The sequence below is a fragment of the Stenotrophomonas sp. 57 genome (genome assembly GCF_030291075.1).
Lineage (GTDB): Bacteria > Pseudomonadota > Gammaproteobacteria > Xanthomonadales > Xanthomonadaceae > Stenotrophomonas.
Genome location: NZ_CP127407.1, coordinates 2,134,168 through 2,248,240, shown reverse-complemented (window position 1 = coordinate 2,248,240; position 114,073 = coordinate 2,134,168). Strand labels below are relative to the sequence as shown.

The 114,073-nt window shown below is 65.5% G+C and carries 109 protein-coding genes and 1 pseudogene (2 of these 110 running past the window's edge); 73 read left to right on the top strand and 37 right to left on the bottom strand.

Annotation, left to right across the window (positions count from 1 at the left end; translation table 11 throughout):
• The 10 genes and pseudogenes from QP512_RS10350 to QP512_RS10305 form a co-directional block, all read left to right on the top strand.
• Positions 1-276 (top strand): annotated as a pseudogene (locus QP512_RS10350) (DNA-formamidopyrimidine glycosylase family protein) (its annotated part extends 236 nt beyond the left edge of the window); the annotation flags it as partial.
• 302 nt (positions 277-578) lie between these two features.
• Positions 579-1,148, top strand: coding sequence for a TetR family transcriptional regulator (locus QP512_RS10345; RefSeq protein WP_286068385.1), 570 nt, complete (start codon positions 579-581; stop codon positions 1,146-1,148).
• 62 nt (positions 1,149-1,210) lie between these two features.
• Positions 1,211-1,687 carry a nuclear transport factor 2 family protein gene (locus QP512_RS10340; RefSeq protein ID WP_286068384.1) on the top strand — a complete coding sequence of 159 codons (477 nt, stop codon included), beginning with the start codon at positions 1,211-1,213 and terminating at the stop codon, positions 1,685-1,687.
• A gap of 81 nt (positions 1,688-1,768) precedes the next feature.
• Positions 1,769-2,251 (top strand): hypothetical protein, encoded by a 483-nt coding sequence (locus QP512_RS10335; protein ID WP_286068383.1) that lies wholly within the window; start codon positions 1,769-1,771, stop codon positions 2,249-2,251.
• An 88-nt stretch (positions 2,252-2,339) separates the two neighbouring features.
• Complete coding sequence (locus QP512_RS10330; protein WP_286068381.1) at positions 2,340-2,858, top strand: hypothetical protein; 519 nt, start codon at positions 2,340-2,342, stop codon at positions 2,856-2,858.
• A 253-nt stretch (positions 2,859-3,111) separates the two neighbouring features.
• Complete coding sequence (gene paoA / locus QP512_RS10325; protein ID WP_286072029.1) at positions 3,112-3,759, top strand: aldehyde dehydrogenase iron-sulfur subunit PaoA; 648 nt, start codon at positions 3,112-3,114, stop codon at positions 3,757-3,759.
• A complete protein-coding gene (locus tag QP512_RS10320) occupies positions 3,756-4,706 on the top strand; it encodes a xanthine dehydrogenase family protein subunit M (protein ID WP_286068380.1) in 951 nt (316 codons plus the stop codon). Before paoA ends, QP512_RS10320 begins: the two co-directional genes overlap by 4 nt.
• Positions 4,706-6,910, top strand: coding sequence for an aldehyde oxidoreductase molybdenum-binding subunit PaoC (gene paoC / locus QP512_RS10315; RefSeq protein WP_286072028.1), 2,205 nt, complete (start codon positions 4,706-4,708; stop codon positions 6,908-6,910). Before QP512_RS10320 ends, paoC begins: the two co-directional genes overlap by 1 nt.
• 9 nt (positions 6,911-6,919) lie before the next feature.
• Positions 6,920-7,981 carry an XdhC/CoxI family protein gene (locus QP512_RS10310; RefSeq protein ID WP_286068379.1) on the top strand — a complete coding sequence of 354 codons (1,062 nt, stop codon included), beginning with the start codon at positions 6,920-6,922 and terminating at the stop codon, positions 7,979-7,981.
• Positions 7,957-8,583 (top strand): nucleotidyltransferase family protein, encoded by a 627-nt coding sequence (locus QP512_RS10305; RefSeq protein ID WP_286068378.1) that lies wholly within the window; start codon positions 7,957-7,959, stop codon positions 8,581-8,583. The genes QP512_RS10310 and QP512_RS10305 overlap by 25 nt, the downstream gene beginning before the upstream one ends.
• 104 nt (positions 8,584-8,687) lie before the next feature.
• Here QP512_RS10305 and QP512_RS10300 read toward each other — a convergent pair whose 3' ends face one another.
• Together QP512_RS10300 and QP512_RS10295 are read right to left on the bottom strand one after the other, a co-directional pair.
• Positions 8,688-9,158, bottom strand: coding sequence for a hypothetical protein (locus tag QP512_RS10300; protein WP_286068377.1), 471 nt, complete (start codon positions 9,156-9,158; stop codon positions 8,688-8,690).
• Entirely contained in the window at positions 9,159-9,515 is a 357-nt protein-coding gene (locus tag QP512_RS10295; protein ID WP_010485758.1) for a hypothetical protein, read from the bottom strand.
• 871 nt (positions 9,516-10,386) lie between these two features.
• On the opposite strand from QP512_RS10295, the gene QP512_RS10290 reads away from it, so the two are divergent.
• The 17 genes from QP512_RS10290 to QP512_RS10210 all read left to right on the top strand — a co-directional run bounded on the left by QP512_RS10290 (position 10,387) and on the right by QP512_RS10210 (position 28,978).
• Positions 10,387-11,547: an AAA family ATPase gene (locus tag QP512_RS10290; protein WP_286068376.1), complete on the top strand. Its 1,161-nt coding sequence runs from the start codon at positions 10,387-10,389 to the stop codon at positions 11,545-11,547.
• On the top strand, positions 11,544-13,766 hold the full coding sequence (locus tag QP512_RS10285) for a S8 family peptidase (protein ID WP_286068375.1): 2,223 nt from the start codon (positions 11,544-11,546) through the stop codon (positions 13,764-13,766). Before QP512_RS10290 ends, QP512_RS10285 begins: the two co-directional genes overlap by 4 nt.
• 148 nt (positions 13,767-13,914) lie before the next feature.
• Entirely contained in the window at positions 13,915-14,295 is a 381-nt protein-coding gene (locus QP512_RS10280) for a hypothetical protein (protein ID WP_286068374.1), read from the top strand.
• A 2-nt stretch (positions 14,296-14,297) separates the two neighbouring features.
• On the top strand, positions 14,298-15,029 hold the full coding sequence (locus QP512_RS10275; protein WP_286068372.1) for a hypothetical protein: 732 nt from the start codon (positions 14,298-14,300) through the stop codon (positions 15,027-15,029).
• A gap of 160 nt (positions 15,030-15,189) precedes the next feature.
• Positions 15,190-15,798 carry a hypothetical protein gene (locus QP512_RS10270; protein WP_286068371.1) on the top strand — a complete coding sequence of 203 codons (609 nt, stop codon included), beginning with the start codon at positions 15,190-15,192 and terminating at the stop codon, positions 15,796-15,798.
• Positions 15,799-16,820: 1,022 nt separating this feature from the next.
• Positions 16,821-17,489, top strand: coding sequence for a hypothetical protein (locus QP512_RS10265; RefSeq protein WP_049455260.1), 669 nt, complete (start codon positions 16,821-16,823; stop codon positions 17,487-17,489).
• Positions 17,490-17,603: 114 nt separating this feature from the next.
• A complete protein-coding gene (locus QP512_RS10260; protein ID WP_286068370.1) occupies positions 17,604-18,263 on the top strand; it encodes a thermostable hemolysin in 660 nt (219 codons plus the stop codon).
• A gap of 71 nt (positions 18,264-18,334) precedes the next feature.
• Complete coding sequence (locus QP512_RS10255; RefSeq protein ID WP_286072027.1) at positions 18,335-19,750, top strand: AMP-binding protein; 1,416 nt, start codon at positions 18,335-18,337, stop codon at positions 19,748-19,750.
• Positions 19,747-20,421: an iron-containing redox enzyme family protein gene (locus QP512_RS10250; protein ID WP_286068369.1), complete on the top strand. Its 675-nt coding sequence runs from the start codon at positions 19,747-19,749 to the stop codon at positions 20,419-20,421. Before QP512_RS10255 ends, QP512_RS10250 begins: the two co-directional genes overlap by 4 nt.
• Positions 20,421-21,281, top strand: a complete 861-nt coding sequence (locus QP512_RS10245) for an SDR family oxidoreductase (RefSeq protein WP_286068367.1) — start codon at positions 20,421-20,423, stop codon at positions 21,279-21,281. Before QP512_RS10250 ends, QP512_RS10245 begins: the two co-directional genes overlap by 1 nt.
• A complete protein-coding gene (locus QP512_RS10240; protein ID WP_309250475.1) occupies positions 21,262-21,924 on the top strand; it encodes a hypothetical protein in 663 nt (220 codons plus the stop codon). Before QP512_RS10245 ends, QP512_RS10240 begins: the two co-directional genes overlap by 20 nt.
• Positions 21,925-21,948: 24 nt before the next feature.
• Entirely contained in the window at positions 21,949-22,623 is a 675-nt protein-coding gene (locus tag QP512_RS10235; RefSeq protein ID WP_286068366.1) for a response regulator transcription factor, read from the top strand.
• A 17-nt stretch (positions 22,624-22,640) separates the two neighbouring features.
• On the top strand, positions 22,641-24,029 hold the full coding sequence (locus QP512_RS10230; protein WP_286072026.1) for an ATP-binding protein: 1,389 nt from the start codon (positions 22,641-22,643) through the stop codon (positions 24,027-24,029).
• 224 nt (positions 24,030-24,253) lie between these two features.
• Positions 24,254-25,696, top strand: coding sequence for an EAL domain-containing protein (locus QP512_RS10225; protein ID WP_286068365.1), 1,443 nt, complete (start codon positions 24,254-24,256; stop codon positions 25,694-25,696).
• 149 nt (positions 25,697-25,845) lie between these two features.
• Positions 25,846-26,835 (top strand): sensor domain-containing diguanylate cyclase, encoded by a 990-nt coding sequence (locus tag QP512_RS10220; protein WP_286068364.1) that lies wholly within the window; start codon positions 25,846-25,848, stop codon positions 26,833-26,835.
• Positions 26,836-27,219: 384 nt separating this feature from the next.
• Positions 27,220-28,146 carry a hypothetical protein gene (locus QP512_RS10215; RefSeq protein ID WP_345783119.1) on the top strand — a complete coding sequence of 309 codons (927 nt, stop codon included), beginning with the start codon at positions 27,220-27,222 and terminating at the stop codon, positions 28,144-28,146.
• Positions 28,147-28,195: 49 nt separating this feature from the next.
• On the top strand, positions 28,196-28,978 hold the full coding sequence (locus QP512_RS10210) for a hypothetical protein (protein ID WP_286071973.1): 783 nt from the start codon (positions 28,196-28,198) through the stop codon (positions 28,976-28,978).
• Positions 28,979-29,012: 34 nt separating this feature from the next.
• On the opposite strand, the gene QP512_RS10205 is transcribed toward QP512_RS10210, so the two are convergent.
• From QP512_RS10205 to QP512_RS10190, 4 genes are all read right to left on the bottom strand, one after another.
• Positions 29,013-29,393, bottom strand: a complete 381-nt coding sequence (locus QP512_RS10205) for a DUF3653 domain-containing protein (RefSeq protein ID WP_286071972.1) — start codon at positions 29,391-29,393, stop codon at positions 29,013-29,015.
• The gene (locus tag QP512_RS10200; protein WP_286071971.1) at positions 29,386-30,024 is read right to left on the bottom strand and encodes a hypothetical protein; all 639 of its coding nucleotides are present in this window, start codon (positions 30,022-30,024) and stop codon (positions 29,386-29,388) included. Before QP512_RS10200 ends, QP512_RS10205 begins: the two co-directional genes overlap by 8 nt.
• Entirely contained in the window at positions 30,021-30,908 is an 888-nt protein-coding gene (locus QP512_RS10195) for a hypothetical protein (protein WP_286071969.1), read from the bottom strand. The genes QP512_RS10200 and QP512_RS10195 overlap by 4 nt, the downstream gene beginning before the upstream one ends.
• A 61-nt stretch (positions 30,909-30,969) precedes the next feature.
• Positions 30,970-31,449 (bottom strand): N-acetyltransferase, encoded by a 480-nt coding sequence (locus tag QP512_RS10190; protein ID WP_286071968.1) that lies wholly within the window; start codon positions 31,447-31,449, stop codon positions 30,970-30,972.
• Between the two features lie 133 nt (positions 31,450-31,582).
• Between QP512_RS10190 and QP512_RS10185 the strand changes: the two genes are divergently transcribed.
• Both QP512_RS10185 and QP512_RS10180 read left to right on the top strand, forming a co-directional pair.
• Positions 31,583-33,766 carry a hypothetical protein gene (locus QP512_RS10185; protein WP_286071967.1) on the top strand — a complete coding sequence of 728 codons (2,184 nt, stop codon included), beginning with the start codon at positions 31,583-31,585 and terminating at the stop codon, positions 33,764-33,766.
• 74 nt (positions 33,767-33,840) lie between these two features.
• Positions 33,841-34,326, top strand: coding sequence for a TspO/MBR family protein (locus QP512_RS10180; RefSeq protein ID WP_286071966.1), 486 nt, complete (start codon positions 33,841-33,843; stop codon positions 34,324-34,326).
• A gap of 16 nt (positions 34,327-34,342) precedes the next feature.
• Here QP512_RS10180 and QP512_RS10175 read toward each other — a convergent pair whose 3' ends face one another.
• On the bottom strand, positions 34,343-34,636 hold the full coding sequence (locus tag QP512_RS10175) for a hypothetical protein (protein ID WP_286071965.1): 294 nt from the start codon (positions 34,634-34,636) through the stop codon (positions 34,343-34,345).
• 266 nt (positions 34,637-34,902) lie between these two features.
• On the opposite strand from QP512_RS10175, the gene QP512_RS10170 reads away from it, so the two are divergent.
• From QP512_RS10170 to QP512_RS10160, 3 genes are read left to right on the top strand one after another with little or no spacing between them, the layout of a single operon-like run.
• Entirely contained in the window at positions 34,903-37,140 is a 2,238-nt protein-coding gene (locus QP512_RS10170) for an ATP-binding protein (RefSeq protein WP_286071964.1), read from the top strand.
• Positions 37,137-37,604 (top strand): response regulator, encoded by a 468-nt coding sequence (locus QP512_RS10165; protein WP_286071963.1) that lies wholly within the window; start codon positions 37,137-37,139, stop codon positions 37,602-37,604. Before QP512_RS10170 ends, QP512_RS10165 begins: the two co-directional genes overlap by 4 nt.
• Positions 37,597-39,996, top strand: a complete 2,400-nt coding sequence (locus QP512_RS10160; protein WP_286071962.1) for a hybrid sensor histidine kinase/response regulator — start codon at positions 37,597-37,599, stop codon at positions 39,994-39,996. Before QP512_RS10165 ends, QP512_RS10160 begins: the two co-directional genes overlap by 8 nt.
• A 2-nt stretch (positions 39,997-39,998) precedes the next feature.
• Here the strand turns inward: QP512_RS10160 and QP512_RS10155 are convergent, their stop codons facing one another.
• The 3 genes from QP512_RS10155 to QP512_RS10145 are packed head-to-tail and all read right to left on the bottom strand — an operon-like array spanning position 39,999 to position 41,999.
• The gene (locus tag QP512_RS10155; protein WP_286071961.1) at positions 39,999-40,691 is read right to left on the bottom strand and encodes an oxidoreductase; all 693 of its coding nucleotides are present in this window, start codon (positions 40,689-40,691) and stop codon (positions 39,999-40,001) included.
• Between the two features lie 16 nt (positions 40,692-40,707).
• Positions 40,708-41,379 (bottom strand): ChrR family anti-sigma-E factor, encoded by a 672-nt coding sequence (locus QP512_RS10150; protein WP_286071960.1) that lies wholly within the window; start codon positions 41,377-41,379, stop codon positions 40,708-40,710.
• The gene (locus QP512_RS10145; protein WP_286071959.1) at positions 41,376-41,999 is read right to left on the bottom strand and encodes a sigma-70 family RNA polymerase sigma factor; all 624 of its coding nucleotides are present in this window, start codon (positions 41,997-41,999) and stop codon (positions 41,376-41,378) included. The genes QP512_RS10150 and QP512_RS10145 overlap by 4 nt, the downstream gene beginning before the upstream one ends.
• Before the next feature lie 132 nt (positions 42,000-42,131).
• Here QP512_RS10145 and QP512_RS10140 point away from each other — a divergent pair, with 132 nt between their 5' ends.
• The 10 genes from QP512_RS10140 (at position 42,132) to QP512_RS10095 (ending at position 50,878) form a co-directional block, all read left to right on the top strand.
• Positions 42,132-42,899 carry a hypothetical protein gene (locus tag QP512_RS10140; RefSeq protein WP_286071958.1) on the top strand — a complete coding sequence of 256 codons (768 nt, stop codon included), beginning with the start codon at positions 42,132-42,134 and terminating at the stop codon, positions 42,897-42,899.
• Positions 42,900-42,980: 81 nt separating this feature from the next.
• On the top strand, positions 42,981-43,931 hold the full coding sequence (locus tag QP512_RS10135) for an acyl-CoA desaturase (protein WP_286071957.1): 951 nt from the start codon (positions 42,981-42,983) through the stop codon (positions 43,929-43,931).
• Position 43,932: 1 nt separating this feature from the next.
• On the top strand, positions 43,933-45,210 hold the full coding sequence (locus tag QP512_RS10130; protein ID WP_286071956.1) for an FAD-dependent oxidoreductase: 1,278 nt from the start codon (positions 43,933-43,935) through the stop codon (positions 45,208-45,210).
• Positions 45,207-45,974, top strand: a complete 768-nt coding sequence (locus QP512_RS10125; RefSeq protein WP_286071955.1) for a DUF1365 domain-containing protein — start codon at positions 45,207-45,209, stop codon at positions 45,972-45,974. The genes QP512_RS10130 and QP512_RS10125 overlap by 4 nt, the downstream gene beginning before the upstream one ends.
• Entirely contained in the window at positions 45,971-47,230 is a 1,260-nt protein-coding gene (locus tag QP512_RS10120; protein WP_286071954.1) for a cyclopropane-fatty-acyl-phospholipid synthase family protein, read from the top strand. Before QP512_RS10125 ends, QP512_RS10120 begins: the two co-directional genes overlap by 4 nt.
• 1 nt (position 47,231) lies before the next feature.
• A complete protein-coding gene (locus QP512_RS10115) occupies positions 47,232-47,780 on the top strand; it encodes a DUF2878 domain-containing protein (protein WP_286071953.1) in 549 nt (182 codons plus the stop codon).
• Entirely contained in the window at positions 47,777-48,562 is a 786-nt protein-coding gene (locus QP512_RS10110; RefSeq protein ID WP_286071952.1) for a DUF1295 domain-containing protein, read from the top strand. Before QP512_RS10115 ends, QP512_RS10110 begins: the two co-directional genes overlap by 4 nt.
• Positions 48,559-49,632, top strand: coding sequence for a cyclopropane-fatty-acyl-phospholipid synthase family protein (locus tag QP512_RS10105; RefSeq protein ID WP_286071951.1), 1,074 nt, complete (start codon positions 48,559-48,561; stop codon positions 49,630-49,632). The genes QP512_RS10110 and QP512_RS10105 overlap by 4 nt, the downstream gene beginning before the upstream one ends.
• 8 nt (positions 49,633-49,640) lie before the next feature.
• Complete coding sequence (locus QP512_RS10100) at positions 49,641-50,183, top strand: lipocalin family protein (RefSeq protein WP_286071950.1); 543 nt, start codon at positions 49,641-49,643, stop codon at positions 50,181-50,183.
• 134 nt (positions 50,184-50,317) lie between these two features.
• Positions 50,318-50,878, top strand: coding sequence for a fasciclin domain-containing protein (locus QP512_RS10095; RefSeq protein ID WP_286071949.1), 561 nt, complete (start codon positions 50,318-50,320; stop codon positions 50,876-50,878).
• A gap of 95 nt (positions 50,879-50,973) precedes the next feature.
• Here the strand turns inward: QP512_RS10095 and QP512_RS10090 are convergent, their stop codons facing one another.
• Positions 50,974-52,188, bottom strand: coding sequence for an FtsX-like permease family protein (locus QP512_RS10090; RefSeq protein WP_286071948.1), 1,215 nt, complete (start codon positions 52,186-52,188; stop codon positions 50,974-50,976).
• Between the two features lie 11 nt (positions 52,189-52,199).
• Positions 52,200-53,519 (bottom strand): ABC transporter permease, encoded by a 1,320-nt coding sequence (locus QP512_RS10085; RefSeq protein WP_286071947.1) that lies wholly within the window; start codon positions 53,517-53,519, stop codon positions 52,200-52,202.
• A 362-nt stretch (positions 53,520-53,881) separates the two neighbouring features.
• On the opposite strand from QP512_RS10085, the gene QP512_RS10080 reads away from it, so the two are divergent.
• On the top strand, positions 53,882-54,508 hold the full coding sequence (locus QP512_RS10080) for a response regulator transcription factor (RefSeq protein WP_286071946.1): 627 nt from the start codon (positions 53,882-53,884) through the stop codon (positions 54,506-54,508).
• Between the two features lie 26 nt (positions 54,509-54,534).
• Positions 54,535-56,829, top strand: coding sequence for an ATP-binding protein (locus tag QP512_RS10075; RefSeq protein ID WP_286071945.1), 2,295 nt, complete (start codon positions 54,535-54,537; stop codon positions 56,827-56,829).
• Here the strand turns inward: QP512_RS10075 and QP512_RS10070 are convergent, their stop codons facing one another.
• The 12 genes from QP512_RS10070 to QP512_RS10015 form a co-directional block, all read right to left on the bottom strand.
• Positions 56,830-57,585, bottom strand: coding sequence for a SapC family protein (locus tag QP512_RS10070; RefSeq protein ID WP_286071944.1), 756 nt, complete (start codon positions 57,583-57,585; stop codon positions 56,830-56,832).
• A gap of 110 nt (positions 57,586-57,695) precedes the next feature.
• Positions 57,696-57,968, bottom strand: coding sequence for a hypothetical protein (locus tag QP512_RS10065; protein WP_065198604.1), 273 nt, complete (start codon positions 57,966-57,968; stop codon positions 57,696-57,698).
• A gap of 299 nt (positions 57,969-58,267) precedes the next feature.
• On the bottom strand, positions 58,268-60,304 hold the full coding sequence (fusA, locus tag QP512_RS10060; RefSeq protein WP_286071943.1) for an elongation factor G: 2,037 nt from the start codon (positions 60,302-60,304) through the stop codon (positions 58,268-58,270).
• A gap of 442 nt (positions 60,305-60,746) precedes the next feature.
• On the bottom strand, positions 60,747-61,505 hold the full coding sequence (locus QP512_RS10055) for a hypothetical protein (protein ID WP_286071942.1): 759 nt from the start codon (positions 61,503-61,505) through the stop codon (positions 60,747-60,749).
• 214 nt (positions 61,506-61,719) lie between these two features.
• Entirely contained in the window at positions 61,720-62,304 is a 585-nt protein-coding gene (locus tag QP512_RS10050; RefSeq protein WP_286071941.1) for a hypothetical protein, read from the bottom strand.
• 29 nt (positions 62,305-62,333) lie between these two features.
• Entirely contained in the window at positions 62,334-62,957 is a 624-nt protein-coding gene (locus QP512_RS10045) for a hypothetical protein (RefSeq protein WP_286071940.1), read from the bottom strand.
• Between the two features lie 149 nt (positions 62,958-63,106).
• Complete coding sequence (locus QP512_RS10040; RefSeq protein WP_286071939.1) at positions 63,107-63,448, bottom strand: hypothetical protein; 342 nt, start codon at positions 63,446-63,448, stop codon at positions 63,107-63,109.
• A gap of 30 nt (positions 63,449-63,478) precedes the next feature.
• The gene (locus QP512_RS10035; RefSeq protein WP_286071938.1) at positions 63,479-64,240 is read right to left on the bottom strand and encodes a heme ABC transporter ATP-binding protein; all 762 of its coding nucleotides are present in this window, start codon (positions 64,238-64,240) and stop codon (positions 63,479-63,481) included.
• Positions 64,237-65,280, bottom strand: a complete 1,044-nt coding sequence (locus tag QP512_RS10030) for an iron ABC transporter permease (RefSeq protein WP_286071937.1) — start codon at positions 65,278-65,280, stop codon at positions 64,237-64,239. Before QP512_RS10030 ends, QP512_RS10035 begins: the two co-directional genes overlap by 4 nt.
• Positions 65,277-66,323, bottom strand: a complete 1,047-nt coding sequence (locus tag QP512_RS10025; protein ID WP_286071936.1) for an ABC transporter substrate-binding protein — start codon at positions 66,321-66,323, stop codon at positions 65,277-65,279. Before QP512_RS10025 ends, QP512_RS10030 begins: the two co-directional genes overlap by 4 nt.
• Before the next feature lie 51 nt (positions 66,324-66,374).
• The gene (locus QP512_RS10020; RefSeq protein ID WP_286071935.1) at positions 66,375-67,751 is read right to left on the bottom strand and encodes a YncE family protein; all 1,377 of its coding nucleotides are present in this window, start codon (positions 67,749-67,751) and stop codon (positions 66,375-66,377) included.
• Positions 67,752-67,873: 122 nt separating this feature from the next.
• Positions 67,874-68,902, bottom strand: coding sequence for an alpha/beta hydrolase-fold protein (locus tag QP512_RS10015; protein ID WP_286071934.1), 1,029 nt, complete (start codon positions 68,900-68,902; stop codon positions 67,874-67,876).
• A 280-nt stretch (positions 68,903-69,182) separates the two neighbouring features.
• Here QP512_RS10015 and QP512_RS10010 point away from each other — a divergent pair, with 280 nt between their 5' ends.
• Positions 69,183-69,557 carry a hypothetical protein gene (locus QP512_RS10010; protein ID WP_286071933.1) on the top strand — a complete coding sequence of 125 codons (375 nt, stop codon included), beginning with the start codon at positions 69,183-69,185 and terminating at the stop codon, positions 69,555-69,557.
• 73 nt (positions 69,558-69,630) lie between these two features.
• Here QP512_RS10010 and QP512_RS10005 read toward each other — a convergent pair whose 3' ends face one another.
• From QP512_RS10005 to QP512_RS09985, 5 genes are all read right to left on the bottom strand, one after another.
• Complete coding sequence (locus tag QP512_RS10005) at positions 69,631-70,020, bottom strand: DUF805 domain-containing protein (RefSeq protein ID WP_286071932.1); 390 nt, start codon at positions 70,018-70,020, stop codon at positions 69,631-69,633.
• 155 nt (positions 70,021-70,175) lie between these two features.
• Entirely contained in the window at positions 70,176-71,453 is a 1,278-nt protein-coding gene (locus tag QP512_RS10000; protein WP_286071931.1) for a replication-associated recombination protein A, read from the bottom strand.
• Between the two features lie 141 nt (positions 71,454-71,594).
• Positions 71,595-72,233 (bottom strand): outer membrane lipoprotein chaperone LolA, encoded by a 639-nt coding sequence (gene lolA, locus QP512_RS09995; protein WP_286071930.1) that lies wholly within the window; start codon positions 72,231-72,233, stop codon positions 71,595-71,597.
• Between the two features lie 111 nt (positions 72,234-72,344).
• Complete coding sequence (locus tag QP512_RS09990) at positions 72,345-74,282, bottom strand: DUF3857 domain-containing protein (protein WP_286071929.1); 1,938 nt, start codon at positions 74,280-74,282, stop codon at positions 72,345-72,347.
• 38 nt (positions 74,283-74,320) lie between these two features.
• The gene (locus tag QP512_RS09985; protein WP_286071928.1) at positions 74,321-76,681 is read right to left on the bottom strand and encodes a DNA translocase FtsK; all 2,361 of its coding nucleotides are present in this window, start codon (positions 76,679-76,681) and stop codon (positions 74,321-74,323) included.
• Positions 76,682-76,914: 233 nt separating this feature from the next.
• Here QP512_RS09985 and trxB point away from each other — a divergent pair, with 233 nt between their 5' ends.
• Positions 76,915-77,886, top strand: a complete 972-nt coding sequence (gene trxB / locus QP512_RS09980; RefSeq protein ID WP_286071927.1) for a thioredoxin-disulfide reductase — start codon at positions 76,915-76,917, stop codon at positions 77,884-77,886.
• A gap of 101 nt (positions 77,887-77,987) precedes the next feature.
• Positions 77,988-79,139 carry a GNAT family N-acetyltransferase gene (locus tag QP512_RS09975; protein ID WP_286071926.1) on the top strand — a complete coding sequence of 384 codons (1,152 nt, stop codon included), beginning with the start codon at positions 77,988-77,990 and terminating at the stop codon, positions 79,137-79,139.
• 44 nt (positions 79,140-79,183) lie between these two features.
• On the opposite strand, the gene QP512_RS09970 is transcribed toward QP512_RS09975, so the two are convergent.
• Positions 79,184-80,452: a hypothetical protein gene (locus tag QP512_RS09970; protein ID WP_286071925.1), complete on the bottom strand. Its 1,269-nt coding sequence runs from the start codon at positions 80,450-80,452 to the stop codon at positions 79,184-79,186.
• Positions 80,453-80,524: 72 nt separating this feature from the next.
• On the opposite strand from QP512_RS09970, the gene aat reads away from it, so the two are divergent.
• From aat to QP512_RS09955, 3 genes are all read left to right on the top strand, one after another.
• Complete coding sequence (gene aat, locus QP512_RS09965) at positions 80,525-81,265, top strand: leucyl/phenylalanyl-tRNA--protein transferase (protein ID WP_286072024.1); 741 nt, start codon at positions 80,525-80,527, stop codon at positions 81,263-81,265.
• An 86-nt stretch (positions 81,266-81,351) separates the two neighbouring features.
• Positions 81,352-81,570, top strand: coding sequence for a translation initiation factor IF-1 (gene infA, locus QP512_RS09960; RefSeq protein WP_005409596.1), 219 nt, complete (start codon positions 81,352-81,354; stop codon positions 81,568-81,570).
• Positions 81,571-81,772: 202 nt separating this feature from the next.
• The gene (locus tag QP512_RS09955) at positions 81,773-82,150 is read left to right on the top strand and encodes a hypothetical protein (RefSeq protein WP_286071924.1); all 378 of its coding nucleotides are present in this window, start codon (positions 81,773-81,775) and stop codon (positions 82,148-82,150) included.
• Positions 82,151-82,222: 72 nt separating this feature from the next.
• Here QP512_RS09955 and clpA read toward each other — a convergent pair whose 3' ends face one another.
• Complete coding sequence (gene clpA, locus QP512_RS09950) at positions 82,223-84,508, bottom strand: ATP-dependent Clp protease ATP-binding subunit ClpA (RefSeq protein ID WP_286071923.1); 2,286 nt, start codon at positions 84,506-84,508, stop codon at positions 82,223-82,225.
• A gap of 138 nt (positions 84,509-84,646) precedes the next feature.
• On the opposite strand from clpA, the gene QP512_RS09945 reads away from it, so the two are divergent.
• A complete protein-coding gene (locus QP512_RS09945; RefSeq protein ID WP_286071922.1) occupies positions 84,647-85,459 on the top strand; it encodes an APH(6) family putative aminoglycoside O-phosphotransferase in 813 nt (270 codons plus the stop codon).
• A 167-nt stretch (positions 85,460-85,626) separates the two neighbouring features.
• Here QP512_RS09945 and clpS read toward each other — a convergent pair whose 3' ends face one another.
• The gene (clpS, locus tag QP512_RS09940) at positions 85,627-85,953 is read right to left on the bottom strand and encodes an ATP-dependent Clp protease adapter ClpS (protein WP_005416477.1); all 327 of its coding nucleotides are present in this window, start codon (positions 85,951-85,953) and stop codon (positions 85,627-85,629) included.
• Between the two features lie 112 nt (positions 85,954-86,065).
• Between clpS and QP512_RS09935 the strand changes: the two genes are divergently transcribed.
• From QP512_RS09935 to QP512_RS09905, 7 genes are all read left to right on the top strand, one after another.
• Positions 86,066-86,536, top strand: a complete 471-nt coding sequence (locus tag QP512_RS09935; RefSeq protein WP_286071921.1) for a hypothetical protein — start codon at positions 86,066-86,068, stop codon at positions 86,534-86,536.
• Between the two features lies 1 nt (position 86,537).
• Entirely contained in the window at positions 86,538-86,999 is a 462-nt protein-coding gene (locus QP512_RS09930; protein ID WP_286071920.1) for an NUDIX hydrolase, read from the top strand.
• On the top strand, positions 86,996-88,138 hold the full coding sequence (mnmA, locus tag QP512_RS09925) for a tRNA 2-thiouridine(34) synthase MnmA (protein WP_286071919.1): 1,143 nt from the start codon (positions 86,996-86,998) through the stop codon (positions 88,136-88,138). Before QP512_RS09930 ends, mnmA begins: the two co-directional genes overlap by 4 nt.
• Complete coding sequence (gene hflD / locus QP512_RS09920) at positions 88,135-88,749, top strand: high frequency lysogenization protein HflD (RefSeq protein ID WP_286071918.1); 615 nt, start codon at positions 88,135-88,137, stop codon at positions 88,747-88,749. Before mnmA ends, hflD begins: the two co-directional genes overlap by 4 nt.
• Before the next feature lie 163 nt (positions 88,750-88,912).
• Entirely contained in the window at positions 88,913-90,103 is a 1,191-nt protein-coding gene (locus QP512_RS09915; RefSeq protein ID WP_286071917.1) for a methyl-accepting chemotaxis protein, read from the top strand.
• A 98-nt stretch (positions 90,104-90,201) separates the two neighbouring features.
• Complete coding sequence (locus QP512_RS09910; protein WP_005409586.1) at positions 90,202-90,417, top strand: hypothetical protein; 216 nt, start codon at positions 90,202-90,204, stop codon at positions 90,415-90,417.
• A gap of 67 nt (positions 90,418-90,484) precedes the next feature.
• Positions 90,485-90,991 (top strand): hypothetical protein, encoded by a 507-nt coding sequence (locus QP512_RS09905; protein ID WP_286071916.1) that lies wholly within the window; start codon positions 90,485-90,487, stop codon positions 90,989-90,991.
• 75 nt (positions 90,992-91,066) lie between these two features.
• On the opposite strand, the gene QP512_RS09900 is transcribed toward QP512_RS09905, so the two are convergent.
• Positions 91,067-93,826 carry a GGDEF domain-containing phosphodiesterase gene (locus QP512_RS09900; RefSeq protein WP_286071915.1) on the bottom strand — a complete coding sequence of 920 codons (2,760 nt, stop codon included), beginning with the start codon at positions 93,824-93,826 and terminating at the stop codon, positions 91,067-91,069.
• A 132-nt stretch (positions 93,827-93,958) separates the two neighbouring features.
• On the opposite strand from QP512_RS09900, the gene QP512_RS09895 reads away from it, so the two are divergent.
• Positions 93,959-96,061, top strand: a complete 2,103-nt coding sequence (locus tag QP512_RS09895) for a PAS domain S-box protein (RefSeq protein ID WP_286071914.1) — start codon at positions 93,959-93,961, stop codon at positions 96,059-96,061.
• Between the two features lie 4 nt (positions 96,062-96,065).
• On the top strand, positions 96,066-97,838 hold the full coding sequence (locus tag QP512_RS09890; protein ID WP_286071913.1) for an EAL domain-containing protein: 1,773 nt from the start codon (positions 96,066-96,068) through the stop codon (positions 97,836-97,838).
• Between the two features lie 93 nt (positions 97,839-97,931).
• Here the strand turns inward: QP512_RS09890 and QP512_RS09885 are convergent, their stop codons facing one another.
• From QP512_RS09885 to flgA, 4 genes are all read right to left on the bottom strand, one after another.
• On the bottom strand, positions 97,932-99,152 hold the full coding sequence (locus QP512_RS09885; protein ID WP_286071912.1) for an ATP-binding protein: 1,221 nt from the start codon (positions 99,150-99,152) through the stop codon (positions 97,932-97,934).
• 91 nt (positions 99,153-99,243) lie between these two features.
• The gene (locus tag QP512_RS09880; protein WP_286071911.1) at positions 99,244-99,582 is read right to left on the bottom strand and encodes a flagellar protein FlgN; all 339 of its coding nucleotides are present in this window, start codon (positions 99,580-99,582) and stop codon (positions 99,244-99,246) included.
• Positions 99,579-99,884: a flagellar biosynthesis anti-sigma factor FlgM gene (gene flgM / locus QP512_RS09875; protein ID WP_049432154.1), complete on the bottom strand. Its 306-nt coding sequence runs from the start codon at positions 99,882-99,884 to the stop codon at positions 99,579-99,581. Before flgM ends, QP512_RS09880 begins: the two co-directional genes overlap by 4 nt.
• A 75-nt stretch (positions 99,885-99,959) precedes the next feature.
• Positions 99,960-100,616 carry a flagellar basal body P-ring formation chaperone FlgA gene (flgA, locus tag QP512_RS09870; protein WP_286071910.1) on the bottom strand — a complete coding sequence of 219 codons (657 nt, stop codon included), beginning with the start codon at positions 100,614-100,616 and terminating at the stop codon, positions 99,960-99,962.
• 294 nt (positions 100,617-100,910) lie between these two features.
• On the opposite strand from flgA, the gene QP512_RS09865 reads away from it, so the two are divergent.
• The 13 genes from QP512_RS09865 to QP512_RS09805 all read left to right on the top strand — a co-directional run.
• Complete coding sequence (locus QP512_RS09865) at positions 100,911-101,855, top strand: chemotaxis protein (protein WP_286071909.1); 945 nt, start codon at positions 100,911-100,913, stop codon at positions 101,853-101,855.
• A gap of 147 nt (positions 101,856-102,002) precedes the next feature.
• The gene (gene flgB / locus QP512_RS09860) at positions 102,003-102,398 is read left to right on the top strand and encodes a flagellar basal body rod protein FlgB (RefSeq protein WP_005409576.1); all 396 of its coding nucleotides are present in this window, start codon (positions 102,003-102,005) and stop codon (positions 102,396-102,398) included.
• Positions 102,399-102,401: 3 nt separating this feature from the next.
• Positions 102,402-102,809, top strand: coding sequence for a flagellar basal body rod protein FlgC (flgC, locus tag QP512_RS09855; protein WP_033835497.1), 408 nt, complete (start codon positions 102,402-102,404; stop codon positions 102,807-102,809).
• Positions 102,810-102,832: 23 nt separating this feature from the next.
• Positions 102,833-103,516: a flagellar hook capping FlgD N-terminal domain-containing protein gene (locus QP512_RS09850; RefSeq protein ID WP_286071908.1), complete on the top strand. Its 684-nt coding sequence runs from the start codon at positions 102,833-102,835 to the stop codon at positions 103,514-103,516.
• A 32-nt stretch (positions 103,517-103,548) separates the two neighbouring features.
• Positions 103,549-104,772, top strand: coding sequence for a flagellar hook protein FlgE (flgE, locus tag QP512_RS09845; RefSeq protein WP_286071907.1), 1,224 nt, complete (start codon positions 103,549-103,551; stop codon positions 104,770-104,772).
• Between the two features lie 32 nt (positions 104,773-104,804).
• Positions 104,805-105,554, top strand: coding sequence for a flagellar basal body rod protein FlgF (locus QP512_RS09840; RefSeq protein ID WP_286071906.1), 750 nt, complete (start codon positions 104,805-104,807; stop codon positions 105,552-105,554).
• A 102-nt stretch (positions 105,555-105,656) separates the two neighbouring features.
• Complete coding sequence (flgG, locus tag QP512_RS09835; RefSeq protein ID WP_005409571.1) at positions 105,657-106,442, top strand: flagellar basal-body rod protein FlgG; 786 nt, start codon at positions 105,657-105,659, stop codon at positions 106,440-106,442.
• 22 nt (positions 106,443-106,464) lie between these two features.
• Entirely contained in the window at positions 106,465-107,157 is a 693-nt protein-coding gene (flgH, locus tag QP512_RS09830; RefSeq protein ID WP_286071905.1) for a flagellar basal body L-ring protein FlgH, read from the top strand.
• 2 nt (positions 107,158-107,159) lie between these two features.
• On the top strand, positions 107,160-108,296 hold the full coding sequence (locus QP512_RS09825; RefSeq protein WP_241877119.1) for a flagellar basal body P-ring protein FlgI: 1,137 nt from the start codon (positions 107,160-107,162) through the stop codon (positions 108,294-108,296).
• A 1-nt stretch (position 108,297) separates the two neighbouring features.
• Complete coding sequence (gene flgJ, locus QP512_RS09820; RefSeq protein WP_286071904.1) at positions 108,298-109,497, top strand: flagellar assembly peptidoglycan hydrolase FlgJ; 1,200 nt, start codon at positions 108,298-108,300, stop codon at positions 109,495-109,497.
• An 8-nt stretch (positions 109,498-109,505) separates the two neighbouring features.
• On the top strand, positions 109,506-111,386 hold the full coding sequence (gene flgK, locus QP512_RS09815; RefSeq protein WP_286071903.1) for a flagellar hook-associated protein FlgK: 1,881 nt from the start codon (positions 109,506-109,508) through the stop codon (positions 111,384-111,386).
• Entirely contained in the window at positions 111,383-112,585 is a 1,203-nt protein-coding gene (flgL, locus tag QP512_RS09810; protein ID WP_286071902.1) for a flagellar hook-associated protein FlgL, read from the top strand. Before flgK ends, flgL begins: the two co-directional genes overlap by 4 nt.
• Before the next feature lie 418 nt (positions 112,586-113,003).
• Positions 113,004-114,073 carry the 5' portion of a flagellin gene (locus QP512_RS09805; RefSeq protein WP_286071901.1) on the top strand. The gene runs 169 nt beyond the window's last position, so only the first 1,070 of its 1,239 coding nucleotides appear in the window; the start codon lies at positions 113,004-113,006; the stop codon falls past the right edge of the window.

Here is a 114,073-nt window from a genome sequence, read left to right as displayed (position 1 = left end):
GCCGCGTGTGTCCCTGCGGTTCGACAGTGGCGAGCTGAACTTCTATGCGTGTTCCGTGCGGCTGATCGACGAGCCGTTGGACGAGACGTCTACGATTGGCGCGCGGACGTGATGAACGATGCGTGGGATCCGACGCTGGCCCGGCGCAAGCTGAAGGCCATGCCGGACGTCATGGTCTGTGATGCGCTTCTGGACCAGACGGTCTTTGCCGGCGTGGGCAACATCATCAAGAACGAGGTGCTGTTCCGTATAGGCGTGCACCCCGCCACGCGGCTGGTGATGTAGCTGGCGGTGCGCGCTATGCGGGAGACTGCAGCCGGCTTGACCGGTTCGGCGGCCTGCGCGGGCAGGCCGGCCTGAACCGAGAGGGCGAGGGCGGCAACGGCCAGGGTCCGGGCGAAGGTGTTCATGCGGGAACTCTCATGGGTGGGTGGTGAGAGGCACTGTGCGCCTACAGTCAGGCGTTCGGGTGATGAAATGTCCTGATTTATTGACAGATCGTCTCGCTCGGACGTCCGCGTAGGGGCTACGCGACATCGCCGGTTGACATGGTAGAACGAACGTTCTACCTTGCGCCCATGAGCAAGGCCACCACCGATACCCAACAGAAGATCCTGGCCACGGCCGAGGCGCTGATCTACCAGAACGGGATCCACGCCACGGGCATGGACCTGCTGGTGAAGACCTCGGGCGTGGCGCGGAAGAGCATCTACCGCCATTTCGAGAACAAGGACGACGTGGCCGCTGCTGCGCTGAGGGCGCGCGACGTGCGTTGGCTGGCCTGGTTCCGGCAGGAGTGCGAGAAGGCGGACACCCCGGAAGCACGCATCCTCGGCATGTTCACCGTGCTCAGGAACTGGTTCCAGTCCGAGGGCTATTGCGGGTGTGCGTTCATCAATACCGCAGGCGAGGTCGGCGACCCGGCCGATCCGATTCGGCAGATCGCGCGTGATCACAAGCAGAAGCTGCTTGATTACACATTGGAACTTACCGGACAACTGGATGTGGAGCAGCCGGCGGACCTGGCCCGTCAGCTGCTGATCCTGATGGAAGGCGCCATCACCCTGTCGCGCGTGATGGCTGATTACGGCGCCGCAGACACCGCGAAGGATGTCGCGAAGCTGTTGTTGGAACAGGCCAAGCGTTAGCGCCTGAGTACGCCAGATCCTTTGAAGCAACCCGTCTGTCCATCTCGATTGGAGGTCTCCCCGTGTCCGCTGAACAGCCCCGTCCGCCGCTTCCTCCGTTCACCCTCGAATCGGCCACGCAGAAGGTGCGCCTTGCCGAGGATGGCTGGAATTCCCGCGACGCCGACAAGGTGTCGCTTGCCTATTCGCTCGACACCCAGTGGCGTAACCGCGCCGAGTTCACCAATGGCCGGGAAGAAGCCCGGCAGTTCCTGGCACGCAAATGGAACAAGGAGCTCGAGTACCGCCTGATCAAGGAGCTCTGGGCCTTTACCGAAAACCGCATTGCTGTCAGGTATGCCTACGAATGGCACGACGACGCCGGCAACTGGTTCCGTTCCTATGGCAACGAGAACTGGGAATTCGGAGAGGACGGCCTGATGCAGCGGCGCTTCTCGTGCATCAACGACATGCCGATCAAGGAAAGCGACCGCAAGTTCCATTGGCCGCTGGGACGTCGCCCGGATGATCATCCGGGGTTGTCGGAGCTGGGTATGTAATTCCCGCTTGGGCGCCATCCCAAGCGCGCTCAGGTACACGACGGGGCGGCCGGCATCTGTACCGGCCGGGGCAGGAGCGCAATGGACATGATTGGAGGGTTCATTGCCGGTGGCGTCCTGGCCGCCGGCAGGGGCATTCGCCAGTTCAGTCAGCCGCGGCTCTCGCACGCCCACGAAATGGATGAGGGCTTGGCTCACTGGCAAGCGGTGGTGGGCGAGCTTCGCGGATTCCCGCGTGTCCAGCGCGAGCGGCGACTTAAGTTCGTCAGCACCTTGCGCACGAACATGATTGAACGCATGGGCATGATGCATGGCGGCGTGCAGCGGCTGGGACCATTCCCGCTGTTGATTGCCCTCTACCTGCAGTTCCGCGGATGGAAATGGGGCGACTGGCCGGGCGCTTTCGATGTTGGATTGCTAGGCGCACTGCTTATCTTCGCCATGGTGCTGCTTTACCTGCTGGGATGGATGCTGATCGGCCTTCGCACCAGGCTCGATACCTACGTTGCCTTGTTGGAGGGCTCCACCCACGAGCCCGAGCCCTCCCAGCCAACGCCTTTGTAGCGTCGGGCCATCGACAGAACATCCGAAAGGAAACGCACTGCAGTCATCCTGAGGAGCGGGTGACCTTCATGAACGAGGGCAGCGTCAAATGACCATATTCAAGAAGGCCGGTCTTCTCCTGTGTCTGGCGGGCGCCGGGTTGGTCAATGCGCAGGTGCCCCCTCAACCGGACACGCCGAAAGTTGAGCTTGACGGCCCGATCGCAACGGACAGTGGCGTGGAGCTTGATAACAAGCAGCTACGCACGCTGGTCGGGCGCGCAGATGCAGGCGATGCTGATGCGGCGTTTCGACTTTCGCGCCACTTTGAGGGTAAAGGCGTGGCCGGCAACTCCCATATGTGGCTTGCCTATGCCGCAGCGCTGGGGCACCCGGTTGCACAGTACAACATGTTCTTCATGTTGAGGCACAAACAGGACTGTGAGTCATCCAGTGAGGCATACGCATGGCTCAAGAGTGCCGCGCTGAAGGGAGTGAAGGCCGCGCATTCCGAACTTGAGCAGGCGGGACGCATGGCGTCTCTGCGATGTGCCAGCAAGCGAGAGGAAGAGAGAAGCCGTCTACCTGCGAGAGAAGCGAGCGTGGCAACTCAGACAAGCCCGCCGTAGTTGGCTTGCAGGCTGGGAATGAGTCCGGGTGTCCTTGAAAGAGCTCGAGGCAGTCGATTTCTTCGGAACTACTACAACACGTTCTTCTAGGTACGCAAGCTGACTGCCTTGGAAGGGTCGTATATTTCGCTGACTTCACAGATCTGTACCCCGCAGATGGGCATAGTGGCCCTTCGGTAGTGTGAGCGCGTCCATCCAGCCACGGGATTTTCCCGAATGCCAGGAGGTCACTGTGCCAAGTTGTGATGAAGGAATGAAGTTGACGCGTCGCCAGGTGATCGCTGGCGGCGTCACGACCGTGGCGATGTCCGCCGCACCGGGGGCATCATCGCTCGCCGCCGAACTGGCGGCGCCCCCGCCGCCCAGGCCGCCGGTCATCAGCACGGTGGCCTTGACCGTCAACGGCGAGCGGCGGGAGCTTGAGCTCGACACCCGGACCACGCTGCTCGATGCCCTGCGCGAACATCTGAAGCTGACTGGAACGAAAAAGGGCTGCGACCACGGTCAATGCGGCGCCTGTACCGTGCTGGTCAACGGTGAGCGCATCAATGCCTGCCTCAGCCTGGCGGTGCAGCACCAGGGCGATGCCATCACCACCATCGAAGGCCTCGGCACCCCCGATGACCTGCATCCGATGCAGGCTGCTTTCATCAAGCATGATGGCTATCAGTGCGGGTATTGCACGCCGGGGCAGATCTGTTCGGCGGTGGCGGTCCTGGACGAGATCAAGCGGGGTGTCCCCAGCCATGTGCAGGCGGATGTCAGCGCACGGCCCCGTGCCACCAACCTGGAAATGCGCGAACGCATGAGCGGCAACCTCTGCCGCTGCGGGGCCTATTCCAACATTGCCGAGGCGATGGCAGAGGTCGCTGGCGCAACCTCTGCAGGGAGGCGCTCATGAGGGCCTTCAGTTACGAACGCGCCAAATCCCCGGCCGAGGCCGCCAGGGCCGTCGCCGGTACCGAGGGCGCGAAGTTCCTGGCCGGAGGGACCAACCTGCTCGACCTGATGAAGCTGGAGGTCGAGACGCCAGCGCACCTGGTCGATGTGCAGGAGATCGGCCTGGACAGGATCGAACCCACCGACGAAGGCGGCCTGCGCATCGGCACGCTGGTCACCAATACCGCGCTGGCCTCGCATGAGCGCGTGCGCCGCGACTACGCGGTGCTGACCCGCGCGATCGTGGCAGGCGCGTCCGGGCAGCTGCGCAACAAAGCCACCACCGGCGGCAACCTGCTGCAGCGCACGCGCTGCCCGTATTTCTACGACCCCAATCTGCCCTGCAACAAGCGCCTCCCCGGTTCCGGCTGCGGCGCACTCGAGGGGTTCTCCCGGCAGATGGGCGTGATCGGCACCTCGGACAGCTGCATCGCGACCTATCCGGGCGACATGGCGGTGGCCCTGCGGGTGCTGGACGCCTCGATCCAGACCGTCAGCGGTGACGGCAGTACGCGTAGCATCCCGATTGCCGATTTCCATCGGTCGCCCGGCGACAGGCCGCAGCAGGACAACGTGCTGCAGCGGGGTGAGCTGATCACCCACGTCACGCTGCCGGAGCCCCTGGGTGGTCGGCACGTGTACCACAAGGTACGTGACCGCGCGTCCTATGCGTTCGCACTGGTGTCGGTCGCCGCGGTCGTGCAGCGAGACGGCTCGGCGCGGTTCGCCTTCGGTGGAGTTGCGCCGAAGCCGTGGCGCGTCGAGGCAGCCGAACCGCTGCTGCGCGACGGCGTAAAGGTCGCGGCCCGGCAGGTGTTCGCCGGTGCCCGTCCCACGCGGGAGAACGCGTTCAAGATCGCGCTCGCCGAGCGCACCCTCGCAGCTGTGCTGGTGGAAGGAGAGCGCTGATGCCCCTTGAATTCAACGCCCCCGCCGGCGACAACCTGTTCGACAAGGCCAAGGTCGTCGGCAAGTCGACGCCGCGCATCGACGGTCCACGCAAGACCACCGGCACCGCCCCGTATGCCTACGAGCGCCATGACGTGGCGCCGAACCAGGCCTACGGCTACATCGTCGGTGCGGGCATCGGCAAGGGGCGCATCATTTCGATGGATGCCTCCCGCGCACGTGCCGCGCCCGGCGTACTGGCGGTCATCACCGCACCGGAAACCAAGCCGGTCGGCAAATCGAACTGGAACAATGCGCCGCTGTTCGGCGGACCCGAAGTCGCCCACTACCACCAGGCCATCGCCTGCGTGGTGGCAGAGACCTTCGAGCAGGCCCGCGCCGCCGCGGCGCTGATCCGCACCCGCTACGAGCTCAGCAAGGGTCGCTTCGATTTCCCGGCTCTGGCACCGTCCGCACCGCTGGCAAAGGGGCGTGACGGCAAGCCCGACCGGCAGGCGTTGGGCGATTTCGACACCGCCTACGCGAGCGCCGCGGTCAAGCTCGACGAGACCTATCACACCTCCGACGAAAGTCATTCGATGATGGAGCCGCACGCCACCATCGCCGCCTGGGAGGGTGACACGCTCACGCTGTGGACGGCGAACCAGATGATCGACTGGGCCAGGCAGGGCATGGCGGCGATCCTCGGCATCGATCCTGCCAAAGTGCGCGTGGACTCGCCCTATATCGGCGGCGGCTTCGGCGGCAAGCTGTTCATCCGTGCCGACGCGGTGCTGGCTGCGTTGGCGGCCAAGCAGGTCGGGCGCCCGGTGAAGATCGCGCTGCAACGTCCGTTGATGCCCAACAACACCACGCACCGGCACGCCACCCTCCAGCGCGTGCGGATCGGCTGCGGAAAGGATGGCCGGATCTCCGCCATCGCCCATGAGAACTGGTCGGGCAACATCAACGGCGAGGATGGCGAAAACGGCACCCTGCAGACGCCTAAGCTCTATGCAGGCGCGAACCGCCTGGTGGCCAACTACATCGCCACGCTCGACATGCCCGAAGGCAACGCGATGCGCGCACCGGGCGAAGCACCCGGCCACATGGCGCTGGAAGTGGCGATGGACGAAATGGCCGAGAAGCTGGGTCTCGACCCGATCACGTTCCGCATCCTTAACGAGCCCGAGGTCGTGCCCGGCGATCCGTCCAAGAGGTTCTCCGACCGCAACCTGGTGCGCTGCCTGCGCGAAGGCGCGGAGCGCTTCAACTGGAACAAGCGCAACGCCAAACCGGCGCAGGTCAGGGAAGGGCACTGGCTGGTCGGCATGGGCGTGTCCGCGGGCTATCGAGGCGCACCGACGATGAAGTCGGCGGCGCGGGTCCGGCTTGACGGCCAGGGTGGGGTGATTGTCGAGACCGACATGACCGACATCGGCACCGGCTCCTACACGATCATCGCGCAGACGGCAGCCGAGACCATGGGCGTGCCGCTGGAGCGGGTCCAGGTGACCCTCGGCGACTCCCGTCATCCCGCCTCCGCCGGTTCCGGCGGCCAGTGGGGCGCGGCAAGCTCCACCGCAGGCGTGTACGCGGCGTGCGTCAGCCTGCGCCGCAAGGTGGGCGAGAAACTCGGCTTCGACGGCGACACCGCAAACTTCGCCAATGGCCGCATCCAGGCAGGTGGGCGGACCATCAAGCTGGCGGAGGCGGGCACACTTTCGGCGGAGGACGGCATTGCCTTCGGCGATTTCAAACAAGGCTACGACGTAGGTACCTATGCAGGGCATTTCTGCGAGGTCGCCGTGCACGCCTACACTGGAGAGACACGCATTCGCCGCATGCTTGCGGTATGCGATGGCGGCCGGATCCTCAATCCGCTGTCTGCACGCAGCCAGGTCATCGGCGGGATGGTGATGGGTGCGGGCGCGACCCTGATGGAGGAGCTGGTGGTCGATAAACGGCTTGGCTTGTTCATCAACCACGACCTGGCCGGCTACGAGGTTCCCGTGCACGCCGACATCCCGTACCAGGAGGTGGTCTTCCTCGACACGCTGGATCCGGTGATCTCGCCGATGAAGGCCAAGGGTGTGGGTGAACTGGGCATCTGCGGGGTTGGCGCCGCGATCGCCAATGCGGTCTACAACGCAACCGGCGTGCGCGTGCGCAACTATCCCATTACCCTGGACAAGCTGCTGCCCGGCTTGCCCGACGTGGGCTGACCCTTGCGCATGGACCGACCCGTAGCCTCACTCGCGCTGGAAGCTTCAGCGGCAGGCGGAGGAGTGCCTGGCGATCTTGCCGAGGACATGTCCGCAGCGCCGGGCTTCCTCACCGAAGGCAACCCGCGCGGCGTACTCGAGACGGCAGTGACGCACGTGCGCGCACGGCAGCACGCCGTGCTCGCGCTGGTGCTGGAAACCGATGGCTCCACCTACGCCGGTGCCGGCGACATGGTGCTGTTCTGCAAGGGCAGCCAGGTCGGCTGGCTGAGCGGCGGATGCCTGGAGCCCGAGCTCGCGCGACGCGCGCAGCAGGTGAGCGCGGCAGGGCGGGTCGACTGGATCGAGATCGACACCCGCAGTGACGACGATCTGTTGAGTGGGTCCTCTCTCGGGTGCCGCGGCCTGCTGCGGATTGCGCTCCTGCCATTGCGCGCCATGGCCGGCATCGACGTCGTCATCGAGGCTTGGTTGCGCGAGGGGGTGTCACTCCAGCGCGACCTTCGTACGTCGGGGCAGGTGATTTTCCGTGCCGGCCATCACGAGCAGGCGTGGAAGCTGCATCCGATGGATGGTACGCAGCCCTTTGGCGAGGGTGCGTGGCGTTTGCCGTTGCCCCGGCTTCCGCAGGCCCTGGTGCTGGGGGGCGGTCCCGAAACGCCCTTCCTGGTTCCGCTGCTGCGCGGCCTGGGGTGGCGGGTCAGCGTGGCCGAACGGCGAGCGCGCTGGGCCTCAGCCGGGCAGTGCGCGGATGCGCATCTTCAGACCAGCCCGGCCGAGGCCCTTCATGGCGACCAGTGCGACGCGGCACTGGTGATGCATCACGATTTCGAACTGGACCGGGAGACGCTGGTGGCCCTGGCTGATACCAACGTCGCGTTCATTGGACTGCTGGGTCCGCGGCGAAGGCGTGAGGACCTGTTCAAGCTGCTGACAACGGATCAGCGCCACCGCCTGTCCCCGAGACTTCGATCGCCAGTCGGCCTGAACATCGGCGGCCGAGGGCCAGAGGCGATTTCGCTCAGCATCGCCGCGCAGCTGGAGCAATGGCGAAGCGCGCACGACAGGTGACTGACGTGCATGCGGTCGTCGTGCTGGCTGCCGGCGGGAGCACCCGACTTGGCCAGCCCAAGCAGCTTCTGACCCGGCAGGGCGAGACCCTGGTACATCGCGTAGTGCGGTTGGCACGCGAGCTCGCGCCAGCGCAGGTGCTGGTCGTGGTGGGCGCAAACGAACAGGCCGTGACATCCAGCATTGCCGGGCTGGATGCCATACCTGTAACCAACCACCACTGGGAACGCGGCTTGGCGAGCAGTCTGCAGGTTGCCGGCGCACACCTGCTGCCCACGGTGAACGCGGTGATGGTCGTGGCATGCGACCAGCCCGCAATCGAGCGCTCCCATCTGCAGGCGCTGCTTTCCGGTGCCCGCGCCGCAGCGTCAACGTGCGCGGGCACCCGCCACGGAAATGTGCTTGGCGTTCCCGCAGTAGTGCCGCGTGCATGGTTCAACTCTGCGGGTGCAACCGGTGACCGCGGCTTCGGAGCGCGCTTGAGGCAACTTCCTGTCGATACGGTGCATGTCCTACAGGCACCGGAACTGGGCCTGGATATCGATACGCCAGAAGATCTTGCGCGTGCGCGCAATGCGGGCTGGATCGATGCCGGGAGGTGACTCGCACGACCACTGGGCCAATGCCTGTCGCACAGGTGAGGAGCGGCAGGGCTGGAGCCCGAACCCTCGCTGCCCCCAGCCCTGTAGAGTCGAGCCACGCTCGACTACGGCACGCCACATCGCGCCCCATCAGGCACATCACTGGCAAGAATCTGCAGCACCCGATCCAACAGAACATTTTCCGGCACGCCAGCCAGTACCTGCTCCAGGTAATCCAACGGCTCCAACTGCCATTGGAGGAGCGCCCGCAACCGCACAACGGCAGGCGCCCGCTGCTTCGCGTCCAGTGAGACCTGCAACAGCAGATGGTGCGAGCGCCTCTCCAGCCACAGCACGGGTATGCCTCGGCAATGAACCTGGAACGCGGCATCTCGATGCCGCTCAACGAACTGGAAGCCCTGTCGTGGCCGAGCCTCCACGAACTGCATGGCTTGGCGGCGCAATTGCAGAAAGCGATCGCCGGGGATGCTGTGGAAACCGATAGGCGAGGGCTTGGGCGGTGCCAGCCACTGCGTCTGTGCCGCAACCACCACCACAAGACAGAGCGCGGTGGCCGCCCAGCGCCACCAGGCCACTCAGCCCTCCGGATGCAGTCGGGTACTGGCGTGTGCGGTAAGGCCGATTCCGGCCATGATCAGCCCCTCCATCACGCGCGGGCCAACGTACTGCTCCAGCTCGCCATTTTCGCGGGCGCGCTGCGCGGCCAGCAGGATCTCCAGCACCACCCGTAGACCCGCCAGCGAGCAGTCGGTATCCGCCAGGGCGATGCGTCGGCCTGGCATCTGATGGCGTTCCGGCCACGGCTGGCCATCGGAGGCGGCGCCGGAGCCGATGCTGTGCAGCAGGGCGATGAGGGTGTTCGGGTCCAGCGCGGGGCCGTTGGCGGGCGCATCGTGGATCGGGTGCGGGGCAGGGGAGTGGGGCTGGGTCATGGCTGGGCTCCTTGCGTGCATGCAGAAGCCGCCACCGATAAAGGTGGCGGACGATGCGTGGTTCGAAACCCGGTGTTCGCTGAACCGGCAGGCACAAGGCCTCCACGCACCGCCCGCCATAGCCGGCCGACGGATTGCCAGCCGGCACCACACAGGGTGATGCCGGCTGGCAAGCGTTTACTTCAGCGAACTACCGGGGTTTCGAATCCCGGCCACCTGTTTTCGGTGGCACGCAAAGGAATACGCCCGGCTGTGCGCGATGCCAATGCAGTAAGGCTGATGCCGTCACCACATTCAACATTTTCAGAATCGTTGTATACGACTCAATGGGGCCGGAGCCTTGCACTGCAAGGCTATCGGCGATGTCGGTGGTGCAAGCCTAGCGAGTGTCGGCATCCGCCCGGCGAGGCCGCGAGCGAGGCGAATGCGACAGGATTGCCAAGGGCCGCCAGGCGTCAGTAACCCTTCAACGCAACCTTGGCCCGCTCCAACCACGCGCGCGCGCCCGTCCCTGCGAGTCCAGGCATTTCAGGGTCGAGAGGTGGGCCGCCAGCAATGCGCTGCCGATTGCACGTGACGCGTCACGTTAATCGGCGGGGTCTGCGAAGCAAAGCGCTGCATGTCACCAAGCGGCGGGGCGGATCATTAGCACAATGCCCCTTGGTACCTCATGGACGCATCAGCAGGGCTATCCACTGCGGCGTAGTTGACGCTCCAATACCCGCGCCCAGCCGCCCCTGCCGACCACCACCTGGGCGCGCAAGGACAGGTCAGTCGCTGCCCGTCACAGGCGAACAAATCTATGCGACAATGCATCTAGTCCGCCTAACGGCGATTTCCTAACGTTATAAATCAATGATTTGGTGTTCTAATGGGCGAATTGAGCGGAATTAAGGCTGATCTAGCCCAGGTGGTGAGGCTCGCCTTGGCCGAGCAAACGGAGGATGTCCGCATGTTTGCCGCGCGGCTCGTGCGCAAGTATCGCGGCAGCGAACCTGATCTGGCAGAGCAGGTGGATCTGTTCCTCCGCACCAAACCCAGGAGCGCGGGCGCACCGCTGCGCAAGGCGGCCGCGCCAGCCCTGCCGCAACAGCCACTACCGGTGGACGATGAGTCACGCCTGTCGCTGCTGAAGGTATTCAAAGACCCCCCCCATCGGGAAGCCCCTCTGCTGTCAGCCGCGCTGGATGAATCGCTGGGACAGCTGATCCAGGAACGCAAGCAGTCTGCCCGCCTGGCTGCCCAGGGGCTGACGCCAACGCGCTCCGCCATTTTTGTTGGCCCACCCGGCGTGGGAAAGACCCTGACTGCGCGATGGCTGGCGTCTCAGCTGGAAGTGCCGCTCTATGTACTCGACTTGACCGCCGTCATGAGCAGCCTGCTGGGAAAGAGCGGCAGCAATCTTCGCGCCGCATTGGACTTTGCCAAGCGAAGCCCCTGTGTGCTGCTGCTCGATGAAATTGATGCGATTGCCAAGCGACGCAGCGACGACGCCGATGTGGGCGAACTCAAGCGCCTGGTGACCGTGATCTTGCAGGAAGTCGACGAATGGCCTGCCACCGGCGTACTGGTGGCCGCCACCAATCATCCCGAGCTGATTGATCCGGCTCTGTGGAGACGCTTTGACCTGGTGGTTGAGTTCAAGATGCCCGATATCTCTGCCGTCAAGGACGCGACCTCGCGATTTCTTGGCCCGGACTACGCGCTGTTTGGCCGCTGGATCGATGTCCTGTCCTTCCTATTCCACGGCCAGTCGTTCAGCGATATCGAGCGCGAGATCCATCGACTCAGAAGGGCCGTGGCCTTGGGAACCGCATCCGATGCCGATCTCATCGAAGACTTCATCCGGACACGCATTCTGTCACTGGATCGCCAAGGACGGATTGACGTGGCCGTGTTGTTGGCCCAACAGACCCGCCTGTCCCAGCACAGCATTTCCGATATCACCGGCGTGAGCCGGGACACCATCCGCAAGTACACCGCAGACAACCGGATCGTCACTCCAAGAATCAAGAGGAAGCGTGAGGCATGAGCCAGACCAATTTCCTGATAGGGCGTGGTGAGTTGCTGACCCACGAGATCAAGGGCCCCAAGCGCGGCATGGATAAGGCCGAGGTGTACACCTTGCAGCAGGCCCGGCAGAGGCTGCTGCCGCAGATGTCATCGGTGGCACGCGCCCTGGATGATCTGCCCAGCGCGGCGTGCCCAGGCGATCTGGGCGTGGCCCGTTTGGCCCTCAATCCCAGTTACATTGCCCGCTCTTTCTATCCTGCAGCGCTGTTGCGCGCGGCAGGCCTTGAGTCGGTGGGTAGCCGAGCGGTGAAGCTCACGCCACAAGCCTGGTCGAAAAAGGGCCAGCCGCGAGAATCGACCACGACCGAATTGTTTGTTGTCGGTCGACGCCAGGCATTTCGTCAGTTCAACGAACTGGCTATGCACGTGGAGGAGGGGTCCGGTGAAGCGAAGGACCTCTCGCACATAGAGCAGATCGCCTCATTTGATGCCCGCGATCGCATTGTCGCTATCGGGACCGGTACGCAGCGCGTCTTTGAGGTCGGTGTCCATCTGCTCCCCGACGACAATGACCACTTCGTACAACGGGCTTTTGCCGCGTACGCGGCCGAGATCGACGTCAAGGCATATACCGAGCTCGCCTTTCGAGCCGGAAACCTGTGGTTCCTCCCGGTGGAGGGCGCGCCTGATAGCATCCAGCGACTGGCCGAGTTTGTCTTTGTTCGCATCGTGCGCCCCATGCCAAAGCTACGGGGTGTACGCCCGATGCAGCGCTCGGCCGGAGTGACCATTCCATGCAGCTTGCCGACCGAGCCCCCGCTGTCAGCGGAGCCCAAAGTCGCCATTCTCGATGGCGGCTTGCCTGACCCGCACTGCATCGCGCCCTGGCTGGGGAGCTATCGCGTCCTGGATGAACACGCCGAGGACGACGCGGAAGGGGTGGAGCACGGCCTTGGCGTCACCTCTGCCTTTCTGTTCGGCCCGATCGCGCCCAATGAAGCGGCAGCTCGCCCGTACTCATACGTCGACCACCTGCGCGTCCTCGACCGTGAGACGGAGCGGGAAGATCCTCTCGAGCTCTATCGCACCTTGGGATTTGTCGAAGAAGTACTTCTGTCACGGCAGTATCAATTCATCAATCTGAGCCTCGGCCCGGACCTCCCGATCGACGACACGGACGTGCACGCCTGGACTTCGGTGATCGATGACCTGCTCAGTGATGGCGACACCCTGATGACGGTCGCCGCGGGGAACAACGGCGAGATGGATCGTGCGGTGGGAAATGCGCGCGTCCAGGTGCCCGCCGACGCGGTCAATGCGCTGGCGGTGGGAGCCGCCAACAACACAGACGATACGTGGGGGAGGGCGGCCTACAGTGCCATCGGACCTGGCCGTAGCCCGGGCGTCGTCAAGCCAGATCTGCTGGCGTTCGGCGGCGATGCCGGCAACTCGAAGTACTTCCACGTGCTGGCACAGGGGGCAAAACCGACGCTTGCTCCGCAGCTGGGCACCAGCTTTGCGTCGCCATTTCTGTTGCGCAATGCCGTGGGGGTGCGATCCATTCTCGGCGCGGAACTCTCACCTTTGGCGATCAAGGCGCTGCTTGTGCACGCCGCACGTGAGTCCACGCACGACAAGGCGGAAGTAGGTTGGGGTAAAATGCCTGAAGACCTGATGGAGGTCATTACCTGTCCCTCCGGCGTTGCACGCGTGGTATATCAAGGGGAGCTGAAACCCGGCAAGTACCTGCGTGCATCGCTGCCTCTTCCCGCTGGCGGAATTACCGGGAACATTCGCCTGAAGGCGACATTCTGCTACGCCTCACCCACCGATCCGCAGGACGCCGTCGCCTACACGCGCGCAGGCCTGGAAGTGGTGTTCCGCCCCAGCGACAAGAAGATCAAGGACGGAAAAGCCAACGCGGACACCAAGGGCTTCTTCGACATGAAGAAGTACGCCACGGAAGAAGAGCGCCGCTCAGATCAAGGAAAATGGGAGACCGTACTGCACGGCACCAAGAAAATGCGTGGCAGCAGCCTTGAAAACCCGGTCTTCGACATTCACTACAACGCGCGGGAAGCCGGCGCGCCGACTACGAGCGCCAAGAAGATTCGTTACGCCCTGATCATTACCGTCGAAGCCCCTAAGCACGCCGATCTGTACAACGATGTTCTTCGTGCGTACGCAAAAATGCTGGTCCCACTGCAGCCAAAGGTAACGCTGCCAGTCCGTGTCTGAACTGCGCAAAAGGCATGCCGACCCTGGGGCCGGGCGATCAAGTTTCCCGGTGCAACCACATCGCCACGGCGTGCCCCACCGACATCGCGAACATGGAGGACTGAAAAATATGAAGCCTGCCCATCCCAGCGCAGGACGCGCTGGGGACATGATCATGCTGATCATGTTCACCATGCTATTTCCACTGACGGCTAACCTGCACGCGCACCCGCCCAGCACGAACCATCAATTGCTGGCTGGTGTGCTGCTTGGCGGCCTTGCTGCCCTCAGCAAGGCCTTGCTCTACGACGGGTACCGACGCTGGCGCACGCATGGGTTCGCTCAGCTCGAACGGACCAGGTCCCTGCGGGTACTAGTGACGACCTTGGTCTATCCGGCCCTGGGCGGGCTGACCATCGTGATCTGGCTCGTCGGCAACACCGAACCCAACTTTGGCGCGGCCTACGGCCTCGGCGCATTGATCGGCAGCAGCGTGATGGGCTGGCGCGCGATGGCAATACTCACCCGAAAGCGTCAACTGGATCATTGATGATGCCTGCCACTATCATCGAATGGATAGTAAGCGTGGCGGCTGCAGGCGGCGGCGCTGGCTTCATAGCTTTTCAGCTGTTCAAAAAGTTGGGCGAGAGTTGGCTGGATGACAGGTTCAAGAGCCGACTTCAGGATCTGGCCCACATACAGAACAAAGAAATAGAACGCTTGCGCAACGAGTTGACCAAGTCGTTTGATCGTGCCAGCAAGTTGCACCAACGTGAGTTCGAAGTCCTCCCGATGGTCTGGGATGAGGTTCATGAGGCGTTCTGGACGACCGCCTCGCTCGTCTCGCCGCTACAGCTCCATCCCGATTTGAACCGAATGGAGGAATCGCAACTACACGCGTTTCTGGACAAGTGTGATCTAGACGAGTGGCAGAAGAACAACATTCGCAAAACGACTGACAAAACCACGCAGTTCCGAAACTACGCGTTCTGGAGCCAGTTGAGTCATGCTCAGCGCGCCCGCCAATCAGCATTGAACAAGATCAGCCGACACGCCATTTTCCTTGATGAGGCTATGAGGGACGATCTCTTTAACATACTCGCTCGACTGAACGGCGCGCTGATAGAGCACGAGGCCAATCAGGAAGCCCCGATGCTTCGCCGCTCTGAGCGACTGGATAAAGACATATCGTGGGTGCGCGGGGAAGGGCGGGCTGACATGGACAGCGTTGAGGCAAGAATTCGAGGTCGACTCTGGAGTACTGGCATCGAGGCGATTGATTAATCACACTTATTGTAACGGACCCTTCAAGATTCCTCGCGTGCTCATTTGGTGGTTACCTTGGAGAGGCGGGGCAGCAGCATAGCAGTTGGACTGAGTACTGCGGCGATATTGACGATTTTTGAATTTTAGTATCTTCGAACGCCACATCAAGGAGCAACCAATGATTCGATTCATATCATTTGAATTTGTTCTGAAATGGATGCCCAATGGCGGGACGGCAGTCCTAATTCGCAGCTGGCTCATCACCTTGTGGCTCTACGTTCTGGCGATATCATTGAAATCGAGAGTTGAACCGGGTGCGACTTGGCAATTTGATCTCAACACACTTCGCGCACTTGTCTCAGACACCATCCCGTGGATCGGCGCGATCTTCGCTGGTGTATACGTTGCGCTCTATTCACGATTTGCCTCGCAATGGAGCTATTTGGCGAACCTCTACAATCAGATTCTGCAAGCTGCAGTGCAGAGCCCGCCCCAAGGTATTTCGAGCGAACAGGTCTATCGGCTGTGGCAGGCCGGATTTATCGAAGACGCAGAAGAGCTGCACCTGGCACGTAAACCGATGTTTGCGTCAGTAATTGCTAGCATGCTTGTGAAACATGAGACACGTAAGAAATTCGTGGAGCACGCACCTGGGGGCGAGGCGCGACTGACCAAGCTTGAGGGCCAAATCCGCGGAGCACTAGAGTCCTCAATCAAGAAAAGGGGCTTCAAGGTGTCCGATCTGACCATGCCCACTGCGACAACGTCCGCCGCTAGTTCCAAATGACCAATCTCCATGGGCGAGTTTCCGCGACAGAAGAGGCGGGTTTTCTTAAACACGGCCAATTTGTCCGCGGCAATCACGGGACCAACAAAGGTCCAGATTCGATGGATACATCATTTCGCAATCTTGGTACTTGTTTGTACTGTTGCGCCCCGGAAATGGCTGTTTCAGCGAGCAAAATGCAAGAATCCAGAGCATTCAAGTGTTTCGCAGACGTCGAGGGCCAAGTGTTGCGGCTGATGCTTGAGCAAGGCGCAACGGAACTTCATGATCGCGCAACGGGCAGGCACCTGCCGTTGCGCGACCCTGGGGCACGTGATGGCCCTCCAGGCTGTGGCGCAGTCAGGAGTATGCGCCTTCTTCAGCTGGCGAGATTCAAGCGGCTGTGCTCGAGAAGCACGCAGGACGTACGGTTGCCGGCGTCCGACTTCCGGCGGCTCTTCGGCGCGGGTACCAAGAGGTGAACCCGGACCTAAATCAGATCCAGATCGTCTGGCGTCAGCCCTGCCAGCGCCAGCACCCTGTCTTGCCTCATCTGTTCCCCCCAGAGACTCCATGTCCGGTCAGTGGACAAGAACCCTGTCACCCTGCAGGCTGGGCAAGTCAGTTCGACGCCACCATCTACATCGACAAGTCCGCATCCCCGGAACATGCGTGACTCGTCCCCACATGCGCCGCACTTGGCCTGAAGCGTCTCGACGCGCTCGATCATTCCGTTGAGGCGCAGCAAAGGACGGATCCTCAGGATCCGAAAAGCAGCTGGATAGGTCATGTGTCGTGCCGGTCAGGGGCTAGACACGGAGGCGAAGGATTCGCGCCCAAGAGGAGCCAAGTGCGGCCAGCGTACAGCATAAATTGTTAAGAATCCTCAAATTGACTTCACCCGTTGGTGCCGGTGCGAATGTCCTGGCGGGGACTCGACTCAGCAAGGCTTAACGCAATGGTTTGGCCGACAGCTGAACTCCATTCGTCCCCGGGCGGCAGGGAGAGTAAGCTCACCTTCAACCATTTGACCCGGGGCTCTTATGGATCTCATCAGACTGCTGCGATCGCTTGAAGAGTTCCTCTATGAACTCGTAGGGTGGCTGGTGTTCTACCCGCGGACCCTGTGGAGGGTGCTGGTGCAGCCGGGCGAGGTAGCGCACTACACGCGCCGAGAGTTCTCCAAAGATCCGGAACAACGATTCGCCGATGCCATCAGCCCTGTGCTGATGTTGATTCTGTCAGTGGTGCTGGCGCACGCATTGGAAATGTCTACGCGCACCGCCCCCCTCGCGGTATCAGGACCCGTAGGCAAGCTGCTGTTTGGGAGTGAGCAGGGGCTGCTGCTCACCCGTTCGGCTGCCTTCTGCATCTTCGCCCTGGGGGCGGCGCTAAGCACGCTGTGGCGACAGCGCCTGCCCATCAACCGCGACACGCTGCGGGAGCCTTTTTCGATACAGGCGTTCATTGCGTGCCCATTTGTGATTCTGCTTGCAGTTTCGCAGGCAGCTGGCTCTGCAGGTGGAGAGATTGCGCATCGCTGGGGTGTGGGGATCGGAGCACTGGCAGTTGCATGGTATTTGTGGGCGCGCACGCGCACCTTCGTAGCATTGAACGGCACCGGGCCACTCCAAGCATTTGGCTTCGTACTTGGCTCGTTTCTGCTGACGCTGGCACTGGTCGTCGCACTGACGCTCGCCTTGGTTCTCTAGTCCAAGAGACCTGTATTGAAACCGAGCTTGGGAACGAAATCCGATCAAATGCCTAACGATCGGCTAACAATGGCCTAATTTCGCCTTAATCGGCGCGCTTCAGGATCGTGCCCCATGGACATGATCCCTCAGCCGATTCCAATGGCCCCGCATCCGGGCAGATTCGCGGAAGCCAACCTCGTGGGGCCTGATCATCCGCTACGTGGACAGGTGCAGTCCTTCATCGCCGACACCTATCGTCAGCGCTTCGATGCCGAAGTCCGTGACTTCATGCCACAGTTACTGGCCTACCGCGATACGCAGGGGGCACTAGTGGCGGCAGTCGGGCTTCGACACGCAGACAGTGGCCCGCTGTTTGTGGAGCACTATCTGGATGCGCCCGTCGAGGCCGTGCTGGCGCAGCACCTTTCCAGTGCACCTCGGCGAGCGCAGATTGCCGAAGTGGGCCACTTTGCCGCGTCGACGGCGGGCATCGCACGCGAGCTGATCGTGCAGCTGGCCTGGATCCTGCGCGCCGCCGATGTAGATTGGGTGATGTTTGTGGCGACGCAACAGCTGCGCAACGCGTTCGTCCGTCTGCATCTGGCACCGCTCGAACTGGTGCCCGCGCGTGCCGAGCGCATGGGCGACAGCGCGGGCGACTGGGGCCGCTACTATGAATCGCAACCGCGTGTGATGTGCGGCGATATCCGCGAAGGCATCGCCTTTCTTGGCGGAAAGGCCTGCTCGATAGACCCAATGGATGCGGCCAGTTCCGTGGGGGTGGCCGGATGAGTGCTGATGGACAGCACGTCCTGCGCCTGCTGCAGCAGCATAGCCAGCCAGTACTGACCGCTCAGGAGACGCTGAGTGCGTCCGAGCTGCGGTCTCGCGTACTGGAACTGACACAGTGGCTGCAGCGGACAGGTATCACCTGCGTTGCCAGTCGCCTGGACAACGGCCCCGACTGGGTGGTGCTCGACCTGGCCCTTCGCATTGCCGAAGTGGTGCACGTACCGTTGCCCACCTTCTTCTCGGATGAACAAGTGCAGCACGCACTGCAGACCAGCGGTGCCCAGCTGCTGGTGCTGGCGGAGGGCGCGCCGCCGCCGTGCGGGATCACGGCCGCACCAATGGCGTTGCCGACACTGAGTGCGCACGGCTTAGGCCTGTACGCTCCTGCTGGCAGTACCCTGCCGCTTGGCACGGCCTGCGTGACCTACACCTCGGGCAGCACAGGGCGCCCGCGCGGCGTATGCCTCTCTGCCGGAACGTTGATGGCCACCGCCGCGTCATTGGCAGATGCCGCAGGTGACATCGCGCCACGCCGACATCTGTGCCTGATGCCGCTGTCGACGCTCTTGGAGAACGTCGCGGGATTGTACGCGGCGTTGTTGTCGGGCGCCGAGATCGCGCTGCCGTCCCTGCAGGAGATCGGTTACACCGGCGCAGCAGGGTTGGATGTCCGCACGCTGCTGAGCTGCCTCAATCGTTACCGCCCCGAGAGCATCATCCTGGTGCCGCAGCTACTCCTGGCCCTGGTCATGGCGGGGGAGCAGGGGGCTGAACTGCCAGCATCGCTGCGATACCTGGCCGTTGGGGGAGGCCGGGTTTCTCCCGGTCTTCTGTCGCGGGCACGGCGCCTGGGGCTGCCGGTGTTCGAAGGCTACGGCCTGACCGAGTGCGGGTCGGTGGTGTGCCTGAATCGTCCTGGTGCCCAGCGCGATGGCACGGTGGGGCAACCCCTGCCGCACGTGCGGGTGCAGATCATGGACGGAGAAATCGTGGTGTCCGGTGCGCGTGCACTGGGGTATCTGGGCGGTGAGTCGCTGCCGGAGGGGCCCATCCGCACCGGTGATCTGGGACACATCGATGCCGACGGCTTCGTGCATGTGACTGGGCGGCGCAAGAACGTCTTCATCACTGCATTTGGCCGCAACGTGTCGCCCGAATGGGTGGAGAGCGAACTGCTTTCGCACCCGGCCATCGCGCAGGCCCTGGTCTGGGGGGAAGGGCAGGCCGACAACCTGGCATTGCTGGTTCCGCGCATCGCGCAGCAGAGCTCCGGCGCGCTCGACGCGGCGCTGTCCACCATCAACGCCGGCCTGCCCGACTACGCGCGCATCGCGCGCTACGTCACCGTCGCGCCATTCAGTGCGAACGCCGGCCTGTTGACCGCCAATGGTCGCATTCGTCGCGAGGCCATCCTCGCCCACTACCAGGCAGAGATCGACGCCGCCTACCGGCGCCCTGCGTTCAGCACCCTCGGAGACCCTGCATGAGCTTCCACGATCACCTTCTTGCCCAGACCGCCAGCGAGCGCCAGTCGCTGCTGGAGATTCCCATCATCGGCGACGCACTGACGGGCCGCATCGACCGCGGCGACTATTTGGCGTTCCTGCAGCAGGCGTACCACCACGTGCGCCACACGGTACCGCTGCTGATGGCCTGTGGCTCGCGCCTGCCTGCGCGCCTGGAATGGCTGCGGACCGCGATCGGTGAGTACATCGAAGAAGAGATGGGCCACCAGGAATGGGTACTGGACGATATTGCAGGCGCCGGTGGTGATCGGTCCGCTGCTGCAACATCCGAACCCGCACTGGCCACCGAACTCATGGTCAGCTACGCCTACGACACCATCCAGCGCGGGAACCCTGTGGGCTTCTTTGGCATGGTACTGGTGCTGGAGGGCACCAGTGTGGCGCTGGCAACGCAGGCTGCAAACACCCTGCAGACGTCGTTGGATCTTCCGCGCAACGCCTTCAGCTATCTGCTCTCGCATGGCGATCTGGACATCGAGCATGTCGGCTTCTTCAAATCGCTGATGGACAGGCTGGATGATCCCGGCGACCAGCAGGCCGTTATCCACGCGGCACGCCGCTTCTACGTGCTGTACGGCGATATCTTCCGCACCCTGCGCAGTGGCGGCGCGCGTATGGCGGAGGCGGCCTGATGGACCTGCGTGGACGTACGGTCGTTCTGACCGGAGCCAGCGGCGGCATCGGAAGGTTGGTCTGCAGCGGCCTGGTGGGCGAGGGCGCGCAGGTCGTGGCGGTGGGGCGGGGCCACGATCGGCTGCAGGCGCTCACCGACACGTTGCCGGAAGGGGCTGTCATACCGGTCGTTGCCGATATCGGCACGGCGGCGGGCCGCGGCACGTTGCTGGCGAAAATCGATGCGCTATCCAGGCCGCCTTCGGTGCTGGTCGTAGGCCATGCCAGCGCCGCCTTCGGACTGTTCGGCGCGCAGACCGAACAGGCGTTGGAGCAGCTGATGCAGACCAACCTGGTTGGCTCCATGCTGCTGATCCGCGCCTTGTTACCCTTGTTGGAGCGGCAGTCGCACGCCAGCGTGGCCGTTCTCGGCTCGACGTTCGGCAGCCTGGCCTTCCCGGGTTTTGCCGCTTACAGCGCCAGCAAGTTCGGATTGCGCGGCCTGGTCGAAGGACTGGGCCGCGAGTATGCCGGCAGCACAGTCAAGTTCCAGTACCTCTCACCACGCGCCACCCGCACCGATTTCAATAGCGGCGCCGTGGATGCCATGAACGCTGAACTGGGCGTTTCCCACGACTCGGCCGAGAAGGTCGCGACGGCCTTGTTGCAGGCACTGCGCTCTGGCAATCCGCGCTTGCAGATTGGCTGGCCAGAGCGGCTGTTCGCGCGGTTGAACGGCCTGCTGCCCGAGCTGGTGGACCGTAGCCTCCGCAAACAGTTACCCATCGTCAGGCGCCACGCCAGCAGTGGCACCACCGCAGCGAGTTCTTCCGCATCCCCTCCCAGCAAGGACACCTCCCATGAAGCGCACGCAGGGTAAGACCATGTTCTATCTCATTCTTATTGCCGCCGCCGTATTGGTCGGGGTCGCTGTGGCTGCCGAACCATCAGTGCCGGTGGCGCAGATCCGTGACCGCTGGGCCCAGATCAACTACCAGACGCCCAAGCCGCAGCGCGAGGCGGCGTTCATGGCCCTGTCCAAGCAGGCCGCGCAAGCCCGGCAAGCGGCCCCCAGGGATGCCGGTGCGCTGATCTGGGAGGGCATCGTGCTGTCCAGCCTTGCGGGCGAAAAAGGTGGCATGGGCGCACTCAGCCTGGTCAAGCAGGCCCGCGCCGATTTCGAGGCCGCGCTGAAACTGGATCCCCGGGCCTTGGATGGTGCGGCGTATACCAGTCTGGGCGCGCTCTACTACCAGGTTCCGGGGTGGCCGCTGGGCTTCGGGGATGACGATCAGGCGCGGCAGATGCTGAAGAAGGGTCTGGATATCGACCCCAATGGTATCGATGCCAACTATTTCTACGGCGATTTCCTGCGCGATCAGAAGGAGTGGGGCCCGGCGCAGGCGGCGCTGCAGAAGGCACTGGCAGCACCAGCCCGGCCAGGAAGGGATGTGGCCGATGCCGGCCGCCGGCATGAGATCGAGGCCAAGCTGCACGATGTGATGGGCCATCTTGCAAAGTGAAGTCCGCGACTGGACACTGCCCTCATGCGCATCCTCCTCGCCGAAGACGACCGCTCCCTGGGTGAAGGCATCCGGACCGCACTTCGACGAGGCGCCTTCGCCGTGGACTGGGTGGAAGACGGCACGGCCGCGCTCCTGGCTGCGCAGGATGGGGATTTTGATCTGGTGGTGCTCGATCTGGGTCTGCCACGGGTAGACGGCATCGAAGTGATCCGCCGACTTCGGGCGGCGGCAAACCCGGTGCCGATTCTGGTCCTCAGTGCCCGTGAACGCCCGGCCGACCGCACGCTCGGGCTGGACGTTGGAGCAGATGACTACCTCGGGAAGCCCTTCGATACCGCCGAGCTGCTGGCGCGCGTCCGCGCGCTCGTCAGGCGCAGCAGCGGACGTTCGCATCCTACGCTTGACGCCGGTGACCTCCATCTTGATCCGGCGACGCTGGAGGCGCGATGGAAAGGACGGACGCTGGATCTGACCCGCCGCGAGTTCTCGCTGCTGAGATTGTTGATGGAGCAGAACGGTCGGCCAATGGCGCGAGAAACGATCCAGAAGCACCTCTACGGCTGGGATGAGGACGTCGCCAGCAACGCAGTGGATGTTCATGTGCATCAGCTGCGGCGCAAGGTCGACCCTGCGATCGTGCGTACCGTGCGGGGTATCGGGTATGCGCTGGGGCAGTCGCCGGAGCCGGATGCATGAGGTCGATGCGACGCACCCTGCTGCTGACCCTGCTGAGCACCTTGGCGGTTCTGATGGCCGTGGCCGGATTCTTCAGCTATCGCGCCGGTCTACAGGAAGCGGGGGAAATGTTCGATGCCCGGCTGGTGCAGTCCACGCGGGTACTGATGGGCCTGGTAGATGAGCCGCTAGGTGATCTGACTGCGTTTCCAGGCGATCCCATTGTGCTGCGCGGTTGGCACGGGCACGCTGAAGGCGTGGGCGACGCGCTGGCGTTCAGCGATGGACATGCCTATGAGAGCAAGCTTGCCTTCCAGGTATGGGACGCGAAGCAGCGCCTGTTGCTCCGCTCGGACAGTGCTCCCACCCGGCCACTGGCTGCATTGGTGGCTGGCTACGCCAGTCCCGTAATCGACGGCGAACAATGGCGCACCTTTACGCTGCAGACCCGGGGGGGCCGATGGTTCCAGTCTGGCGAGCGGTCGGACATCCGCGAAGAGCTGGCCGAAGATATTGCAGAAGGCACCCTGCTGCCGTTGCTGCTGGCGCTGCCACTGATGGCGCTGGTGATCTGGTGGAGCGTCAATTACGTGACCCGCTCGCTGCAGAGCGTCTCGGACCAGATCGGCAGGCGTGATCCCGGGCGCATGTCGCCACTGGACGCGGCTGACGTGCCGCGCGAGGCGCGAGGACTGGTGCAGGCAGTGAACGGTCTGCTTGGGCGACTGAACGAGGCACTGGCGCGCGAGCGGCGGTTTGTAGCCGATGCCGCACACGAGTTGCGCACACCAATCAGTGCGCTGAAAGTGCATGCAGACAACGCACGCATGGCGCCGGATGATGCAGGAAGGGTACGCGCACAGGAGATGGTCAGCGACTCAGTGGCGCGGCTGGAGCGCCTTGCTTCGCAGCTGCTCACACTCAACCGCGCAGAAGCCGTATCCCGATTCACTTCGGTGCGCCTGAGCCTGGATGGCCTGGTCGGCATGGAGGTGGATGCGCTGCGTCCCATCCTTTCCGTAAATCGACAGTACATCGAACTGAAGCTGGACAGCGCGGAGATCAGGGGTGACGAGGCCGCGCTGAGCGCGCTGGTTCGCAACCTGCTGGAGAACGCCGTGCGCTACACCCCCGTCGGCGGTCGCCTGAATGTCTGCGTGATGCAGGAGGAGGGCAGGGTGTTTCTCATCGTCGCCGACAGCGGTCCGGGCATCGCCGAGGAAGAGCGCGATCGCGTCTTTGACCGCTTCTACCGAACGCTGGGGAGCCGGGTGCAGGGCAGCGGGTTGGGGCTGTCCATTGTCAGGGAGGTGGCCGATTCCCACGGCGCGGGCGTGACGCTGGGCACCTCTCAGAAGCTGGGCGGGCTTGAGGTGAAGGTGAGCTGGCCAGCAGGCTCGGCGTATCAAGGCGCCACTGACAGCTGATTGCCAGGTGACCGCGCCTGGCAGGGCCGTCAGGTGTACTGCACTGCTGCCCTACATGCTGCGGCATGCGCCAAAAAACCGACATTTGGATGTCCTGCGTTGCTTTGATATTCTCAGGCGTGCCAGCTCGCTCCAGCGCGTGATGCTTTCCAACGGCTTAACTGCCATTGCCGGGCATGGGCGGATTCAGCGCAGTGGAAGGGTCGTCGGAGGAGGCACTGGTGATGACGGATCGCGCGGTAGACGCTGGGCGTGGCGCTCTGAAATTCAGAGGCGCTGCTCGCCGCGAGAAGGTGTCCGCCATACTGTCACTCGCGGGCATCTCCTGCATCTGCCTGGGCCTGGCCTGGACATCCTGTTACCTGTATTTCGGACGGGCCGAGCTATCCATTGTATTTGTCGGCTTGATCGCCGTAGGTATCCTCGCGCTCCTTCGAAGCAAGCGCAGTGACGGTGCGTCCATTCTGATCGTCGCCCACGGAGTGCTGGCAGCTGTCTGTGCGATTGCGGCCATTGATGCGCCCATTGCAGGCGTGCCACGTTCGGTTCACCTGTTCCTTCTGCCCTTGGCCGCAGGTGCTGCTTTCACATTCGAAGCGCGCGAACGCTATGGCTCCCTGGTGTTTCCGTTGCTTTGCCTGGCAATGTTTGCAGCGTTTGCGCTCGGGGCACTCGATCGAATTGCGCCAGGCATCTCACCGCCAGTAGAGGTTCGCCACTGGGGCGCGCGCTTCAACACGGCGATCTCCATGGTGCTTCTGGCGGCGATCTTCGGCATCTACCGACTGGATATCGGCAAGCGCCTGCGCCTGGAGCGTGAGCTCGGACGCGCAGTGCGCAACGGTGAGATAGAGGTTCACTACCAGCCACAGGTGCATGTCGACGCCGACGTGATCGGCGTTGAGGCACTGGTTCGCTGGCGGCATCCGTCGGCGGGCCTGTTATCGCCAGACTCGTTCATACCGCTGGCCGAAGAAAGTGCATTGATCAACGAGATAGGGCTGGAAGTACTTCGACAGGCCTGCGAACTGCTCGCTGGATGGTCCGGTCATGTCCATACGCGTGGCATGCGAGTGGCCGTGAACATCAGTCCGGTTCAACTCTTGGATGAGGCGTTCGTCCCCTCGGTAGCCAAGCTGGTCAATCAAAGCGGAATCAACCCCGCCTTGCTGGAACTGGAACTCACGGAATCCGCACTATCCACCGATACGGCAGAGATGATCGACCGAATGCTTGATCTTGAGGCACTGGGCGTGACGTGGGCACTGGATGATTTCGGCACGGGCTATTCGTCCCTGTCCACACTGCGGACCTTACCCATTCGCAAGCTGAAGATCGACAGGCAGTTCGCGCAGGAGGTCACCACCCAGGAGAGTGCTCAACGCCTGCTGGGCAAGATTGTTGAGATCTCCCAGGTGATGGACATGAGTGCGCTGGCGGAAGGGGTCGAGACGGCGGAGCAACGCGACCTGTTGATCTCGCTGGGCTGCGAGTATTTTCAGGGCTATTTCTTCGCGCAACCGATGCCGCCGCCCATGCTTCACGCCTGGCTGGAGGAGCGTCGCAGCATGGCCCTATCGCGTCGCATCGGCGAGCGGGATCGGTCACTGACGACTGCCACCGCCATCTCAGGCGGGAGCGATACTAGCCGCCGCAACGTGCGTTGACCTGCCGTTGACAGCAAAGCGACAGACTGCGCAGGAGCAGAAGGCGCCTGGGGACATCATGGATACGGGTGGGGGACGCGATGCCATTCTTCACTGATTCGGACGAGGTTGCGGTTGAGGGCTTGGGGGCTGCCCGCCGGATTGGGTGGATGCGCTTCGTGGGCGCCTTGCTGGCTGCACTCCCCATTGCATCGGTGGGCCTGGAGCGCGGCATGGGCAGGCTGGCATTCGTGTTTCTACTGGTCAACGCGCTGGTCTGGCCGGTCATTGCACAGCTGCTGACAAGGCGCGCCGCCCGGCCAGCTGTCGTGCAATTCCGTTGCATGGTTGTCGACTCGCTGCTGGGCGGGGCATGGATCGCCTTCATGGCTGTCAGCGCTGTGCCCAGCGCGCTCTTCGCTGCCCTGCTGGTGGCAGACAAGATCGCGGCCGGCGGTACACGGCTGGCGCTGAAGGCCACGGCTGCGCTTCTGCTCGGTTTCCTTGCTGCATGGCTTGCCATGGGCACGCCATGGCAGCCGGCCACTTCTTCCCGAACATTCCTGCTCAGCCTTCCGTTCCTGTTTGTCTACGGGATCGGATTGAGTGCACTGAGTTGGCGTCTTGCGCGCCGGGTCAGGTCACAGAATCGGCAGTTGCAGCGACTCAGCCGAATGGATCCACTGGTGGAACTGGCCAATCGCGGCTACCTCATGCACCGCGCCCAGCAGATGATCGAAGCGGGGCGCGCCCTGGGCCGGACGGATTGCCTGCTGATGCTGGACGTGGACGATTTCAAGCGCATCAACGATACCTTGGGCCATCGCACCGGCGATGAAGCACTGCGTCGTATCGCTGCGGTCCTGCGCAGCGTGTCACGCCCCGGCGACACACCGGGGCGCCTGGGCGGAGATGAGTTCGCGCTGCTGCTCGCCGGGCAGACGCCGGCTGAGGCCATGCTGCTGGCAGAGAAGATCAGGAGCCTGCTCCACGTTGATACGGGCAGTGATGCCGCAATGCTGGACCTGAGCGTGAGCATCGGCATTGCCGCAGCGCCCACGACGACCAGTGCCGAAGAGTGGCTCGCTAGAGCGGACCAGGCCCTGTATGACGCCAAGCGACACGGCAAAAACACGGCGAGCTGCGGCACCGATTGCTGAGCCAACCTAACGCGTCGTGGTCCACGTCAATCGCTGACGTCATGATCGTTGCCGACATCTGACGGAAAGATCGCCTCGTTCGCTGGGAACACTTTCCACCCCTGATGACACGGGACTGCACTGCGTCGGCCGTCGGCCGACGCGTTCTTCACAACATGCAACGTTACACTGGCGCGCTTTCGCATGTGGAACTCGGAGGCAGATAGCCCGATCGTGAGAGTAATTTCCTCTATTGCCATTGCCTTGCTCGCCAGCGTTTCCTTACCCACAGAGGCATCCGAACCTGATCGGAACGGCGATTCCTACTTCAAGCTTGGTGGTGCGGTAAGGTTCAATTACGGCTGGCTCGACTACGGGCCGACCAGCCGCCTTCAGCTTGAACTGATGCGTGCAGACCTTGACGCTGGAACCGGACCGTTTTCCTTCTCTGCCCAATACCGCTGGTACGATGGCTTCGACGCCGTGCATCACGCCTACGCGGGCTGGCAGTTCTCCGATGCTACCCAGCTCAAGGCAGGTATCCAGCAAGTCCCGTTCGGGCTGCTCCCCACCGTTTCGCAGAGTTTCTGGTTCGGCTCCGGCTACTACCTGGGCATCGAGGATGATTACGATCCGGGCCTTGTGGTGATTCACCGCAGCGGCAGCACAACCTGGCATCTTGGCTGGTTCTCTGGAGACGAATACGGGTCCGGGGCTCGCTACGATCGCTACTCCTTTGATGTCGCGCAGACCGAGGCGTTGCCGTATCGCGAGCGGCAACGACTGCATGCACGCGTGGAGAGCGCGCGCGACTGGGGTGGCGGCCAACTGTTGCTAGGCGCATCAGCGTTTGCTGGCAAGGTGCAGAACACTCAGACACGGCGTCACTACGGTCATCAGGGCGCGGCACTCCACGCACAGTGGCAGCGCGATGGTTGGACCGCTCAGTTGCAGTGGGCGCGGTACCGGTATGACGTGCCCGGAGATCGCATCGCAATGTCGGCGTTCCAATCCCCCTTCCAGGTTGCAGCGCAGGCGGATGTGCCAAGCGCCAACATCGCCTATTCGTTCGGCCAGAAGGGCTGGCTGGATGACATCACCTGCTATAACAACCTCAGCATGACCCGCCCGGTCGGGCACCGCGCTGGCCTTCGTGATTCGTGGCAGAACGTGACCGGTTGCAGCCTGCAGAAAGGCATCATGCTCACCTATGTCGACTGGATCGCTGGCCGCAACATGTGGTTTGCCGGTGGTGATGGTATCGGCATCGACGAAGGAGGCCTTTCCAGCTGGCATTCGCGGCTGAACCTCAATATCGGCTTCTACTTCTGATCGGCCTCGCGCAAGCCGGAGGCAGTCTCCCAAAGAATGGAGCAATGAAATGGAGAACGTGTACGATCTTCTACGCCAGACACAGGAGGCCGCTGGTCATGTGATTTCAAGCATTTTGGAGAAGGATTACCTTTCGGCGATAGCCACGATCGCGGCCTCCTTCTTTGGCGCCATGTTTGCATTCCGGCTGCAGCAAAAGGAGAAGGATAGGGAGAGGCGGCAGCAGGAAATTGCGCAAGCAGGCGCCGCCCTTCAGTGCCTATTCCGAATGGCGAATACGGTTGGGGGCTACAAGGCGAATTACGTGAATCCGATTCGCGGAATGGGGCGGGCCGCCGGAGTAATGCTGGCGCCCAGCCTTCCCGAGGATGTGGATCGGGAGCGCTTCAACTTCGACGGCCTCAGCTTTCTTTCTGACAAAGAGGGCCAGCAGGCAGTCGCTGACCTGTGGTTAGAGGAGCGACGCTTCCATAACCTTATGAAGGCGATCGACCGCCGGTCCAAGGTTCATCTGGACCAGTACCAACCGGTAGCTGAAGCTAAAGGTCTTCATCAGCGGGGAGGAATTACTCTGCAGGAATTGCGTACTGAAGTCGGACCGCGTGTGGTTGATGAGCTTGTAAGAACTACAGAGTTCATCATCAAAGATGTGGACGACACGCTTGCTTCACTGCAAAAGGCTAAGGCTCAGTTTCATGTGGTGCTGCGCAAGCGATTCCCTAAGCAGAAATTTCTTGACTTTGAGCTAATTGGCATTCCGGAAGGACAAGATTCAAGCGCCGCCCCTCAAGCGCCTGGCGTCGAAACTGATAGCAGGGGGAGTGGTAAGTGACGGGGTGTAGGGGCAGCGCCCCTACGGAAGCGCCTCACACGCGCTGGCGGCGTTTCGGCCCCGGCACCGGCAGGACGGCTGCGGGCGGCTCGGCGTCGGGTCCAGCCATCGCTATCGCCGAACGCTCTTTGCGTCGGCTGACAACATCCCGCAGATTGACGACAGTGGCAGGATGATGGCGAATGCCGGCGTCTCGATTGTGCACATTTCTGGGACTGTTGATCGACGGCGCCGAACGGGCAGCTTCCATCATCCGGCGCCATTCCTGCGCTTGGCACGCGGTGAGCGACAGCCAGGCCAGATCTTCCGGGAGCAGTTCGCGGCCTTCGGGGGTGATCAGCCGATCACCGAGGAAAGAAAAACCGGCCCAAGGGCCGGTCAACTCGATACGGTGGTGCGGGTCGAACTCAATCATGCCGCGATCTCATCCTTGGCCGGGGTCTGAGGGCGCAGGCAGGAGCCAAGCCAGAGGCCCAGCCAGTGCCATGCGGAGCCGACAAGGGCTGCGCCAGCCCGATACAGCATTGCGCATAATGTATATTATGTTCACGCCGCCCATCGAGCGCAGACCGACAACCTCCCCACAGACCCATAACCCCCCCTGTACCTGAAACCCCTGCCTGTGGCGGCAACTCTCCAACTGTCAGACTCTGCCCGATCAACACCGCCAGCAACGGAATGGCAATCCCGTACACGTACTGCGTCAGCGTGACCCCGATGCCAAACGGGAACCAGATCGTCGGAACACCCAGCGCGCCGAGTTCGCTCGTGTACTGCGATATGGCGATCACCAGCATCACGATAAGCGCAAAGCCACGCATAGGCCCTTGACGGAAGATTCGCACGGCGATGGCCAGCAGCAACCCGAGCGTACCCAGTCGGAAGACCTGCGTGAGTGAGGCGGCCCCTATGGCACCTACCACAATCCCCAGCGCTGCAAGTGTCAGCGCGCTGGCATCGATCGTCCGCGAGGGAGGAAGTACCCAGCGATTCCACGCCAGTGCCCAGGCAACAAGGCTGAGCGGCATCCAAAGCGCGTTGTTCAACCATGTATACGTCGGAAGACTGAGCAGATCCGTCCAGGAGACGATCGCGTTGTCGAGCCGCTTGACGGCGGAAAGCAGGAGCGCAATGCACAGACGACGGCAATGAACGATTGATGGCTGCTGCGCTGGCGAAGCGCCGATGCCAGCACGATTACCATGATCATGGCCAATGGCTCGACCACCTCCACGATATAGCCTGCAACGGTACGCCACCATTGAATGTGGAACAGCGCCTGGCTCTCCGGTCGTGGGGCGAGTGTCGGCGCCATATGGATACCGCCGCTTGCAGGGCCAACAGCGCTGCCGGGCTGCATGAACACTCTTACGGCGATAACTTCCTGCGTTCCTGCTGCATCTGCTGGAAGCGGAAAGATCATCGGCCGCGTGCCCACCACGCGAGGCGCGTCCCCTAGCCTGCCCGATCCTCCCAGGCGATCACCGTTCCAGAAGAGTTCGTAGCCATCTTCCACGGCGGTAGGCCCCAGGATGTCCCATGCGCGGTCTCCCTCTGGAATCGAAAGTGTGCGTCGATACCAGGCATATCCCTGGTAACCATAGTGGTCATGCGCCATCCACCCGCTTACATAGTTGGGCAGCCCCACGTCTCCGTCGATGCTGCTGGCCGGCGCACTGAGGTCGAGTGTTTCCCAGGACGCGTCATCGACCGGGATGCCCGCCCAGCGCGAATCGTCACCAACGTGGAATTTCCACGGACCGTCGATCAGGGGCGCAACAGCGCGGAGCCTGGCTGGAACAGGCCGACCGCCAATGGCAAGGACGACGGCAGTAAACACCCAGGCCAGCAAGGTAAGGAGGACGATCCATCGAAAGAGCGTGCGTTGCCGGAAGGGTGCAGCGGAGGGAGATCCGGTGGACGTGGTCATTACTGGTCCTCCGAAATCAATCGGACAGGCAACCCGCACGAAACCGGGTGCCCGCGCCAGCCTACAGAAACCTGTGCATCACAAAGACATCCACCAGACCCAACTTCCCATGCTGGAACGCCTTCGGCAGCGTGCCCACCACCTCGAACCCCAACTTCCGGTACAGCGCTACGGCTGGAGCATTGGTGCTGACCACGTAATTGAACTGCATGGCCAGGAACCCTTGCGCCCTCGCCTGCTCCAGGCTGTGTTCAACCAGCGCACGGCCTACCCCACGCCCTTGTAACGACGCATCCACCAGATAGGTCGCGCTGGCCACATGAGAGCCCAGGTCGGGAAAATTCGCGCCCATCTTGTACATCCCGACAACCTGGCCCTCCAGTACGGCCACATGCGGCATCTGGGCCTGGAACCAGTGACTCCGGAACGTACCTGCCTCGTACGAGCCGGCAAACGGCAGTGCGTCCTGCGGCGCAATGGCGGCCTTGAACAGGCCCCACATGACGTCGAAATCGCCGGCGTTGGCAGGTCGAATCTCCACGCGGCTCCTGCAGATCTCAGCGAATGACCTGGCCGGACACTACCAGAATCCAGCCTGGGCCACATGGATGCTTCACGCGGCGCCGCAGCGCGCTCAGCAATAGTTGAGTTCATCCCAGTCCCTAGAGCAATACATGTCCCCTACGCCCGCGCGCATTCGACACCGGTTCCACCGATGGCGCGTGGCTGGCTACATTGCACTGGGCCTGTACGCGCTGTACCTCCTGGCCGGCAACATCTTCCTCAACACACCACTGTTCGACCAGGTCACCAACCGCAAGCCGCACAAGTTCGTGATGACCACGGGCCCGGCCATCACGCTACTCCCCGGCCACGTGATCGCCTGGAACGTGCACATGCGCGGCCACGTCAACCACACCGTCTACGTGCTGCACGCCGATCGGGCAAGCGCCAGGCTGGCAGTCCTGCCGCTGTTCCGGCGCGAAGTACGGGTTCCGCGCCTGCAGGCCACGGGCGTATCGGCCGAGATCAGCCGTGTTGAAGAGGCCATTCCGCCACCCCCGCGCAGCGACCAAGGGTGGACGCTGCGTTTCGATGCCATCCACAGCGACAGCATCCGCAGCGCCCGTTTCGGCAAGCTGCTGATCATCGGCAAGGGCCAGGGCACGGTCGGCTTCGTCAAGCAGCTGCGCGGCGGTCCCTCGGAACTGCTGGATTCAACAGTCACATTCAAGGGTGCAGACACCAGTTTCGACGGGGTGCAGCTGCTGGGCGGCATGAACCTGGCTGCGCGCTTCAGCTTCCCACGCCACTATCGTGACCAGGCGCCTGGGCTGGCCAAACTGAAGATTCTGCATGCCCAGCTGGACGTTGATGCACGCAGCCAGGGCCTGCGCATGGATACGGATGCCACCACCCCGAAGATCTCCAGCGCCCCGGTCCCGGGCCGCCTGCAGCTCTCGGCACACCTGATCGATGGTCAGCTGCAACCCGGCGACCGCGCTCTCTGGCAGGTGCCGCTCTATCTTGGCGACGGGGCTCCAGACCGCGGCATGCTGGCCCTTCAGCTCAACGTGGCCAACGACCTGCGCCTGCAGGCACGCCTGCCACCACGGCCCGGCTCAGGCAGCGAAGTGGACGCGGACCTGCACATCACCGGCCGTGAAATCCCCTTTCAGGATCCGGGCCAGTTGCTGGAGCGCAGTTCAGGTACGGTACGCGGCGAATGGACATTCACCTCGCTCAACTGGATCCCTGCCCTGTTCGTCCGCAAGCCGTGGCTGCAACTCGACGGCGGCGGCACGCTGAAGGCCGACCTGCGCCTGCACAATGGCGAGCTGAGCGAAGGCAGCACGGTGGACATTCCCTCTGCCGAGGCGGTTGCCGAGGTGGCGGGCGTCCGGCTTGCCGGTACCGCCAGCGCGCATGGGGAGCTGAAGTCAGGTACTCCGAATCAGGCGCTGCTTGCGGTCCGCCTGCCCCGCTTCACCGCCCGCCCCACCGACGCCAAGGATGTTCGGCTGTTCGACGGCCGCGATCTGGCCTTGGACCTGACCGGCGACGGCCGCCTGCAGGAACTGCGCAAGGGGGTGCGCGCGCATCTGAGCTTCAGCAAGGCCACGATTCCGGATCTGTCCGCCTACAACCGTTATCTCGGTTCAAAACAGGTGCGCCTGCTGCGCGGCACCGGCTCGCTCAGCGGTGATGCCGTCCTCGATACCGACGGCCGCGTTGGCCATGGCACGGCCCACCTGCAGGGGCGCAACACCAGCGCCAAGGTTGCCGGCTTGGACATGGGCGGCGATGTGGACGTGAACGCAACACTGCGCCGGGGCGACTTCAACCAACGTCATTTCGACCTGTCCGGCACCACCGTCGAGCTACGCAACGTGCAGATTGCCGGCACTGAACGCTCGACCCGGTGGAAGGGGCGTGCGGCCTTCAGGCGCGGCCGCATCGATGCGCAATCGCCCTTCCAGGTGGACGCCACCACCGACCTGACACTCAGCGATGCACGGCCCTTGCTGGCTCTGTTTGCCGAGCGCACGGACTACCCGCGCTGGACCTTGTCGCTGCTGGATTCCGGCCAGGTGGATGCACAGGCCAGGCTGCGCTGGCGCCCCGGCCATCTGGTGATCGATGGCCTGCACGCCGAGAATGATCGGCTGTCGGTGCGCGCGCGACTGGATCTGCTGGAACAGCGCAAGCGCGGTGACCTTTATCTGCGCTGGGGGCTGCTGGGAGCGGGCATCGAGCTGGATGGCGACCAGCGCCAGTGGCACCTGACCAAGGCGCGCGAGTGGTTTGACCAGCGCCCTTCCCTGCTGCCTGCAAGCACTGGCGGGTCGTCAGACTGAAAGCTGCGGCGCCTGCATCCAAATGCCGCTTTCATGCGTATGCAACGGCATACGGAGCATGGAGCGGTATCGAAATGAAGCGAGGCACACAGATTTCCGGGTTTCTGGGCTGGTTGGCGATCACCTTCGCTGCGGCCGCATTGGGCGCGTGGGCGTCTTCATCGGCGGCCACCTTCTATGCCTCGCTTGCCTTGCCGGCGTGGGCGCCGCCGGCTGGCGTGTTTGGCCCTGTTTGGACGCTGCTCTATGCGCTGATGGCGGTTGCGGCTTGGCGGGTCTGGCGGGAGCGCGGCTGGCGCGGCGCGCAACCGGCACTGCGGCTCTATCTGTTGCAGTTGGCCGTCAACGCACTGTGGAGCTGGCTGTTCTTCGGCTGGAAACTTGGCGCCCTTGCGTTCGCGGACATTGTTTTGCTGATTGCGCTGGTGTGCGCCACGATCGTCAGGTTTGCGCGCATCAGTCGCACTGCCGCAGCAATGCTGCTGCCCTACCTGGCCTGGATCGTGTTTGCCTGCGCGCTGAACTACGCGGTCTGGCGCGCCAATCCCGCACTGCTGTGAGCGCAACAGATCTGAGTCACGCTTGGGCGATGGCCTGCGGGCGCCACGCCCGCAGCAGCGAGGACTTGAAGGCCTGCTGGCCACAGCCGGTGGGGCAGCGCACCACTCTGGCTGCGGAATGGCTCACCAACCCTCGGCCTTCCTCTGCCTTGAACACCGTTTCGCAGGAAAGGCAGCGGGCCACCAGTGAGTACAGGTGAAGAAGACGGCCGCTGGCAGGATCCTGCAGGGCATCCACATCCAACAGTTCAAACTGGCAGCTGTCAGGCAGCATGCGGTACGGAAGAGATGGCAGCGTCTGCAGGTTCACGGGCGTGGCAACGGTTGAAGGTGGATCCACGGTAGGGCAATCGCTGTCGAGCTGGCGTGCAGCCGATATGCAGTGGATGCAAAACATTTGCACGGACGCCTTACACATCGTCCGCCGTTGCGTAGATGAAGAATTCAGGTTTGAATGAAACGGCCTTCACATGCATCAGGTGGTAGGCGAATGCGTGATTTTGCTTCACCATCCCTGCTAGCCGGATGTATCGCTGGGCTTTTCCAGCAATCCATGAAACATGAGTCCCTCCGTTGATGCCTTCTGCCCAGTCCACGCCCGACCTTGCGCTGTCCCGTTGTGCGCGCGAACCCATCCACACACCCGGCGCGATCCAGCCCTATGGAGTGCTGCTGGTGCTGGAGCCGCAGTCGTTGCGGGTGCGCGAGCGTGCCATCAGTCAGCCGAGTGTGCTGCAGCAGTTCGGTGAGCCGCTGCTGCAGCACGTCAGCGAGGTGCTCGGCGGTGTGCTGGCACCGTTCCAGGCGTTGCTCCAGAAGGCCACCATCGGCACCAGTGCGCACGTGGGCGCCGTTCACCTGGATGGCCACGGCCGCCATCAGCTGCTGGTGCATCGCTCCGCCACCGACCTCCTTGTCGAGCTTGAAGCGCCGATTGCGGGCCAGTCCGGTTCGCTTGAAGAGCTGTATCCGGCCATCCGCGAGCTCATGACCGACATCGAATCGGCCACAACAGTGGAAGACCTGTGCCAGCTGGCCGCCGCGCACATGCGCCGGCTCACCGGCTTCGACCGCACCCTGGTCTATCAGTTCGACGCCGGCTGGAACGGCATCGTGGTGGCGGAAGAAGGCAATGGCCTGTTGCCTTCCTATCTGGACCTGCGTTTTCCTGAATCCGACATTCCCGCCCAGGCCCGCGAACTCTACCGCCGCAACCGGGTGCGCCTGATCGCGGACAACAACTACACCCCGGCCCCGTTGATGCGGGCCGAAGAGCATCGCGACGCACCGCCGACCGACCTGAGCCTGGCCGTGCTGCGCAGCGTCTCGCCGGTGCACCTGCAGTACATGCGCAACATGGGTACCGGGGCATCAATGTCGGTCTCACTGGTCCATGAGGGCCAGTTGTGGGGACTGGTGTCGTGCCATACGGTGCAGCCGCGCCGGCTGCCCTATCACGTGCGCACGGCCTGCGAGCTCATGGGCCAGATCCTGTCGCTGCAGATTGCCCTGAAGGAGCGCGCACGCGCGATCGAAGAACGCGTGGCTCGCCGTTCCGTGTTGGTCAAGCTGCTCGCACGCATGGCCGGCGACGAGGACTTCATTGCCGCGCTGCGCCTGGATGAGGCAAGCCTGCTGTCCCTGACCGGTGCCGCTGGCGCGGCCATCGTGCACAAGGGCGAATGCATGCGTCTTGGTCAGTGCCCTTCTGCGAGCGACGTCCTGGCACTGGCAGACTGGTTGTCCACGCAGCATGCCGGCCAGGAAATCTACTGCACCGATCATCTCACCGCCGACTGGGCGCTGGGCGCGCGCCTGGCGGGGGTGGCCAGTGGCCTGCTGGCCGTCTCCATCTCGCAGCTGCATGACAGCTACCTGATGTGGTTCCGCCCAGAGGTGGTGCGCACTGTCAGCTGGGGTGGCGACCCACGAAAGACCGCAGCGCCGGATGTCGTGCTGTCTCCACGCCACTCCTTCGAGGCATGGAAGGAGACCGTGCAGCAGCGCAGCCTGCCATGGGGCGACGCCGATCGCGATGCCGCGCACGAGATGCGCACAGCGATCGTCGACATCGTGCTGCGCAAGGCCGAGGAGATGGCCGAGCTGAACGAGCAGCTCCTGCGCAGCAACAAGGAACTGGAGGCATTCTCCTACTCGGTCAGCCACGACCTGCGCGCCCCCTTCCGCCACATCGTCGGTTATTCGGAGTTGCTGGGCAGCTCGGCCGGTGAGCGCCTCAACGAGACCGAACGGCGCTTCCTGGACACGATCGTGGAATCGGCCAAGTCCGCCGGCACGCTGGTGGACGACCTGCTCAGCTTTTCGCAGATGGGACGCTCCACGCTGGGACGGGTACGGCTGGACATGGCCATGCTGGCCGAGGATGTCCGCAAGAGTCTGGCGCTGGACTACGCCGGCCGCGAGGTGCAGTGGACGATGGCGCCACTGCCGGAGGTGGAAGCAGACCCGACGATGCTGCGCCTGGTCTGGCAGAACCTGCTGTCCAATGCGGTCAAGTTCACCCGCGAGCGCGACGAGGCAGTGATCGAGGTCGGCCACGAACGCAGCGACGATGAAGACCACTTCTTCGTGCGCGACAACGGCTGCGGCTTCGACATGCGCTATGTGGACAAGCTGTTCGGCGTGTTCCAGCGCCTGCATCACGTCGAGGAATTCGAGGGCACCGGCATCGGCCTGGCCAACGTGCGTCGCATCATTGGCCGCCATGGCGGCCGCACCTGGGCCGAAGGCGAACCCGGCAAGGGCGCCACGATCCACTTCACCCTACCCCGTTCCACAGGAGACCACCCATGAGGGACCTGCGGCCGATCCTCCTGGTCGAGGACAGCCCGAAGGATGCCGAACTGACACTGGCCGCGCTGTCGCGCTGCCAGCTGCTGAATGACGTCATCCATGTACGAGACGGCGCCGAAGCGCTGGACTACCTGCGCTGCGAGGGAAAGTTCGCCGGGGCCAACCATGGTGGCCCCGTGGTGGTGCTTCTGGACCTCAAGTTGCCAAAGGTCAACGGGCTGGAAGTGCTGGAACAGGTTCGCGGGGATCCGCAGCTGAGCAGCACCCCGATCGTCATGCTGACCTCTTCCCGCGAAGAGCAGGATCTCGTGCGCAGTTACGAACTGGGTGTGAATGCCTTCGTGGTGAAGCCGGTCGACTTCAAGGAATTCTTCGACGCGATCCAGGGATTGGGCATGTTCTGGGGCATCACCAACCAGCCACCGCCACATCGTCCCACCGGTACGGGGCAGCCCAATGCATGATGGATCGCGCCGCAGCGAGCGGCTGCGCATCCTCATGCTGGAGGACAGTGCGCTCGATGCGGAGCTGATCACCGCACAGCTGCAGCGCGCCGGCCTGGACTTCGAGGCCGAGCGGCTGTGGACCCGGAACGCCTTCATCGAGGCAATCGACAGCCGGCCGTTCGACGTGATCCTCGCCGATCATGTCCTGCCGGGCTTCGATGGCGACGCCGCACTTGCGCTGGCGCGCGAGCGTGTGCCGCAGACACCCTTCATTTTTGTCTCCGGCACGCTGACCGAGGAGCTGGCGGTACAGGCACTTACGCGCGGTGCCCGCGACTATGTGGTGAAGCAACGCCTGCAACGCTTGCCCGATGCGATCCGCCGCGCTCAGCAGGAGGCGCACGAGCGCACCCAGCTGGCCAATGCGCAGGCCGCGCTGAACGACAGCCAGGCCCAGTTGCAGCAGGTGACCGACGCCGTTCCTGCACTGATCGCCCAGCTGGACAAGGACCATCGCTACCGGTTTGCCAACAAGGCGTTCCTGGACTGGCATGGCTTCAGCCTTGCCGAATTGCTGGGCCGCACGGCACGGGAAGTCAGTGGCATTTCTGCGTTCGAACACGCGTTGCCCAGCCTGGAGCGCGTGCTTCAGGGCGAGCGCACCAGCCTCCAGGTGGAACTGATCCATCGCAGTGGGCAGTCACGATTCGTGCAGATGGATTGCGTGCCGGAACACGCGGCCGACGGCAGCGTGGTTGGCTACATCTGCATGGGCAGCGACGTTTCCCTGCTGAAGCAGGCCGAGCTGGCGCTGCGCGAAGACAACCAGGAACTGGAGCGACAGGTGCAGGCACGCACGGCCGAGTTGAGGGCCAGCAAGCGTCGCCTGCAGGCCATTTTTGAATCCAGCTTCCAGCACCAGGTACTGCTCGATCTTTCCGGCGGCGTGGTTGATGCCAACGTCGCCTCGCTGGCCGCCGTGCTGGCCGACAAGAAGGATGTGGTGGGCCAGCCTTATGTGCAGTCGCCGTGGTTTGCCACGACCGACGAGGTTGCAACGACCGTTGGTCAGGCCGTCACCGATGCCGTGAATGGCCACAGCTCGCTGCATGCGCTGGATATCGAGTTGCCGACCGGACGGCGCAGCTTCGACTTTTCGTTCCGTCCCCTGCTGGACGCAGACGGTGCGGTTACGGCCGTGGTCTCCGAGGCGGTGGAAACCACTGCCCGGCTTCAGGCCGAGCACGCGCTGCGCCAGTCTCAGAAGATCGAGGCCGTGGGACAGCTGACCGGTGGCATCGCTCACGATTTCAACAACATCCTGACGGTCATCTCCGGCAACGTCGAACACGCCATGCTGCTCAGCGAGCGCGCTGGTGAATCGGCCGCGTTGGTCGGCCGCGCCCTGGACAATGCGCTGAAGGGCGTGGGTCGTGCTGCCAGCCTCACCCAACGGTTGCTGGCATTTGCCCGCCGCCAACCGTTGCATAGCCAGGCGGCCAACCTCAATGACCGCCTGCTGGACATGCAAGACATGCTGCAGCGTGCGTTGGGCGAGCTGGTACAACTGGAGATCCGCAGCGCCCAGGACATCTGGTGCGTGGAGATCGACGTCAGCCAGCTGGAGGCCTCGGTGCTCAACCTGGCGGTCAACGCGCGTGATGCAATGCCCCACGGTGGCCGGCTGGTGATCGAGATCGACAACAGTCATCTGGACCACGATTACGCCGCGCTGTTCCCCGATGCCGAACCCGGCGAGTACGTGATGCTTCGCGTGCGCGACAGTGGGCACGGCATGGATGCAGCCACGCTGGCGCGCGTATTCGAGCCGTTCTTCACCACCAAGCAGGTCGGCCGCGGCACCGGGCTGGGCTTGTCGATGGTGCACGGCTTCGTCAAGCAATCCGGTGGCCATGTCCTGATCGATTCGATGGAAGGCGCCGGCACCAGCATCACCATGATGTTCCCGCGCTCGCCGCTGGCGCTGCCCAGCGAAGCGGGTGCGCCGCAGTCTGGCCTGGCCGGGTACGCGCCGCGTGAGGAAACCGTCCTGGTGGCCGAGGACAACGACGATGTGCGTGCGCACACAGTTGAGTCACTGCGCCTGCTGGGCTACCGCGTACTGGAGGCGCATGACGGACCGTCGGCGCTGCGATTGCTGGAGCGCCCGGACACGAAGGTCGACCTGCTGTTCTCCGACGTGGTGATGCCCGGGATGTCGGGCTGGGAGCTGGTCCGCGAGGTCCGCGAGCGCTGGCCTGAAGTTGCTGTGCTGTTCACTTCGGGCTATCCACGCGACCACGAGGCGGTAGGTAGTCAGGGGCGGTTTGCTGCGCTGCTGCCGAAGCCGTTTACCCGCAGTGACCTTGCACAGGCGGTACGCACCGCGCTGGACACTGCCGCGCATTGAACTCACGCCACCGGATCACGCGTGCCTGCCGCGATCCGGTTGATGTCCGCGCACTCCACCGTGGCAGGCGGATGCTCTCTTCCGGCCAGTGCGATCATCGCCTGGCCCACCGCCAGATTGCTGGTGACCAGTGAAGGGACGAGTGCGCCTGCCAGTTTCATCAGCGGCGCGCCCCCCCAGTACAAGGGCTTGAGCGCCGCGTGGCGCGTGCCGGTTCCCGATACCGGCCGCACGCCGCCCGGGCGCAGCATCACGGTACGCACCGGCATCGCGCGCAGCGCCAGTTCGATTTCGCCCTTGATCCGCAGCGGCATCACCCGGCTCTGCGGGTCCGCGCCGGCGCCGGATACATACAGGAAACATCCGTCGGGATTCACTGCCGCCCACGCGCGGGCCACGGCCAGCGTGGTGTCCAGCGTCACCCGCCGGTACTCGGCTTCGGCGGTGCCCACCGGAGGCGCGCCCGCGCAATAGAAGCACGCATTGAAGTCGGCCAGATCGTCACGCTGCTCATCAATGCGCAGGAAGTCCGGCACGACCCGCTCGCTGCCCACGCCCTTGAGGCTGCCCGGACGCCGTACCAGCGCGGTCAAGTGGGCGACCTGCGGCGAGCGCTGGCAGGCCAACGCCACGCCCTGCCCCACAAGCCCGGCTGCGCCGGTCAACAGAACACGCAATCCGTCTGCCTTGGCCATAACCGTCCCCGTCCCGCTAGAGCTTCACGAAGCGCTGGATCTTCCGCGCCAACCAGCCACTGAACACCAGCGGCGCATCCAGCGCCGACACGCAGATGCACGGCACCCCTGGCGCAGTCACCGGCTGGTGCTCCACGTCCTCATCCAGGTCGGCCACGTCGCCGGGCGCGAACAAACCCAGGGCATCGTTGTATGCGCCCCGCAGGATCTGGGTCAGCTCGCTGCGGCCGTGGCTGTGCATCGGCAGGCACTTGCCCGGCGCGATCTTCAGCATGATCAGCGAAGGCATCTGCTCTGCACGGATGCAGTGGACGCCCGGCGCCATCCAGCGCCAGCGCAGGCCACTGAGTGACGCACCGAAATACGGGTGAAGCGAAGCAGGAAGGTGGTCCGGATCGGCTTCGGGCCGCTCTCTTGCAGAGGGGCGCGACGCCACGGCCGTGGCAGGCGCGTCCGTCGCCAGCTGCATCAACATCGCATCGCGCAACCGCTCGCGGCGCAGGTCGCCCGTAGATGGCTGGGTCTGTTCCAGCAAGACCGATCCGATCGCTTCGGCCTCGCGCAGGCGCTGGCGACAGTGCGGGCACTGCTCCAGATGGGCGCCCGCCACGACGCTCAACGACGCCGGAAGTGCGCCTGCGGCGTAGCTCATCAAGGTGGATTCGTGCAGATGGTGGTGCGGATTCACGGCGCACCTCCCACTTTCGACTGCAGTTGCAGGAACGCCCGCCGCAGGTGTGATTTGACCGTGCCAAGCGGCATGCCCAGCGCCTCGGCAATCTCGCTGTGGCTCTTTGCCTCGAAGTAGGACATGCGCACCAGTCGTGCCTGCACCGCGGGCAACTCGTTGATGCGCTGGCGCAACCTGGCCTGGTCGGCAAACTGTTCGGCGCTGCTGCGTTCGACCACGTCCATCATGGCGGCGTCCTCCACCGCCACCTGAACCTGCATCCAGCTGCGCTCGCGACGCACGCGGTCTATATGCAGGTTACGGGCGATGCGGTACAGCCACGTGCTCAGCGCACCCTGCGCGGCATCATAGTCGGCGGCTCGAAGCCACAGGCGCAGCAGGCACTCCTGCGCCAGTTCCTCGGCTACCGCCTCGGGCGCGCCCAGCCCGCGCAGATAGACGCACAGGCGCGCCATGAAGTGGTCGTAGATCCGCATGAAACAGTCGCGGTCGCGCAGCCGCGCGACACCGTCCATGTCACCGGCCCAGTCTTTCGGCTCGCTGCTGGGCTGTTGGGAGCTGGACACGATGCGTGCGCTGTCGAAGTTGGCGAGGGTGCTGCTGGCGTCAGGGTACATCTGCGTGTGCGGCGGGCGGGTGAAGGTCTGTCCCCTGTACGCGCGGGAAGGGCAACTGGATGCAGCCCGGATTGCGCATCCAACCCGCCCCGCTTGCCGTATGCCCTGGACCCGCCCTTACGGATGAATGCCATGCGCATCGCCTGGCTGTTGTTGTGCCTGCCCCACGCCGCGCTGGCGGCCCCTTGGCTCCGCAGCGAGGGCGTGGCCACATCCTCGCAGGGCCGGATCCTCTACCGCGAGGTTCACTGGCGCCGCGACGCGAGCGAGGGTGCCGAGCGCTGGGTGCTGTACCAGTGCCCCGGTGGCCAGCCGTTCGCCCGCAAGCACCTGCCGGCCAGCCCCCTGGCGCAGGCTCGTGGCTATACGTTGCTCGACCGGCGCAGTGGCCAGACGGCCGAGATCGAGGCCGCCAGCGGCGCCGTGTCCGTCGTCTGGAAGGAGGATGCCGCCAGCCCGCCCCGGCAGCGCAGGCTCGACCTGCCGCCGGATGCGGTGATCGATGCGGGATTCGACGCGGCGGTGCGCCTGCACTGGACAGCGCTGATGCAGGGCGAGCGCGTGTCGATGCCGTTCCTGGTACCCGGGCGGCAGCGCTACTTCCCGGTGCAGGTGCGGCATACCGGCGCCCTGCGCTGGCAAGGCATCGACGCCCAGTCGATCGAGGTCAGCCTGGACACGTGGTATGGGGGCATCGCACCCCGCCTGTCCCTGGTCTATGCCAGCGCCGATCGGCGCCTTCTGGAATTCAATGGCACCAGCAACCTGCGTGATGCACGCGGCACCTATCCGCAGGTGACGGTGCGCTTCAGCTCTCCTGCCGCGCAACGCCCCGCGTCGGAGTGGCAACAGGCATGGGCGCGCCCACTGGTCGACCGCTGCCCTGTTACGAACACGTGAAGCCAACATTCACCGCAACACGTTGCATCCATTGCGCATTCTGGTGCGTACAGGAAGACACGACACCCGCCGAGATCCGCCATGGCCACTGTATCGCCCCTCCCCCGTCAACGCTGGCGCTTGCTGCGCACCCTGCAGCGTTGGGTTGATACCGGCGACGCCGCGGACGTTGGCACGGAACAGTCGGGCCGCATCGACTGGCTGCGTGCGGTGCCGTTCGCACTGATGCATGTGGCGTGCATCGCGGTGATCTGGGTAGGTGTCTCATGGACGGCTGTCATCGTGGCCGCGGCGCTCTACGCGGTGCGCATGTTCGCCATCACCGCGTTCTATCACCGCTATTTCTCGCACCGTACCTTCCAGGCACCGCGCGCGGTGCAGTTCGTGTTTGCGGTGATCGGCGCCTCCAGCGTACAGCGCGGCCCGCTGTGGTGGGCCGCCCATCATCGCCACCACCACCGCCACGCCGACCAGCCACTGGACCCGCATTCGCCCCGCGAAGGCGGCTTCTGGCGCAGCCACATGGGGTGGTTCCTGACCCGCGAAGCCTTCGCCACCGATCTGTCGCGGGTACCAGACCTGGCGCGCTTCCCGGAGCTACGCTGGCTGGACCGTTTCGATACCGCCATTCCCGTGCTGCTGGCCGCCGGCCTGTATGCGTTGGGTGCAGCACTGGAGCACTGGGCACCGGGCCTGCACACGTCCGGCCCGCAGTTGCTGGTGTGGGGATTCTTCATTTCCACCATCGTGCTGTTCCATGCCACGGTCACCATCAACTCGCTGGCCCACCGCTTCGGCCGTCGCCGCTTCGAGACCCGGGACGACAGCCGCAACAATCTGTGGCTGGCCCTGCTGACGTTCGGCGAAGGCTGGCACAACAATCACCACTTCTTCCCCGGCACCGTGCGCCAGGGCTTCCGCTGGTGGGAGATTGACCTGACCTGGTACGGGCTGCGCGTGATGGCGGCGTTCGGCCTGGTCAAGGGACTCAAGCCCATCCCCGAATGGGTGCTGGCAAAGGCGAGGTACTGACATGCGCATCGCCATCATCGGTTCAGGGATCTCAGGGCTGGCCAGCGCCTGGTGGCTGCAGGAACGGCACGAGGTGACGCTGTTCGAGGCCAACGATTACCTGGGCGGCCATACCCATACCCACGACGTGCAGATAGACGGCACGCGCATGGCCGTGGACACCGGCTTCATTGTCTTCAATCCGCAGCATTACCCGTTGTTGACGGCGCTGTTTGATGAGCTGGGCGTGGCGTCGCAGCCGACCACAATGAGCTTCTCGATGCACAGCGAGCGCAGCGGCGTGGAGTACAACGCCACCTCGCTGGATGGCCTGTTCTGCCAGCGCCGCAACCTGGCATCGCCGCGCTTCTGGGGCATGCTGGCCGATCTGCGCCGCTTCTACCGGGATGCCCCGTTGTTGCTGGCAGAGGAGGAAGGCCCGACGCTGGGCGAGTATCTGCGCACCCAGCGCTATGGCGAGGCCTTCATTGAAGAGCACCTTCTGCCGATGGCGTCGGCGCTGTGGTCGTCGCCCACCGCCACGGTGCAGGACTTCCCCGCGCGCTATATGGCCCAGTTCATGGCCAACCACCAGATGCTGCAGATGACCGGGCGGTCGTCCTGGCGTGTCGTTACCGGCGGCTCGGCCCGCTACGTGGATGCACTGCGCCGTCGTTGGCGGGTGCGTGAGCGCCTGCAGTGCCCGGTGCAGCGGGTGGAACGCATCCCCGGGGGGGCTCGCGTGCACAGCGCCGCAGGCGTCGAGGCGTTCGACGAAGTCATCCTGGCCTGCCACAGCGACCAGGCGCTGGCCCTGCTGGGTGATGCCGCGCCCGTCGAGCGCGAAGTGCTGGGTGCCATCCGCTACCAATCCAACGAAGCGGTACTGCATACCGACGCGTCGCTGCTGCCGCGCAACCGCAAGGCCTGGGCAGCCTGGAACGCGCATGTCCCGCGCGATCCGGCCGCGCCCTGCACGGTCAGCTACTGCATGAACCTGCTGCAGGCCCTGCCCAGTAGCACGCCTCTGGTCGTCACCCTCAACCGCAGCGAGGCCATCGACCCTGCCAAGGTGCTGCGCACGCTGCACTATGCACACCCGGTGCACGATCATGCTGCGGTTCGCGCGCAGCAGCGATGGGCAGACGTGCAGGGCCATCGCCACACCTGGTTCGCAGGGGCCTACTGGGGCTGGGGCTTCCATGAAGATGGCATCCGCAGCGCCCGCCGCGTAGTAGATGCGCTGGAGTCCTGCGCACCGCATCGCTGGGTGTCCGCACCGGGCGAGGTGGCGGCATGAGCGCCAGCGCACTCTATTTCGGGCAGGTCATGCACCGCCGGCATCATCCGCACCCGCATGCGTTCCGTTACCCCGTTGCGCAGCTTCTGCTCGACCTGGATGAGCTGGACACCGTGTTTGCGGGACGCTGGCTGTGGTCGGTCAATCGGCGCAACCTTGCCGAGTTCCGGCGCAGCGACTATTTCGGCGATCCGGCCCAGCCTCTGGCCGATGCCGTGCGCGACCACGCCGCGCAGACGCTCGGTCATCGGCCTTCGGGGCCGGTGCGCCTGCTGACCCACCTTCGCTTTGCCGGGCATGTATTCAACCCGGTCAGCTTCTACTACTGCTATCACGCCGACGGCAGCACGCTGGACTGCATCGTGGCCGAGATCACCAACACGCCCTGGAAGGAACGCCATGCCTACGTGCTGCCGGTCGCTACGGCCGTCCACGAAGGCACGTCACTGCGCTGGCAGTTCGACAAGCGCTTCCACGTTTCGCCATTCATGCCGATGGACTGCCGTTACGACTGGCGCTTCAACAGCCCCGACAAGGACCTGCGCGTGCACATGCAGGTCTGGCGCGACGGCATCCGGCAGTTCGATGCCACCCAGACGCTGGAGCGCCGCCCGCTGGACGGTGGCGGCCTGGCGCGGGTCCTGGCCTGCTATCCACTGATGACCACCCAGGTGGTGGCCGCCATCCACTGGCACGCACTGCGGCTGTGGCTGAAGCGCAACCCCGTACACGACCACCCCACCCTTGCCGGGAAACCGCGATGAACTCGATGACACCTTCGGTGACCCTGCCGCGCCCAGGTGCGCTGGACGCCTTCCTGCGCCGCCGCCTGCTGGCACAGCTTGCTCCCCTGCGTGATGGCCACCTCTGCGTGCGCGATGCGCTTGGCGAGGTCAGGCTGGGCAACGCCCACGCCGGGCTGCAGGTGACGGTGACCATCGAAGACCCGGCGTTCTACCGGAAGGTCGCTGCGCAGGGCAGCGTTGGTGCCGGCGAGAGCTACATCCAGGGCGAATGGCACTGCGATGATCTGGTCGCACTGATACAGCTACTGGTCCGCAACCGCGACCTGCTGGACGGCATGGAGCGTGGCCCGGCCCGTGTGGCTGGCTGGCTGCTGCGCGGCTGGAACCGGCTGCACCGCAACAGCCGAGAGGGCAGCCGGCGCAACATCGCCGCCCACTACGACCTGGGCAACGATTTCTTCGCCCTGTTCCTGTCGCCGGACCTGATGTACTCATCGGCGCTGTTCACCAGCGAATCCGAATCGCTGGAGTCCGCTTCACGGCGCAAGCTGGACCGCATCTGCCAGCAGCTGCAACTCAAGCCGGGCGACCGCGTGGTGGAAATCGGTACCGGTTGGGGTGGATTCGCGGTGCACGCGGCGCAGCACTATGGCTGCCACGTCACCACCACCACCATCTCCGCCGAACAGCATGCGCTGGCCGCCGAGCGCGTGCGGGCAGCCGGCCTGCAGGACCGGGTCACGTTGTTGATGCAGGACTACCGTGACCTGCAGGGCCAGTTCGACAAGCTGGTGTCGATCGAGATGATCGAAGCGATCGGCGCCGAGTACCTGGACACCTACATGGCCACGCTGCAGCGGCTGCTGAAGCCCGATGGCGTTGCCCTGCTGCAGGCCATCACCATCGAGGACCATCGCTACGAACAGGCCCGGCGCAGCGTCGACTACATCAAGCGCTATGTGTTCCCGGGCAGCTTCATCCCATCGATCAACGCGATCCTGGCTGCCAAGACGCGGTCCAGCGACCTGCAGCTGATCGCCCAGCAGGACTTCGGCCATTCCTACGCACTGACCCTGCGCGCCTGGCGCCAGCGCTTCCTCGCACAGCTGCCGGCCGTCGAGGCACAGGGGTTCGATGCGCGCTTCTGCCGCCTGTGGGACTTCTACCTGGCCTACTGCGAAGGCGGCTTCCTGGAGCGCTCGATCGGTGTCTCGCATCTGCTGCTGGCACGCCCGGGCCATCGACCCCCAGTCCCGGCTGGCGAAGGCAACTGACATGCGCCGGTTCTGGGCCAACCTGCTTGGCAACCAGCTGGTCTGGCTGTGCGCGGTGGCCGGTGCCGGGCGCGGCTGGCAGTGGCCCGCGTTGCTGGCTGCGTCGCTGTACATCGGCAGCCAGCTGCTGACGTCGGCGCAACCACGGCTGGACCTGCGGCTGCTGCTGCTTGCGTTGGCCTGCGCCTGGCTGGTCGACGCCAGTGCGGCCGCCAGCGGCACCGTGCGCTACGCCGCGTCTCCGCTGGGATGGGCGCCGCCGCCCTGGATCATGGCCTTGTGGGCGGCATTCGCCATGACCCTGACCACCTCGATGCGCTTCCTGCAGCGCCACCCTGCCCTGCCGCCCCTGTTCGGCCTGTTGCTTGCGCCGCTGGCCTACCTGTCGGCCGCGCGCGGATTCGGGGCGGTGCAGTTTGACAGCCCGGTGTGGCATGGCGTCCTGGTGCTGGGCACGGGCTGGGCGATCGCACTTTCCCTCTTGTGCCGGGCCGCGCGTGGCGGCTCGCGTACTACGCCACAACCACCTTTCGTCGGAGCGTCATCATGATCAACCTGCTCTGGGTGCTGCTGTATGCGGTACTGGTGATGAGCTGGGGCTGGGTCTGGCAGCGCCGCCACCACAACATCGGCGTTGTGGATGTGCTCTGGGCCAAGGGCGTGGCTGCCGCCGCGCTGTTGCTGGCGTTGCTGGGCGAGGGTGCGGTGGCACCACGCGGGGCGCTGGCGGTGCTCGGTGGCCTGTGGGGCGGTCGGCTGGCCCTTCATCTCTGGCATCGTGTCCGCCACGAAGAAGAGGACGGGCGTTATCGCTACCTGCGTGAGCACTGGCGGGGGCACCAGGGAAAGATCTTCGGGTTCTTCATGGCCCAGGCGCTGCTGGTGGTTCTGTTTGCCTTGCCCTTCGTCGCGGTCGCCGCCAATCAGACGGCTGGCACGACGCCTTGGGTGCTGGCGGCCGCGCTCGTCTGGCTGCTGAGCGTGGGCGGAGAAGCGCTGGCCGACCGGCAGCTGGCGCGGTTCCGCGCCAACCCGGCGAACAAGGGCCGTACCTGCCGTGCTGGATTCTGGCGGTATTCCCGCCACCCCAACTACTTCTTCGAGTGGCTGCACTGGTTCACCTACGTGCTGCTGGCCGTCGGCTCCCCACTGTGGTGGCTGGCCTGGCTTGGCCCCGTGCTGATGTATGTGTTCCTGCGCTACCTGAGCGGCATCCCTTTCACCGAAAAGCAGGCCCTGCGCAGCCGCGGCGACGACTACCGCGCCTACCAGCGCAGCACACCGATGTTCTTCCCCTGGTTCCCCCGCCCTTCCAAGGAGCATTCCGCATGAGCGCGATACCGTCACTGAATCCGGCCGAGGAAGCAGAAACCGGGCTGACTGCCTGGGCCGAACGCGGCCTGCTGCCGGACGCAGCGCTGCGTGCCGGCATCCGACGGCTGTGCGCGCAGCGCCTGCAGGAGGAATCGGCAGGCGGAATCGAAGCGCAGTCCGCGCGTTTCAGCCGCCGCATCGCCGAACTCGCCGACAGTCCGCTGGCCCTGCATACCGATGCAGCCAATCGCCAGCATTACGAAGTGCCTGCGGCGTTCTTCCAGGCCTGCCTGGGCAAGCGATTGAAGTACAGCAGCTGCTACTACCCCAGCGGCCACGAAACCCTGGACCAGGCCGAAGAAGCAATGCTGGAGCTGTACGGCCAGCGCGCTGACCTGGCCGACGGACAGCACATTCTCGAACTGGGCTGTGGCTGGGGCTCGCTGACGCTGTGGATGGCCGAGCGCTACCCGCGCGCAACGATCACAGCCGTGTCCAACTCACACAGCCAGCGTGAGCACATCATGGCCCAGTGCCAGGCGCGCGGACTGCCCAACGTGGAAGTGCTCACCCGTGACGTGAACCAGCTGGAACTGCCCGCCGCGCAGTTTGATCGCTGCGTCTCGGTCGAGATGTTCGAGCACGTGCGCAACTACGAGCGCCTGCTGGCGCGCATCGGGCAGTGGCTGAAGCCGGACGGTGCATTGTTCGTGCACATCTTCGCCCATCGAACGCTGATGTACCCGTTCGAAACCGAGGGCGGCGACAACTGGATGGGCCGCCACTTCTTCACCGGCGGCCTGATGCCCGCCGCCGACACCCTGCTGCATTTCCAGCGCGACCTGCGGCTGGATCAGCGCTGGTTGCTGGACGGCACCCACTACCAGCGCACCGCCGAGCACTGGCTGGCCAATCAGGACGCGGCACGCGACCGGGTGATGCCGGTACTGGCGGCGACCTATGGGCCTGCGGCTGCTCGCATCTGGTGGCAACGCTGGCGGATGTTCTGGATGGCGTGTGCCGAGCTGTTCGGCTACGACGACGGCCAGCAATGGCTGGTGGCCCATTACCTGTTCCGTCCCCGCTGAGGTGTGACATGCGCATGTTCTCGCTGCTTCCGTTGATCGCGGTCGGCCTGTTCGGCTCGGGCTGCTCGTCCAGCGACACCCGGCCCCTTCCGCGTGCGCCCTCGGTGGATGTGCCGCGCTTCATGGGCGACTGGTATGTGATCGCCCATATCCCGTCCTGGCCCGAACGCGATGCTTACGATGCGGTGGAAAGCTATGCCCTGAAGCCGGACGGGCGCATCCAGACCACTTTTACCTATCGCAAGGGCAGCTTCGATGCCCCGCAGAAGTCGATGCACCCCATCGGCCGTGTCGAAGAGGAAGGTCATGGCGCGGTGTGGGGCATGCAGTTCGTCTGGCCGATCCAGGCCGAGTACATCATTGCTTGGCTGGATGACGACTACCGGCAGACCATCGTGGCGCGCAGCAAACGCGATTATGTGTGGTACATGGCACGCACGCCGCAGGTATCCGACAGCGACTACCAGAAGGCGGTGCAGCGCATCACCGACATGGGCTACGACATCCGGAAGCTTCGCCGCGTACCGCAGTCGGTCCGAAGCACGCCTTGAGCGGGCGATGCCGTGCGACCCTGCATTCCTGCTGTGCCACGCACATTCAATGCTCCGGGAACTGCATCCACCTGCCCCCTAGGAACGTACATAAGATGCCTGCACCGAGCAGGCGTCACGTGGAGGAAGGCACCATGAACACGCTTCAGCGCATGGCCACCGCAGTGGGCTTCGCCGCACTGGTTTCAATGAGCCCGGCGAGCTTTGCCGACAATACCGTGATGGTCGGCGGGGCGGCGATGTACCCGACCCGGACCATTGTGGAGAACGCGGTCAATTCGAAGGATCACACCACGCTGGTGGCCGCGGTCAAGGCCGCCGGCCTGGTTGACACCCTGAACGGCGCCGGCCCGTTCACGGTCTTTGCCCCCACCAACGCGGCCTTCAACAAGCTGCCTGCGGGTACCGTTGATACGCTGGTCAAGCCGGAAAACAAGGCGCAGCTGACAAAGATCCTGACGTATCACGTTGTCCCCGGCAGTTACAGCTCGGCCTGGCTGATGTCCGATGCCAGGAAGCATGGTGGCAAGGCCACGCTCAAGACCGTCCAGGGCGAGCCGCTGACTGTCGTGCTTCGCGACGGCAAGCTGTGGGTGGTCGATGCAAAGGGTGGCAAGGCCTCCATCAGCATCGCTGACGTGGGCCAGTCCAACGGCGTGATCCACGTCATCGACACGGTGCTCATGCCGAAATGACGGATCGGCGCGCGGCGGGCATTCGATGGAATGCCCGTTGCCGCTTCTGCTGATCGGCAGACATCCATTCGAACTGGCGCGCGCGGACCATCGATCTAGATGGACCTGATTGCCTGCATGGGAGGAATTGCGGATGCCTTCAGCGCCGGCGCCAGTACTGCGCCCTGCCCCAGCAGCCACAGCAACGCCGCACTGACCGGCAGATAGATCAACGGCAGCCGCGGCAGCTCGTAGAAGCGCATCAGCCCGAGGTTGAGCCCATAGGCCAGCAGCAGGCCAGTTCCGATGCCGAGACTCACGATCAGGAAGTTCTCCAGCTGGAAGTAGCGCAGGATGTCGGTACGGGTCGCGCCGAGCGCGCGACGGATGCCGATCTGCTTGCGCCGTTGCTCCACCCAATAGCTGGCCAAGCCAACGATGCCGAGCGCGGTTGCACCCAGCAGCGCGAAGATGACACCGGTCAGCAACGCCATCATCAATCTGGCACTCTGGAAATAGTCGGCGCGCAGCTCGGGCAATGTCCGGCTGGCCATCTGGTCGAATACCACATCCGGCGCCACGGCGGCGATGGCCTGCTGCAGGGTGCCAAACACGCGCGGCAGGTCCTGCGGCGATGCCCGTACCAGATAGCGACCCGCCAGCTGAGGACCGGGCCTGGCCGGCATCAGCACCGACCAGTCATTGCCCAGCGCCTCTCCCCCACCCGGCTGCGACACCACCAGGTGCTCGACTACGCCGATGACGGTGAAGCGGCTGCCCATCGACCAGAGGTTTTTTCCCACAGCCGTTTCACCCGGCCAGTAGCGCTCTGCCAGCTGCCGCGTCACCAGGATCGGGGCATTGGCAGGCACGTATTGATCCACCGGCGCGTACTCGTTGGCGTCCGGCAGTCGTCCGGCCAGCACCGTGGGTTCCAGCGCCTTGATGGCTGCAGCATCGGCCAGGTAGAAGTCCAGGACGCCGCCGAACTCTCTGTTGGCTTCGTCTGTATTGACACCTGCCCTCACCCCGGGCTCGCCGAACGGAACGGCGCTGATGATGCCCACGGAGGTGACGCCGGGAATCGCACGCAACGCATCGGTCACCCGCGCATTGAGGTCACTGGCCCGTTCGGCATCGAACCCGGAGAGCTGCACCACGCCCAAAGAGGATTCGGCAACGCCGCTGTTCATTTTCAGGGCCTGGCCCTTCTCCACAAGCATGAAGAAGGCATTGCAGAGCACGGCACAGGCCAGTGCAATCTCCATCGTTATCAGCAGCGTGGCCAATCGGTGCCTGCGCAGCGCGGCGATGATCAGTCCTGTTTGCATCGTGCTCTCCGTTACAGCAACTTGAGTTGTGCCACAGGCTGGATCGAGCTGGCGCGATAGGCAGGAATCGCGCCAGCCAGCAGGCTCGCCAGCAGGGAAAGGCCGAAGGTGGCCATGAACATGGTGACGTCCAGATGGATCAGATCGGCATAGGGCACCGGCTGGGAGCGGATTACCCACAGGCCCAGAACGGTGAGCAGCAATCCGCCGATGCCGCCGGCCACACCGATCACGCCGGCCTCCACCAAGCATTGCGTGAACACCGAACGTCGACTGGCACCGAGCGCACGCCGCAGACCGATTTCCCCGCCATGCCGCATGAACCGGGCCAGCAGCAGCCCGACGACGTTGGCCAGGCACACCAGCAGGAACGCGAACGACAGCACCGCCTGAACCTTCACATCGCTGGGCACCACTTGATTGAAGTCCAGCCACTCCATGAGCGAGCGCAGTCGCGTGTTGTCCGCATGCCGGATCCGACCCAGGCGCTGCTGTTCGGCCGCATAGTTGGACAGATAGCGACCGTACGACGCCACCTTTTCCGGGGTTCCCAGTTCCACCCATACGCCGACTGCCACGCAGGGCGCGTTCTGCAGCACGCCGGGGTTGTCTGGCACCGCCCAGCAGGTGAAAGGCTGGAAGTCGCCTTCATTGATGTCCAGGTTGGTGGACATCGGCAGGAAGATGTCATCGGCAACGGCGTAGAAACTCGACGTTTCTCCGCCGGAGAAGCGCCCTCCCCGGATCTTGTAGAACAGCGGCGAGGGGCGCCAAGGGTCCAGTACGCCGATGATCCGTACAGGGGTATCCTTGATCCGCAGGGTCTGCCCGACGCTGTCGCGGCCGTCGAACAGGCGCTCGTTCAAACGTGCGGAAATGACCGCAACACGCCCCCGGCGCTGGTCATCGTCGGCCGTCCATGCTCGACCGAACCGGAACGGCACGTCGAACATCGCGAAGAAATCCGCCGTGGTCGAGATCGAGGACCCCATCAGGGGCACCGACCCCGCGTGATCCGCGCGCAGCTTCACCGGATTGACCACGACCAGGGTCTGCCGGTCGGCCTGCCCGGCTGACCAGAGGTCATGGGCCGTCCGGTAGTCCAGGACGTCGTGCGGCTCGCGCCCCTTGGAGCCCGGGTCGACATCGACCTGCGGGTAGAAGATCCGGCCGCTCTTCCCGGGCAGCGGGTCGCCGGAAAGCAGATGCGTGACGGTCAGCGTGGTCATGCTGGCACCGATCCCCACGGCCACCGCCAGAACCATAAGCGCGGTAATGAGCTTGTTGCGGCCGGCGTTGTGCAGGGCCAGCTTGAAGTAGTAGCCGATCATGGAAGTTGCTCCCCCCTTTCGTCCGTGGTGCTCCCTGCAGATCCGATGCCGGGATTGCCGCAAAGGTTTAAATGGGTAGGATCAGAAAGATGAGCCACGACCTGGAGCACGCGCTCGTGAAGGCGGCCTTCGCCGAACGTGGTGCCACCCATGCAGTCCTGCACGCCACTGCGCAGGGGAAGCCGCTGTACGCCGATCCTGGCCCGGTACCAGCGAGATGGCGCGCTTCCTGTGCGATACGCCGTCGTGTTCCGTGATTGATTCTAGGAATAATCGTAAAAATCAGACAAATTCGCTGCTCCACCCAAGAGCAGCGCCAGAATGGTCACCACGCCCCATGGGCGCCGATCACCTCCCCGCGCATGAATGGACTCCCTGCACCGCGCCGGCTGCGGCTGGCGCTCCTGGACGACCATGAAGTCGTTCGCCGCGGCACCGCCCTGCACCTGTCCCGCGATCCCCGCTTCAGCATCGTCGCCAGCCATGCCGGCAGCGACGAATTCATCTGCAACCTGCAGAGGACGCCAGTGGATGTCGCGATCATCGATCTCAGCCTGGCCCGCGGTGACCGGAGCGCCGCCGAGCTGGTACAGCTGCTGCGCGACCGCTTTGCCTGTATTCCGCTGCTGGCGTTCGCCACGCTCTCACCCACCACGCACATCAGCCAGCTGATTGAAAGCGGCATCAGCGGCATCGTCAGCAAGGCCGAGCCCCTGGCCATGCTGTCGGACGCCATCGTCCGCATATCCCGGGGCCTGACGCGCCTGCCACCGGACTTCACCCTGCCGGACGGCTGCCAGCAACTCAGTCGCAACGAACGGGAGGTACTGGACCTGGTGCTGGCGGGCCTGACCGTTTCGGAGATCGCGCAGCGGCGCCATCGCAGCATCAAGACGGTCAGCACCCAGAAGACCGCCGCACTGCGCAAGCTCGGGCTGCGCACCGACGTCGAAATCTACGCCATGCGACGACAGCTGGGGGCGATGTGAGAACGGCCAGTCGACTGCGATTGCACATGCCGGCCCTGTTGCTGGCGCTTCTTCTGTTGCCAGTGGCGTCGGCGGAGGACGCATCAACCCAGCACTGGGAACCGGGACGCGAGGTCCGGGTGGCCACCGCCCCTGCCCTGCGCCAGATGCCCGCCACCCTCGCCGATTCGGCACCCATGCCAAGCCTTGCCCACGGCTATGCCAGCCTTGTGGAACGACACGCGCGGCTGCGTTTCCTGGAACAGGCCTATCCCAGCGGCAGCGCCTCGGTGACCGCAGTGTGCCAGCACAAGGCCGACTTGGTACTGGTGATGGGCGGTTCCCGCCAGCAACCACGTCCTTGCCCAGGGCTGTTGGAATCGGCCGCGTTCCCCGGAGGAAGAACCATGCTGGCCGGGCGCGCCGGACAGCCCCTGCCACGCGACGTCCGGGAACTGGGAGCGCGGGTGCTGGCCGTCGTCGAAGGTGGCCCTTACGCCGACTGGCTTGCCCTGCACCATCCCCACATCCAACTGCTGCGCCTGGACGACCGGCATGCGACGCTGGCGGCCGTCGAAAACGGCATCGCGGATGTCGCAATCGGCCTGGAAACGACGTTGCGACCCCTGATCCGGTATCACTTCCGCGGGCAACTGCAGCTTCAGCGGTTTGACAGCGAATTCTCCACCGACCTGCACCTGCTCACGCGCAGCGAAGACCGGCAACTGCTGCTGCGGATCGAAAAGGCCATGCGCGACATCACACTGGAAGAACACGCCAGTCTGCTTCAGGTGTGGGCCCAGCAGGCGGTGCCCGCGACCATCGAGCGTGCGTTGGACTGGATGCGCGCGCCCTCTTCGCCCTGGCTGCTGACCCTGCTTGCCGCGCTCGCCGGCATCCCCCTGCTGTGGCACGCGGTGCGCGGCCACCGGGACCGCAAGGGTCGAAACCAGGCGCGCGCGGTCGGCATGATCAGCCACGAGATGCGCAATGCCGCGCAGACGATGCTGGCCTCGATCGACCTGCTCGGCCAGTCTCCGTCGCCCAAGGGACAGCGTGAACTGCTCGCGGCCGCACGTGCGGCCGGGCAGGCGCTGCGCAGCCTGCTCAATCGGTCGCTGGAATTTTCACGGCTGGCCAGCGGAACCTACAGGCCCCATGCGCAACCGTGCGACGTTGCCCTGCTCTGCCGCCGATCCCTGGATGCCCTGCGGCCGCAGGCCCAACAGAAAGGGCTGGCTCTTCGCTTCGCGTTCGAGCCCGTCCCTGTCCCCGCCGTTGCGCTTGACCGGGAGGGAGTGCGGCAGATCGTCGACAACCTGCTCGGCAACGCGCTGAAGTTCACTGATATCGGATGCATCGAGCTGCGCCTGAAACTGACACCGGCCAACGATCCGCAGGAACTGCTGCTGGATGTGATCGACAGTGGCATCGGAATTCCAGCCAGGCAACTGGCCCTTCTGTTCCGGCCATTCGAACAGGGTGAAGGTGGGCAGGCGCGAGGCGGCAGCGGACTGGGTCTGATGATCGCGCATGACCTCAGCCGGGCGATGGGCGGCAACCTGTCCGTGCACAGCGTGCAAGGGCGTGGCAGCCGCTTCACGCTGCGCCTGCCGGTGCAGGCTGTCAGCAGGAACGAAGCTCCAACCCACACGCTCGATAACGACACGCCACTGGCCGGACTCGACCTGCTGCTGGTCGAGGACCACGCACTCAACCGCCACATCATCAGCGAGCAGCTGCGCCGGCTGGGCGCCGAGGTGCACGCGCTTGCCGACGCCGCCAGCGCTCTCGCCGAACAGGCCAAACGGCCGCGCAGCGTGGTGCTGCTGGACATCGGACTGCAGGATATGGATGGCTACGCGCTGGCTGCGCAACTGCGCCGCCAGGCACAACAGCCATTGCGACTGATTGCGTTGTCAGCCAGGAAGGGGCGCCGACACACGATGCGCTCCCGAAAGGCCGGCTTCGATGCCAGCCTGGCCAAGCCGTTGAAGGTTGCCGATCTGCTGCTGGCACTGGACCTGCCGAAGGACGGTATTGCCGTCCAGCCCGCCGCCCCTGCCGGCTGGGATCCGGCCTACCGGGAAGACATCGGCCACGAACTGATGCGGATTGAACAGGCCCTGGAAGACACTGATGCCACCGCGCTCTGCCACCACACGCATCGCCTGCAGGGCGCGCTGCAGATGTGCGGAGCGGTCGCGCAGGCCGACACCGCGGCCGACCTGTGGGAGCTCGGCCAGGAGGCCGCGCCTGACTGGGCCGATGCGCGGCGATTGCTGCAGGTACTGCAGCAGTGGCACAGCTCCCGCACTGCGGAAGCCATGCCACTGGCCTGATCAGGCCGCCAGGCGCTCGACCTGGCGACGGGTCAGGTCGTTGAAGCGACCCAGCGACATCAGGTGCTGGTGGATCAGGGCCAGCCAGCCGCTGCGGTGCCACTCGACCACGGTCGCTTCCGGCAGCGCGACGAACTTCTCGACGTCGACGACCTGGAAGCCATTGAGGTTGAACTCGCGGCCATCCGGAGTACGCACGGTGGCATTGCGCTCGACCAGCAGGCCGTTGTCGATCAGGGCCTTGGAGAAGGCCTGGGTCTGTTCATGCTCGCGGGTGTACTGGCCGCAGAACTCCAGCGCCTGCTGCACCATGTCGGTGGCCTTGCCGTCTACGAACAGCGGCTGGCCTTCGTCACCGCCCTTGACCACGCGCGAACTCTCTTCGTCGATGCCCAGCAGGAAGTCGTTGTCCGCACCGGTGTCGATGAAGATGAAGGGGTGGCGACGCAGATAGGCCGGAATATAGGCCTCGTCTTCCCACAGGCCGTCCTTGATGAACAGGTTCTGGTCGGAAACACCAACGGCGGCCATCGGCACTGCGGTCGGGCCAGCGAACAGGATCGGGAAGTGGTGCAGCGCCAGCGAGAACTCGCCGAGCACCAGCGGAATGGCGTTGTTGCCCGCGGCAAACTCGAGCCTGCCCGGCAGGATGCGCAGGTCGGCGTGCACATCGGCCTGCAGCGGCACCGGACGGGTGTAGAACAGGGGGGCGTTGCTCGGCGCCGCTTCGGTGGTGGTGTCGCTGGTGGTGGTCATCTTGGGAACCGTTCGATCATGCGCGCCTGCCATCCCGGGCGCGCCAGCGGGAACAACCTGAATCCCGCATTATCAACAAGCTCGATGACAACGGCCACCCCATCGATGTCCTATTTGAGCTGCAGGGGGTACCGCTGCCAGAGCACGTGGACCAGGAACCCGGCCAGTTCAGTGTCGCGGGCACTGATCGCCGCGCGGATCTTGTCCAGCAGCACCATGTCCGAACAGGAGCGCACATCGGCGTGGTTGGCCTGCCCCGCCCGGCGCGCGCGGTAGCGTGCGGCCCGCTGCGCATCACTCATGGCGTACCCGAACTTGGGCGGACGACCGCGCTTTCGCGGCAGGGTCAGCTCCAGGGTTCCGGGGTCTTTGTCATCACGCATGAGAGGGGTGCGGGCGGCGGCAAGCAACGGGGGGTGCGCAATTTATCGTGAGGCATCACTTTAATCCAGCTTTTTCTGCAGTTTTGTTGCGGTGCAGTGCAACTACATCCACGCATGGCGTGGATCGACTGAAGCGCCGGCAACCCGAGCGACCCATGGATGCTGCATCACGCGGATGTACACGCCTCGTTCCACGCCACGCGCAACGAGGCCCGCTGGATCTGCGGCATGCGTGGATACGGAACGCCCTCAACGCTCACAGAAAAGGGGAGCCCGCGAACGAGCTCCCCCTGCCTTCCTCATGCAACCCGCACCGGCTCGTACCCATGCAGGTGCGCTTCGCTGCTGGCCCGTCCCTGGCTGAGCGAACGCAGCGAGGTCGTGTAACCCACCAGCTGCGCCAGCGGTGCGAAGCCACTGACCTCGGCGCGACCTTCCTGGTCGTCGATGCGGGTGATGCGGCCGTGGCGGCGGTTGAGGTCGCCAACGACGTCCCCCACCGATGCCGACGGCGAATGCACCGTCACCGCCATCACCGGCTCCAGCAGCTGCGTGCCACCTTCGGCCAGCGCCGCCTTGATCGCCTCGGCGCCTGCTCGATGGAACGCCATCTCCGAAGAGTCCTTGGCATGGGTCTGGCCATCGACCAGGCTGACCTCGATACCGACGACCGGATGACCCTGCGGCCCTTCCGACAGCGCAGCACGTACGCCCTTCTCCACCGCGGTGATGAAGCTGCGCGGCACCACGCCACCAACGATGCGGTCGTTGAACACCACCTGGTCGTCCTCGCGGGGCGATACATCCAGCACCACGTGCGCGAACTGGCCCTGGCCGCCGGTCTGCTTGACCAGCCGCCCGACCACACCGGTCATCGCACGCATCGGCGTCTCCTGGTAGGCGACGCGCGGCGCACCCACGCCCACGTCGACCTTCCACTCGCTGCGCAGGCGCTCGACCATCACCTCCAGGTGCAGCTCGCCCATGCCCCAGACCAGGGTCTCCGCTGTGTCGCGGTCGGTTTCCACGCGGAACGAGGGATCCTCCTGGGCCAGGCTGGCCAGCCCCTGCGCCATCCGGATCAGGTCAACCGCACGCGCCGGCTCCAGCCGCCAGGCCAGTACCGGCGCCTGTGCCTGGATGTTCTCCAGGCGCAGCGGCTGCACACGGCCGCTCAGCGTTTCACCGCTGACCGCATCCTTCCAGCCCAGCACCGCCACGATGTCGCCGGCCACGGCCTGCTCGATGTCGTGGGTCTGGTCGGCCTGCACCCGCACCAGCCGGCTGACACGCCGGCCCTGCGGATGCTGCGAGCTGGCCACCGCATCGCCCACCGTCAAGGTGCCCGAGTACAGCCGCACGAAGCTGAGAGCGCCGTGCTGCTGATGAGTGATCTTGAACAGCAGGCCGGCCAGCGGACCGTCCGGATCCGGCGGCAGCACAACCTCGCCGCGCTCGCTTTCAGCGGTCACGGCAGGCCGGTCCAACGGCGACGGCAGGTAATCGACCACGGCATCCAGCAGCGTCTCGATGCCCTTGTCCTTGAACGCGGCACCAGCCAGCACGGGCACGCCCGCACCCGCCAGCGTCGCCCGGCGGATCGCCGCACGCAGCTGCTCGGCATCGATCACGCGCCCCTCCAGCCAGGCATCGGCCAGCAGATCATCGTGGTCGGCCACGGCTTCGACCAACGCATCGCGTCGCGACTGCCACGCCGCGCGCAGCGTGTCGTCCCAGGGCGTGATTGCGGTCGCAGCACCGTCCTGCCAGTGCAGCACCCGCTCATCGACCAGATCGACCCAGCCGTTGAACGTGCTTTCGCTGCCCAGCGGTACGCCCAGCGCCCACGACCGCGCCTGCAGTTTGTCCTGCAACTGCTCCAGCACGCGCTCGAACGACGCGCCGACGCGGTCCATCTTGTTGACGAAGGCGATCAACGGCACGCGATGGCGGCGCGCCTGGCGCCACACGGTCTCCGACTGGGGCTGCACACCGTCCACCGCTGAGAACACGGCCACGGCGCCGTCGAGCACGCGCAGCGAACGCTCGACTTCAATGGCGAAGTCGATGTGGCCGGGCGTATCGATCAGGGTCAGCCGATGCGGCGGCAGGTCGCGCGGCGCCCACTGCGCCTGCACGGCGGCCGCGCCGATGGTGATGCCACGTTCGCGCTCGATCGCCGAGAAGTCGGTGGTTGCGTTTCCGTCGTGTACTTCGCCGACACGATGGATCTCGCCGCTTTTCCACAGCAAGCGTTCGGTCAGCGTGGTCTTGCCGGCGTCGATGTGGGCGATGATGCCAAGGTTGCGACGGAGGGAAAGGACTTGAGTGTTCATGAAAGGGTTCCTGCAAAGCCAACTTCGGGGGCCGCGCACCCCGGTTGGCGACAGGGTGCGCGGCTAGCGTTCGGTCTCGGCGATCTGGTGCATGGCACGTTCTCCTTTGCAGTGCTGGGTAGAGTCGACTGGGTAGAGTCGACTGTTAGTCGACTTCCGGGAAAGCAGAAACGAAAAGAGCGCCCCCGGGGGCGCTCTGTCGAAGGTCCAGCGATGGCCGTTTCAACGGCCTCGTGGGGCTCCAGGCAGACACGCCCGTTCCGCGCTTGCGCGGGTCAGGGTGAAAAACTTCAGGAGCGGCATCCGGTTCATGCGGCGCATTCTAGACCTGCCAATCTGGCGCGCAAGTAAATATTGCACACATAAATAGAACGATGAGACCAGCAAAGATCGGGGTCAGATCCCTTTGCCTCTGGCAAACGGATCTGGCCCCTCTCAGCCCTTACTTGCAGCCGTGCAGCTTGCGCGCCTCGGCCACCGTCGCAGCCTGGTCATCGCCCTTCGAGATCCAGCCCTTCAGCGACATGGCCGGATCCACATGCGGCTGCCGCGCGCCACCGTGGACCACCACTTCGGTCCAGCTGCCCACCGGCGCCAGTTCGGACAAGCGTGCCGCCTGGTCGTCCTCGGTGCTGAACATGTCGTCAGGGCCTGCCGGCGGCGTGGTATTCACGGTTTCCGTCTTGCGGGTCCGGACCCGAAGCGCACCGTCCGGCAGCCGCTGGGTGATCACCTCGTATCGCTCAACACCATACGCCCAGCTGTTCTCGCCAACGCTGCGGGTCTCGCTACCATCATCAGCTACGGTCACCCTCTCCCCAGCCGGTCCTACAACGCCCGCGACAGCCCCCAAGCCGGATATCAGCGCCTGATAGACGATCATCTGCCGCTGCTCGGTGGTCAACGCTCCGGCCTTGAGCTTGGCGGCGGGAATCTGCAGGTACGCCGCTTCACTGCACAGCACCAGCACCTGCTGGTCGTCCCAACGCACCGACATTTCCTCGTTGGCGAAGTACTGCGTCTTCATCGACGTCACAGCCGCACCGTCGCCATTGGAATGCCGGGTCTCGATCAGCGAGGCGTTCTCGGCCGCGTCGGTCAGCGAAACCTGAGAAGTCGACGCTGCATTGGCGGCAAATGCGGAAAAAACGGCCGATGCGAACAGCAACGTCCGTGAAAGACCTAAAGCGGAGGGCAACATTGAATCAGTCCATTGAATGTAATTGGCGCCGAATGATACAGCGACCGGATGGCGCGACCTATCAGTCAACAAGTGCCCGGATGATCCACAGCTCCGAGACCCAACCAAAGACCGGCAAGCTTGAACGTTGAGATCACGAGTACTTCTCTGGATGTTGCATGTAGTCCAGTTCCCCGGCAGCTGATCTCTGATGGAAGGGGGGCGCGCAACAGCCTCATGGCGTTGGCTGGGCTTCCTGCGGCAATGCTATCCCGTTACCCGTCTCAACTTTCTTGTTTGCCGCAACTGCAAGCGCGCGCACGAACGGGAACTTCTCCAACAGCCACGGGTATTCCGCCGCCACCATTGCGTGGGCCTCGGCCTCCCTGTCCGTGACCTGGATCATGTCGGCCGGTGTGCCGCTGCGCGGATGCCGTTCCAGTTCCAGTTCGGGGTGCATGCCCACCCGGATCTGGCCGATGTAGTTCAACTTGCCGGGCTCGATGGTGAAGCTGTAGGCCTCGGCTTCGGGCACAGCCAGCCCCGTCTGGCCCACGGCAATCCAGCCGATGTAGTAGCGACCGGCCTTGACCCGCCGTGTCTTGATGCCCGGCTCGCAGGTGGTCACGCTGCTGAAGCGGTACAGGCCCAGTGCGCCCGTGGAGGGCGTGCCCGGCCGGTACAGCTGTACGAACCGGGTCCATCCCGCACACGCGGTGGTGGCGACCAGGATGCCCTCGTCGGCACCCAGCTTGGCGGTCGGCTTGATGTTCTCGATGCCGGCACTCACCGATGCCGGGAGCGCAAGTAGAGCGAGCATGCAGATCCACTTCATTGGAAACCTCCGGGTCAGCGGATGAACAGCGGTAGGGCCAGGATGCTGTCGCACGCCGGCGTGCAGCTGCGGAACTGCTCCGCGAGCATTTCGGCGCTCGGCGCGCCCGGCGCTGGTGTCGCCAGCCGGGCATGGAACGGATGGCGTTCCAGCAGCCAGGGCTGCGTCTGCTGCAACAGCCGTAACGACTCCGCCTCGCGATCGCGTACCGAGATCCAGGTCGGCCTTGAGTGCAGGCGGTCGAACAGTCCAGAGACCACAACCTCACCGATGTAGGTCGTCTCGCCTGCGTGCACGTCGAACGTCAGCGCTTCGTCTTCGGGCACCGCCCCGACGTATCCATAACCGTGTTCGGTCAGGTAGCCGACATAGTGGCGCCCGGCCTTGGCGCGGATGGCGGCCAGACCGGCCCTGCAGTCGAACTCGAATTCGCCGCGCAGGTCAGCCAACGGCGACGTCGACCGCGTGCCGCTGGCAAGAATCGTGATCAGCCGGATATTGCTGGTGGCGCAGTTCACCGACATCACCACGTAGCCCTCGTCCGCGGCCAGTGGAACATCCGGTCGTGCCTTCAGCGTCGCGCACCCACCCAGCACCGTCGCGAGCGCTGCCGCGACCACCCACGAAATCCCTTTCATTGTGCTTGCCCCCTGGTCCCGGCGGAGCATACGGGATCCGCTGCCGCTGCGCCATTGAGGGGCCTGATGCCGCGGCCAGCAGCGCCTTGTCCGGAGTTCCGCATGGAAACGCCGCTGACAACCCGCACCGAACTGCGGCCAGTCACATTTCAGCGCGCGGTCCGACAGGACGGCAGTGAGGTGGGCGAAGCGGAGAACATCGAGCGGGCGGCCACGCGTAGACGCTCCGCGCATAAACGGGTCTGCTTCGTGGATGCAATCAAGCGCACCCGCGTGGACAAGATCAGAATGCCCAGGGCGGATGCTTCCGAGCCGATGGCACAGCTGTCCGGCGCCCAGCCCGCCCCAGGGGCAGTCTGCATCGCCACCGCACTGGGGAGCGTGGTGCGGAAGGTGCACGGACGGGTGAACGCGATCCTGCGCTTGACCCCGCCGCGCCGGGCTTCGCGGTCTTCCAGGCTCACCTGCAGAGTCACGTACATCGCGCTCATGGCCTGATTCAGCGCGACGCCCTCACACGGTCACGTGACCACCACCAGCGGCACGCCACGGCGCGGATGCTCCAGCACCACTACATCCTGCTGGTAGACCCGCTGCAGGTTCTCTTCGGTCAGCACCTGCAACGGCGTGCCATCGGCCGCCACCCTGCCCTGTTCCAGCAGCACGATGCGGTCGGCATGGCCTGCGGCCAGATTCAGGTCGTGCAGCACCACGATCACGCAGGCACCGGCTTCGGCACAGGCACGCACACTGCGCAGCGTGCGCTCCTGGTGGCGAAGATCCAGCGCGGCCGTCGGCTCGTCGAGCAGCAGCAGCGGCGTGTCCTGTGCCAGTACGCGCGCGAACGTGGTTCGGGCCGATTCGCCACCGGAGAGCTGCTGCACCTCGCGCAGGCGCAGCGCCTGCAGCTCGGCGGCATCGATTGCCGCTTCCACCTGGGTGTCATCCACCACCGGATCCGGCGGATGCGGCAACCGTCCCATCGCCACCACCTCTTCCACGCTGAAGGCAAAGCGTACGCCGTGCTCCTGTGGCATCACCGCGCGCTCGCGTGCCAGCGGTCCCGCCTTGTAGCTGGCGAGCGGCTTGCCCAGCAGGCTTACCTGCCCCGCATCAGCGCGCAGGTCTCCGGCCGCAACCGCCAGCAAAGTGGATTTGCCTGCACCATTCGGGCCAACCAGCGCGGTCACCGTACCCGGCTCGAACGCCAGCGAGATCCCACGCAGGATCTCGCGCTGCTGGCGGCGAACCACTACCTCGTGCAACGTCAACAGCACGCTCATGGCGCCGCCTTGCGGCGCTGCTGCAGCACCAGCCAGAGGAAGAACGGTGCGCCGAGTGCAGCCGAGAACAGGCCCAGCGGGATCTCCGCCGGCGGATCCAGCGTGCGGGCAGCAGTATCTGCCACCACGATCAACAACGCGCCGAGCAGGCCGGACAACGGCAGCAGCCAGCGATGGCCAGGGCCGACCAGCAGGCGCGCCACGTGCGGCACCACCAGGCCCACGAAACTGATCGACCCAGCGAATGCCACCGCCGCACCCACCAGCAGCGCGCTGAACGCCACCAGGCGACGGCGCGTGCGGGTGACATCCAGCCCGAGGTGCTGCGCCTGGCGTTCGCCCAGCGCCAGCATGTCCAGCGGCGTGGCCAGCCGCTGCAGCGCGACCACGCCAATCGCAAACAACGGCACCACCGCCGCCACGTCGGCCCAGTTGGCGCGTGCCAGCGAGCCCATCTGCCAGAACACCAGCGATTGCAGTTCGCTTTCGCTGGCGATGTAGGTCAGGAACCCGATCAGCGCCGAGCAGAACGCCGCCATCGCAATGCCGACCAGCAGCAGCGTGGCGTTACCCGCGCCCTTGCCGGGCCGGGCCAACGCATACGTCAGCCCGATCGCCAGCGCACCGCCGGCGAACGCCGCGACAGGCACCAGCCAGCCCGCCGCACCCGCAGCGCCAAGCACGATGGCGGCCACCGCCCCGAGCGCAGCGCCCTGGCTGACACCCACGATGCCCGGATCCGCCAGCGGGTTGCCGAACAAGCCCTGCAGGCTGGCGCCGGCCATCGCCAACGAAGCGCCCACCATCGCGCCCAGCAGGGCGCGCGGAATACGCAACTGCCAGACCACGGCCAGGTCGCGGCTGCTGACTGCCTGCGGATCCAGCAGACCCAGCTTCACCGCCAGCGCCTGCACCACCTCCAGCGGCGGCAGCCGCAGCGGGCCCACGGCGAACGAGGCCAGCACCGCACCCAGCAGTGCCAGCAACGCCACCAGCAACATCGCCCGACCGCGACGGCGGCGCCGATCCGCCGGACTCATGCCTTCGGCAACGCCGCCAGGGCCTTGGCCAGCGCAAGCGCCCCAGCACCGGAACCGACACTGGTGTACTTCAGCTGCACATCCGGCATCACCCAGACCCGGTCGGCCTGCCCGGCCGGGGTCTGCTTCAGCGTCGGGTACGCCTTCCACAGGCCCTCGGCACCGCCGAACAGCTGCAGGTCATGCTCGGTCACCAGGATGACCTCCGGTGCGGCCGCAACCACGCCCTCATTGCTCAGCTGCGAGTAGTTCTTCACCCCGGCCTCGGTGCCGATGTTGACGCCGCCGGCCAGTGCGATCAGCTGCGCCGACGCGCTGTCGGCACCGGCAACGGTCGGCGAGCCACCGGCACCCGTTGCCGAAACGTGGATCACGCGTGGCGCATGGCCCAGGCTCTTGCCAATCGCTGCAGCCTCGTCCAGCTGACGCTGCACCTGGGTGGCCAGCGCCTGCCCTGCCTCGGCCAGCCCAAGTGCGGCGGCCACCTTGCGCACCTTCTCCGGTGCCGGCTGCAGGTCATCGATGACCACGGCCGGCTCGCCCACTTCGCGCAGCTTCTTTGCCAGTTCGGTATGCCGACGCAGGCTGTTGCCGAGGAACAGCGAGCCCTTCAGGCTCAGCACGCCTTCCACACCCGTGGTGCGGTTGAACAGGAACTGGTGCGGCGCGGCGAGGCCGGCCTGGGTGGTGGTGTTGGTCGGCGCAGCGAACACCTGCTTGCCCAGGCCCAGCGCCTCGATCACCGCGATGACATCGTCGCCACCGGCAATGATCCGGCGGGTGTCGGCCACTTCGACGTCGGCGCCATCATCGGAATGCACCTTGGCTGGCAGCACGACCTTCTGGTCGTACACCGCCGGCAGGCTGGCACCGGCCACGCGCTGCCAGCCTGCCGGCAACACGGTTTCCGCAGCCGACGCTGCGGCCGAGGGCCCGGCAAGCTTCGCAGCATCCGAAGGCACCGAGGGTCCGCCACAGGCAGCCAGCGCCAGCGAAACAGCCAGCGGAAGCGCACACAGGCGCAGACGGGACGCGATGTTCATGGAGGTTCTCCTTGCTGGCAGGGCGACGTGCACGCCGCCCCGCCGGGTGACTTACTGCTTCGGGGTGATGCGGGTGATGCGGTCACCCTTGGGGTCTTCGGCACCGCGCGACTTGTTCACCGCGAACACGTTGCCCTTGCCATCGGCGCGGACATGGTTCGGCAGCGTGCCGCCATCGAGGTTGGCAACCACCTTGCCGTCGCCATTCACGACGGTGACGGTGCCTGCGCCGCGGTTGCTGACATAGGCCAGGCCGGAGGCATCATCGAAAGCGACGTTCAGCGCACCGGCGCCCACCGGCACGTCGTGCAGCACCTTGCCGGCGGCCACGTCGACGATCAGCAGATTGTCGGTGCCCTGCGAGGCCACGTACAGGCGGTTGCGCGCCGCATCGAAGGCCACGCCGGAGGCGCTGATCGAATTACCCAGGTCGATGACCTTCTCGACCTTGCCGCTGGCCACATCGATCACCGCCGCTTCCGGGCTGCCGATACTGACGGTGAACAGCTTGCCGCCCTTCTCATCCAGCACCAGGCTCATCGGGGTGAACTTGCCGTCATCCACGCCGGATTCCAGCGTCACCTGCGGCAGTTGCTTGAAGGTCTTCGCGTCGAACACCGACAGGTGATCCTCACCCGTGGCGGAGGCGAACACCTTGCCGTGGGTGCCGTCCACCACCACGTCGCGCGCATGCGGCACGGCATCGACCGGGAACTGGTGGACCAGCGACAGGTCCTTCTGGCGATAGACCGCAATCGAATTCTGGCGGGTATTGGTCACCCACACATTGCCATTGGTGTCATCCACGCCCACACCGTAGACCGCGTACACCGCACCGTTGGTGCTGCCCGGCACCTGCGCCGGGGTGATCGCCTTGGTTACCTTCAGGGTCTTCGGGTCCAGCTTCAGCAGCTGCGACTGGGTCACCGGCGGGCGGCCAACGGCCGAGGTGACAAACACGGCATTGCTGGCCGCGCTGTAGGCGGACTGGTACAGGCCCGGCACCAGCTTGTTGGACTGGGTGGTGAACTGCGCCTGGCCGGACAGCGGCAGCTGCGGCGATACACGCAGCTTCAGCACCGTGGCCGCGGCCGGCTGGCTCGCGCGCACCACAACCGGGTGGGTGCCCGGCACCGCGTCGGTCGGAATGCTCAGCTGGGTCTTGAAGTTGCCATCGGCGTCGACCACCACCGGCTGCGCGTTGAGCACGCTGTCGCCACGCAGCAGGCTGACCTTCTGGCCTGGCACGAAGCCACGGCCGACCACGTCGGCGGTGCTGCCCGGAACCACGTTCTCACCGCGTGAGACGACTTCGCCCTTGAAGGTGGCGTTGGCCGGTTGGTCGAACACCGGTTGTGCGGTGGCGGTCACCGCCAGCAACAGGCCGGCGGCGAGAGAGGTGAGACGGAAAGACGGACGGAACGACATGGAAGGCTCCTTGCACACGTAGGCCGCGCCACGTGGCGCGGGATTCATCGGTTGCCTGGGCCGCTGCACGTCGGCAGCCTCGCCTGGGTAGTGGGGTCGCACGGCATTGCGTGCGAGGCGATTCATTCGGCGGTGCTGTCACCGCCATTGGCGGCGCCGTCGGCGGCACTGCGATCGGTCACGCCGTACAGTTCGTGCAGCGCCGCGTGGAACGAGGCCGGCAGCATCGGGCCGTGGCCCAGCCCCTCGAACTCGCGGTACTGCACGCTCAGTCCCGGCACCCTGGCCAGCCGCTCGGACAACTGCATGGCTGCATCCGGCGTGGCACCGCCAATGCGGCGCAGGTGCGCGACCACGCGCGGATTGTTCATGTCGCGCTTGCCGCGATCACCAACGCGCTCGGCACCGCCGAGCATCAGCCACAGCTTCGCCGGCTGGCCATGCACGTTCTGCACGAACTGCTGCTCCGGGTCGCCCAGCGCAGCGCCCTGGCTCCACCACAGCGACGGGCTGGCGGCCAGATAGCACTGGAACGCGGCAGCACGGGTGTACAGCGCATTGAGCACGAACAGGCCGCCCAGCGAGTGGCCCCACAGCGCTTGCTGCTGCGCATCGATGCGTGCGCGGCGCTCAACTTCCGGCTTGATGCGGCGCTCGATCACATCGAGGAAGGCCGCTGCACCGCCGCCGACTGCCTGCGTGCTGCCGCTCTCATCGTCGGCGCGGTCGATCCACGCGGTGTAGTCACGGGTGCGCGCCTTCGAATCGATGCGCAGATCGTTGTCGTAGCCGATCAGCACCAGCACCGGCGGCGCCTTGCGCGCGGCCAGCTCGGCCAGGATCGGCTGGTCCAGCACCATCGCCACGGCATTGCCATCCAGCGCGTACAGCACCGGCAGCGGCGTCTTGCCGGCCTTGGCCGGGATCGCCACATTCACCCGCCAGCGGCGTTGCTGGTCGGGGCTGTCCACCAAGAACTGCTCGAAGCGATAGCTGGCCGCAGGCTCGTCGAGCACGGTGTGGCCGATCTTCTGCAGCGGATTGCGCTGCTGCGCATGGGCGTACGGGGTGGCCAGGAGCAGACCCATCATCAAGGCGGCCAGGCCGCGGGCCAGCGGACCACGGCACGAAAGCGGGACGAAATGCTTCATCAGCGGCGGCAGGAGCGGCCCACGGCCGCCGGTTCACAAGGGACCGCAGTCTACCTTAAACGCGAATGATTATCACATCGAACAAACGTCACACTATGTATCACGCGCGCGCACGGCCAGTTGCACCAGAGGCGGCAATTCCCCTATTTTGCCGGCCACCGGGGCATTGGATCGCCCCACTTCCAGCGCAGCCATGGACGGCGGAGACGTTGCCGCCGGCCGGGCGCGTTCATCGCGCCACGACCGCCATGGGATCGGATCCCATGATTGTGAGACCCCCTTGAAGCACACCGCACTGATCGCCCTTACCCTCAGCCTGCTTGCACCGCTGGCCGCGCACGCCGCGCAGGATCTGCCCTCGCTCTACCAGGCCTTTGAAGAGGCCGGCAATTCGACCCTGAGCATGGAAGAACTCAACCAGACGGTGACCTTCACCGCGGTGGCGCTGGGCGTTTCCAGCAACCTGGCGGGCGAACCGCTCATTGAGGCCGGCGATGACCAGGGCAATGTCCTGGCCCGGCTGACCACCTCCGATGAGCAGCAGGCCGCCAAGCTGGGCGCCCTGGAAGAAGGTGCCATCTTCACCGCCAGTTGCACGCTGCAGTTCAGCTCGGGCACCGATTACCTGTCCTTCGGTGATTGCACCATCAAGTAAAGATGAAGCCGGCAAAATGCCTGCTTCATTTCTTTGCCGCTATAGCGTCGAGCCATGCTCGACTCATGCATCATCACGGCCCCGTAGGCACCGGACCGTAAGCGTTCTCCTGCGGCGTGCCCGGCAGCAGCGCGAAGATCAGGATCACGATGCCACCGCCTGGCACCAATGCCAGCAGGTACAGCCAGCCCGACTGGTTGCAGTCGTGCAGGCGGCGCACGGTCACCGCGATCAGCGGCACGATCGTGGCCAGCCACATCACGCCGAGCAGCACCATCATGCCGATCAGGATGCCCGCCAGTGCATCAGCGTTGTTGCGCAGCAAGATGGCCAGCACACCCGCGAGCAGCATCACCGCGGTTGCGACCAGGAACAGGAACAGCTGGTACATCCAGTACTCGCGGCGGTTGGCGCGGCCTTCGAACTGGGCATAGCGCTTCAACGGCAGAATCATTTCCTGCACGGCATCGATCCTTGAAAAGAGAAGCCGCGCAGTGTGCCAAAGACCGGCGCCGGGGACAATGTGGAACCGAGCCATGCTCGGCTGCTGCTCAAAGAGGTACCTGCACGCCCATGCAGGAGCGGAGTCGAGCACAGCTCGACCCTACAGAAGCCTGGTCAGCGCCCCTTCGCGGCCCGCGCAGCCTCGCGCTCGGCGCGCAACCGATCCAGCTTTTCCTTCAGCTTGATTTCCAGACCGCGCGGCACCGGGTTGTAGTACACCCGCTCGCCCATCGCATCCGGGAAGCCGGTCTGATCCAGCGCGATGCCACCCTCTGCATCGTGGTCGTACTGGTACTCGGCACCGTAGCCAAGCTCCTTCATCAGCTTGGTCGGCGCATTGCGCAGGTGCAGCGGCACTTCTTCGGTGCCACTTTCGCGTACATCGGCCTTGGCTTGGTTGAACGCCGCATAGCCTGCGTTCGACTTCGCGGTGCTGGCCAGGTACAGCACAAGCTGGGCGAAGGCGAGTTCGCCTTCCGGGCTGCCCAACCTTTCGTAGATGTCCCAGGCTTCCAGCGCCATGCTCTGCGCGCGCGGATCGGCCAGGCCGATATCCTCGATCGCCATGCGGGTCAACCGGCGCGCCAGATAGGACGGATCGCAACCGCCATCGAGCATGCGGGTCAGCCAGTACAGCGCGGCATCAGGATTGGAGCTGCGTACCGACTTGTGCAGCGCCGAGATCTGGTCATAGAACTGCTCGCCGCCCTTATCGAAACGGCGGGTGCGGTCGGCCAGCACCTGGGTCAGGGTCTCCGGCGTGATGCGCCCGCCCTCCCCGCCTGCCAGCTCGGCGGCGATTTCCAGCAGGGTCAGCGCACGCCGCACGTCACCATCGGCGGCGGTAGCGATTTCCAGCAACAGCTCTGGCGCGACCTCGATGTCCTCGTCGCCCAGGCCCCGCTCGCGGTCACCCAGTGCACGCTGCAACGCCTCGACGATATCGGTCGGCGAGACCGCTTCCAGCACATGCACGCGACAACGCGACAGCAGCGCCGAGTTCAGTTCGAACGATGGATTTTCAGTAGTGGCGCCAACGAACAGGATGGTGCCGCGTTCAATGTGCGGCAGGAACGCATCCTGCTGCGCCTTGTTGAAACGATGCACCTCGTCCACGAACAGCACGGTGCGACGGCCTTCGGCGAAGCGCTGCGCCGCCTCGGCCAGCACTTGGCGCACTTCCGGCAACCCGGACAGCACCGCGGAGATGGCGCGGAATTCAGCGTCGGAGTACTCGGCCAGCAGCAGCGCCAGCGTGGTCTTGCCGCAGCCGGGCGGCCCCCACAGGATCATCGAATGCACGCGACCGGATTCGACCGCGCGACGCAGCGCGCTATCCGGCGCCAGCAGGCGCTTCTGCCCGACCATTTCGTCGAGGGTGCGCGGACGCATGCGCTCGGCCAGCGGACGCAGGTGGTCCCGATCGACGCTCAGCAGATCGGGGCCAGGGAGGGAAGTTGAACGATGTCTTGCCACCTGCTCATTGTACCGCGCCGCCCAACGGTAGCGCCGGGCCAAGCCCGGCGTCCCCCATCAGTTGCCGATGACGTCGGTGCCCTTCGGTGGAGTGAAGCTGAAGGTGCCGGCCGCGAAGCCCGGGTTGCGCTTCCAGCCGCTGAAGCGGATCACGGTGCGCTGGCCCACGGCGTCGGTGATCTCCATCTTGGCCAGGCCCTGGGCGTTGAAGCCCAGCGCGGCGTACTGGAAGCTGGCTTCGGTCTCGCGCTTCGGCGACAGCGACAGCCACTGCAGGCCATCGCGCTGTGCGGCCTCTTCGCTCACGTCGTACTGCTGCTCCAGCAACGCCGGGTTGATCAGTGCAGTCAGCGGGCTGTTCTGCTCTTCCTTGCCCTGCTCGCGCACGGTCGCCTGCTCCAGGTCTGGCTCGTACATCCAGACCTTCTTGCCATCGGCCACGATCAGCTGTTCGTGCGGGCGCACGTACTCCCAGCGGAACAGACGCGGCGCCGACAGCGCCACGCGGCCACTGGTCGATTCCTTCACCTTGCCGCGGCTGTCGAACACCTGCTGGCTGAACTGGCCATCCAGGCCCTTCAGGCCACTGGTGAAGGTCTTGAGGTCGTCGCGGGCGCCTGCCCAGGCGCTACCGGCGGCGGCGCAGGCCACGGCCAGGGTGGTGGTGGCAAGGAAACGGCGGAAGCGGACGTTCATGCGTAAATCCTGTGGGCGCGTGCGCCAGGAAAGGTGGTTGCCAGTGTGCCCGGGGAAAGATGAATGGGCGATCAGGGCGACATTATGCCGCCCTGATCGTCCATCGGCGATTCAGCCGCCCGATCCGGGCAGCTTGCCGTACAGCACCTGGCCGCGGAAGCCACGCCGCACTTCGCGATACAGCGCGCGGAACGCCGGATAGTCCTGCGGCTGGCACAGCGCCTCCGTTCCCCGCACCGCGTTCTGCAGCAGGCGGTGATGCGCGGTGACTTCCTGGCCCTCGCGGCTCCAGTCCACCCGGTACTCGCCGGCGGCATTGCTGAACCGCTGGCTCGCCGGGATGGCAATGATCGGTGCATTGGCCGGGAACTGCAGGCGATAGGTTTCCTCGCGAAGGCTGGCGTTGCAGTAGAACGGCGTTTCGTTGGCCGGCGCCGAGGCAGTGGCGTACAGGCCGCGCACCGACTCGCCGCCCGGCGGGTCCGGCACGGCCATGCCGCCGGCCACGCTGAAATCGGCGTAGTCCTCGGCCTGGAACGCCATGCGATAGCCGAAGGGCCGGGTCAGGTCGCCTGGCACGCCCTGGATCTGCAGCTGCCCTCGCCCATCGAAACCGGACGCGGCCATGATCTGCTCTTCAGCACGCGCACGGTTCTGCGCGTTGAGCTGCGAGAACTGCGCGCGCATGCCGATCTCCGCGTTCTCGCCCAGTTTCGGGGTGGTCTCGCCGCGCAGGTTGCCGTTGGCGTCGAAGGTGAAACGCACCTCCATCGAGGTGGCGTTGCGTTCGGGCGTGTTGGCCGGGGTGCGTGCCAGCGTGGCGTCGCGGGTGCGCATCACCGGCGCACCCAGGTCACCTTCCGGCAGCTGGCCGAAGCGCGCCCACGCGGTGGTCGAATCCAGGTACAGGTCGAATTCGGGAATGTAGGTGATGGCGTGGTTGAAGCGGCCCAGCACCGGGATCTTCGGCAGCGTCGGCCCGCCACCGGCACCGATCAGCACCGGCGAACTGGCGATGCCCTTGGCTGCCAGCAGCGCCTCCAGGATCGTCACATGGTCCTTGCAGTCGCCGTAGTGGTTGTCGAGGATGCTCTGCGCGCTGTTCGGTTCCAAACCGCCATTGCCCAGGTACACCGCCACATAGCGGATGTTCTGCGCCACCCAGCGGTAGAGCGCATCGGCCTGCTCGCGCCGGTCGCTGATCCCAGTGGTGATCTGGTCGGCCAGCACCTGCAGTTCCGGCGTGACCTGTGCCGCCGGGCCGGCCTTGCGCTGGTAGGCACGCCCCATCTGCGCCCAGTCACGATACGTGCTGGCCATGATGTTCGGGCCGAACTCCCAACCGGCGGCCGACCAGTTCTGGGCCGGCATCGCCTCACGCCGCTGGTAGCGCCAGCGCCACTGCGCCTGGCCGTTCTTCACTGTCGGGCGATCACTGCCCTGCACGCCGCGGCTGTCGACGAACATCGGCAGGTTGGCCGGCGCACTCAGGGTGACCTCGGCGTCCTCGTATTCGGTGAAGACATTGAACGTCTCCCACAGTCCGAAATAGCCCGGGAAGTACGGCGTCAGCTGGGTCCGGCGCACCTGGTAGTACAGCCGCGTGCCCGGCGCCAGGTTCGGGAACACGATCACCCGCACCTTGCGGTCGGCGTACATCGCCGCCGAGGCGCTGGAGTAGCTTTCCTGGGTGTAGATGCGATCGGCCGGCACGTCGCGGCGCTGGCCGTCGGCGGTGATGGTGTAGGCGCCAAGCACCTCCAGGGTTTCCATCTTCTCGCTGTAGCTCAGCCGCACCTGGCTGAACTGCTCGACCGAGGCCTTGGTCTTGAGCAGCACTTCGTAGGTTTCAGTCTGCACATTGCCGGCATCCGGCCGCACCTGGTAGTCGGCGCGGTAACGGACAATGCTGAAATTGTTGCTGGCTTCGGTATCGCCGCTGGTGGAAGGCGGCGCCGTGGCGGGCGCGGAGGTGGCGGTATCTGCCAGTGCCGGGCTGGCAGCCACGAAGGCTGCCAGCGCCAGCGCGCTTGGGACGGGATGAAGCATGCGTCGGTTCCTTGGACGTCGTGGGGATACGTCGGGTCTTACTTCGGCGGCGGCGGTGCCAGCACCGTGCGGTCGCCGTTGTGCTCGGGCGGGCTGACCACGCCGGCCGCTTCCATGGCCTCGATCAGTCGCGCTGCACGGTTGTAGCCGATCTTCAGCCGGCGCTGCACGCCGGAAATCGAGGCACGGCGCGTCTCGGTGACCACCCGCAGTGCTTCGTCATACAACGGGTCGGACTCGTCGCCGGACGAAGTGTTCTCCGGCAGGCCGGTGGCGCCCACGACCACGCCGTCGCCCATCGTCTGCACTTCGTCCAGCACGCCGTCGACATAATCGGCCGGGCCCATCGCCTTGAGGTGCTCGACCACGCGATGCACTTCATCATCGGACACGAACGCGCCATGCACGCGTTCGGGCAGCGCGGTGCCCGGCGGCAGGTACAGCATGTCGCCGTGGCCGAGCAGGGTTTCCGCGCCGGACTGGTCGAGGATGGTGCGCGAGTCGATCTTGGAGCTGACCTGGAAGGCGATGCGGGTCGGGATGTTGGCCTTGATCAGGCCGGTGATCACGTCCACCGATGGGCGCTGCGTAGCCAGGATCAGGTGGATGCCGGCCGCACGCGCCTTCTGTGCCAGGCGCGCGATCAGCTCTTCCACCTTCTTGCCGACGATCATCATCATGTCGGCGAATTCGTCGATGAAGATGACGATGAACGGCAGCGTCTCCAGCGGGCGCGGCGCCTCGCCCAATTCGGGGTTCGGCTTGAACAGCGGGTCCATCAGCGGCTGGCCGGCGTCCTGGGCTTCCTTCACCTTCTTGTTGAAGCCGGCCAGGTTGCGCACGCCCACCGCGCTCATCAGCTTGTAGCGGCGCTCCATCTCGGCCACGCACCAGCGCAGGCCGTTGGCGGCCTCCTTCATGTCGGTGACCACCGGCGCCAGCAGGTGCGGGATACCCTGGTAGACGCTCAGTTCGAGCATCTTCGGGTCGATCATGAGCATCCGCAGGTCTTTCGGCGAGGCCTTGAACAACAGGCTCAGGACCATCGCATTGACCGCCACCGACTTGCCCGAGCCGGTGGTGCCGGCCACCAGCAGATGCGGCATGCGCGCCAGGTCGGCCACCGTCGGGCGACCCGCGATGTCCTTGCCCAGCGCCAGGGTCAACACGCTGGCCGACTTGTCATATTCCTTCGAGCGCAGCAGCTCGGACAGGAAGATCATCTCGCGGGTGACGTTGGGAATTTCCAGGCCGATCACTGACTTGCCCGGAATGACATCGACCACGCGCACCGACTTCACCGACAAGCCGCGCGCGATGTCCTTGTCCAGCGAACTGATCTGGCTGACCTTGATGCCCGGTGCCGGCTCGATCTCGAAGCGGGTGATGACCGGGCCGGGATTGGCGCCGACCACCTGCGCATCGATGCGGAAGTCCTTCAGCTTGAACTCGATCTGCCGCGACAGGGTCTCCAGCGTCTCTTCGTCGTAGCCCTTGGGCTGCGGCTTGGGATCATCCAGCAGCGCCAGCGGCGGCAGGTCCGAGCCATCGCCGTTGACGCCGCGGAACATCGGAATCTGGGTGTCGCGCTTGGCCCGATCGCTCTTCTCGATCACCGGTTCCGGGCGCGGCTCGATCTTCACCGGCTCGCGCTTGGCGCGCACCTCGGCGTCGGCCTTGCGCACTTCCTGGCGCTCCTCGCGCATCACCCGGGTCTGCTTCCACTCGGTGACTTCTTCCTTCTTGCGCTCCAGCAACGGCGCCAGCGACATCACGCCACGGCCGATCTTCTCCATCACCGTAAACCAGGACAGCCCGGTGGCCAGGGTGATCGAGGCCAGCAGCAGCACCAGCACGAACAGGTTCGCGCCCAGCGCGCCGAAGCCCACCGTCAGCGAGTTGCCCACCAGCTTGCCGAGGATGCCGCCGGCACTGGAAACATCGCCACTGAACAGGCGCACGTGCAGGAAGCCGGTACCGGCGATCAGGAAGCCGACCAGGCCGACCAGGCGCAGCGCCGGGTCCAGGTCGTTCTCGCCCTTGCTCTCACGCTTGAGGCCGAACATGGCGATCCAGGCCAGCGCGCCCAGCACGACGGGCAGCAGGAAGGCGATGTAACCGAACAACTGCAGCAGCACGTCGGCGATCCAGGCGCCGGCGCGGCCTCCCAGGTTATGCACCGGCGCGACGACGCTGCCGGTGTGCGACCAGCCCGGGTCGGTTGCTGAATAGGTGAAAAGACTGGCCGCCAGGTAGAGCAGCGCCGGCGCGATGGCGATCAGGCCCAGGTCGCGCCAGAGGCGCTGGCGGCGTGGATTATCGGTCGCCGCCGCTGCGGCCGTGCGACGTGACGCCTTGCTGTCGTCGGACTTGGAGCGTTCGGGGACCTGCTTCGCCACCTTAGACCATACCTTTGGAATGCACTGTTAGTGATTGATAATAAATGAGACGGCGTCAGTTTTCAGTTATGCGACATCTGACAGAGTCTGCGGAGGGCCGGAATCACCACTGGATGACGGCGTTCCGTTCATCGGCTTGAATCGCCCTGCCCCAGCCGCCACTCTATGACCAGCCACGGATGCTGCGCAAACATCGCCAGCGCCTTGTCCCATCTACCTTTTCGCGAGTCTACATGAGCACCAGCCTGCCCTCCCGCCACCAGCGTCTCGTCATCCTCGGTTCCGGCCCGGCCGGCTGGACCGCCGCCGTCTACGCTGCCCGCGCCAACCTGAAGCCGGTCGTCATCACCGGCCTGCAGCAGGGTGGCCAGCTGATGACCACCACCGAGGTGGACAACTGGCCCGGTGACGCCCACGGCCTGATGGGCCCGGACCTGATGGCACGCATGCAGGCCCACGCCGAGCGTTTCGAGACCGAGGTCATCTTCGACCACATCCACACCGCTGATGTGTCCCAGCGCCCGTTCAAGCTGATCGGCGACAGCCACGAGTACACCTGTGACGCGCTGATCATCGCCACCGGCGCCACCGCCAAGTATCTGGGCATCCCGACCGAAGAAGCCTTCAAGGGCCGCGGCGTCTCCGCCTGCGCCACCTGTGACGGCTTCTTCTACCGTGACCAGGACGTGGTCGTGGTGGGTGGCGGCAACACCGCCGTGGAAGAGGCCCTGTACCTGTCCAACATCGCCCGCAAGGTCTACCTGGTCCACCGCCGCGACACCTTGAAGGCGGAGAAGATCATGCAGGACAAGCTGTTCAAGAAGGTGGCCGAAGGCAAGATCGAGACCGTCTGGCATCACCAGGTGGAGGAAGTGCTGGGCAACGACGCCGGCGTGACCGGGGTGCGCTTGAAGTCCACCCTGAATGGCAGCACCCGCGACATCGACGCCCACGGCTTCTTCGTGGCCATTGGCCACCACCCGAACACCACCCTGTTCGACGGCCAGCTGGCGATGAACAACGGCTACCTGGAGATCCGCTCAGGCCTGGGCGGCAACGCCACCCAGACCTCGGTGGAAGGCGTGTTCGCCGCCGGCGACGTGGCCGACCAGCATTACCGCCAGGCGATCACCTCGGCCGGCTTCGGCTGCATGGCCGCGCTGGACGCCGAGCGCTTCCTGGATGCCGAAGGCAAGGCAAGCTGAAGCGCTGATCCTGCTCAGTAGCGTCGAGCCATGCTCGACTCGAACAAAAGGCCGACGCCAATGCGTCGGCCTTTTCGTTTCATCTGCCCTATCCTTCCCCCATGCCCTCCACCCGCTTCCTCGACTCCCTGCAGTCCATTGCCGCCACCGACTGGGACGCCCTGCACGACGGCCGCAACCCCTTCGTCAGCCACGCCTTCCTCTCTGGCCTGGAACGACATGGCTGCCTGCGCGAGGATTGGGGCTGGCAGCCTCAGCACTTCACCCAATGGGACGGCGACACCCTGGTCGGCGCCATTCCCGGCTACCTGAAGACCAATTCGCACGGCGAGTTCGTGTTCGACCATGCCTGGGCCAACGCCTATGCGCGCCACGGCCGCGACTACTACCCGAAGTGGCTGGGCGCGGTGCCGTACTCACCGGTCACCGGACCGCGCCTGCTGGCCCGTCACGATTCAGGGCGCGTCGCGCTGCTGTCGGCATTGCGCGAGGCACTGCCCGCGCTGCACGTATCCTCGGCCCATATCAACTTCCACACCGCCAGCGATGAGGCCCTGTTCGGTGACGACTGGCTGCTGCGCGAGGACGTGCAGTTCCAATGGCAGAACGCGGGTGACTGGGCCACGTTCGAGCAGTTCCTCGGCGCGATGGACCACAAGCACCGCAAGAACATCCGCCAGGAACGGGCCAAGGTCACCCGCCAGGGCATCACCTTCCGCGTGGTGCACGGCGACGAGGCCAGTCGCGCCGATCTGCAGGCGATGTACCGCTTCTACCTGCAGACCTTCCTCGAATACGGCAACGCCCCGGCGCTGACCGAGGTCTTCCTGCGCCATCTGGCCATTTCATTGGGTCGCGGGCTGGTGCTGTTCCTCGCCGAGCAGGAAGGCCAGCCAATCGCCGGAGCGCTCTGCCTGCGTGGCGGCGACACGCTCTACGGCCGCTACTGGGGTGGCGCCACCCTGCCCGGGCTGCACTTCGAAGCCTGCTACTACCAAGGCATCGAGTACTGCCTGCGCGAAGGCCTCAGCCGTTTCGAGCCGGGCGCGCAGGGGGAGCACAAGCTGGCGCGGGGCTTTCTGCCGACGCTGGTGCGCAGCCGGCACTGGGTGGCTGATGCGGACTTTGCAGAAGCGCTGCAGGACTGGTGCCGGCAGGAGCGGCGGGATGTGCGCCGCTATCAGCAGGAACTGCAGGGGCATGGGCCGTTCCGCGAGCGTGCCGACCAGGGCGGGCACCTACCAGAGCAATAGGCCCAAGGTTGGCACCTGCCAGAGCGATGCCGGGTACGCTGCGCTCAGGTGCATTGCCAGAAGTGCCCGCTCACCCGGCACTTCGCACACCAGAACGTGTAGAGCATGCCGCCACTGCCCCATAGCAGCGCGCCTCCACCGGTGGTCGGCAGCGTCGAATCCAGCTGCATCACGAAGGGCATCTCCTCACCGCAATCGATGCACGCCGGATACCAGGCACTCTGCACCCAGCTCGGTGCGCCGCCCACGCGCGACAGGTTCTGCCGATGGTTGGACTGGCCCCAGTCCTGTTGCTGCCAGCGCGCGCTGTCCAGGGCGACCAGGCCCACTTCGGCACGCATCAGGTCACCGCTGTCAGTGGGCGTGGCCGGCACCTCCAGGCGCTGGCTGGGGTGGCAGCTGGGCAGGCCGCTGACATCGTGGCGATAGAAACGCACGGGCGGATCTTCCCAACCGCAGCAGTCCAGGCACAGGCCCAGCGTGATCTCGCCGGCCGCGCCCGGTTGAAGCGCGGCAGCATCGGTTCGCAGCAGGCGCTGCAGCGGCGCATGGCAGCTGCCACAGAGCGCTTCCAGCCGCCCACCCATCTGACCGGCATGGCGCACCTGCCCGCTGCTCCAGGTCGGGTGCAGACGCCAGATGCGCCTGCGCCAGCTCGGCTCGTCGGCCTGCTGCGCACGATGCTGCTCACGACCGAAGCGGATGTGCAGCGGCCGCTCCCCATGCAGGCGCCGCGGCTGCCGTCCGTCGGCGACGCCTGCCCAGTGCGCCCAGACCTCGGCATCAAGCCGTCCCCAGTCGACCATGTAGCCGCGGGCAACGCCGTACGTCTCTGGCAGGGTCGCAAGCAGCAACGCTCTGGCTCGCGCCATTTCGCGATCGTCATCGGCTTCGGACAGGATGCGCGCCCACTGCGCGGCAATGGCGGAGGGCAGGTCCCGCCATACCTGCGAAGCCAGCTGCAGCTCATCCTCACGGGTGACCGCCAGCAGTGCCTCCCAGTCGTCCTGCAGCAGCTGCGGCGCCTGATAGCTGGCGAATTCCATCACGCTGGCCACCAGCTCGCCGCGCTCGCCATCACGGTAGCGACGCCAGGCCTCGGCACAGACCGGCGCTACCGCTTCGTCGGGCAGCAGATCCAGCGCCATGTCGAGAAACGCCGAGCCGGGTGAACGCCGGGCAAGCGCCAGCAGCATCAGCGCACCGAGCTGGAACGGCTGCTCAGTGGCCAGCGCCAGCAGCATGTTCTGGCTGTCGTTACGCGTGCACGGGGTGTCGTGCACATCGAGGATGGCGGTAATCGCGTCACTCATGCGTGGGCTCCTTGCCGTTGGACGCCGATGGTGCCAGACATCAACGATCACCACGACGAATACAATGGTGACATGACCCGCCAGCTGCCCTGGCGCCTGGCCGATGCGCCGGACGCGCCCTTCCCTCCGGCTGAGACCGCACTGCGCCAGCCCGATGGCCTGCTTGCAGTAGGCGGCGACCTGCATCCGGTGCGCCTGCTCAACGCGTATGCCGGAGGCATCTTCCCCTGGTTCAGCGAAGGCGAGCCGATCCTGTGGTGGTCGCCGGACCCCCGCATGGTGTTCCGCACCGAGGGCGTGCACCTGTCCAGTCGTTTCCGCCGCCAGCTACGTGGCTGCGACTGGGAGGTCACCGCCGACACCGCCTTCAGCCGCGTGATGCGTGCCTGCGCGGCGGCACCACGCCCCGGCCAGGACGGCACCTGGATCAGTCCGGCGATGGTCGAGGCCTACAGCCAGCTGCACGACCTCGGCTTTGCCCACTCCTTCGAGGTCTGGGAGCGGCAGACGCTGGTCGGCGGCATCTACGGGGTGGCGATCGGATCGATGTTCTTCGGCGAAAGCATGTTCAGTGGCGCCAGCGGCGGCTCCAAGGTCGCCTTGGCCGCACTGGCTTCCACCCTGCGGGGCTGGGACTGGGAACTGATCGACGCCCAGGTGCAGAACCCACACCTGCTGCGGATGGGAGCCGAGCACCTGCCCCGTGCGCAATTCCTGGACCATGTGCGCCATGCCGTGCGCCGCGGGGGGCGTGAAGGCGCGTGGACCCAGGCCGTCGGACGCTTGCCAGCACGGCGTTTGGCCGAGGGTTAACGCAAACTTTGCAAGCTGGGCCGGTCACGCGTAAAATACTGCGCCTTAGGCCCAGCGTGGCCGTTTTCTGAACCGCACAGGACTACATGTCGAAAGACGATTCCATCGAGTTCGAGGGCACCGTCAGCGAGACGCTGCCGAACACCACTTTCCGCGTTCGTCTGGAAAATGGGCACGAAATCATCGCCCACATCTCCGGCCGCATGCGCAAGAACTACATCCGCATCCTTACCGGTGACCGGGTCAAGGTTGAAATGACCCCGTATGACCTGACCAAGGGTCGTATCACCTACCGCATGAAGTAAGCGGTTGGCGCCTGGCGCCACTTCGACAAGGCCAGCCCTGGTTGCTGGCCTTTTGTCATGCCCGCAATCCGGCCCTGCCGGAGGTCATCGTGACCGAACTCACCGTGGCATCGGTCAGCCCTGCTTGCGGCAGATTCGCATTCGCGGAAGCGGCGGCACCCTGGGATCCGGTCCAGTCCGGATCGTCGCCCCCTGCCCCGCCATGAACCTGCCCTCCCTGCTCATCCCCTTGGCCTTGTCTGCCACCACCCTGCTGGCGTCGCCTGCCCATGCCGCCGACACCACACCGGCGCAGTGCGTGCCACTGTCGGGCGAACAGCAGATCGTTCGCGCCGGTGCCGACAGGAACATCCTGCTTCGCTCCGGTGTAGACCACTATGTCGTGCATTTCCGCAGCAGCTGCCCGTCTGCCGTGCTGGCCACCCGCCTCGACTTCAAGACCGACGGGAAGGACGCGGGGGAACTGTGCGGCGAAGGCCGAAGCAAGCTGGAAACCGGTCGCCGCAGCTGCGAGGTCGCGCGCATCGAGCCGATCGATGCCGAGCAGTTCACACGGGAAGCACGCCGCCGCGGCCGCTGACGGCAGACAAGGCAAGGGCGGCCGAAGCCGCCCTTGTTCTCCCACCACGTCCGGAGCCGGTCCGGCGCGGGATTACTCCACCGTCACCGGCAGCAGACGCTCCGGCTCGGCCTGGGTCTCGACCACCAGTTCGTCGTTGCGGACGTCGATGTTGACCTTGCCACCGTTGACCAGCTTGCCGAACAGCAGTTCGTCGGCCAGCGGACGCTTGATCTTGTCCTGGATCACGCGGGCCATCGGACGGGCACCCATCAGCGGATCGAAACCATGGTGGGCCAGCCAATCACGGGCGGTCGGGGTGGCCGACAGGCTGACGTGCTTGTCCTGCAGCAGCATCTCCAGCTCGATCAGGAACTTGTCGACCACGCGCAGGATGTGCTCGAAGCCCAGCGCCTGGAACTGCACCACTGCGTCAAGGCGGTTGCGGAATTCCGGGGTGAAGCTGCGGCGGATGGTCTCCATCGCGTCGGTGGCATGGTCCTGCTTGGTGAAGCCGATCGAACGCCGCGAGGCCTGCGCCGCGCCGGCATTGGTGGTCATCACCAGCACCACGTTCTTGAAGTTCGCCTCGCGACCGTTGGTATCGGTCAGCACGCCGCGGTCCATCACCTGCAACAGGATGTTGAAGATGTCCGGGTGTGCCTTCTCGATCTCGTCCAGCAGCAGCACGCAGTGCGGCGTCTTGACGATCTTTTCCGTCAGCAGGCCGCCCTGGTCGAAGCCGACGTAACCCGGAGGGGCGCCAATCAGGCGGCTGATCGAATGCGGCTCCATGTATTCGGACATGTCGAAGCGGACCAGTTCGATGCCCAGCTGCAGCGCCAGCTGCTTGGTCACCTCGGTCTTGCCCACACCGGTCGGGCCGGCGAACAGGAAGTTGCCGATCGGCTTTTCCGGGTTGCCCAGGCCCGAACGGGCCAGCTTGATCGCCGAGGACAGCGTCTCGATGGCCGGGTCCTGGCCGAAGATCACCATCTTCAGGTTGCGCTCCAGGTGCTGCAGCACATCCTTGTCGGTGGCGCTGACCTGCTTGGTCGGGATACGCGCCATCTTGGCCACGATCGCCTCCACTTCCTCGACGTCGATCAGCTCCTTGCGCTGCCCTTCCGGCAGCAGGCGCTGCCGGGCGCCGGCCTCATCGATCACGTCGATGGCCTTGTCCGGCAGCAGGCGGTCGCCGATGTGCTTCACCGACAGGTCCACTGCGGCCTGCAGCGCCTCGTCGGAATAGGTCACGCCATGGTGCAGCTCGTACTTGGACTTCAGGCCCTGCAGGATCTCGTAGGTCTCGCCCACGGTCGGCTCGACGATGTCGATCTTCTGGAAGCGACGGGCCAGCGCCCTGTCCTTCTCGAAGATGCCACGGTATTCCTGGAAGGTGGTCGAGCCGATGCAGCGCAGCTCGCCGGAGGCCAGCGCCGGCTTGATCAGGTTGGACGCGTCCATGGTGCCGCCCGACGCCGAACCGGCACCGATGATGGTGTGGATCTCGTCGATGAACAGCACCGCGTTGGGCACCTTCTTCAGCGCGGTCAGCACGCTCTTCAGGCGCTTCTCGAAGTCGCCCCGGTACTTGGTGCCGGCCACCAGCGCGCCCAGGTCGAGCGAGTAGATCACCGCGTCGGCCAGCACGTCCGGCACCGAGCCTTCGACGATGCGGCGGGCCAGGCCCTCGGCGATGGCCGTCTTGCCCACGCCGGCCTCACCCACGTACAGCGGGTTGTTCTTGCGGCGGCGGCACAGGACCTGGATGGTGCGCTCGATCTCGTCGGCGCGACCGACCAGCGGGTCGATGCGGCCAGCCCGGGCCTGCTCGTTGAGGTTGCTGGCGAACTCGGTCAGGGCATCGCCCTTCGGCTCGCCATCGCCGCCCTCCATGCGGCCCTCGCCCTCGGAGGAAGAAGATGGCTGCTCGCCTTCCTCGCCCAGCTTGGCGATGCCGTGGGACAGGTAATTGACCACATCCAGGCGAGTGACGTCCTGCTGGTTGAGGTAGTAGACGGCGTGGGAGTCCTTTTCGCCGAAGATGGCGACCAGCACGTTGGCGCCGGTGACCTCTTTCTTGCCCGAGGACTGCACGTGGTAAACGGCCCGCTGCAGCACGCGCTGGAAGCCCAGGGTCGGCTGTGTGTCGCGGCCGTCATCTTCGGCCAGGCGGGACACGGAGGCCTCGATGGCCTGCTCCAGCTCCTGGCGCAGGCGTTCGGCGTCGGCACCACAGGCCTTCAGTACGGCCTGGGCGGACGGGTTGTCGAGCAGTGCCAACAGCAGGTGTTCGACCGTCATGAACTCATGCCGGGCCTCACGGGCGCGCTTGTAGCACTGGCCGATGGTGTGTTCGAGGTCTTTGCTGAACATGGATTACTCCGGCGGCAGATGGGGACAATATGCGGCCTGACTACGCGATTTCCATCACCCTAGCGGATTGCTGCGTTCAGATGGCGTTAGCAGTACACATCGCTTGATCTTCATTCACTCCAGGACAGCCCGCCCAGCATGAGCGAACCCTACCTGAGCCGCTGGCGATTGCGGCGTGATGGCCGCGCCATCGAAACGCCCCGCGCCCGGCTCTGGCCGGTGCTGACCGACGCCGGCGAACCGGCGATGCTGAAGGTCAGCGACGAACCCGAGGAGCAGAACGCCCATCGCCTGCTGCGCTGGTGGAACGGTGACGGTGCTGCCCGCCTGCTGGCCCACGAGGGACCGGCGATCCTGGTCGAACGCGCCAGCGGCGATTCGCTGCGGCAACGCTCGATCAAGGGCGACGATGACACCTGCACCACGATCCTGTGCCAGGTCCTGCAGCGGCTGCACCGGCCACGGAGCGCACCGCCAGCGGAGCTGGTCTGCCTGCGTACATGGTTCGCCGACCTGCTGCAGCCAAGGGCTGCGCTGCCGCCACTGCTGGAACAGTGCAGATCACTGGCGGAAGGGCTGCTGCAGGAAGAGCAGGAGATCCGGCCGCTGCACGGCGACCTGCACCACGACAACGTGCTCGATTTCGGCGCACGTGGCTGGCTGGCGATCGACCCGAAGCGGCTGCTGGGCGACCGCGCCTTCGACTACACCACGCTGTTCAGCAACCCGGATCTCTGCGGCCCGCGCATCCATGTCGCGACGCGGCCGGAACGGTTTGTGGCTCGCCTTGAACGGGTCACGGCGCTGGCGGAGCTGGAACGCACGCGCCTGCTGCGCTGGATCGCGGCCAGCACGGGATTGTCGGCGGTGTGGTTCCGGGATGACGGCGACACGGCTGACATCGATGAGACGGTGGCGCGGATGGCACTGGAGGCACTCGCGGAAGCGTGACCCAGCGGTAGAGCCGAGCCTGCGCTCGGCTGCTTCTGGCTGAAATCTGCATGCCTGGGCGAACAGCAGCCGAGCGCGTGCTCGGCCCCACAGGCCTCCGCCCTGGTAGGTGCCCGCCTCGGCGGGCGCACCGCGCCAGGCGCAGATAGGCCCGCACCAAAAGCCGGTCAGGCCTTTTCCATCGTGCACAGCAACGGATGCTGGTTCATCCGCGAATACTCGTTGACCTGGGCAACCTTGGTCTCGGCCACTTCACGGGTGAACACCCCGCACACACCGCGGCCGCGGGTGTGGACGTGCAGCATCACCTGCGTGGCCTTGTCCAGGTCCATGCTGAAGAACTGCTGCAGGACGTCCACCACGAAATCCATCGGGGTGTAGTCGTCGTTGAGCAGCATCACTTGGTAGAACGGCGGCGGCGCCACTTCCGGGCGCGCGGGCTCTACGGCAACGCCGTGCTCGTGCTGGGAATCAGGGGAAGACTCATGAGGCATCTGCCCATTATAGAGGCTCGGGCGAGCCTGCGTCGGCCTGCCGCACATTGGACGGCACGCGCGGCCGCCGTCACAATTGCACTTTCCCTCAGTATTGCTTCACAGGATCTTCATGAAAAGGACCCTTCTCTCCACCCTGCTGATCGCCCTGGCTGCCACCGGCTCCGCTGCCGCAGCGGAGGCCGACAAGGCCGTGGCCCGCCACCTGGACAAGCTGGGCTACGCCTACGAAGTCGACGAGGACGGCGATTACCGCATGGTCTTCGACGTCGAGGGTGACCGCACCCAGATGGTCTACGTGCGTTCGTCGGTGGAGGATTTCGGCAGCCACAACATCCGCGAGATCTGGTCGCCCGCGTACAGCGCCAAGACCAAGCAGTTCCCGGTGGCCGTGGCCAACCGCCTGCTGGAAGACTCGCAGGATGCCAAGATGGGGGGCTGGGTGAAGCAGGACACCACCGCCATGTTCGTGGTGAAGATCGACGCCGATGCCACGGCCGACCAGCTCAGCGACGCCATTGATGCGGCCATCCGCTCCGCCGACGCGATGGAGCTGGAACTGACCAAGAAGGACGAGTTCTGAGTTGAACGCCACGCCGGACCTGCGCTGGGCACCGCATGCCACCGTCGCCACGGTCGTGGTAGACGGCGGGCGCGTGCTGCTGGTTGAAGAGACCATCGACGGCCGCCAGGTGCTGAACCAGCCGGCCGGCCACCTCGAGCCGGGCGAAAGCCTGGCCGAGGCAGCCCTGCGCGAGACCCGCGAGGAAACCGGCTGGACGGTGCAGCTGACCCACTTCATTGGCTGCTACCAGTGGACCGCCGGTGACGGTACTGCCTTCCTGCGCTTCTGCTATGCGGCCCGCCCGGTCTCGCACGACCCGGCGCAGCCGCTGGACACCGGCATCGACCGCGCCCTGTGGTTGACGCCGGCCGAGCTGCGGGCCGCCGGTGAACGCCTGCGCAGCCCGCTGGTGTGGCAGGTAGTGGCCGATTACCTGGGTGGCCAGCGCCACCCGCTTTCCCTGGTCCGGGAGGTCGCATGAGCACTCCGCGCGTGATGGTGGGCGTCTCTGGTGGCGTCGACTCTTCGGTCGCCGCCTGGCGCCTGGTACAGCAGGGTCAGGCCGTGGCCGGCCTGTTCATGCAGAACTGGGCCGACGATGGCAGCGGCGACTGCCGCGCCGAGGACGACCGCCGCGATGCGGTGGCGGTGTGCGGCCTGCTCGGCATCCCCTTCCACTTCCGCGATTTCTCCAGCGAGTACTGGCAGGGCGTGTTCGAACACTTCCTGGCCGAGTACGCCGCCGGCCGCACGCCCAATCCGGACGTGCTGTGCAACCGGGAAGTGAAGTTCAAGCATTTCCTGGATGCCGCCCGCGAGCTCGGCGCCGAGCGCATCGCCACCGGCCACTACGCACGCGTCGCCCAGCGCGGCCACCAGTGGCTGCTGCTGCGCGGTGCCGACCGCTCCAAGGACCAGAGCTACTTCCTGCACCAGCTGGGCCAGGAACAGCTGTCGGCCACCCTGTTCCCGATCGGCGACCTGGAAAAGACCGACCTGCGACGGATCGCGCGCGACGTCAGCCTGCCGACCCACGCCAAGAAGGACTCCACCGGCATCTGCTTCATCGGCGAGCGCGACTTCCGCGAGTTCCTCGGCCGCTACCTGCCGGCCAAGCCCGGCCAGATCCTCGACCCGGCCGACGGCAGCGTGATCGCCGAACACCCGGGCGTGTTCTATTTCACCCTGGGCCAGCGCGAGGGCCTGAACATCGGCGGCGTGCGCGGCCGTCCCGCGGCGCCGTGGTATGTGGTCGGCAAGGACGTGGCCAGCAACGTGCTGTACGTGGACCAGGACCGCGACAGCAAGTGGATGCTGTCCGACCGGCTGCGCTCGGAAACCGCGCACTGGATTGCCGGCGCGCCCCCCGCCCGCCGGTTTGAGTGCACGGCACAGACCCGCTACCGCCAACCCGATGAGCGGTGTACGGTCGAGGTGCTGGACGACGGCAGCGTGCTGGTCACCTTCGCGCGCCCGCAGCGCGCCGTTACCCCCGGTCAATCACTGGTGCTGTATGACGGTGAGGTGTGCCTGGGTGGCGCGGTGATCGCCGCCACCGATGCGCCGCTGGAACAGCGCCTGCGCACCACCCCTTCCCCTTTTGAGGTAATCGCTGCATGAGTTTCACTGTCGACGACCGCGTCCTGGCCCTGGCCGGCATTGCCCAGGCCCTGCAGCAGGTACGCCGTATCGCCGATACCGGCCATTCCGACGCCGCCGCCGTGCGCACCGCCGTGGACAGCGTGTTCCGCGTTGATGCGTCCTCGCCGCAGGAGGTGTTCGGTGACCGCCATGCACTGAAGGCCGGACTGCGCCTGCTGCACAACTACTTCCGCAACCAGGGCCAGGACCCGATCCTGCCCAAGCTGGCCCTGTCGGTGCTTCAACTGGAGCGCCGTTTCGTACAGGACGGCGCGACCGTCAACAAGGTCGCCTCGGGCATCGAGCGCGCCCAGCGCCAGGCCACCGAGCTGGGCGACAGCGGTCACCCGGACGTGCTGTCCAACCTCGGCGGCCTGTACGCGGACACCATCAGCCACCTCAAGCCGCGGGTGATGGTGCAGGGCAACCCCCATTACCTGGGCCAGGCCGGCGTGGTGGCCGAGATCCGCGCGCTGCTGCTGGCCGCGGTACGCTCGGCGGTGCTGTGGCGCCAGCTGGGCGGTAGCTACTGGGACTTCCTGTTCAGCCGCAAGGCGATGATCGAGGCCGTGGATCGCCAACTGGCGTGAGCCCGAGGGGTCGGATCCCTTCCCGGCACGGAAAGGGCTCCGACCCCGAAGCCGCCAGGGCGCCGGAAAACCGGCGCATTCAGAATGCACTTCGAGGCACATCGACGTTAAAGAGAAAGGGGGTACGGCCGATACATCCTCCGTGCACCTCCCGAGAACGTCCATGTACTCACGCATTTTCATCCGTCTGGCCGCCCCCCTGGCTCTGACCCTGCTGCTCCCCATCGCCATCGGTTTCGAATGGCCGGCCGCCCTGCGCTGGGCGATCCTGACCACGATGACGCTGAGCTGGCTCGGCTTTGCGTGGTGGACCACCCGCGCCCAGGCACATCGTTCCCCCGAACACGCCCGTGTCCTGCGCGAACAGGACCAGCTGCTGACCGAACTGCGCAACTTCGTCGGCAACGAGATTGACGGTTCGCGCGGCGAAGTGGAACGCGCCCGTGACCTGATCCGCCAGGCAGTGTCCAGCCTGGGCGGCAGCTTCGATGCGATGAACCGCAAGTCGCGCCAGCAGAGCCAAGCCCTGTCGCGCATCGTCGACCGCGCTGGTGATGAAGGCAATGCCGGCCTCGACGTTGCCCGTTTCGCCCAGCACGCCAGCCACCGCATGGAACAGCTGGTGGAAGCGCTGGAACAGGTCAGCGGCCAGAGCAGCACCACCGTGCAGCACATCGACCAGATGGCGCAGCACCTGGATGGCATCTTCGCGCTGCTGGAAGACGTCAAGTCGATCGCCGACCAGACCAACCTGCTGGCGCTGAACGCGGCCATCGAAGCGGCGCGTGCCGGTGAAGCCGGTCGTGGCTTCGCCGTGGTCGCTGACGAAGTGCGCAACCTGTCCGAGCGCTCGACCACCTTCAACGAGCAGATCCGCAAGCTGGCGCACAGCTCCAAGGACGCCATCGCCAAGGTGCGCGAGACGGTCTCGCACATGGCCTCGCGTGACATGGACCGCTCCCGCGAAGCCCGCCAGGAAGCGGCGGCGATGCTCGACAACGTTGCGCAGATCAACGCTTCGCTGGGCGACGGCATGCGCGAAGTGTCCGAGTGCGCCCGTTCGATCGATGGCAGCGTGGCCGAGGCCGTGCGCGCCCTGCAGTTCGAAGACATCGCCACCCAGGCACTGGGCGGCGTGCACACCCACCTGGACCGCCTGACGGCGATCAACCGCGAAGCAGTCGCCCTGCAGGAACTGCTGCACCGCAATGGCGGCGTGTTCGACGAAGAGATCGCCACTGCCCTGCAGCGCACCGGCAGCCGCCTGCGCGAACTGCGCAGCGAGTGGGAACGCCCGCCGCACAAGCCGGTTGCCCAGCAGAGCATGGGCGCCGGCACCGTCGAGCTGTTCTGACCCTGATGTCCGCTGCCGTCGCCGGCAGCCCGCAAGGCCCCGGTTCGTCCGGGGCCTTTGCCTGTGACCCGCCGTTGGATGCATCCTGTACACGCACCATGACCCTGATCCGCGCCCTGCCCTCCCTCACCGACACCGAACGCCCGCGCAACGCGAGCGTGCGTGAGCAGCTGCAACAGCTGGAAGAGGTCGCCCGCGAAGAGATCCGCGAGCTGCAGCAATTGGCAGATGCTCGCCCTGCCCCGTCGCGGGCGGACGAGGCGCTGCTGGGGCTGGCGTGGGACCTGGGGCTCGATGGGGAAGCGCTGAAGTAGATCCACGCCTTGCGTGGATGGGCCGCCCCGCATGGCATGATGCCCCGGTCCCGTTCATGGAAGACCGATGGCCATCGCCCTGATCGCAGTGCTGCTTATCGAGACCGTCCTTCTGATGGCCTGGGTGGCCGGCTATTTCAGCTGGGGCATCACCCTGTTCAACGAACGCATTGCGGCGTCACCGGCCATGCAGGCCCGCCTCTCGCTGGGCAGCCTGGAGCGTGACCTGCCTTGGGACAAGTGGCTGCGACTGACCTTCCATGCGCTGCCCGATGGCAGCATGGCGTTCCGCGAGAGCTTCGCGCCGAGCTTTGGCCTGCGCTACTTCCCGGTGATGCGCGGTCGCATCGTACTCAACGCGCGACGGCACGAGGTGCGGGTGATCGGCCTCTGCAGCTGGTTCGTGGCGATTCTCTCGCTGCTGCTGTTGCCGCTGGTGGCGATGCGCCCGATGGTGGCGCCGCTGCTGCTGGTGCTGCCGCTGTTCGTGGGCAGCTATCTGGTCCAGAAGCGGCGCTATGCGGCCATCGTCGAGACGCTGCGCATGCAGTTGAAGGCGGAATTCCCGAGGTAGATCCACGCCATGCGTGGATGGTCGCGCGCCCAGGCATTCGTGCCGACCCAGGTCGGCACCTGCCAAAGCGGATCCTCAGCGCACCAGCACGGCTTCCCCGCTGGCATCGGTGCGCAGCGAAACCGGCTGTGGCTGGCGCAGCCACTGCGCGAGGTCACGCGGGCTGAGCGGGCGCGAGTACAGGTAGCCCTGGATCTCGTCGCAGCCCTGGCGGCGCAGCATGTCTTCTTCCTGGTGCGTTTCCACGCCCTCGGCCACCACCTTCATGCCCAGCGCGTGGCCCAGGTGCACGATCGCCTGGGTCACCTCGGCCGTGCCCGAATCATGCAGCATGCCCTGCACGAAACTGCGGTCGATCTTCAGGCGGCCCACCGGGAAGCGGTTCAGATAGTTGAGGTTGGAAAATCCGGTCCCGAAGTCGTCCACTGCCAGCGGCACGCCATGGCGCTCCAGTACATCGAAGCAGTGGCGCAGGATGTCGGTGTCACGGATCAGCGCCGACTCGGTCAGCTCCAGTTCCAGCCGTTGCGGCGGCCAGCCATGGGCATGGCAGATCTCGATCACGCGTTCGGCGAAGCCGCGATCCCGCAACTGCACCGCCGACACATTGACCGCGATGCGATCAAAGTGCAGGCCGGCGCGGTCCCAGGCGGTGGCCTGGCGGCAGGCTTCATTGAGCACCCAGTCGCCGATCCGTACGATCTCGCCGCACTTCTCTGCGATGGGGATGAACTCGGCCGGGCTGCAGTAGCCGATCCCGGGCCGGTGCCAGCGCAGCAGCGCTTCGATGGCCGGTGGCTCGCCATGATGGGCATGCAGCAGCGGCTGGTAGGCCAGGCTGAACTCTTCGCGCTCGATGGCGCCGTGGAGTGCATGCTCGAGCTCCAGCTTGCGCTGGATGCGGGCCAGCGCGTCCTGGCTGTAGTACTGGTAGGTATTGCGGCCGGCCTCCTTGGCCGCGTACATCGCCGCATCGGCGGCACGCAGCAGGGAATCGAAGTCGGTCTGCGCGTCGCCCAGCATCGCGATGCCGACACTGGCGCCGACCTTCAACGTGGTGTCGCCACGGCGCAGCGGCTCGGCCAGCGAAGCGATCAACTTGCGCGCCACGTGGCCGGCGTCTTCCGGCTCGGCCAGATCGCGCAGCACCACGATGAACTCGTCGCCACTGAAGCGGCCAAACAGGTCGTTGTTGCGCAGGTTCTGGTGCAGGCGCGTCGCAGCGGCCTTCAGCAGCGCATCACCGGTGGCATGACCGAAGCTGTCGTTGATGGTTTTGAAGCCGTCCAGATCGATGAACAGCATCGCCAGCGAGGTGCCACGGTCGCGCGCTTCCTCGATGGCTTCTGCTGTCTGCTCGCCGAGCAGCACGCGGTTGGGCAGACCGGTGAGCAGATCGTAATGGGCCAGCAGCTCGATGCGCTCGTTGGCCTCGCGTTCCCGGGTGATGTCGCGGAACAGCACCACGAAGCGCGGCGGCAGCCCATCACGGCGGTCCAGTTCGATCAGCACCTGCACCCAGACGCGCAGGCCGGACTGGCGGTAGAAGCACAGGTCCAGCTGCTCGGGCAGGCCGCCGTTGGCGATACGGGCGAGCGCCGCCTCGAACGCGTTGCGCGAGTCCTCGGTGTACAGCGCCAGCGCTTGGTCGAGGGTGATCGGTTCCTTGCGCAGGCCATGGATGCGGTAGCACTCCTCGGTCCATTGCATGCTGCGGGTCTGCACTTCGATCTCGCAGCCGCCGATACGGCCCAGCGCGGAGACCCGGTTCAGCAGTTCGGTGCGCCAGCGGATCAACGCATCGGTCTGGTGCTGTTCGGTGATGTTCTGCACCTGGCCGAGCAGGCGCTTGGGTTGCCCGTCCATGTCCAGCAGCGGCTGCATCCACAGCCGCAGGTGCTGCGAAGGCTCATGGCCGCGGGTCAGTTCCAGCTCCAGGTTGGCGGCGCGGCCGTCCCGCCACAATCGCCTCCACGCCGCCCGCAGCGCACCGCGGGAGCGCGGATGCAGCTGCTTCAACCACCGTCGCTGGCCGGGCACGGCGCCCTGCTCCAGCGCCAGCAGCGAGCGCAGTTCCGGCGACCACCAGAAGTGGCCGGTGTTGGGATCGAACGACCAGCTGCCCATGCTTGCGATGCGCTGCGCCTCGCTCAAGTGCAGCTGCTGTTCCTGCAGCAGCGATTCGAGCTGCTTCTGCTGCTCGATGTCGGTATGCGTGCCGACCATGCGCAAGGGTTGCCCGTCGGCGGTACGCGCCACCACGCGACCGCGGTCGAGCACCCAGCGCCACTGGCCGTCCGCCTGACGGAAGCGGAACTGCGCGCTGTACTGCTCGCTCTGCCCGCGCAGGTGCTGGTCCAGTGCAGCACGCACCTGGCCGATGTCTTCGCTGTGGACGCGCGCCAGCATTTCGGTGGCGGTCTCGTCGCCCAGCGCCGGGGTGCGCACCACGCGGTCGCTGGGAATGTCCCAGTCCCACAGGCTGTGGCCGGCGCTGTCCAGCGCAAGCTCCCAGCGCCCGCCCCCATCCACCGGTACCGGCTCGGGAATGCTCAGCGTGAAGGCCAGCAGATTGCCAGCGCCATCGTGCACGGCACGCAGGTGCCCGTCGTAGTGGCCTCGCGGGCCACCCGGCAACGTACAGGCCACGATGCCGCCATCGGCGGCCATCAGGCGCAGATCTTCCAGCATCGGCGCATAGGAGGCCACGGTGGCCGGCAGGCCATGCTCGCGCGCAGCCGGATTGGCCGCCAGCGGGCGCCCCGTACGGTCGACGATGACCAGTGCCGACGCAAGCGGGTGCTGCAGCAGGCTGGCGATGATCCCTTGGTCCACGCGATCTTGCTCCGGATGACACGCCCGTCAGCGGGGCACGCAGTGGTTAACGGCCCCTGCAGCGGATAATTGAGTGGTCAGGGCACAGCTGCGCGGTAAGATGGCCGGCGCCCCTTTTCATCCAGCCCGTCCATGCCCGCAGAACCGACCGGCACCGCCCCAGTTCCCGACCCGCGGATGGCGCAGGCGCTGAGCCGCGACCGCCGGCGGGTGGTACTGAGCTATCTGGTGATGGCGTTGGCCTGGATGATCGCCTCCGACAGTGCGGTACAGGCGCTGGTGTCCGACCCGCAGCAGGCCACGATGTGGCAGAGCGTGAAGGGCTCGTTCTTTGCACTGGCCAGTGCCGGGCTGCTGTATCTGCTGCTGCGCCCGCTGGCCGAGCATGTGCTGCACACCCATGCCCGCCAGCAGGCCTCCGAGCTGCGCCTGCGGCAGATGTTCGAAGGCAATCCGGGCCCGATCCTGGTCTACGATCTGGACACGTTGGCCATCCTCGATGCCAACCCTGCTGCATGCAGTGCTTTCGGCTGGGAACGCGACGAGCTGCTGGAGCAGACCATCGACGCGCTGTGGCCACCGGGCCAGGACCAGGCGCTGCAGACCAAACTGGAGGCGATCCGGGAGGCGCCGGAGGAGCTGTGCATCCTGCGCACGCAGCTGCAGCTGCGCGACGGCAGCCTGCGCCAGATGGAGCTGCGTTCAAACGCGATCAGCTACGACGGCCACAACGCGCGCCTGCTGATCGCCATCGACCGCACGGCCGAGGATCTGGCGCAGCTGCGCCGCGACCAGGCGCTGGCGCGGGTCGAAGAAGCGCACGAGCTGGCCCGCATCGGCGCGTGGGAGCTGGATCCGTCCACAGGCCTGGGCCGCTATTCCAACCAGGTCTATCGCCTGCTGGGCCGGCGCCCGCCCGAAGCCCGCCGCTGGCATCGCTTCGACGAGCTGCTGGTACCCGCCGACCCGGCTACCGCCAGCCAGACCGAACAGCTGCTGGCCGACCTCTGCTCCGGTGAGCCGGTACAGGTGGATGTGCTGCTGCCGCTGCTGTCGATGGACGGCCGCGCGTTGATGGTTCACCTGCGTGCGGCCAGTGGCACCGACGAGTCCGGCCGCAGCCGGGTACTGGGAACGCTGCAGGACGTGACCGAAAAGGAACAGTCGCGGCGCCTGCTGCGCGAGCGCGAGGAGCAGTTCCGCGAGCTGGTGCGGGTGCTGCCCGATGGCGTGGTGATCCTTTCCGACGAGCATGTGCTGTACACCAACGCCTGGGCCGCCAGCCTGTTCGGTTACGGCACCCATACCCTGCTCGGCGAGCCCCTGTCGGCCCTGGTGGCTGCCGGTGACCTGGCCCGCGTGCGTGGCCAGCTGCGCGCCGGGCAGCCACACCTGGGCCCTGGCCACAGCAGCGTGGTGGCAATGCAGCGCGCAGACGGCCGCAGCTTCCACGCCGGCCTTGCGGTGGGCGAAGTGCGCTATGGCGGCCGCGACTGCAAGCTGCTGATCGTGCGCGACCTGAGCGATTCCGAACGCACCCGCAGTGCGCTGGAAACCAGCAACCGCGAACTGCAGGCCATGGCTGGGCGCCTGTTCTCGCTGCAGGAAGATGAACGCCGCGCGATCTCACGCGACCTGCACGATGACATCGGCCAGGCGATCACTGCGATCAAGCTGTCGGCCTACGCAGCACAGGACGAGGATGATCCGCAGCGCCGCGCCGAGGATCTGGCGCAGATCGTTGGCCTGGCCGACACGACCGTGGCCAAGCTGCGTGACATCTCCACCCTGCTGCGTCCGCCGCAGCTGGATGCCCTGGGCCTGGAAGCGGCCCTCAGCTGGCAGGCACGCGTGCTGTTCCGCTCCTCGCCGGTGGAACTGCTGGCCGAGATCGAACCGCTTCCGAATCGCCCCGACAACAGCATCGAGCAGGCCTGCTTCCGCATCGCGCAGGAGAGCCTGACCAACGTGCTGCGGCACGCGCGTGCCAGCCAGGTGCAGCTGCAGCTGCGCGACGTCGGCCAGCGCGGGCTGCACCTGCAGATCCGGGATGACGGCGAAGGTTTCGACCCTGACGGCCCGCGCGGCCTTGGCCTGATCGTGATGCGCGAGCGCGCGCAGAGTGTCGGCGGCCATGTGCGGATCGAGTCCGCACACGGCGAGGGCACCCTGATCGACGTCCACCTCCCCTACCAGGCGGCCAGCATGGCTGCCGTCGATTCACCGGAATACTGAGCCTATGTGGAACCCCAACCAGCCCCCGGTCAGCATCGACGATGCCCCCGACCGCCTCGGCGCCGGCAACCCCGAGCTGCAGGCGATGGTCGCCGAGGCGGCCTCCGGCGGCACCGCGCTGATGCTGATGCACGCGGACATCGACCACTTCGCTTCGGTGAACGAGAACATGAGCGCCGAGGTGGGCGACCAGGCGCTGGTGCTGGTGGCGCAGCGGCTGCAGTCCTACCTGCGCGGACGCGGCAAGCTGTGGCGCCACGGCAGTGACGAATTCCTGATCGCGGTGCCGCGCGCCGCCGACGTGCCGCTGCCGGAGGACTTCGCCGAGGAAATCCGCCAGCAGATGGAGCTGCCGCTGTCGGTGCTGCCCTACACGCTGTTCATGACCGGCAAGCTGGGCGTGAGCCTGTGCCCGGAGCATGCCAGCAGCACGTCGCGCCTGCTCGATCACGCCGAAGATGCGCTGTACCAAGCGGCCCGCGAGGGAGGCAACGCCGTGCGCATCCATGCAGTGGACACCCCGCCCAGTGCGCACAGCGAGAGCATCATCGCGCGCCAGATCGTGGATGCCATTCCCAATGGCGAGCTGAAGCTGCGCTACCAGCCGCTGGTCAGTGCCCGCGATGGCCACGTGGTGGGCATGGAAGCGCTGCTGCGATGGCAGTCGCCTACCCTGGGCATGCTGGTGCCGGAGCGCTTCATGCGCACTGCCGAGCGCCTGGGCATCATCGTGCAGATCGGCACCTGGGTGCTGGAAGGCGCACTGAAGCAGGCCCGCCTGTGGCGCGACCAGGGCTTCGATGACTTCACCATCGCCGTGAACGTGTCGACCCTGCAGCTGCTGCGGCCCAATTTCTTCGCCGAAGTGATGGGCCTGATCCAGGCCGCAGGCGTGCCGGCGCAGATGCTAACGCTGGAGATCAATGAGAGCGCACTGACCAACAACGTCAACTTCGTGCACGAGACGCTGGCCAACCTGCGCAACGAAGGCATCAGCCTCAGCCTGGACAACTTCGGCACCGGCGATTCCAGCCTGAGCGCGCTGGTGCGCTATCCAGTGGACAAGCTGAAGATCGACCGCAGCTTCATCAAGAGCGCGCCCGCCGGCAACCGCGAGGCGGCCATCGCCCGCGCGATCATTGCCATGGGCCACCAGCTGGGCATGACCGTGATTGCCAACGGCGTGGAATCGCAGGCGCAGCTGGGCTTCCTGCGCCGCAACGACTGCGACGTGTTCCAGGGTTACCTGTTCGGCGAGCCGATGTCGGCCGATGCCGCCGGCATGACCCTGCGCCGCCGCTACCTGCGTCCGGAGGCGTTCGCCGAAACCCGCCCGGACCGTACTTTGCTGCTGCTGGACGACGAGGAGAACGTGCTGCGCTCGCTGGTGCGCCTGTTCCGCCGTGATGGCTACCGCATCCTGGCGGCCGGCAACGTGCGCGATGCGTTCGACCTGCTGGCGATCAACGATGTGCAGGTGATCCTGTCCGACCAGCGCATGAGTGACATGAGCGGCACCGAGTTCCTGGGCCGGGTGAAGATGCTGTACCCCGATACGATCCGCCTGGTGCTGTCCGGCTACACCGATCTGAACACGGTGACCGACGCGATCAACCGTGGTGCGATCTACCGCTTCCTGACCAAACCCTGGAACGACGATGAGCTGCGCAAGCACATCCACCAGGCGTTCCGCACCTACGAGGAACAGCGCCGCAGCAATGCCGGTCCGGCGCCGGTGGAAAGCGGAGACGGCGGTGAGGATCGACCATTGCGGTGACCGCCCCCTCTGGTGGAGCCGGCCGCGGGCCGGCTGCTCTGGATGTCAGGTTCAATGAGGTTGCCGGCCAGCGGCCGGCACTACCACAAGCGGTCAGCGCGGCTGCTTCACCGGCAACACCACACGGAAGCGCGAACCCACGCCTGGCGTGCTGTCCAGATCGATGCGGCCATGGTGCTTGTTGATGATGCTGTAGGAGATCGACAGCCCCAGGCCGGTGCCGCTGCCGACCGGCTTGGTGGTGAAGAACGGATCGAAGATGCGCTGGCGCAGTTCGGGCGAGATGCCGCCGCCGGTGTCTTCGAACTCGACCCACACATGATCACCATCGACACCGGTGCGCACCGTGATCGTGCCGCGCTCGGCGATGGCGTGGCCGGCATTGAGCAGCAGGTTCATGTAGACCTGGTTCAACTCCGACGGCAGGCACTCCACCAGCGGCAGCTGGCCGAACTCGCGCTGCAGGGTGACCTTGTACTTCAGCTCGTTCCAGATGATGTTGATGGTCGATTCCAGGCCTGCATGCAGGTCGACCAGCTTCCACGACTCGTCGCGGCCGGAATACGAGAAGTCCTTCAGGTCGCGCACGATGCGGGTCACGCGCTCGATGCCCTCGCGCGACTCGGCCATCAGCTGCGGCAGGTCGCGGCTGATGAAATCGATGTCCAGGCGGTCACGGATATCGTCGATTTCCGGAATCAACGCCTTCGGGTCCGGCGCGCGCAGAGCGCGCTCGTACGCTTCAATCACGGTGAACAGGCTGCGCAGGTATTCCTGCAGGCTGCCCAGGTTGGAGTGGACGTAACCGATCGGGTTGTTGATCTCGTGCGCGACACCTGCCGCGAGCTGGCCGATGGAGGCCATCTTTTCCGACTGCAGCAGCTTCTCCTGGGTGCCGTTGAGGCGCAGGTAGGCCTGGCGCAGTTCGGCGTGGCGCTGCTGGAGTTCGCGCTCGTAGTCTTCCTGCCCCTCGATGTGGCGGAACAAGGCGAGGAAGTGGCCCTCACCCACCGTACCGTGGTGGTACAGGTGGGCAATGACCACGCCCTCACCCAGCGGCAGGCTGCCGTTCCAGTGGCCATGCTGGCGGGCCTGTTCCAGCGCATCGGGGGGCAGCAGTTCGCGCAGACGCTGCGGTGGCGGCAATGCGCCATCTGCGCCTTTGGCCAGCAGGTTCTGCGCGGCTGGATTGGCCAGCGCCACCTGCCCGTCTTCAGTGAACAGCAGCAGTCCTTCGCGCAGGCGCTCAAGCAGGGCCTGCAGCACCGGCTGCGGCGGAAGGGGGGCGGTAACCAGGGCGTTGGCAGCGGACACGGCGACTCGGGGCATTCGAACAGGCGCCCAATATACGCGGTCACGCAGCGGGCTTCAGCCCGCGGGGGTGGGTTGTGCGGCCGCCGCCGCGTCAGGCAACGGCGAGTGGGCGGCGGGCAGTGACGTTGTGTGACTGGCCCTTGGCGTCGTAGGCCGAGGCGTCTTCGGTACGGCCAAGCTGGCGCAGTGCCCAGTTGACCTCGCGACGCCGCCGCGACAGCAGCACGCCGTTGGCGCGATTGCGTTCGGCCAGTTCCTGCAGCTGTTCGCCCTGCCCGACCGGCGGCGCGCCTTCCAGCGCACGCAGCGCTTCCAGCTTGGCCCCGGTAGCCCGGATCAGGGCGTGCACGTCGTGCTCGACCAGGGCCTGGCGTTCAACGTCCAGGGCCTGGGCGAGACGCTGCAGCGGCTCGCTCATCGCTGCGGTCATCCCTGCAGCTGCTGGTCCAGATCGAGCATGCGCGATGCGATCGCGTCCGGATTGATCTTGTAGGTGCCGTTCTGCAGCGACTCGCGCACGGCGGCCACGCGCTGGGCGTCAATCGCCGGGGCGGTGGTCAGCTCACGCTCGATGGCCTGCAGATTGGTGGCCTCGCCGGTCAGGCGCAGGCTGTCGGCAGCCTCGACCGGGCGCGCCGGCGCATCGCTGCTGACGCCGGGCTTGCTGGCCGGGGTCGTCACGCTGCGCAGTGCCTGGGGGACCTGCAGGTTGCCGTCGATTTTCTGGCTCATGGGGTGTCCTGGAGTTGCCGTTCACAAGGGATAACGGCCTCAGGGCCGCGATCTTTAGGGATATTTTGCGGTAAATCAACGCGCCACGATTACGTCACCTGCGGCATCGACCGTGCCCTGCACGATCCGCCGCGAGGACAGGTTTTCCACCGAGACCCGTTCATTCTCACCGGCATCGCCCATCGCACGACCGGCAATGCGGACCTCGACCGAGCCGCGACGCGATACCAGGGCCACATTGTCTCCTCGCTTGATGAGACGCTGCACCACCAGATCGTTGTTCGACAGCAGGGCCCCGGCCTGCAAGGGACGGCGGGCGATGCGACCGATCGCTGCGTTGGGATCGGCCAACACCGCACCGGCAATCCGGGCAGCGTCACGCTGGGCAGTGGTGATATCGGCGGCAGTGAGGGTTTCTCCAGTGCCGATTCCACGATTGAGCACCAGCACGGTCTGGTTGCGCCGCACCTTCACCGGTACGAACAGGCGCCAGCCGCCCGCATCGGGGCAACTGACCTCCACGGTGGTGTTGGCGGTGGGCTGCACCTGCAGCGCGCCGCCACACTTCGGCAGGCGCAGCGCATCGGCCACCTGGGCCTCGCCCTCGCTGCCCGCCGGCAAGGTCGTCAGTGCTGCGGCGCGGATGCTGGCCACGGGCTGCCAGTCCACAGCGGCCACCCACGGCGACGCCAGAGCCAGCCCGATGGCGATTAGGGATGTGATCCGGCGCATGGCGCCTCCTGTCGATGGGATCTGGCCCTGGTGCGTGCAAGGGGTGTGCCAGAGCGACCGGGTCTCTTGGCCGGGATGGGATCGGGGGGACCGAGGATGGGAATAGGAATGTGTAGCGTCGACTGTCAGTCGACGTACGCGCAAAGTGCGGGATCTCCCGAGATCGGACAAGCGCCGTCGACCGCGAAGAGCAGTCGACTGACAGTCGACTCTACAGAGGGGCAGAAGCGGTACAGAGCACGCACGTGGCAGACCACCCTCAAGTTCCGCCGCTGTGGCGCCGATACAGCAGCCATGTCCCATGACCTGCTCAACCGGATCGACCAGCGGACCCGTCTGGCCGGCCACAACCGCCTGGCGCTGCTGCTGTTCCGTCTCGGCGGACGTCAGCTTTTTGGCGTCAATGTCTTCAAGGTGCAGGAAGTCCTGCGGCGCCCGGAGCTGTTCCAGGTGCCTGGGCTGCCCAGCCAGTTCGCCGGCGTGGCCGACGTCCGTGGCCGCTCGGTGCCGGTGCTGGACCTGGGCCTGGCCATCGGCCACCCCGAACGTGAGCCCGATGCGGATACCGCCCCCGGCTACCTGGTCGTCACCGAATTCAACCGCTCGATCCAGGGCTTCCTGGTCAGCGGCGTGGAGCGCATCGTCAACATCGCGGTGGAGGACATCCATCCGCCGCCGGAGCTGGGCGCCGAATCGAGCTACCTGACCGCGGTGACCCGCTTCCAGGGCGAGCTGATCCAGGTGATCGACGTGGAAAGCGTGCTGGCCGACATCGCCCAGGTACGCGGTGAAGCGGTACTGGACCCGGCGATGGCAATGCCGGCCGACGGCCCGCAGTTGCAGGTGCTGGTGGTGGACGACTCCCGCGTGGCCCGCCAGCAGATCCGCAGCGTGCTGGACCAGCTGGGCGTGGGTGCCACCCTGCTTTCCGACGGCAAGCAGGCGCTGGACCACCTGCTGCAGATCCATGCCTCGGGCGAGAACCCGGCCGAACGTTATGCCATGGTCATCTCGGACATCGAGATGCCGGCCATGGACGGCTATACGCTGACGACGGAAATCCGGCGCCATCCGGGCCTGGCGGGCCTGTATGTGCTGCTGCACACCTCGCTGTCGGGCGTATTCAACAATGCGATGGTCGAGCGCGTGGGCGCCAACGCGTTCGTCGCCAAGTACTCGCCGCACGAGCTGGCTGATTTCGTGCTGGACCGCCTGCGCAAGGTGGCGATGGCGGCGTAAGGCCCTGTCCTGTAGAGCCGAGCCCATGCTCGGCTTGTGCGGCGCCTGAACGAAATGCAGCCGAGCATGGCTCGGCTCTACCAGGACGCACCGTGCTTTGGCACACCCCTTGCAGCTTCCGGGGCAACGTTCCCGTGGGAGTGCACCGTGCGCAACCTGATTACCGACTATCTGGGCGTCCACGCCCAGGCCATGCCGTTGCGCGAACAGCGGATGAAGCTGATCGCCAGCAACCTCGGCAATGCCGACACGCCCGGCTACAAGGCCCAGGACCTGGACTTCGATGCCGCCCTGCGCCACGCCCAGGGACAGGATGCCAATGGCCTGATGGCCACCACCCACGAGCAGCACTACGAGATCAGTAGTGGCCTGAATCCGTTCCAGATCGCGCGCGAAGGCGTGCAGCCCAGCCTGGACGGCAACACCGTCGATCCCGATGCCGAGCGTGCCGCCTATGGCCGCGCCGCGCTCGAATATCGCGCCTCGCTCAGCTTCGTTGAGAGCAAGGTGCGTTCCATGCTGACCGCGATCACGGGGCAATAAGCCATGAGCAACCTGCCGATCTTCGATATCGCCGGCTCCGCGCTGCAGGCGCAGTCGGTGCGCATGAGCACCATCGCCTCCAACCTCTCCAACGCCGATACCGTCGCCGGCTCCGCCGACGCCGTGTACAAGCCGCTGGAACCGATCTTCCAGGCCGTCACCAGCAAGAACGATCCGAACATCACCTCGGTCAAGGTGAAGGAGATCACCCAGAGCGATGCAGCGCCGATCAAGCGCTACGAGCCGGGCCATCCGCTGGCCGATGCCGATGGCTACATCTACCAGCCCGACGTCGATCCGGTGGCGCAGATGGTCAACCTGATCTCGACCTCGCGCAATTACCAGGCCGGCGTGGAGATGTTGACCACCGCCAAGGAACTGGCCCTGGCCACCCTGACCATGGGCCGCTGAGGCCCGCAGTACCGGATACCGCCATGACCACTGCCGTCAACAACCAGACCAACCAGGACGTCTATACCGCACTCGGTCTGAACGCCCCGAACAGCAACGCCACCAAGAAGAAGAACACGCTGGACCAGGCCGATTTCCTGCGCCTGATGACCGAGCAGCTGCAGCACCAGGATCCGCTGAAGCCGATGGACAACACGCAGATGGTCGCGCAGATGGCGCAGATGTCCACCGTGCAGGGCATCACCGATCTGAACAAGACGGTGAAGGGCTTCCAGGAATCGATGGCCAGCGACCAGGTGCTGCGTGGTGCGGCGCTGGTCGGCCACCAGGTGCTGGTCCCTTCGGAAAAGCTGGTGCTTGAGAAGGAAGGCAGCGTCGAAGGCACGGTGGCTGCGCCGTCGGCCGGCATCATCACCGTGGACATCACTGACGCCAACGGTGCCAAAGTCACGTCGCTGAGCGTGGAAGCCAAGGCCGCCGGCGAAACCGCCTTCCAGTGGGACGGCAAGGATGCCAACGGCAAGCGCATGGAGCCGGGCAAGTACTCCATCGTCGCCAACCACGTCGACACCGCGGGCAAGAGCACCAAGCTGTCCACCTACGTACAGGCGCCGGTGGAAAGCGTGACCGTCGGTTCCGACGGCCTGTACCTGAACCTCAAGGGCCTGGGCACGGCCCCGATCGACTACGTGCTCCGCGTCAGCTGAGCCGCACATTCCGCATCAACCAGGAGCATCCCATGGGCTTCAACGTCTCGCTGTCCGGCATCAATGCCGCCAACACCGACCTGAGCGTCACCGCCAACAACGTCGCCAACGTCAACACCACCGGCTTCAAGCAGTCGCGCGCCGAGTTCGCCGACCTGTTTGCTTCGACCAGCTACGGCCTGTCGAAGAACCAGACCGGCTCGGGCGTGCGCGTCTCCAACGTCGCCCAGCAGTTCATCCAGGGCCACAACGAACAGACCGGGCGCAGCCTGGACATGGCCATTTCCGGTGAGGGCTTCTTCACCATGAACATGAACGGCTCGCGCGTGTACTCGCGCGCCGGCAACTTCCAGACCGATTCGTCCGGCTACGTGGTCAATCCGCAGGGTGCACGCCTGCAGGTGTTCGCACCGAATGCCGACGGCACCAACTTCGATGCCGGCCGCCTGGTGGACCTGCAGCTGCTGACCACTGACAGCCCGCCGAAGCAGACCAGCGAAGTGAAGGTCGGGTTCACCCTGCCGGCCAACGCCAAGCAGCCCACCGTGGCCACGTTCGACCCGGCTGACTCCAACAGCTACAACCACTCCAGCGGCGGCATCACCGTGTACGACTCGCTGGGCGTGAGCCACATCCAGGTCTCGTACTTCGTGAAGGGCGCCAACCCGAACGAGTGGACCGTGCGCAACTACGTGGATGGCCAGCCGGCCGGCAACCCGACCCCGGTCACCTTCGACAACAGCGGCAAGCTGGTCAGTCCGGCCAACGGCAAGGTCAGCCTCGGCACCTTCACCCCGACCACGGGCGCCGGCCAGCTGAACATGACGCTGGATGTGAGCGGTTCGACCCAGTATGGCGAGAAGTTCGCCCTTCGCAATACACAGCAGGACGGCTACGCGGCGGGCAAGCTCAACGAGATCACCGTGTCCGAGTCGGGCGTGGTCTATGCGCGCTACTCCAACGGCGACGACAAGCCGCTGGGCCAGGTCGCGCTGACCACCTTCAACAACACCCAGGGCCTGGAACCGAAGGGCAACAACCTGTGGGTGGAGACCTTCGAGTCGGGCACGCCGCGCACCGGCATGCCGGACACCTCCAATCTCGGCAAGATCCAGGCCGGCTCGCTGGAAGCGTCCACCGTGGACCTCACCGAGCAGCTGGTCAACATGATCACCGCGCAGCGCAACTTCCAGGCCAACGCGCAGATGATCACCACCCAGGACCAGATCACCCAGACGGTCATCAACATCCGTTGATGACCCGCTGACCCTGTCACGGAACTCCCCGCATGGATAAAGCCCTTTACGTGGCGATGACCGGTGCCCGCGCCTCCCTGCAGGCGCAGGGTACGCTCAGCCACAACCTCGCCAACTCGGACACACCTGGCTTCAAGGAAGCGCTGGCCAACACCGAAGCCTTTCCGATCAAGGGCCCGGGCTTTGCCTCGCGGGTGGATGCACTGCACGTCGACGCCGGGTTCAACCGCACGCCCGGTTCGCAGCACATCACCGGCAAACCGCTGGATCTGTCGCTGCAGACCGGCACCTGGCTGGCGGTGCAGTCCAGCGACGGCAGCGAGGCATATACCCGTGGCGCCGCACTGTCGGTGACGCCGAACGGCCAGCTGGTGACCTCCAGCGGCCGCACGGTACTGGATGACAACAACAACCCGATCGCCATTCCGCCTTACCAGGCGATGGAGATCGGTGCCGACGGCACGATCTCGATCATCCCGCAGGGTGAAGGCCCGCAGACCATGGCACAGATCGGCCGGATCAAGGTCGTGCAGGCACCGGACGAGCGCCTTGAGCGCGGCCTGGATGGCCTGTTCCGCAACACCGACCCGCGCCAGCCGTTCGCACCGGCACAGGGCACGGCCGTGCACAGCGGCCAGCTGGAAGGCAGCAACGTGGACGCCGCCGGTGCGCTGGTGCAGATGATCCAGCTGCAGCGCCAATACGAAATGCAGGTGCAGGTCATCAAGCACGGCGACGACAACGCGCGCAGCGCCAACAGCCTGCTGCGCCTGGGCAGCTGACGGAATTCCGGCGCCGCCTGACCGCGGCGCTGGCACACCGCTTGCACACCCGCAGACAAGGGCCGCACTGCGCGGCCGGTTCCACCAGACAGGACACCGAAGATGAACCAGGCATTGTGGATCGCGAAAACCGGACTGGATGCGCAGCAGATGCGCATGTCGGTGGTTTCCAACAACCTCGCCAACACCAACACCACCGGCTTCAAGCAGGACCGTGCCAGTTTCGAGGACCTGCTGTACCAGCAGGTGCGCCAGCCGGGCGGTTCCTCGTCGGCACAGACGCAGCTGCCGACTGGCCTGCAGCTGGGTACGGGCGTGCGCGTGGTCGCCACCGCCAAGAACTTCGAACAGGGGGGCCAGCAGCAGACCGGCCGCGCGCTGGACGTGATGGTCAACGGCCGTGGCTTCTTTGAAGTGCAGATGCCCGACGGCAGCTCGGCCTATACCCGTGATGGCTCGTTCAAGATCAACCAGGACAGCGAGCTGGTCACCAACAGCGGCTATCCGGTGCAGCCCGGCATCCAGATTCCCGAAGGCGCGCAGTCGGTGACCATCGGGACCGACGGCACCATCAGCGTGAAGATGGCCGATGGCGCCGCCTCGGTGGAAGTGGGCGCACTCACCCTGACCGACTTCGTCAATCCGGCCGGCCTGCAGGCGCGCGGCGAGAACCTGTTCCTGGAGACCACCGCGTCCGGCCCGGCACAGAACGGCAACCCCGGCCTCAACGGCCTGGGCACCGTGGTGCAGGGCGCGCTGGAAGGCAGCAACGTCAACGTGGTGGAAGAGCTGGTGTCGATGATCGAAACCCAGCGCGCCTACGAAATGAATGCCAAGGCGATCTCCACCACCGATTCGATGCTCGGCTACCTCAACAACAAGCTCTGACCGGCCCAACCGGGAAACCGCCATGTCGCCCATTTCCAACTTCGCCCGCACTGCCCTCGCCTGCGCCGTGGTCGCCCTGCTCGGTGGCTGTGTGATCGCGGGCGACGTGCGCCCCTATCCGGCAATGGCCCCGATCCAGCCAATCATGCCGCCGCAGGCCGAGCCGACCGCGGGTGCGATCTACGCGGCCGGCCCGACCCTGCAGCTGTACTCGGACCGTCGCGCGCGCGATGTCGGCGACCTGCTGACCATCACCCTGCTGGAAAACACCACCGCGCAGACCAGTGCCAACACCGCCACCAACAAGGAATCGAACCTGAGCCTGGGCACGCCGTCCATTCTCGGGGCGCCGGTCACGTTGGGTGGCAAGGACATCCTCAGTGCCACCGCGGCCGGCAAGCGTGACTTCACCGGCAAGGGCAACAGCGCACAGAGCAATCGTCTTCAGGGCAGCGTGACGGTCACCGTGGTGCAGCGCCTGCCCAACGGCAACCTGGTGGTCCAGGGGCAGAAGAACCTGCGCCTGAACCAGGGCGACGAGCTGGTGCAGGTGCAGGGCATCGTTCGCCCGGGCGACATCAGCCAGGACAACACCATTCCGTCCAGCCGCGTGGCTGAAGCCCGCATCGTCTACGGCGGCCGCGGCCCGGTTGCGCAGTCCAATGCGATGGGCTGGCTGAGCCGCTTCTTCAACTCCGGCCTGACGCCGTTCTGAGTATGGCCATGAAATCTCTCTTCGCTTCTTCCTGGCAGCGGCGCGCGACCTCTTTGATCGCATTGATGCTGCTGATCGTGGCAGCCCCGGCCAGCGCCGAACGCATCAAGGACCTGGCCCAGGTCGGCGGTGTGCGCGGCAACGCACTGGTGGGTTACGGCCTGGTGGTGGGCCTGGATGGCAGCGGCGACCGCACCAGCCAGGCGCCCTTCACCGTGCAGAGCCTGAAGAACCTGCTAGGCGAGCTGGGCGTCAACGTGCCGCCGAACGTCAACCCGCAGTTGAAGAACGTGGCCGCCGTGGCGATCCACGCCGAGCTGCCGCCGTTCGCCAAGCCGGGCCAGCCGATCGACATCACGGTGTCGTCGATCGGCAATGCGGTGTCGCTGCGCGGCGGTTCGCTGCTGATGGCACCACTGCGCGGTGCTGACGGCCAGATCTACGCGATCGCGCAGGGCAACCTGATCGTGGGTGGCTTCGGCGCACAGGGCAAGGATGGTTCGCGCGTTTCGGTAAACGTGCCCAGTGTGGGCCGCATTCCCAACGGCGCCACGGTTGAACGTGCCCTGCCCGATCCGCTGGCCAATGGCGGTGACATCACCCTGAACCTGCACAACAACGACTTCACTACGGTGTCGCGCATGGTCGCCGCGCTCAACAATGCGTTCGGCGAAGGCGCTGCGCGCGCCGTCGATGGCGTGACCGTGGCCGTGACCGCACCGACCGACCCGGGCGCACGCATCGGCCTGCTGGCACGCATCGAGAACCTGGAACTGACCCCGGGCAGCGCCCCGGCCAAGGTGGTGGTCAATTCGCGTACCGGCACCGTGGTCATCGGCCAGCAGGTGCGAGTCGGTCCGGCCGCGATCTCGCACGGCTCGCTGACGGTGACGATCCAGGAAAACACCAACGTCAGCCAGCCCAACGCGCTGTCCGGCGGCCGCACCGTGGCCAGTCCGCAGTCGACCATCACCGCCACCAACGACGGCAGCCGCATGTTCAAGTTCAGCGGCGGCACCACCCTGGACGAGATCGTGCACGCGGTGAATGCGGTAGGCGCGGCACCGGGCGATCTCATCGCGATCCTGGAAGCCCTGAAGCAGGCCGGCGCCCTGAGTGCCGAGCTCGAGGTGATCTGACATGCGCATCAATCCCGCATTCGATCTGCACCCGGCGCAACAGAACGATCCGGCCAAGATCGACAAGGTCGCGCGGCAGCTGGAAGGCCAGTTCGCGCAGATGCTGGTCAAGAGCATGCGTGACGCCAGCTTCGGCGACTCGCTGTTCCCCGGCGAGAACAAGATGTTCCGCGACATGTACGACCAGAAGATTGCCGAGGCGATGACCCGCGGCAAGGGCCTGGGCCTGTCCGGCATGATCAGCCGCCAGCTGTCCGGCCAGGCCGCCGATGGCCCGGCGCTGGATACCCGCGTGGATCCGGCCAAGGCCAGCCGCGCCTATCAGCTCAATGCACCGGCCAGGCCTGCGCCGTCGCTGCCACTGGAAGACGGCAGCCAGGCCGTGCGCCTGCTGCAACAGATGGCCGCGGGCGCCCCGTCGGGCGCACAGGCCGCTGTCGCTCCGATGGAGCAGGCACTGGACCTGATCGCCGGCCGCGAAAGCAGCAGCATGCACCGCTCGCTGGGCACCGAGGATCCGTACATCGGCAGCCTGCAGGGCGAGGACTGGGCCGCCAACAGCGATCAGTGGTCGGCCACCGCCAGCAACCGCGGTACCGCGATCAGCCCGGCCGACGCCATGGCCACCCGTACCGCCGTGGCCCAGCTGGGCGAGCACACGCCCGAAGGTTTCGTGGCCAGCATCTGGCAGCACGCACAGAGTGCAGCCAAGGAGCTGGGCGTGGACGCCCGCGCCCTGGTCGCCCAGGCGGCGCTGGAGACGGGTTGGGGCAAGCGCCACATCAAGCATGCCGATGGCAGCACCTCGCACAACCTGTTCGGCATCAAGGCCAATGGCTGGAATGGCCAGCGTGCCACGGCCGGCACCCATGAATATGTCGATGGCGTGCGCCGCAACGAGACCGCCAGCTTCCGGGCCTACAGTTCGCCGGCCGAAAGCTTCGCCGACTACGTGCGCCTGCTGAAGACCAGCCCGCGCTACCAGCAGGCCCTGCAGGCCGGTACCGACGTGCAGGGCTTCGCCCGAGGGCTGCAGCGCGCCGGCTATGCCACCGACCCGCGCTATGCGGCCAAGATCGCCGCGATCGCCGGCGGCCCGACCATCGAGCGCGCCGTCAGCGCCGTGGCCGACGCCGGCACGCGCCTTGGCCAGACCTTCGCCAGCACCGCAACCGCGGCGCTGGGTATCACTCGTCGTTGAGGAACCCCATGTCCAGCGTACTTTCCACCGGTACCGGTGCCCTGCTCGCCTTCCAGCGTGCGTTGGCGACCACCAGCCACAACGTGGCCAACCTCAATACCCCGGGCTACAGCCGGCAGAAGGTCAACTTCGCCACCGCTGATCCCCAGAACTATGGCTACGGCACGGTCGGCAACGGTACGCGCATCACCGACATCCGCCGCACTGCTGATCAGCTGGCGATCTCGCGCCTGCTCGACAGCAGCGGCGAGCTTGCGCGCCTGAAGCAGCTCTCGGGCATGGCCGACCGGGTCAACGCGCTGTTCTCCGATGCCGCCACCAATGTCTCTGGCGTGTGGTCGAACTTCTTCGACTCGGTCAGCGGCCTGTCCTCCAATGCCTCCGGCACCGCCGACCGCCAGAACATGCTGGACGGCGGCAAGGCGCTGGCCAACCGCTTCGTGCAGCTCAACACGCACCTGAACAACCTCAACAGCGAGGTCAACAATGGCCTGCTGGCCGGCGCCACCGAGGTCAACCGCCTGGCGCAGGAGATCGCGCAGATCAACGGCGCGATCGGCACCAACATCGCCACCGCCGCGCCCGACCTGCTCGATCGGCGCGACCAGCTGATCACCCAGCTGATCGGCTACACCGGCGGCACCGCGGTGATCCAGGACGGCGGCATCATGAACGTCTACACCGCCGGCGGCAACGCGCTGGTGGTGGGCACCACGGCCACCAAGGTCACCACCGTGGCCGACCCGTACCAGCCCGAGCGCCTGCAGCTGGCGCTGGAAACCCAGGGCAACACGATCCGGCTCGATCCGAAGGCGGTGGGTGGGCAGATCGGCGGCCTGCTGGAGTTCCGCGACACCGTACTCACCCCGGCCCAGGCCGAACTGGGCAAGCTGGCCGTCGGCTTGGCCGAGACGTTCAACCAGGCCCACCACCAGGGCGTGGACATGTATGGCCAGCTGGGGGGCGACTTCTTCAATATCGGCAACCCGCGCGTCACCGCCAACAACGCCAACACCGGCACCGCCAGCCTCAGCGCCACCTATGGCGACCTGGGCAAGCTGGATGCACAGAACGTGGTGCTGCAGTTCGATGGCACCAACTGGAAGGCCAGCCGCGCCGACACCGGCGCCAACGTTCCGCTGACCGGCACCGGCACGGCCGCCGATCCGCTGGTGATCAACGGTGTCGCGCTGGTGGTGGGCGGCACCCCCGCCGCCAACGACCGATTCCTGCTGCAGCCCACCGCAGGCGTGGCCGGCAGCATGGAAGTGGCCATCACCGATCCCTCGCGGATTGCCGCCGCCGCTGCGGTCAAGGGTGCGGCTGCCACCTCCAACACCGGCACCGGCAAGCTGAGCGGCGTTACCGTCAGCGATTCCAGCAACGCAAACCTGCGCAATCCGGCCGCGATCGTGTTCACCTCGGCCACCACCTACACCATCGATGGCGGCCCGCCGCAGACCTACACCCCGGGCCAGACCATCAGCGCCAATGGCTGGAGCTTCGTGCTGGACGGTGTGCCGAAGGTCGGCGATACCTTCAACATCACCCCGACCCCGGCCGGCTCCTCGGACAACAGCAATGCAACCCGCCTGTCCAAGGTGGAGAGCGCGAAGGCGTTCAACAGCGGCACGGTCACCCTCAACGGTGCGCTGGGTGGCCTGACCACCCAGGTCGGTGCCGCCGCCCGCTCGGCGGAGTATTCGCTGGAGGCGCAGCTGGTGATCAATGACAAGGCCCAGGAGGCCCGCGACGAGGTGTCCGGCGTCAATCTGGACGAGGAGGCCGCCGGCATGCTGCGCCTGCAGCAGGCCTACCAGGCCGCCTCGCAGCTGATCTCCACCGCCGACAGCATGTTCCAGACCATCCTGGGAGCCGTCCGCCGATGAGCAGCCGCATCTCCACCAGCATGATGTTCAATCAGTCCGTGTCGCTTATGATGGCCAAGCAGGCCAAGCTCAGCCACCTGGAGCAGCAGATCGCCACCGGCAGCAAGATCGTCAGCGCCAAGGACGATCCGGTCGGCGCCGGCGCTGCCGTGGGCCTGGACCGCAGCCTGGCGGCCCTGGACCGGATGAAGCTCAATGCCGGCAACGTGCAGAACCGGCTGGGCGTGCAGGAAAACACCCTGGCCCAGGTCAATGATCTGATGGGACGGGTCAACGACCTGACCATCCAGGCCAGCAACCCCGCCTTGAGCGCGGCCGACAAGAAGACGCTGATCACCGAGCTGAACCAGATCCGCGACGGCCTGCTGTCGTTGGCCAACGCAGAGGACGGCACCGGCCGCTATGTATTCGGCGGTACCAACGACGGTGATCCGCCCTTTGCCAAGATCAATGGCAAGGTGGTCTACCGCGGCGACCAGACCCAGCGCCAGATCGAAGTCGGTCCGGATACCTACGTGCGCGACGCCCTGCCCGGCAGCGAAATCTTCATGCGCATCCCCACCGGCGATGGCTTCGTCGATGGCGGCGCTGCGGCGGGCAATGCCGGCAACGGCGTGCTGACCAACATCACCCGCGATGGCAGCGACAGCTGGAACGGGCAATCCTTCAGCATCCGTTTTACCGCCGCCGATCAGTACCAGGTACTCGACGGTGCCGGCAACGTGACCGGCACCGGCACGTTCAAGGCCGGTGACAACGTGGAAGTCAACGGTGTACGCCTGCAGATCACCGGCGCACCTGCTGCCGGCGACAGCTTCAACGTGAAGCCGGCGACCAGCCGCGACATCTTCGACACGATGGACAAGCTGATTACCGCGCTGGATGCCGACACCGGTACCACCGCGAAGATGAGCGCACAGCAGAACGAACTGCAGAGCGCGTTGCGTGACATCGCGCGCGCATCGGAGCGGATGATCGATTCCCGTGCGGCGGGTGGCGCGCAGCTGAAGGCATTGGACAATGCCGCCGACATGCGTGAAGCCAACAGCGTGACCCTGAAGACCACCCTGTCGCAGATGCGCGACCTGGACTACGCCGATGCTCTGAGCCAGTACCAGTTGCAGAGCACCGCACTGCAGGCGGCGCAGACGATCTTCTCGCAGATGCAGTCGATGTCGTTGTTCAACAAGATCGGCTGACCGCTCTTCCCCGTCAGCCCTGAAAGGCCGCGATGCCCTGCATCGCGGCCTTTTTCGTTTCCGGTTGCCGAAGCCACTGCAGTCGCCGGGCGTGGCCCGGCGCTACCGGAAGGGTGCGCCAGTGGATTTTCCGTGATTGCCCATCAAGCCCGGCCCCACCCCGCCGATACCTTCATCAGCGCTGGTTGGGCCTGCCCAACCGCCCCTTCCGGGGTCGCCTTCACGCCCCTCCAGGGCTGGAAAACCCCGGGAAAACAGCCTCCGGCAACGAATTACGGCTTCAACGGAATTCACGGCTAAAGGTTGTTGACAAAGCGCCGTTATTCATTTGGCAACAGCGAAGCACACAGCCACACAAAAAAACAGGCGGCGCTTCGTTTCATTCACCAACGGGTTCCATATAAGAGGAGACGACCCCATGGCACAGGTAATCAACACCAATACGATGTCGCTCAACGCTCAGCGCAACCTGAGCACCAGCGGCAGCTCGCTCGCTACCACCATCCAGCGCCTCTCGTCCGGCCTGCGCATCAACAGCGCGAAGGACGACGCGGCCGGCCTGGCCATCAGCGAGCGCTTCAGCACCCAGATCCGTGGTCTGGACGTGGCCATCCGCAACGCCAACGACGGCATCTCGCTGGCCCAGGTCGCCGAAGGCTCGCTGAGCGAGGTTGGCAACAACCTGCAGCGCATCCGCGAACTGGCCGTGCAGGCCTCCAACGCCACCAACTCCAGCAGCGACCGCAAGGCCCTGCAGGCCGAAGTGACCCAGCTGGTCAGCGAAATCGACCGCGTCGCCAAGCAGAGCGACTTCAACGGCACCAAGCTGCTGGACGGCTCGTTCACCAGCCAGCTGTTCCAGGTGGGCGCCAATGCGGGCCAGGCCATTGCGATCAACAGCGTGGTGGATGCCAAGGCTGAATCGCTGGGCTCCACCACCTTTGCCGATGTCTACAAGGGCGAGGGACTGACCAACGACAAGGCCGCCACGGACTCGGTGTTCTCGCAGTTGCAGATCACTGTCACCCCGCCCAACGGTGGCACCGCCAAGAGCATCGACATCGGCGATATCACGGTCAAGGCCGGCGAATCCATCACCGCCGCCACCGCTGCTGCCATCAACGGCAAGTTGGGCGAGACCGGCGTCATGGCCAAGATCGAATCCGGCAAGATCCAGCTGGTATCGGTCAAGGATGGTCAGACGTTCGCTCTGGGTAACGCCGGCGCACCGTCCAAGTCGACCACGCCTGTCCCGACGCCGGTGACAGATTTCACAGAGATCGGCCTGGATCAAGCCGCAGGTGGCACCGGCGGCACCATCGGCACCGGCTCAAAGCCCAGCTTCGTCAAGGACATCAACATCACCACCGCTGAAGGTGCCCAGCAGGCCCTGTCGATCGTCGACAAGTCGCTGGAATCAGTCAACAGCGTCCGCGCCGACCTCGGCGCGATCCAGAACCGCTTCACCTCGGTGGTCGCCAATCTGCA

What these genes read in the sequence shown, in the direction of transcription:
- QP512_RS10130 (WP_286071956.1), top strand. Translation starts at nt 43,933, where the DNA reads ATGCGCATCGCCATCATCGGTTCAGGGATCTCAGGGCTGGCCAGCGCC.
- flgK (WP_286071903.1), top strand. Translation starts at nt 109,506, where the DNA reads ATGTCCAGCGTACTTTCCACCGGTACCGGTGCCCTGCTCGCCTTCCAG.
- clpA (WP_286071923.1), bottom strand. Translation starts at nt 84,508, where the DNA reads ATGTTCAGCAAAGACCTCGAACACACCATCGGCCAGTGCTACAAGCGC.
- QP512_RS10070 (WP_286071944.1), bottom strand. Translation starts at nt 57,585, where the DNA reads ATGACCACCACCAGCGACACCACCACCGAAGCGGCGCCGAGCAACGCC.
- QP512_RS10305 (WP_286068378.1), top strand. Translation starts at nt 7,957, where the DNA reads ATGGCGAAGCGCGCACGACAGGTGACTGACGTGCATGCGGTCGTCGTG.
- QP512_RS10210 (WP_286071973.1), top strand. Translation starts at nt 28,196, where the DNA reads ATGGAGAACGTGTACGATCTTCTACGCCAGACACAGGAGGCCGCTGGT.
- QP512_RS10160 (WP_286071962.1), top strand. Translation starts at nt 37,597, where the DNA reads ATGCATGATGGATCGCGCCGCAGCGAGCGGCTGCGCATCCTCATGCTG.
- QP512_RS10235 (WP_286068366.1), top strand. Translation starts at nt 21,949, where the DNA reads ATGCGCATCCTCCTCGCCGAAGACGACCGCTCCCTGGGTGAAGGCATC.
- QP512_RS10080 (WP_286071946.1), top strand. Translation starts at nt 53,882, where the DNA reads ATGAATGGACTCCCTGCACCGCGCCGGCTGCGGCTGGCGCTCCTGGAC.
- QP512_RS10025 (WP_286071936.1), bottom strand. Translation starts at nt 66,323, where the DNA reads ATGAACATCGCGTCCCGTCTGCGCCTGTGTGCGCTTCCGCTGGCTGTT.
- QP512_RS10030 (WP_286071937.1), bottom strand. Translation starts at nt 65,280, where the DNA reads ATGAGTCCGGCGGATCGGCGCCGCCGTCGCGGTCGGGCGATGTTGCTG.
- QP512_RS09955 (WP_286071924.1), top strand. Translation starts at nt 81,773, where the DNA reads ATGAACCTGCCCTCCCTGCTCATCCCCTTGGCCTTGTCTGCCACCACC.
- QP512_RS10055 (WP_286071942.1), bottom strand. Translation starts at nt 61,505, where the DNA reads ATGTTGCCCTCCGCTTTAGGTCTTTCACGGACGTTGCTGTTCGCATCG.
- QP512_RS10215 (WP_345783119.1), top strand. Translation starts at nt 27,220, where the DNA reads ATGCGTGCAGACCTTGACGCTGGAACCGGACCGTTTTCCTTCTCTGCC.
- QP512_RS10260 (WP_286068370.1), top strand. Translation starts at nt 17,604, where the DNA reads ATGGACATGATCCCTCAGCCGATTCCAATGGCCCCGCATCCGGGCAGA.
- QP512_RS10240 (WP_309250475.1), top strand. Translation starts at nt 21,262, where the DNA reads ATGAAGCGCACGCAGGGTAAGACCATGTTCTATCTCATTCTTATTGCC.
- QP512_RS10180 (WP_286071966.1), top strand. Translation starts at nt 33,841, where the DNA reads ATGAAGCGAGGCACACAGATTTCCGGGTTTCTGGGCTGGTTGGCGATC.
- QP512_RS10050 (WP_286071941.1), bottom strand. Translation starts at nt 62,304, where the DNA reads ATGCTCGCTCTACTTGCGCTCCCGGCATCGGTGAGTGCCGGCATCGAG.
- QP512_RS10220 (WP_286068364.1), top strand. Translation starts at nt 25,846, where the DNA reads ATGCGCTTCGTGGGCGCCTTGCTGGCTGCACTCCCCATTGCATCGGTG.
- QP512_RS10330 (WP_286068381.1), top strand. Translation starts at nt 2,340, where the DNA reads ATGACCATATTCAAGAAGGCCGGTCTTCTCCTGTGTCTGGCGGGCGCC.
- QP512_RS09970 (WP_286071925.1), bottom strand. Translation starts at nt 80,452, where the DNA reads ATGAGTGACGCGATTACCGCCATCCTCGATGTGCACGACACCCCGTGC.
- QP512_RS09945 (WP_286071922.1), top strand. Translation starts at nt 84,647, where the DNA reads ATGAGCGAACCCTACCTGAGCCGCTGGCGATTGCGGCGTGATGGCCGC.
- QP512_RS10285 (WP_286068375.1), top strand. Translation starts at nt 11,544, where the DNA reads ATGAGCCAGACCAATTTCCTGATAGGGCGTGGTGAGTTGCTGACCCAC.
- QP512_RS09990 (WP_286071929.1), bottom strand. Translation starts at nt 74,282, where the DNA reads ATGCTTCATCCCGTCCCAAGCGCGCTGGCGCTGGCAGCCTTCGTGGCT.
- QP512_RS09910 (WP_005409586.1), top strand. Translation starts at nt 90,202, where the DNA reads ATGACCCTGATCCGCGCCCTGCCCTCCCTCACCGACACCGAACGCCCG.
- lolA (WP_286071930.1), bottom strand. Translation starts at nt 72,233, where the DNA reads ATGAACGTCCGCTTCCGCCGTTTCCTTGCCACCACCACCCTGGCCGTG.
- QP512_RS09880 (WP_286071911.1), bottom strand. Translation starts at nt 99,582, where the DNA reads ATGACCGCAGCGATGAGCGAGCCGCTGCAGCGTCTCGCCCAGGCCCTG.
- QP512_RS09975 (WP_286071926.1), top strand. Translation starts at nt 77,988, where the DNA reads ATGCCCTCCACCCGCTTCCTCGACTCCCTGCAGTCCATTGCCGCCACC.
- QP512_RS10225 (WP_286068365.1), top strand. Translation starts at nt 24,254, where the DNA reads ATGACGGATCGCGCGGTAGACGCTGGGCGTGGCGCTCTGAAATTCAGA.
- QP512_RS09865 (WP_286071909.1), top strand. Translation starts at nt 100,911, where the DNA reads ATGTCCCATGACCTGCTCAACCGGATCGACCAGCGGACCCGTCTGGCC.
- QP512_RS10075 (WP_286071945.1), top strand. Translation starts at nt 54,535, where the DNA reads ATGCCGGCCCTGTTGCTGGCGCTTCTTCTGTTGCCAGTGGCGTCGGCG.
- QP512_RS09890 (WP_286071913.1), top strand. Translation starts at nt 96,066, where the DNA reads ATGTGGAACCCCAACCAGCCCCCGGTCAGCATCGACGATGCCCCCGAC.
- QP512_RS09840 (WP_286071906.1), top strand. Translation starts at nt 104,805, where the DNA reads ATGGATAAAGCCCTTTACGTGGCGATGACCGGTGCCCGCGCCTCCCTG.
- clpS (WP_005416477.1), bottom strand. Translation starts at nt 85,953, where the DNA reads ATGCCTCATGAGTCTTCCCCTGATTCCCAGCACGAGCACGGCGTTGCC.
- flgC (WP_033835497.1), top strand. Translation starts at nt 102,402, where the DNA reads ATGAGCAACCTGCCGATCTTCGATATCGCCGGCTCCGCGCTGCAGGCG.
- QP512_RS10140 (WP_286071958.1), top strand. Translation starts at nt 42,132, where the DNA reads ATGCGCATCGCCTGGCTGTTGTTGTGCCTGCCCCACGCCGCGCTGGCG.
- flgH (WP_286071905.1), top strand. Translation starts at nt 106,465, where the DNA reads ATGTCGCCCATTTCCAACTTCGCCCGCACTGCCCTCGCCTGCGCCGTG.
- QP512_RS10290 (WP_286068376.1), top strand. Translation starts at nt 10,387, where the DNA reads ATGGGCGAATTGAGCGGAATTAAGGCTGATCTAGCCCAGGTGGTGAGG.
- QP512_RS10135 (WP_286071957.1), top strand. Translation starts at nt 42,981, where the DNA reads ATGGCCACTGTATCGCCCCTCCCCCGTCAACGCTGGCGCTTGCTGCGC.
- QP512_RS10265 (WP_049455260.1), top strand. Translation starts at nt 16,821, where the DNA reads ATGGATCTCATCAGACTGCTGCGATCGCTTGAAGAGTTCCTCTATGAA.
- flgL (WP_286071902.1), top strand. Translation starts at nt 111,383, where the DNA reads ATGAGCAGCCGCATCTCCACCAGCATGATGTTCAATCAGTCCGTGTCG.
- QP512_RS10110 (WP_286071952.1), top strand. Translation starts at nt 47,777, where the DNA reads ATGATCAACCTGCTCTGGGTGCTGCTGTATGCGGTACTGGTGATGAGC.
- flgJ (WP_286071904.1), top strand. Translation starts at nt 108,298, where the DNA reads ATGCGCATCAATCCCGCATTCGATCTGCACCCGGCGCAACAGAACGAT.
- QP512_RS10100 (WP_286071950.1), top strand. Translation starts at nt 49,641, where the DNA reads ATGCGCATGTTCTCGCTGCTTCCGTTGATCGCGGTCGGCCTGTTCGGC.
- QP512_RS10040 (WP_286071939.1), bottom strand. Translation starts at nt 63,448, where the DNA reads ATGAGCGCGATGTACGTGACTCTGCAGGTGAGCCTGGAAGACCGCGAA.
- QP512_RS09905 (WP_286071916.1), top strand. Translation starts at nt 90,485, where the DNA reads ATGGCCATCGCCCTGATCGCAGTGCTGCTTATCGAGACCGTCCTTCTG.
- QP512_RS10120 (WP_286071954.1), top strand. Translation starts at nt 45,971, where the DNA reads ATGAACTCGATGACACCTTCGGTGACCCTGCCGCGCCCAGGTGCGCTG.
- QP512_RS10205 (WP_286071972.1), bottom strand. Translation starts at nt 29,393, where the DNA reads ATGATTGAGTTCGACCCGCACCACCGTATCGAGTTGACCGGCCCTTGG.
- QP512_RS10170 (WP_286071964.1), top strand. Translation starts at nt 34,903, where the DNA reads ATGCCTTCTGCCCAGTCCACGCCCGACCTTGCGCTGTCCCGTTGTGCG.
- infA (WP_005409596.1), top strand. Translation starts at nt 81,352, where the DNA reads ATGTCGAAAGACGATTCCATCGAGTTCGAGGGCACCGTCAGCGAGACG.
- trxB (WP_286071927.1), top strand. Translation starts at nt 76,915, where the DNA reads ATGAGCACCAGCCTGCCCTCCCGCCACCAGCGTCTCGTCATCCTCGGT.
- QP512_RS09850 (WP_286071908.1), top strand. Translation starts at nt 102,833, where the DNA reads ATGACCACTGCCGTCAACAACCAGACCAACCAGGACGTCTATACCGCA.
- QP512_RS10115 (WP_286071953.1), top strand. Translation starts at nt 47,232, where the DNA reads ATGCGCCGGTTCTGGGCCAACCTGCTTGGCAACCAGCTGGTCTGGCTG.
- QP512_RS10020 (WP_286071935.1), bottom strand. Translation starts at nt 67,751, where the DNA reads ATGTCGTTCCGTCCGTCTTTCCGTCTCACCTCTCTCGCCGCCGGCCTG.
- QP512_RS10035 (WP_286071938.1), bottom strand. Translation starts at nt 64,240, where the DNA reads ATGAGCGTGCTGTTGACGTTGCACGAGGTAGTGGTTCGCCGCCAGCAG.
- QP512_RS10185 (WP_286071967.1), top strand. Translation starts at nt 31,583, where the DNA reads ATGTCCCCTACGCCCGCGCGCATTCGACACCGGTTCCACCGATGGCGC.
- QP512_RS10145 (WP_286071959.1), bottom strand. Translation starts at nt 41,999, where the DNA reads ATGTACCCTGACGCCAGCAGCACCCTCGCCAACTTCGACAGCGCACGC.
- QP512_RS09825 (WP_241877119.1), top strand. Translation starts at nt 107,160, where the DNA reads ATGGCCATGAAATCTCTCTTCGCTTCTTCCTGGCAGCGGCGCGCGACC.
- QP512_RS09935 (WP_286071921.1), top strand. Translation starts at nt 86,066, where the DNA reads ATGAAAAGGACCCTTCTCTCCACCCTGCTGATCGCCCTGGCTGCCACC.
- QP512_RS10065 (WP_065198604.1), bottom strand. Translation starts at nt 57,968, where the DNA reads ATGCGTGATGACAAAGACCCCGGAACCCTGGAGCTGACCCTGCCGCGA.
- QP512_RS10155 (WP_286071961.1), bottom strand. Translation starts at nt 40,691, where the DNA reads ATGGCCAAGGCAGACGGATTGCGTGTTCTGTTGACCGGCGCAGCCGGG.
- QP512_RS10275 (WP_286068372.1), top strand. Translation starts at nt 14,298, where the DNA reads ATGCCTGCCACTATCATCGAATGGATAGTAAGCGTGGCGGCTGCAGGC.
- QP512_RS10345 (WP_286068385.1), top strand. Translation starts at nt 579, where the DNA reads ATGAGCAAGGCCACCACCGATACCCAACAGAAGATCCTGGCCACGGCC.
- QP512_RS10045 (WP_286071940.1), bottom strand. Translation starts at nt 62,957, where the DNA reads ATGAAAGGGATTTCGTGGGTGGTCGCGGCAGCGCTCGCGACGGTGCTG.
- QP512_RS10000 (WP_286071931.1), bottom strand. Translation starts at nt 71,453, where the DNA reads ATGCGTCCGCGCACCCTCGACGAAATGGTCGGGCAGAAGCGCCTGCTG.
- mnmA (WP_286071919.1), top strand. Translation starts at nt 86,996, where the DNA reads ATGAGCACTCCGCGCGTGATGGTGGGCGTCTCTGGTGGCGTCGACTCT.
- flgE (WP_286071907.1), top strand. Translation starts at nt 103,549, where the DNA reads ATGGGCTTCAACGTCTCGCTGTCCGGCATCAATGCCGCCAACACCGAC.
- QP512_RS10335 (WP_286068383.1), top strand. Translation starts at nt 1,769, where the DNA reads ATGGACATGATTGGAGGGTTCATTGCCGGTGGCGTCCTGGCCGCCGGC.
- paoA (WP_286072029.1), top strand. Translation starts at nt 3,112, where the DNA reads ATGAAGTTGACGCGTCGCCAGGTGATCGCTGGCGGCGTCACGACCGTG.
- QP512_RS10320 (WP_286068380.1), top strand. Translation starts at nt 3,756, where the DNA reads ATGAGGGCCTTCAGTTACGAACGCGCCAAATCCCCGGCCGAGGCCGCC.
- aat (WP_286072024.1), top strand. Translation starts at nt 80,525, where the DNA reads ATGACCCGCCAGCTGCCCTGGCGCCTGGCCGATGCGCCGGACGCGCCC.
- QP512_RS10295 (WP_010485758.1), bottom strand. Translation starts at nt 9,515, where the DNA reads ATGACCCAGCCCCACTCCCCTGCCCCGCACCCGATCCACGATGCGCCC.
- QP512_RS09915 (WP_286071917.1), top strand. Translation starts at nt 88,913, where the DNA reads ATGTACTCACGCATTTTCATCCGTCTGGCCGCCCCCCTGGCTCTGACC.
- QP512_RS10250 (WP_286068369.1), top strand. Translation starts at nt 19,747, where the DNA reads ATGAGCTTCCACGATCACCTTCTTGCCCAGACCGCCAGCGAGCGCCAG.
- QP512_RS10310 (WP_286068379.1), top strand. Translation starts at nt 6,920, where the DNA reads ATGGACCGACCCGTAGCCTCACTCGCGCTGGAAGCTTCAGCGGCAGGC.
- QP512_RS10245 (WP_286068367.1), top strand. Translation starts at nt 20,421, where the DNA reads ATGGACCTGCGTGGACGTACGGTCGTTCTGACCGGAGCCAGCGGCGGC.
- QP512_RS10105 (WP_286071951.1), top strand. Translation starts at nt 48,559, where the DNA reads ATGAGCGCGATACCGTCACTGAATCCGGCCGAGGAAGCAGAAACCGGG.
- QP512_RS09895 (WP_286071914.1), top strand. Translation starts at nt 93,959, where the DNA reads ATGCCCGCAGAACCGACCGGCACCGCCCCAGTTCCCGACCCGCGGATG.
- hflD (WP_286071918.1), top strand. Translation starts at nt 88,135, where the DNA reads ATGAGTTTCACTGTCGACGACCGCGTCCTGGCCCTGGCCGGCATTGCC.
- QP512_RS10090 (WP_286071948.1), bottom strand. Translation starts at nt 52,188, where the DNA reads ATGCAAACAGGACTGATCATCGCCGCGCTGCGCAGGCACCGATTGGCC.
- QP512_RS10015 (WP_286071934.1), bottom strand. Translation starts at nt 68,902, where the DNA reads ATGAAGCATTTCGTCCCGCTTTCGTGCCGTGGTCCGCTGGCCCGCGGC.
- QP512_RS10165 (WP_286071963.1), top strand. Translation starts at nt 37,137, where the DNA reads ATGAGGGACCTGCGGCCGATCCTCCTGGTCGAGGACAGCCCGAAGGAT.
- QP512_RS10195 (WP_286071969.1), bottom strand. Translation starts at nt 30,908, where the DNA reads ATGACCACGTCCACCGGATCTCCCTCCGCTGCACCCTTCCGGCAACGC.
- QP512_RS10270 (WP_286068371.1), top strand. Translation starts at nt 15,190, where the DNA reads ATGATTCGATTCATATCATTTGAATTTGTTCTGAAATGGATGCCCAAT.
- flgM (WP_049432154.1), bottom strand. Translation starts at nt 99,884, where the DNA reads ATGAGCCAGAAAATCGACGGCAACCTGCAGGTCCCCCAGGCACTGCGC.
- QP512_RS10125 (WP_286071955.1), top strand. Translation starts at nt 45,207, where the DNA reads ATGAGCGCCAGCGCACTCTATTTCGGGCAGGTCATGCACCGCCGGCAT.
- fusA (WP_286071943.1), bottom strand. Translation starts at nt 60,304, where the DNA reads ATGAACACTCAAGTCCTTTCCCTCCGTCGCAACCTTGGCATCATCGCC.
- flgG (WP_005409571.1), top strand. Translation starts at nt 105,657, where the DNA reads ATGAACCAGGCATTGTGGATCGCGAAAACCGGACTGGATGCGCAGCAG.
- QP512_RS10085 (WP_286071947.1), bottom strand. Translation starts at nt 53,519, where the DNA reads ATGATCGGCTACTACTTCAAGCTGGCCCTGCACAACGCCGGCCGCAAC.
- flgA (WP_286071910.1), bottom strand. Translation starts at nt 100,616, where the DNA reads ATGCGCCGGATCACATCCCTAATCGCCATCGGGCTGGCTCTGGCGTCG.
- QP512_RS10280 (WP_286068374.1), top strand. Translation starts at nt 13,915, where the DNA reads ATGATCATGCTGATCATGTTCACCATGCTATTTCCACTGACGGCTAAC.
- QP512_RS10095 (WP_286071949.1), top strand. Translation starts at nt 50,318, where the DNA reads ATGAACACGCTTCAGCGCATGGCCACCGCAGTGGGCTTCGCCGCACTG.
- paoC (WP_286072028.1), top strand. Translation starts at nt 4,706, where the DNA reads ATGCCCCTTGAATTCAACGCCCCCGCCGGCGACAACCTGTTCGACAAG.